The 104,838-nt window shown below is 36.9% G+C and carries 95 protein-coding genes, 2 tRNA genes and 3 rRNA genes (1 of these 100 running past the window's edge); 50 read left to right on the top strand and 50 right to left on the bottom strand.

The window, feature by feature from the left end:
- Positions 1 to 168 precede the first annotated feature (168 nt).
- Positions 169 to 417, top strand: coding sequence for a sulfurtransferase TusA (gene tusA, locus DYE60_RS09740; RefSeq protein WP_172460400.1), 249 nt, complete (start codon positions 169 to 171; stop codon positions 415 to 417).
- Between the two features lie 29 nt (positions 418 to 446).
- Here the strand turns inward: tusA and DYE60_RS09735 are convergent, their stop codons facing one another.
- From DYE60_RS09735 to rpsU, 11 genes are all read right to left on the bottom strand, one after another.
- On the bottom strand, positions 447 to 971 hold the full coding sequence (locus DYE60_RS09735; RefSeq protein ID WP_115316391.1) for an MltR family transcriptional regulator: 525 nt from the start codon (positions 969 to 971) through the stop codon (positions 447 to 449).
- Positions 968 to 2,110 (bottom strand): mannitol-1-phosphate 5-dehydrogenase, encoded by a 1,143-nt coding sequence (locus DYE60_RS09730; protein WP_115316390.1) that lies wholly within the window; start codon positions 2,108 to 2,110, stop codon positions 968 to 970. Before DYE60_RS09730 ends, DYE60_RS09735 begins: the two co-directional genes overlap by 4 nt.
- 79 nt (positions 2,111 to 2,189) lie before the next feature.
- Entirely contained in the window at positions 2,190 to 4,052 is a 1,863-nt protein-coding gene (locus tag DYE60_RS09725) for a PTS mannitol transporter subunit IICBA (protein WP_279525369.1), read from the bottom strand.
- Between the two features lie 663 nt (positions 4,053 to 4,715).
- On the bottom strand, positions 4,716 to 5,126 hold the full coding sequence (locus DYE60_RS09720; RefSeq protein WP_115316388.1) for an ExbD/TolR family protein: 411 nt from the start codon (positions 5,124 to 5,126) through the stop codon (positions 4,716 to 4,718).
- Positions 5,127 to 5,792, bottom strand: a complete 666-nt coding sequence (locus DYE60_RS09715; protein WP_115316387.1) for a MotA/TolQ/ExbB proton channel family protein — start codon at positions 5,790 to 5,792, stop codon at positions 5,127 to 5,129.
- Between the two features lie 26 nt (positions 5,793 to 5,818).
- Entirely contained in the window at positions 5,819 to 6,598 is a 780-nt protein-coding gene (locus DYE60_RS09710) for an energy transducer TonB (RefSeq protein ID WP_115316386.1), read from the bottom strand.
- Entirely contained in the window at positions 6,599 to 9,376 is a 2,778-nt protein-coding gene (locus tag DYE60_RS09705; protein ID WP_115316385.1) for a lactoferrin/transferrin family TonB-dependent receptor, read from the bottom strand.
- 15 nt (positions 9,377 to 9,391) lie between these two features.
- On the bottom strand, positions 9,392 to 11,197 hold the full coding sequence (locus DYE60_RS09700) for a transferrin-binding protein-like solute binding protein (RefSeq protein WP_115316384.1): 1,806 nt from the start codon (positions 11,195 to 11,197) through the stop codon (positions 9,392 to 9,394).
- Positions 11,198 to 11,557: 360 nt separating this feature from the next.
- Positions 11,558 to 13,390 (bottom strand): RNA polymerase sigma factor RpoD, encoded by a 1,833-nt coding sequence (rpoD, locus tag DYE60_RS09695; RefSeq protein WP_115316383.1) that lies wholly within the window; start codon positions 13,388 to 13,390, stop codon positions 11,558 to 11,560.
- A gap of 75 nt (positions 13,391 to 13,465) precedes the next feature.
- Positions 13,466 to 15,205 (bottom strand): DNA primase, encoded by a 1,740-nt coding sequence (dnaG, locus tag DYE60_RS09690; RefSeq protein ID WP_115316382.1) that lies wholly within the window; start codon positions 15,203 to 15,205, stop codon positions 13,466 to 13,468.
- A 103-nt stretch (positions 15,206 to 15,308) separates the two neighbouring features.
- Complete coding sequence (gene rpsU, locus DYE60_RS09685; RefSeq protein WP_115316381.1) at positions 15,309 to 15,524, bottom strand: 30S ribosomal protein S21; 216 nt, start codon at positions 15,522 to 15,524, stop codon at positions 15,309 to 15,311.
- Positions 15,525 to 15,731: 207 nt separating this feature from the next.
- Here rpsU and DYE60_RS09680 point away from each other — a divergent pair, with 207 nt between their 5' ends.
- Together DYE60_RS09680 and DYE60_RS09675 are read left to right on the top strand one after the other, a co-directional pair.
- Positions 15,732 to 16,583 (top strand): thymidylate synthase, encoded by an 852-nt coding sequence (locus tag DYE60_RS09680; protein WP_115316380.1) that lies wholly within the window; start codon positions 15,732 to 15,734, stop codon positions 16,581 to 16,583.
- A gap of 244 nt (positions 16,584 to 16,827) precedes the next feature.
- Positions 16,828 to 18,207 carry an amidohydrolase gene (locus DYE60_RS09675; RefSeq protein ID WP_115316379.1) on the top strand — a complete coding sequence of 460 codons (1,380 nt, stop codon included), beginning with the start codon at positions 16,828 to 16,830 and terminating at the stop codon, positions 18,205 to 18,207.
- A 59-nt stretch (positions 18,208 to 18,266) separates the two neighbouring features.
- Here the strand turns inward: DYE60_RS09675 and glmS are convergent, their stop codons facing one another.
- From glmS to glpQ, 4 genes are all read right to left on the bottom strand, one after another.
- The gene (gene glmS / locus DYE60_RS09670) at positions 18,267 to 20,099 is read right to left on the bottom strand and encodes a glutamine--fructose-6-phosphate transaminase (isomerizing) (protein WP_115316378.1); all 1,833 of its coding nucleotides are present in this window, start codon (positions 20,097 to 20,099) and stop codon (positions 18,267 to 18,269) included.
- Positions 20,100 to 20,133: 34 nt separating this feature from the next.
- The gene (locus DYE60_RS09665; RefSeq protein ID WP_115316377.1) at positions 20,134 to 20,898 is read right to left on the bottom strand and encodes a DeoR/GlpR family DNA-binding transcription regulator; all 765 of its coding nucleotides are present in this window, start codon (positions 20,896 to 20,898) and stop codon (positions 20,134 to 20,136) included.
- Positions 20,899 to 21,129: 231 nt separating this feature from the next.
- On the bottom strand, positions 21,130 to 22,512 hold the full coding sequence (gene glpT / locus DYE60_RS09660; RefSeq protein WP_115316376.1) for a glycerol-3-phosphate transporter: 1,383 nt from the start codon (positions 22,510 to 22,512) through the stop codon (positions 21,130 to 21,132).
- 112 nt (positions 22,513 to 22,624) lie between these two features.
- Positions 22,625 to 23,692: a glycerophosphodiester phosphodiesterase gene (gene glpQ / locus DYE60_RS09655; RefSeq protein ID WP_115316375.1), complete on the bottom strand. Its 1,068-nt coding sequence runs from the start codon at positions 23,690 to 23,692 to the stop codon at positions 22,625 to 22,627.
- 399 nt (positions 23,693 to 24,091) lie between these two features.
- On the opposite strand from glpQ, the gene rpsP reads away from it, so the two are divergent.
- The 4 genes from rpsP to rplS are packed head-to-tail and all read left to right on the top strand — an operon-like array spanning position 24,092 to position 26,079.
- Entirely contained in the window at positions 24,092 to 24,340 is a 249-nt protein-coding gene (gene rpsP / locus DYE60_RS09650; RefSeq protein ID WP_115316374.1) for a 30S ribosomal protein S16, read from the top strand.
- 30 nt (positions 24,341 to 24,370) lie between these two features.
- On the top strand, positions 24,371 to 24,898 hold the full coding sequence (gene rimM / locus DYE60_RS09645) for a ribosome maturation factor RimM (RefSeq protein WP_115316373.1): 528 nt from the start codon (positions 24,371 to 24,373) through the stop codon (positions 24,896 to 24,898).
- A 37-nt stretch (positions 24,899 to 24,935) separates the two neighbouring features.
- Complete coding sequence (gene trmD / locus DYE60_RS09640; RefSeq protein ID WP_115316372.1) at positions 24,936 to 25,688, top strand: tRNA (guanosine(37)-N1)-methyltransferase TrmD; 753 nt, start codon at positions 24,936 to 24,938, stop codon at positions 25,686 to 25,688.
- A gap of 37 nt (positions 25,689 to 25,725) precedes the next feature.
- Positions 25,726 to 26,079, top strand: coding sequence for a 50S ribosomal protein L19 (gene rplS / locus DYE60_RS09635; protein ID WP_090921372.1), 354 nt, complete (start codon positions 25,726 to 25,728; stop codon positions 26,077 to 26,079).
- Positions 26,080 to 26,149: 70 nt separating this feature from the next.
- On the opposite strand, the gene cpdA is transcribed toward rplS, so the two are convergent.
- The 5 genes from cpdA to rsmB form a co-directional block, all read right to left on the bottom strand.
- A complete protein-coding gene (gene cpdA / locus DYE60_RS09630) occupies positions 26,150 to 26,974 on the bottom strand; it encodes a 3',5'-cyclic-AMP phosphodiesterase (RefSeq protein WP_245942696.1) in 825 nt (274 codons plus the stop codon).
- 92 nt (positions 26,975 to 27,066) lie between these two features.
- Positions 27,067 to 27,681, bottom strand: coding sequence for an ADP-ribose diphosphatase (nudF, locus tag DYE60_RS09625; RefSeq protein ID WP_115316370.1), 615 nt, complete (start codon positions 27,679 to 27,681; stop codon positions 27,067 to 27,069).
- An 8-nt stretch (positions 27,682 to 27,689) separates the two neighbouring features.
- The gene (locus tag DYE60_RS09620) at positions 27,690 to 28,382 is read right to left on the bottom strand and encodes a 4'-phosphopantetheinyl transferase family protein (protein WP_115316369.1); all 693 of its coding nucleotides are present in this window, start codon (positions 28,380 to 28,382) and stop codon (positions 27,690 to 27,692) included.
- 17 nt (positions 28,383 to 28,399) lie between these two features.
- Positions 28,400 to 29,773, bottom strand: coding sequence for a Trk system potassium transporter TrkA (gene trkA, locus DYE60_RS09615; protein WP_115316368.1), 1,374 nt, complete (start codon positions 29,771 to 29,773; stop codon positions 28,400 to 28,402).
- A gap of 27 nt (positions 29,774 to 29,800) precedes the next feature.
- The gene (gene rsmB, locus DYE60_RS09610) at positions 29,801 to 31,111 is read right to left on the bottom strand and encodes a 16S rRNA (cytosine(967)-C(5))-methyltransferase RsmB (RefSeq protein ID WP_115316367.1); all 1,311 of its coding nucleotides are present in this window, start codon (positions 31,109 to 31,111) and stop codon (positions 29,801 to 29,803) included.
- Between the two features lie 235 nt (positions 31,112 to 31,346).
- On the opposite strand from rsmB, the gene DYE60_RS09605 reads away from it, so the two are divergent.
- Positions 31,347 to 31,964, top strand: coding sequence for a YagU family protein (locus tag DYE60_RS09605; RefSeq protein ID WP_115316366.1), 618 nt, complete (start codon positions 31,347 to 31,349; stop codon positions 31,962 to 31,964).
- A 665-nt stretch (positions 31,965 to 32,629) separates the two neighbouring features.
- On the opposite strand, the gene fmt is transcribed toward DYE60_RS09605, so the two are convergent.
- Both fmt and DYE60_RS09595 read right to left on the bottom strand, forming a co-directional pair.
- Positions 32,630 to 33,580, bottom strand: a complete 951-nt coding sequence (gene fmt, locus DYE60_RS09600) for a methionyl-tRNA formyltransferase (RefSeq protein ID WP_115316365.1) — start codon at positions 33,578 to 33,580, stop codon at positions 32,630 to 32,632.
- Positions 33,581 to 34,256: 676 nt separating this feature from the next.
- Positions 34,257 to 34,814 (bottom strand): TorD/DmsD family molecular chaperone, encoded by a 558-nt coding sequence (locus tag DYE60_RS09595; protein ID WP_115316364.1) that lies wholly within the window; start codon positions 34,812 to 34,814, stop codon positions 34,257 to 34,259.
- 62 nt (positions 34,815 to 34,876) lie between these two features.
- Here DYE60_RS09595 and nfo point away from each other — a divergent pair, with 62 nt between their 5' ends.
- Positions 34,877 to 35,719 carry a deoxyribonuclease IV gene (nfo, locus tag DYE60_RS09590; RefSeq protein WP_115316363.1) on the top strand — a complete coding sequence of 281 codons (843 nt, stop codon included), beginning with the start codon at positions 34,877 to 34,879 and terminating at the stop codon, positions 35,717 to 35,719.
- Positions 35,720 to 35,750: 31 nt separating this feature from the next.
- Here nfo and DYE60_RS09585 read toward each other — a convergent pair whose 3' ends face one another.
- On the bottom strand, positions 35,751 to 36,185 hold the full coding sequence (locus DYE60_RS09585; protein ID WP_115316362.1) for a LexA family protein: 435 nt from the start codon (positions 36,183 to 36,185) through the stop codon (positions 35,751 to 35,753).
- A gap of 258 nt (positions 36,186 to 36,443) precedes the next feature.
- Between DYE60_RS09585 and DYE60_RS09580 the strand changes: the two genes are divergently transcribed.
- A complete protein-coding gene (locus DYE60_RS09580; protein WP_115316361.1) occupies positions 36,444 to 37,253 on the top strand; it encodes a DNA ligase in 810 nt (269 codons plus the stop codon).
- 60 nt (positions 37,254 to 37,313) lie between these two features.
- Positions 37,314 to 37,637 carry a zinc ribbon domain-containing protein YjdM gene (locus DYE60_RS09575; RefSeq protein ID WP_115316360.1) on the top strand — a complete coding sequence of 108 codons (324 nt, stop codon included), beginning with the start codon at positions 37,314 to 37,316 and terminating at the stop codon, positions 37,635 to 37,637.
- Between the two features lie 74 nt (positions 37,638 to 37,711).
- Here DYE60_RS09575 and tal read toward each other — a convergent pair whose 3' ends face one another.
- Positions 37,712 to 38,662, bottom strand: coding sequence for a transaldolase (tal, locus tag DYE60_RS09570; RefSeq protein WP_115316359.1), 951 nt, complete (start codon positions 38,660 to 38,662; stop codon positions 37,712 to 37,714).
- A gap of 220 nt (positions 38,663 to 38,882) precedes the next feature.
- Between tal and DYE60_RS09565 the strand changes: the two genes are divergently transcribed.
- The 9 genes from DYE60_RS09565 to crp all read left to right on the top strand — a co-directional run bounded on the left by DYE60_RS09565 (position 38,883) and on the right by crp (position 45,200).
- A complete protein-coding gene (locus DYE60_RS09565; protein WP_245942695.1) occupies positions 38,883 to 39,341 on the top strand; it encodes an FxsA family protein in 459 nt (152 codons plus the stop codon).
- A gap of 9 nt (positions 39,342 to 39,350) precedes the next feature.
- On the top strand, positions 39,351 to 40,376 hold the full coding sequence (gpsA, locus tag DYE60_RS09560; RefSeq protein WP_115316358.1) for an NAD(P)H-dependent glycerol-3-phosphate dehydrogenase: 1,026 nt from the start codon (positions 39,351 to 39,353) through the stop codon (positions 40,374 to 40,376).
- Between the two features lie 13 nt (positions 40,377 to 40,389).
- Complete coding sequence (gene cysE / locus DYE60_RS09555) at positions 40,390 to 41,187, top strand: serine O-acetyltransferase (RefSeq protein WP_115316357.1); 798 nt, start codon at positions 40,390 to 40,392, stop codon at positions 41,185 to 41,187.
- Between the two features lie 34 nt (positions 41,188 to 41,221).
- Positions 41,222 to 41,713 (top strand): YajQ family cyclic di-GMP-binding protein, encoded by a 492-nt coding sequence (locus DYE60_RS09550; RefSeq protein ID WP_115316356.1) that lies wholly within the window; start codon positions 41,222 to 41,224, stop codon positions 41,711 to 41,713.
- A 247-nt stretch (positions 41,714 to 41,960) separates the two neighbouring features.
- Positions 41,961 to 43,169 carry a bifunctional phosphopantothenoylcysteine decarboxylase/phosphopantothenate--cysteine ligase CoaBC gene (gene coaBC / locus DYE60_RS09545; RefSeq protein ID WP_115316355.1) on the top strand — a complete coding sequence of 403 codons (1,209 nt, stop codon included), beginning with the start codon at positions 41,961 to 41,963 and terminating at the stop codon, positions 43,167 to 43,169.
- The gene (dut, locus tag DYE60_RS09540; protein WP_115316354.1) at positions 43,166 to 43,621 is read left to right on the top strand and encodes a dUTP diphosphatase; all 456 of its coding nucleotides are present in this window, start codon (positions 43,166 to 43,168) and stop codon (positions 43,619 to 43,621) included. The genes coaBC and dut overlap by 4 nt, the downstream gene beginning before the upstream one ends.
- 9 nt (positions 43,622 to 43,630) lie before the next feature.
- Entirely contained in the window at positions 43,631 to 44,242 is a 612-nt protein-coding gene (gene slmA, locus DYE60_RS09535) for a nucleoid occlusion factor SlmA (RefSeq protein WP_115316353.1), read from the top strand.
- A gap of 3 nt (positions 44,243 to 44,245) precedes the next feature.
- Positions 44,246 to 44,464, top strand: coding sequence for a YheU family protein (locus DYE60_RS09530; protein ID WP_115316352.1), 219 nt, complete (start codon positions 44,246 to 44,248; stop codon positions 44,462 to 44,464).
- A gap of 70 nt (positions 44,465 to 44,534) precedes the next feature.
- Positions 44,535 to 45,200 carry a cAMP-activated global transcriptional regulator CRP gene (gene crp, locus DYE60_RS09525; RefSeq protein WP_115316351.1) on the top strand — a complete coding sequence of 222 codons (666 nt, stop codon included), beginning with the start codon at positions 44,535 to 44,537 and terminating at the stop codon, positions 45,198 to 45,200.
- Positions 45,201 to 45,324: 124 nt separating this feature from the next.
- Here crp and DYE60_RS09520 read toward each other — a convergent pair whose 3' ends face one another.
- The 4 genes from DYE60_RS09520 to DYE60_RS09505 form a co-directional block, all read right to left on the bottom strand.
- On the bottom strand, positions 45,325 to 47,469 hold the full coding sequence (locus tag DYE60_RS09520) for a YadA-like family protein (RefSeq protein ID WP_115316350.1): 2,145 nt from the start codon (positions 47,467 to 47,469) through the stop codon (positions 45,325 to 45,327).
- A 390-nt stretch (positions 47,470 to 47,859) separates the two neighbouring features.
- Entirely contained in the window at positions 47,860 to 48,201 is a 342-nt protein-coding gene (erpA, locus tag DYE60_RS09515; protein WP_115316349.1) for an iron-sulfur cluster insertion protein ErpA, read from the bottom strand.
- 71 nt (positions 48,202 to 48,272) lie between these two features.
- Positions 48,273 to 49,604, bottom strand: coding sequence for an anaerobic C4-dicarboxylate transporter (locus DYE60_RS09510; RefSeq protein ID WP_115316348.1), 1,332 nt, complete (start codon positions 49,602 to 49,604; stop codon positions 48,273 to 48,275).
- Positions 49,605 to 49,772: 168 nt separating this feature from the next.
- Complete coding sequence (locus DYE60_RS09505; RefSeq protein WP_115316347.1) at positions 49,773 to 51,389, bottom strand: AAA family ATPase; 1,617 nt, start codon at positions 51,387 to 51,389, stop codon at positions 49,773 to 49,775.
- A gap of 83 nt (positions 51,390 to 51,472) precedes the next feature.
- Between DYE60_RS09505 and matP the strand changes: the two genes are divergently transcribed.
- Entirely contained in the window at positions 51,473 to 51,919 is a 447-nt protein-coding gene (gene matP, locus DYE60_RS09500; protein ID WP_115316346.1) for a macrodomain Ter protein MatP, read from the top strand.
- Positions 51,920 to 52,182: 263 nt separating this feature from the next.
- Entirely contained in the window at positions 52,183 to 53,262 is a 1,080-nt protein-coding gene (ompA, locus tag DYE60_RS09495; RefSeq protein WP_115316345.1) for a porin OmpA, read from the top strand.
- 133 nt (positions 53,263 to 53,395) lie between these two features.
- Here ompA and DYE60_RS09490 read toward each other — a convergent pair whose 3' ends face one another.
- On the bottom strand, positions 53,396 to 54,298 hold the full coding sequence (locus tag DYE60_RS09490; RefSeq protein ID WP_115316344.1) for a 1,4-dihydroxy-2-naphthoate polyprenyltransferase: 903 nt from the start codon (positions 54,296 to 54,298) through the stop codon (positions 53,396 to 53,398).
- Positions 54,299 to 54,392: 94 nt separating this feature from the next.
- Between DYE60_RS09490 and tsaA the strand changes: the two genes are divergently transcribed.
- From tsaA to agaD, 5 genes are all read left to right on the top strand, one after another.
- On the top strand, positions 54,393 to 55,127 hold the full coding sequence (gene tsaA / locus DYE60_RS09485; RefSeq protein WP_115316343.1) for a tRNA (N6-threonylcarbamoyladenosine(37)-N6)-methyltransferase TrmO: 735 nt from the start codon (positions 54,393 to 54,395) through the stop codon (positions 55,125 to 55,127).
- A 38-nt stretch (positions 55,128 to 55,165) separates the two neighbouring features.
- Positions 55,166 to 55,882, top strand: coding sequence for an SIMPL domain-containing protein (locus DYE60_RS09480; protein WP_115316342.1), 717 nt, complete (start codon positions 55,166 to 55,168; stop codon positions 55,880 to 55,882).
- A 260-nt stretch (positions 55,883 to 56,142) separates the two neighbouring features.
- Complete coding sequence (gene agaB / locus DYE60_RS09475) at positions 56,143 to 56,607, top strand: PTS galactosamine transporter subunit IIB (protein ID WP_115316341.1); 465 nt, start codon at positions 56,143 to 56,145, stop codon at positions 56,605 to 56,607.
- A 29-nt stretch (positions 56,608 to 56,636) separates the two neighbouring features.
- Positions 56,637 to 57,437 carry a PTS galactosamine transporter subunit IIC gene (agaC, locus tag DYE60_RS09470; RefSeq protein WP_218563627.1) on the top strand — a complete coding sequence of 267 codons (801 nt, stop codon included), beginning with the start codon at positions 56,637 to 56,639 and terminating at the stop codon, positions 57,435 to 57,437.
- Complete coding sequence (gene agaD / locus DYE60_RS09465) at positions 57,427 to 58,221, top strand: PTS galactosamine transporter subunit IID (RefSeq protein ID WP_115316339.1); 795 nt, start codon at positions 57,427 to 57,429, stop codon at positions 58,219 to 58,221. The genes agaC and agaD overlap by 11 nt, the downstream gene beginning before the upstream one ends.
- 180 nt (positions 58,222 to 58,401) lie before the next feature.
- On the opposite strand, the gene DYE60_RS09460 is transcribed toward agaD, so the two are convergent.
- Positions 58,402 to 59,400: a LacI family DNA-binding transcriptional regulator gene (locus DYE60_RS09460; protein ID WP_115316338.1), complete on the bottom strand. Its 999-nt coding sequence runs from the start codon at positions 59,398 to 59,400 to the stop codon at positions 58,402 to 58,404.
- Positions 59,401 to 59,631: 231 nt separating this feature from the next.
- Between DYE60_RS09460 and DYE60_RS09455 the strand changes: the two genes are divergently transcribed.
- The 6 genes from DYE60_RS09455 (at position 59,632) to DYE60_RS09430 (ending at position 66,103) form a co-directional block, all read left to right on the top strand.
- Complete coding sequence (locus DYE60_RS09455) at positions 59,632 to 60,900, top strand: MFS transporter (protein WP_115316337.1); 1,269 nt, start codon at positions 59,632 to 59,634, stop codon at positions 60,898 to 60,900.
- 29 nt (positions 60,901 to 60,929) lie between these two features.
- Positions 60,930 to 63,953: a glycoside hydrolase family 2 TIM barrel-domain containing protein gene (locus tag DYE60_RS09450; RefSeq protein WP_115316336.1), complete on the top strand. Its 3,024-nt coding sequence runs from the start codon at positions 60,930 to 60,932 to the stop codon at positions 63,951 to 63,953.
- A 121-nt stretch (positions 63,954 to 64,074) separates the two neighbouring features.
- A complete protein-coding gene (gene glnB, locus DYE60_RS09445) occupies positions 64,075 to 64,413 on the top strand; it encodes a nitrogen regulatory protein P-II (RefSeq protein WP_115316335.1) in 339 nt (112 codons plus the stop codon).
- 8 nt (positions 64,414 to 64,421) lie between these two features.
- Positions 64,422 to 64,913: a signal peptidase II gene (gene lspA / locus DYE60_RS09440; protein WP_115316460.1), complete on the top strand. Its 492-nt coding sequence runs from the start codon at positions 64,422 to 64,424 to the stop codon at positions 64,911 to 64,913.
- A complete protein-coding gene (gene ispH, locus DYE60_RS09435; protein WP_115316334.1) occupies positions 64,914 to 65,858 on the top strand; it encodes a 4-hydroxy-3-methylbut-2-enyl diphosphate reductase in 945 nt (314 codons plus the stop codon).
- Complete coding sequence (locus DYE60_RS09430; protein WP_115316333.1) at positions 65,855 to 66,103, top strand: FAD assembly factor SdhE; 249 nt, start codon at positions 65,855 to 65,857, stop codon at positions 66,101 to 66,103. The genes ispH and DYE60_RS09430 overlap by 4 nt, the downstream gene beginning before the upstream one ends.
- A gap of 67 nt (positions 66,104 to 66,170) precedes the next feature.
- Here DYE60_RS09430 and DYE60_RS10390 read toward each other — a convergent pair whose 3' ends face one another.
- The 5 genes from DYE60_RS10390 to DYE60_RS09410 form a co-directional block, all read right to left on the bottom strand.
- Positions 66,171 to 66,296 carry a hypothetical protein gene (locus DYE60_RS10390; RefSeq protein WP_279525355.1) on the bottom strand — a complete coding sequence of 42 codons (126 nt, stop codon included), beginning with the start codon at positions 66,294 to 66,296 and terminating at the stop codon, positions 66,171 to 66,173.
- 90 nt (positions 66,297 to 66,386) lie between these two features.
- Positions 66,387 to 67,604 carry a DEAD/DEAH box helicase gene (locus DYE60_RS09425; RefSeq protein ID WP_115316332.1) on the bottom strand — a complete coding sequence of 406 codons (1,218 nt, stop codon included), beginning with the start codon at positions 67,602 to 67,604 and terminating at the stop codon, positions 66,387 to 66,389.
- A gap of 157 nt (positions 67,605 to 67,761) precedes the next feature.
- Positions 67,762 to 68,391 carry a BamJ family beta-barrel-assembly machinery protein gene (gene bamJ / locus DYE60_RS09420; RefSeq protein WP_115316331.1) on the bottom strand — a complete coding sequence of 210 codons (630 nt, stop codon included), beginning with the start codon at positions 68,389 to 68,391 and terminating at the stop codon, positions 67,762 to 67,764.
- Positions 68,392 to 68,868: 477 nt separating this feature from the next.
- Positions 68,869 to 69,303, bottom strand: a complete 435-nt coding sequence (dtd, locus tag DYE60_RS09415) for a D-aminoacyl-tRNA deacylase (RefSeq protein ID WP_115316330.1) — start codon at positions 69,301 to 69,303, stop codon at positions 68,869 to 68,871.
- Complete coding sequence (locus DYE60_RS09410; protein ID WP_115316329.1) at positions 69,300 to 70,145, bottom strand: virulence factor BrkB family protein; 846 nt, start codon at positions 70,143 to 70,145, stop codon at positions 69,300 to 69,302. The genes dtd and DYE60_RS09410 overlap by 4 nt, the downstream gene beginning before the upstream one ends.
- Positions 70,146 to 70,318: 173 nt before the next feature.
- Between DYE60_RS09410 and glyQ the strand changes: the two genes are divergently transcribed.
- From glyQ to fabB, 11 genes are all read left to right on the top strand, one after another.
- A complete protein-coding gene (glyQ, locus tag DYE60_RS09405; protein WP_115316328.1) occupies positions 70,319 to 71,236 on the top strand; it encodes a glycine--tRNA ligase subunit alpha in 918 nt (305 codons plus the stop codon).
- 12 nt (positions 71,237 to 71,248) lie between these two features.
- Complete coding sequence (locus tag DYE60_RS09400) at positions 71,249 to 72,391, top strand: FRG domain-containing protein (protein WP_172460399.1); 1,143 nt, start codon at positions 71,249 to 71,251, stop codon at positions 72,389 to 72,391.
- Positions 72,384 to 72,647, top strand: coding sequence for a hypothetical protein (locus DYE60_RS09395; RefSeq protein WP_115316326.1), 264 nt, complete (start codon positions 72,384 to 72,386; stop codon positions 72,645 to 72,647). The genes DYE60_RS09400 and DYE60_RS09395 overlap by 8 nt, the downstream gene beginning before the upstream one ends.
- A gap of 33 nt (positions 72,648 to 72,680) precedes the next feature.
- A complete protein-coding gene (locus DYE60_RS09390; RefSeq protein ID WP_115316325.1) occupies positions 72,681 to 73,694 on the top strand; it encodes a PDDEXK nuclease domain-containing protein in 1,014 nt (337 codons plus the stop codon).
- Between the two features lie 57 nt (positions 73,695 to 73,751).
- Complete coding sequence (gene glyS / locus DYE60_RS09385; RefSeq protein ID WP_115316324.1) at positions 73,752 to 75,818, top strand: glycine--tRNA ligase subunit beta; 2,067 nt, start codon at positions 73,752 to 73,754, stop codon at positions 75,816 to 75,818.
- A gap of 81 nt (positions 75,819 to 75,899) precedes the next feature.
- On the top strand, positions 75,900 to 77,111 hold the full coding sequence (gene ubiH / locus DYE60_RS09380; RefSeq protein ID WP_115316323.1) for a 2-octaprenyl-6-methoxyphenyl hydroxylase: 1,212 nt from the start codon (positions 75,900 to 75,902) through the stop codon (positions 77,109 to 77,111).
- Between the two features lie 215 nt (positions 77,112 to 77,326).
- Positions 77,327 to 77,887, top strand: a complete 561-nt coding sequence (locus DYE60_RS09375) for a VUT family protein (RefSeq protein ID WP_218563626.1) — start codon at positions 77,327 to 77,329, stop codon at positions 77,885 to 77,887.
- Between the two features lie 191 nt (positions 77,888 to 78,078).
- Positions 78,079 to 78,735, top strand: coding sequence for a GTP cyclohydrolase I FolE (gene folE / locus DYE60_RS09370; RefSeq protein ID WP_115316322.1), 657 nt, complete (start codon positions 78,079 to 78,081; stop codon positions 78,733 to 78,735).
- A 47-nt stretch (positions 78,736 to 78,782) separates the two neighbouring features.
- Complete coding sequence (locus DYE60_RS09365; protein ID WP_115316321.1) at positions 78,783 to 80,564, top strand: cation:proton antiporter; 1,782 nt, start codon at positions 78,783 to 78,785, stop codon at positions 80,562 to 80,564.
- Between the two features lie 358 nt (positions 80,565 to 80,922).
- Positions 80,923 to 80,998: transfer RNA gene (locus DYE60_RS09360), tRNA-Asn, on the top strand.
- Positions 80,999 to 81,274: 276 nt separating this feature from the next.
- Positions 81,275 to 82,492, top strand: coding sequence for a beta-ketoacyl-ACP synthase I (gene fabB / locus DYE60_RS09355; protein WP_115316320.1), 1,218 nt, complete (start codon positions 81,275 to 81,277; stop codon positions 82,490 to 82,492).
- Positions 82,493 to 82,583: 91 nt separating this feature from the next.
- Here fabB and srlR read toward each other — a convergent pair whose 3' ends face one another.
- The 7 genes from srlR to DYE60_RS09320 form a co-directional block, all read right to left on the bottom strand.
- Positions 82,584 to 83,354, bottom strand: a complete 771-nt coding sequence (gene srlR / locus DYE60_RS09350; RefSeq protein ID WP_115316319.1) for a glucitol operon DNA-binding transcriptional repressor SrlR — start codon at positions 83,352 to 83,354, stop codon at positions 82,584 to 82,586.
- 25 nt (positions 83,355 to 83,379) lie between these two features.
- Entirely contained in the window at positions 83,380 to 83,739 is a 360-nt protein-coding gene (gutM, locus tag DYE60_RS09345; RefSeq protein WP_115316318.1) for a transcriptional regulator GutM, read from the bottom strand.
- 64 nt (positions 83,740 to 83,803) lie between these two features.
- A complete protein-coding gene (gene srlD / locus DYE60_RS09340; RefSeq protein WP_115316317.1) occupies positions 83,804 to 84,580 on the bottom strand; it encodes a sorbitol-6-phosphate dehydrogenase in 777 nt (258 codons plus the stop codon).
- Positions 84,581 to 84,592: 12 nt separating this feature from the next.
- Positions 84,593 to 84,955: a PTS glucitol/sorbitol transporter subunit IIA gene (gene srlB, locus DYE60_RS09335; protein WP_115316316.1), complete on the bottom strand. Its 363-nt coding sequence runs from the start codon at positions 84,953 to 84,955 to the stop codon at positions 84,593 to 84,595.
- Between the two features lie 13 nt (positions 84,956 to 84,968).
- Positions 84,969 to 85,937, bottom strand: a complete 969-nt coding sequence (srlE, locus tag DYE60_RS09330; protein WP_115316315.1) for a PTS glucitol/sorbitol transporter subunit IIB — start codon at positions 85,935 to 85,937, stop codon at positions 84,969 to 84,971.
- Positions 85,938 to 85,956: 19 nt separating this feature from the next.
- Complete coding sequence (srlA, locus tag DYE60_RS09325; RefSeq protein WP_115316314.1) at positions 85,957 to 86,505, bottom strand: PTS glucitol/sorbitol transporter subunit IIC; 549 nt, start codon at positions 86,503 to 86,505, stop codon at positions 85,957 to 85,959.
- A gap of 212 nt (positions 86,506 to 86,717) precedes the next feature.
- Positions 86,718 to 87,617 (bottom strand): cupin domain-containing protein, encoded by a 900-nt coding sequence (locus DYE60_RS09320; RefSeq protein ID WP_115316313.1) that lies wholly within the window; start codon positions 87,615 to 87,617, stop codon positions 86,718 to 86,720.
- A 101-nt stretch (positions 87,618 to 87,718) separates the two neighbouring features.
- On the opposite strand from DYE60_RS09320, the gene DYE60_RS09315 reads away from it, so the two are divergent.
- Positions 87,719 to 88,057, top strand: coding sequence for a carboxymuconolactone decarboxylase family protein (locus tag DYE60_RS09315; protein WP_115316312.1), 339 nt, complete (start codon positions 87,719 to 87,721; stop codon positions 88,055 to 88,057).
- A gap of 306 nt (positions 88,058 to 88,363) precedes the next feature.
- Here DYE60_RS09315 and uvrD read toward each other — a convergent pair whose 3' ends face one another.
- From uvrD to DYE60_RS09280, 7 genes are all read right to left on the bottom strand, one after another.
- The gene (uvrD, locus tag DYE60_RS09310; RefSeq protein ID WP_115316311.1) at positions 88,364 to 90,550 is read right to left on the bottom strand and encodes a DNA helicase II; all 2,187 of its coding nucleotides are present in this window, start codon (positions 90,548 to 90,550) and stop codon (positions 88,364 to 88,366) included.
- Between the two features lie 216 nt (positions 90,551 to 90,766).
- Complete coding sequence (locus DYE60_RS09305) at positions 90,767 to 92,128, bottom strand: sodium-dependent transporter (protein WP_115316310.1); 1,362 nt, start codon at positions 92,126 to 92,128, stop codon at positions 90,767 to 90,769.
- 110 nt (positions 92,129 to 92,238) lie between these two features.
- The gene (gene ald / locus DYE60_RS09300) at positions 92,239 to 93,348 is read right to left on the bottom strand and encodes an alanine dehydrogenase (RefSeq protein WP_115316309.1); all 1,110 of its coding nucleotides are present in this window, start codon (positions 93,346 to 93,348) and stop codon (positions 92,239 to 92,241) included.
- Between the two features lie 1,081 nt (positions 93,349 to 94,429).
- A 5S ribosomal RNA gene (gene rrf, locus DYE60_RS09295) occupies positions 94,430 to 94,545 on the bottom strand.
- 104 nt (positions 94,546 to 94,649) lie between these two features.
- A 23S ribosomal RNA gene (locus tag DYE60_RS09290) occupies positions 94,650 to 97,553 on the bottom strand.
- Positions 97,554 to 97,780: 227 nt separating this feature from the next.
- A tRNA-Glu gene (locus DYE60_RS09285) sits at positions 97,781 to 97,856 on the bottom strand.
- An 87-nt stretch (positions 97,857 to 97,943) separates the two neighbouring features.
- Positions 97,944 to 99,486: ribosomal RNA gene (locus DYE60_RS09280) — 16S ribosomal RNA — on the bottom strand.
- The 16S, 23S and 5S rRNA genes sit together here with 1 tRNA gene alongside, the layout of an rRNA operon.
- 417 nt (positions 99,487 to 99,903) lie before the next feature.
- Between DYE60_RS09280 and DYE60_RS09275 the strand changes: the two genes are divergently transcribed.
- From DYE60_RS09275 to lipA, 5 genes are all read left to right on the top strand, one after another.
- On the top strand, positions 99,904 to 100,743 hold the full coding sequence (locus DYE60_RS09275; protein WP_115316308.1) for a DUF5718 family protein: 840 nt from the start codon (positions 99,904 to 99,906) through the stop codon (positions 100,741 to 100,743).
- A gap of 99 nt (positions 100,744 to 100,842) precedes the next feature.
- Positions 100,843 to 101,826 (top strand): octaprenyl diphosphate synthase, encoded by a 984-nt coding sequence (ispB, locus tag DYE60_RS09270; protein ID WP_115316307.1) that lies wholly within the window; start codon positions 100,843 to 100,845, stop codon positions 101,824 to 101,826.
- Positions 101,827 to 101,896: 70 nt separating this feature from the next.
- Positions 101,897 to 102,190, top strand: coding sequence for a DUF493 family protein YbeD (gene ybeD / locus DYE60_RS09265; RefSeq protein ID WP_115316306.1), 294 nt, complete (start codon positions 101,897 to 101,899; stop codon positions 102,188 to 102,190).
- Positions 102,190 to 102,843: a lipoyl(octanoyl) transferase LipB gene (lipB, locus tag DYE60_RS09260; RefSeq protein WP_115316305.1), complete on the top strand. Its 654-nt coding sequence runs from the start codon at positions 102,190 to 102,192 to the stop codon at positions 102,841 to 102,843. The genes ybeD and lipB overlap by 1 nt, the downstream gene beginning before the upstream one ends.
- A 23-nt stretch (positions 102,844 to 102,866) precedes the next feature.
- Positions 102,867 to 103,829 carry a lipoyl synthase gene (gene lipA, locus DYE60_RS09255; RefSeq protein WP_115316304.1) on the top strand — a complete coding sequence of 321 codons (963 nt, stop codon included), beginning with the start codon at positions 102,867 to 102,869 and terminating at the stop codon, positions 103,827 to 103,829.
- Positions 103,830 to 103,980: 151 nt separating this feature from the next.
- Here the strand turns inward: lipA and DYE60_RS09250 are convergent, their stop codons facing one another.
- Positions 103,981 to 104,838, bottom strand: partial view of an SAM hydrolase/SAM-dependent halogenase family protein gene (locus DYE60_RS09250; protein WP_115316303.1) — the 3' portion only. 66 nt of this gene lie beyond the right edge of the window; 858 of the gene's 924 nt are visible here — the last part of the coding sequence; its start codon lies off the right edge, out of view; it ends in the stop codon at positions 103,981 to 103,983.

Raw genomic sequence — 104,838 nt, 5'->3', positions numbered from 1 at the left:
GGACACTCCCAAATAAAATAAAGATTAAAAATAATCGGCTATCATACCTGAAAATCGAATAAAGATCTTTTGCTTTTTGTAAATTTTGATCAAAATCTTACCGCTTATTTTCTAAAATATTGTTAGAATATAAGGATGCGATCTTTTTTTAAAATTAAGGACAACACATTGCTATTTGATCCAAACTTATTTAACCAACATTTAGATACATTGGGGCTACGTTGCCCAGAACCAATTATGCTTGTCAGAAAAACAATTCGCAAAATGCAAGAAGGCGAGATTTTGTTAATTAGTGCAGATGATCCTGCCACTACACGAGATATTCCAAGTTTTTGTGAATTTATGCAACATCAGTTACTCAACGCTCAAACCGAGCAACAACCTTATCAATATTGGGTTAAGAAAGGGTTATCGTAGATTAAGATAACAGAATATTCTTATAATTTTTACAATGGACTTTCTATATCTAATTGATCTCGAATAGCACTGATCGCTAGAATAAGACTGGAACGAACTATCTTTTCAAGACGAGTCTGAAACATTTGATACTGTAAAGAATCTTTATTATCTAATTTAGGTTCTTTTTTAAGAATATCTAAAACAATATTAAGATCAATATGATGAAGTTTTTTTATCTCATCAATAATATAAGAATCTGAAAAAGAAAACTCCTCAACCTCATTACTTAATTGATCTTTTAATTCAATCAAAAAATTTATATCTTCAAATACTTCTGTTGATATAACCCCTAAACTCACAAGTACTTTTAAACGAACAGATAATTCAGCAAGTGGTCCTTGATGCTCAAAAAGTGAATTTACAACGGATTCCACCACAAAATCTTTTTTACGAAAAACACGGTTAATCAATAACTCAATATTTTGAGAAAATTGATTAACCGATAGTGCAAGGAAGCCTCTTAATGAAGCAACCTCGCTCAATTGTCTAATAAAGTTATCTTTGGAAATCATTCGTTATATAAAGTAATAATTTTTGAAATAATAGCTTCATTAGTTAGCCCTGTATAATGCTTAACTGCACTATCAAGACCATTTTGCTCAATATATTCCGCCAACTCTATGGCTTGTGGATCATCTTGATTACGATATTGTAATGCCATTACCACACCTTCAATTAAATGCTCATTAGGTAAATTAAATTCGATTGTACCTAATAATGGTTTAATCAAGCGATCATTTTGGCTAAGTTTACGAATAGGCTCACGCCCAACTCGATTAACATCATCATCTAGATAAGGATTTTCAAAACGTTTAATGATTTTTTCTATATAAGCGGAATGTGCTGATGGATCAAAATTATAACGCTTAATTAAAACTGCCCCACTTTCTTCCATTGTTGCTTTTACCTTAGATTTGATATTTTCTAAAATAATCGTATCTTTTATATATTTTACACCCGCTTGTTTACCTAAATAAGCCGTTACTAAATGTCCTGTGTTAAGAGTAAATAATTTACGCTCTATGAATGCCATTAAATTATCCGTTAATTCCATACCTTGAATAGCAGGAATTGAACCTTTGAATTGTGTTTGATCAACAATCCACTCACTGAATTCTTCAACAGTAACTTGAAGTGGATCATCTGAATTTAATTCGGCAGGTGGTACAATACGATCAACCGCAGAATCAACAAAACCAACTAGTTGCTCAACTTGTTGTTGCTGTTCATCATTTAAGTATTGAAATACATTTTCTTTTAAAAATGAAGTACCTCGTACCATATTTTCACAAGCAATAATATTTAGTGGCTGAGTGTTGTTATTTTCAAAACGTTTTACTAACCCTTTAGCCAGCGTTGGTGCAATAATTTTAAGTACATTTGGACCAACAGCGGTGGTAATTAAATTAACCGTTGTTATTTTATTTAATAGAGCTTCTTCATCAACTGAATTTATAGCATCTATATTTTTTACTATTTCTATACGACTATTATCACCAACAATTTTGACACCATACTGTTTTTGTTGATTAATTTGATCAATTTGAGTTTGGTTAATATCAACAAAAGTGACGTGAATATTAGAATCTGCTAATAGCTTACCAATAAAACCACGTCCGATATTACCAGCACCAAAATGTAATGCATTCATAGAATTAAATCCTTCTTGGAAAATTTGAATAAGATCTTACCGCTTAAACCCCCCCTTTTACAAGGGGGATATTATTTGATTATTTACCTTGTAGTAAATTTAATACTTGTTGTGGATCATCTGTCGTCATCAATGTTCGCATCTTTTCTTCATCATCTAATGCGTTCGTAAGTGCTGTGATAACTTGAATATGCTCATCATTACGAGCGGCAATTCCGATTACCAATTTTGCAACACCATCATCTTCATCATCAATGAATCTAACACCATCTCGATATTGACAGAACACAATACCTGTTTCTAATACACTCTCTTTGGCAGAAATTGTACCGTGTGGAACGGCAATACCTTCACCAAGATAGGTTGAAACCTGTTTTTCACGTTCAAACATTGCAGGTATATAATCTTCTTTAGCAAAGCCAAGTTTAACAAGTTTTTCGCCAGCAAACTGAATGGCTTGCTCTTTATTTGTCGCAGTTAGATTTAAGAATATTTGCGATTCTTTCAATTCTAAGCAGTGAGCTGGCTTAGCTTTTTTTGTTTGGTTCGAAGCTCCTTCATCATTAACTAAATCTTGTACAAGCTGATTATAAAAAGCATTATCTAAGAAATTATTTAATGATAAATGTTGTGCATTTGGAGCTTGTTTTTTAGCTAGAGTGGTTAAATCTTTATGTGTGATAACCAGTTGAGCATCATCAGGTAAATCATTGATAGCCAGATTTTTTACATCAATATTTAAGCCTGCTGCTTCGACTTTTTTACGCAACATACTTGCACCCATTGCACTTGATCCCATACCTGCATCACAAGCAACATAAATTTTATTTACTTGTTGTAATTGAGTTGATGAAACACCTTTACTTTGTGCTTTCATTGAATGCATTTTAGATTGAGCCGCTTCTAAATCATCTTCATCTGTTACTTTTTGTGTTTTAAGTAATAATGACGCAATAAGGAAAGAAACTGTACAAGAAAGTGCAATTGATAATAATACACCTAATGTTGCACCTTTTGGTGTCATTAATAACACAGCAAAAATAGAACCCGGAGAAGCAGGAGCAACAAGACCTGCATCAAATAATGTTAAAGTAAACACACCTGTCATACCACCAGCAATTACTGCTAGAATTAAGCGTGGATTCATTAACACATAAGGGAAGTAAATTTCGTGAATACCACCGAAGAAGTGAATGATTGTTGCACTACCTGCAGTTTGTTTTGCTAAGCCTTTTCCAAAGAACATATAAGCAAGTAAAATACCTAAACCTGGACCTGGATTTGCTTCAATTAAGAAGAAAATTGATTGTCCAATTTCTTGAGATTGTTGAATACCAAGTGGAGAGAAGATACCGTGGTTAATCGCATTATTTAAGAATAAGATTTTTGCTGGTTCAACAAGTAATGATGTTAATGGAAGCATATTGGCTTTAACTAACACATCAACCCCTGCAGCAAATAGCTCTGAAATTTGAGTAACAACGCCACCGATAACGCTATAAGCTAAAAGCGCTAAAAGCATACCAATGATACCTGCAGAAAAGTTATTTACTAGCATTTCAAAGCCTGCTTTTACTTTTCCTTCTACCCATTTATCAAATGCTTTAATTGCCCAACCACCAAGTGGCCCCGCAATCATAGCACCTAAGAACATTGGAATTGATGCACCAACAATAATACCCATTGTCGCTACTGAACCAACAACGGCACCACGTTCACCACCGACTAAGCGACCACCCGTATAACCAATGAGAAGTGGTAATAAATAAGTGATCATTGGACCAACAAGTTTTCCTAAATACTCATTTGGTAACCAACCAGTTGGAATGAATAGGGCGGTAATAAACCCCCAAGCGATAAATGCCCCAATATTAGGCATTACCATATTTGATAGAAAACGTCCAAAACCTTGGACTTTCACTTTTAAATTTGAAGACATAATAAGTACCTCATTAAATACTGTGAATAAAAAGACATTGATTAAGAATCGATAATTAAATTAGCACTTATTTTTTAAACAACAAAAGAATTTATTTTAAAAATGTGATTATGATCACATAAAATTTTTTATGTGTATTTTTTAAAATGTGACTTAGATCACAATTTTAAATTTCAACAAATAAAAACGTGATATAGATCACATTTTTAATAATGAACAATTTTATAAAAATCTTACTGCTTGTTTTGCTTTAAATTATTTAATTAATATTCAAAATCGTGAGAAATACATAAAATATAATATTGTATTTCGTGATCTTGCTGATATTATTCATTTTATTTTTATAAAAGGATAGGATAATGCTAATTAGGAAGAATGCCACAGGTTATTGATAATTATATAAAAAATAAAGGTTTTATTACTGCTGATAAAATTAAGTGTAATATTTTAACTTTATATCGTAATGATATTACTAAGTTTACGGAGAATTATCAGAATAAAGTATTGGCTATCTGATGCGATGATTAGTAAGATTTTTGCATTTGATATTGTCAATCTTAATCGCTGTGAAATATTAATCTTTTATGCCTAAAATAAATTGAGATAAAAATATAAGGGCGTATCGCATACGCCCAAATCACTATTTTAGCTACTATAAATTAAGTGCTATTTTGCTACTTGCTCCGTCACAAATCCGACTTTCTTTAAACCTGCATTTTGTGCTAATTCTAAAACTTTAACCACTTTTTCATAAGGCACTTCTTTGTCCGCAGAAATGGCAATAACGGTGTCTTTATTTTTTGAAAATTGGGCTTCAAATGCGGTCTTTAATTCATCATCGGATTGCACATTTTTATCAATAAATGTCCCTTCGCTGTTAATCGCTATTCTCATCATTGCCTTAGGTTCATCTTGCTTTTCAATACTGGCAGTAGGTAATTCCAAAGGGATCGATTGCGTTAGCACTGGCATTGTAATCATAAAAACGATTAACAAAACCAACATTACGTCCACGAGCGGAGTGACGTTAATATCTGACATCTCTTTGTCATCGTCATTCATTGAGCCGAACGCCATTTATTTACCCTCCATTTTTAATAAATGAATAAATAGAATATGGGCAAAATGGTCGGTATCTGCTCTGAAATTACGGTTAATTCGGCTAATTGCATTATAACCTAGTACGGCTGGAATTGCGACAAAAAGCCCTGCTGCGGTTGCAACTAAGGCCTCGCCGATTGGGGCCGAGATCGTTGCTATGCTGACTTGTCCTTGTGTACTAATATCCATTAAAGCGTTGAAAATGCCCCATACTGTACCAAATAGTCCAATAAAAGGGGCTACCGCACCAATAGAGGCAAGCATTGTTAATCCTCCATCAAAACGGCGTAACTGTTTTTGCATCGTATTTTTGATCGACAGCTCTAAAAAATCACGGTAGCCTAAGGTTTTAGATAACCCTAAATTCATTTCGTGATGATAGTAATCGTCCACCGCTTGCACGCTTTCTTTTACCATAAAATAAAATACTCCACCTTGCCCTTTTAAACTGGTATTTAAAGAAGCAAAATCTGGGGTATCAAAAAAACTATTTTGGGTTGCTTTTGCGAGGGATTTTTGACGCATCACAAAAACGCTACGAATTAAAATAACACTCCAAGACAGTAAACTCATTAACACGAGAATACCAAAGGATACTTTTAATACGATATCTTGTTGCTCAATTAAATGAGAAAATTCCATAATAACTCCAATAAATAAAAAATAAACTATGAATTACCACACTGGAAGTGCATTTTAAATTTCACTTCGCCTTCAACGGGTTGTCCGTTGCGTATAGCGGGTTGATAACGATGTTTTTGGGCAATTTTTAACGCTTGACGATCTAAGCGTTTAATACCTGAACTTTTTAAAACAGACACTGCATTCGCTTTGCCATTAGCTGCAATTCTGACAGATAAATACACAGAACCATTATCGTCTGCATCATCAGATAAATCACTACATTGTCCTGTTAAAGTTGAGCCATAACCTGCCCCAAGTCCTGCTCCTGTTGATTTACCAACACCAGCACCGCCAACTTCGCCCTGACGAGTTTGATTGCCACTACCTCTATGAGCTGTTTTGCTAACGTTTGCTTGCTTCTTAGTCGCTGTTTTTTTCGGTACTTTTGTTTTTACTTTTTCTTTTTTATGTGGTTTTTCTACTTTATTAAGCGGTTTAATTTTTTCTACTTTTTCCACTTTTTTCTTTTTAGGTTGCTCTTTTTGTAAATCTGCCACAGCTGTTTTAACCTCTGTTGCCATTACCTTTTCAATAGGTTTAGGCTCTGGTTTAACTGGTATGGGTTCGACAAATTCAATATTAACCATATTCAAACTTTCATAAGCATTTAATCCTTGCTGAAACTGATATGGCGTTGTTACTTGAAAAAAGAACAAAAATACACCCAATAAAAAATGAAAAAGAAAAACAACAATTACCGATAAAAGACCGATAAATCGGTCTTTATTACGACTTTGTTTTTGCTCTAAAAATAAAGTTGGCATTTAGAATTTCATCTCAATTTGTAAACTATAATTACGTCCTGGTGCAGCAAATCTTGTATAATTCCCCTCTTTTTGTTTATGTGCCGTACTCTCTGCAGTTTGACGAAGTTGCTCCCACATTACATAACGATGATTAAATACGTTATTTATACCTGCACGTAATGTCGTGTTCTTATTAAATTGATAATATCCATTCAAATCCACAGTAAACCAAGAGCGAGATGCTTTTTTACTCACAGATTTACCATACTGAACTCGACCAAGATTGTGTACACCTTGTAATTCAGTTATTTTTTTAGCTTCTGAATAAGTAAAGATACTACCTATACCCCATTTTTCATTAGGATTATCATAAGCCAAACCAACAATATAACGAGCAGGTTGAATCGTATCTAATAATGGCGTTGTTACATCTTTATAGATAGGATTGACCCATACTTTTTTGACTTTTACTTTGTTGTAAGCAAATGAACTAGAAAAACCTTCTGGAATTTTATTATAAACCCCATTCCAATCGATTTTTGCAAGAATATTTATACCCGCTAAATCAATATTCTGTGTATTGTAAAAACCAATATTTCTTAATTTTCCTTCATCCTTTTCTGCTCGTGTTATCAGATCTTTATAATTATTATAGAAAGTACTTGCTTCTAAATAACCCCAATCGCCATTAACACTTACTGATAATTCTTGATTTAACGATTTTTCAGGATCAATTCTACGGTTCTTGAATACTCTATTGACAAAAGCATCATCAATGATCGTATCTTTTCTATTTCCTTGTAGTCTATAACCAAAATGTTCTTGAAAACTTGGTACTCTAAATCCATTAGAAATACGATAAGAAACCGCAATATGTTTATATGGTTTAATCACAGTACCAACATTCCAAGAGAAATTTTTATAATCTCCATTTGTTGTAAATTCATCACTTGAATTTACTCTATTATGATCAAATCTAGCCCCAAAGCCTAAACTCACGTATTTATTGATTTTTAGATGATCTTTTAAACCAATAAATCGGTTATAACCCGTTATTTTACTTGGAACGCAGCTGTTATCTTCATAACGCCCATCGCCACATCGGTCAATCCTAAATAAAGCACGATCTTTTAGCTCATAATGTCTAGGATTATTCTCAACACCATTACCTTTCCCACTACTTTGCTTCATTACAACATTTTCTTGATACCAATCAAAACGACGATGTGTTGAACGATAGCTATCTTGCCCTAATGTTGCCGTCACTTTATGTCTAATACCATAAGTATCAAATTGCTTATCCATTTCAACTTTGAAAAGAGTATGTTTTTCCGCATAAGTGGCTGTTTGTGTTGAATAATAAGACCAAGACTTGTCAAGGGTCGCTCGACAATTTTTATCTACTGTTGGATAAGTTGAGCAATTTAATTGTTGTTCACGATTTTTCAATTCGATATTTTGAGTATCAAATGTGAAATTTAGTGCATCTAACCAACCTCCTTGATAACGATAATTTATCCCAAAACGGTTTTTCTTATGTAAATCTTCAAATAATTTTACTCTGGTATATTTCATACCTCGCCCTGCGTGAGGGTGTGCAGAGCTATCTTTAAGATTAAAAGTTTGCCCATTTTTAGTAATCTTACCATTATCCGCAGCTAGCATAGGATCTTCAATAGCCAATCCATCAAATGGATCATCAAGATAAATCCCGTGAGCTGGATTATCTTTGCTCTTTATTCTGCCATCTCTACTTTGAGAAAAAATATCACTATTTGACCAGAAAGCAGGTAATGTCATATCTCGCCCACGATAATTTTGACGTGTATTTTCTAGTGTTGTACCAATAAAATGCTGTGAATTAAAATGATAGCCTAACTTCAACAATAAAGATTTAGAATCGGTATCCATTGTATTTGGTAATAATCGATTAGCTCCTGTTAGCTCCTCGCCAGACATTGTTTCTGTTATTTTATGATACACGCTATTTTCAGGAAGATTTGGTTCTCTAAATCCAACCGTATGTTTAGGTTCAGTCCAAGTTCCGTCTTCTTTTTTATACTTAAACCAGTTATTTTCATTTCTTTCCACAAACTCGCTATGGGTTACATTTGTACTTTTACTTCCTGCATCTTTATGTGCTTTAATTTCATTACCATTACGATAAGTATAAATAGCCAATGCTTCAAAACCATTTTCACGTCCAGCCGCTGCTAATGATTGCGTAAAGCGATTATTTTTTCCTGTATATGCTGTTTTACTTTGAAAACCCCAATTATTCCCCTTCTGAATAATATCAGAAGCTTCCTTAGTACGAAATTGGACTGAACCACCCAAAGATCCACTACCGAATTCAGAAGAGCTTGCCCCTTTACTAATTTCAATACTTTGAATATTTTCATACTCAATTTCATTTACTGCACCACTATTTACAGAGTTAAATCTTGATGTGTAATATTGAATTTGTGGTACACCATCAACAGCTAAACCAACACGGTTTTTATCCAATCCACGAATTGAATAACCTGTACTTGCTCCCTGACCTTGTTCCACAACAGAAATACCTGGATCGTAACGAGTTAAATCACGAATATCTAACACTTGCTCTTTATTGATCGTATTACTATTTTTAACAATTTTACCAAGTCCTGTGATTTCAGTTGTTTTTCTGTGAACTTTTTTAGAACCTTTAATATATACATCATTAAGTTCTGTTGCTTGCTCTGCCAATACTGAACCAGAAAAAATACTAACTAAAAATGCGACTGTTGTTAATTGAAAAGTATGTTGTTTCATTGTTAATCCTTTATCCTATTTTGCTTCAACCTGACGTTTTGCCCCAAAAACAGCCTGAATTTTATTGCCGTCTTTCTCGCCATACACTGCACCACCTAACTCGCTTGGTCCTGCATTACCGTAAAATCCACCTTTAACGGTTAAATTATCAAAATGTACCTCAGAGCGATCCGAATTTGCTTTGCTGTCCAGTTTCCAACCATTATCAAAAGTTTTTGCCGTTCCAATAAAGCCATTTCCTTCAATTTTTGCACTCATTGATAAGGCATTCACATCATCAGCTTGTAACGTTCCTTTTAAGGTTTTTTCTGCAAAATTCACTTTAAAATTCGCTTTTGTTTTTGTGGTCTCAAAATTGGTCTTTCCTGATACAAAGCCATTCCAAGATCCTGCATATTCAACGGTTTTATCATCCGTTGGTAATTTTGAAGAATCCACTCGCTCGCCTTGCAAGAAAACAAATTTTTCAAATTCTTTTTCATTGGTTTTGGATACCACATCAAATTGCCCAAAACGTAAGAATTGCCAATTTTTTTCCTTATCGGTACGCACATTGGCTTTCTCTTTTTCATTTAATTCAACAGAAACATTCTCATTGTTGAGCAAATCAATTTCTTTACCACCAATGTATAACTTGGTTATATCTCCGAAGTTATCGAGGTTTTGTGAAGCGGTCATTTTTTTGTTAATTTTTACCGAATCTAAAATGGTGTCTAATTCTTCACCATTAACAACTTCACGTTTAGCACCAAAAACACCGAATAATGATTTATCGTTAGCTAAGAATTTGCCCGCAATTTCTTGTCCTTTATCGCCATAGAAACCACCTTCAATTTTGCCATTTTGACCAAATAAGGTATCTTCGCCATCAACCGCTGTGACATTACCTTGAAAACGGTTACCTACGATTTTTGCTTCAAAGGTATAACGTTTTCTGATTTCTTGAACTGCACAATCTCTACTGCAATAGCCATTGGCAACAAATTCCCCAGTTACAATGCCTTTTTCACGATCAACCACAAATTTTGAGGTATGCCCGAATTTTCCTTTATCCGTAATAGCTCCACCTTTATTTATACTTTCAGCGTAAGAAAATGCACCGTGCGTTTTCCCTGCAATATCATTCATTGGATTCTCACCACTAAAATCTTTGTGTTTAGTTCGTGTGCTTTTAGCATCAGTGGTAAATGCCCACTCACCGTTATATTCGGTTTCTTTTTTTACTAAACTGGCGGATGGATTTACGCCTTTATAAAAAATATAGCCTTTTAATTTTCCTTTGATGGCTTTATTTCCTGTAGTCTTATCGTGATGAGCTAATCCTGTTTCATAAAACTCAAAACCATTGTTGGTAAACTGATAATTTCGTTTCTTAGATTCATTCAAGCCATCATTTGAATGCTGTATAACGGTTGCATTACCAAATGGTTTGCCCATTTGATAATCGTGATCTGCCTGCAACTCATCGTGTTTTGGATTATCATTGCGATCCGTTGCAAAAAATTCATCAATCACAATTTCTTTTTCTTCATCAACCGTATTTCCCCACATACCTTTGGTCACGGCTTGTGGAATATCCGCCGTTGCACCAGTTTTTGGTTTATAAAAATCATCAGAAATTTGTTCATTAGACTTCTTCACATCTGAACTATCATCTATTTTCTTAATTGGGGTAACAACTGGGTTTGAATCTTGTACAGAAGGCTTCTCAACATCAGCAACATCAAATGATCCACCAGATGAACAAGCTGTTAATAAAGTTGGAAATAAAAAAGTAAGATATTTTAGGTTAAAAACACATTTTTTTGATGGTCGTTCCATAAACAGAAATCCTTGAGAGTCAACAAAAATAAGAATTGTTATTATTACTATTTTTATCCTATTTTCAAGTTTATTTTTTACTACTTATGACCAGTTGTTTGAATTTTATACTCATAAAGTGATTAAAATTACATCTATTTTGCTCCATCTCTCAATGAATTAAGCAAATTTATCAAATATATTGGAGTTTTAAAAAAGGGAGAAATGAAACATAAAAAACACAGCTATTCTCTGAAAAGCTCAAAAGTTATGCTTCAATGATCTGAATGATAATTCCTTAAATAAGGAACTAGAATTGGAGGGTTTTCTAAACAAAAATACCGCCTGTGAAGCGGTATTTTTTTGATTAAAATTTACAATTTATTCATCTAAGAAACTACGTAATGTTTCCGAACGACTTGGATGACGAAGTTTACGTAATGCTTTCGCTTCAATCTGACGAATACGCTCACGGGTTACATCAAACTGTTTACCCACTTCCTCTAACGTGTGGTCAGTATTCATATCAATACCAAAACGCATACGTAATACTTTCGCTTCACGTGGTGTTAAGCCTTCTAATACACCACCTGTTGCAATTCGTAAACTTTCTGATGTTGCAGAATCTAGTGGCTGAGCAAGAGAAGAATCTTCAATGAAATCACCTAAATGTGAATCATCGTCATCACCTACTGGCGTTTCCATTGAGATTGGCTCTTTCGCAATTTTTAAAACTTTACGAATTTTCTCTTCTGGCATTCCCATTTTTTCTGCTAGTTCTTCTGGCGTTGCTTCGCGTCCCATTTCTTGTAAACATTGACGAGAAATACGATTTAATTTGTTAATCGTTTCAATCATATGCACAGGAATACGGATGGTACGAGCCTGATCCGCAATAGAACGTGTAATTGCCTGACGAATCCACCACGTTGCATAAGTAGAGAATTTATAACCACGACGATATTCAAATTTATCTACTGCTTTCATCAATCCGATGTTACCTTCTTGGATTAAATCTAAGAATTGTAATCCACGGTTAGTGTATTTTTTCGCAATAGAAATAACAAGACGTAAGTTCGCTTCAATCATTTCTGTTTTCGCACGACGTGCTTTTAACTCACCTTCTGCAATACGTCCACCAATTTCACGAATTTGTTTAATCGTTAAACCAGTTTGCTCTTCGATCGTTTTTAAATTCGCCATATGGGTACGTAGTTGATCCGCATAACCTGCCAATTTATCTGAATAACCTTTATTTGCTTCAATCGCTTTCACTAACCAAGCATCTTCTGTTTCGTGTCCTTGGAACGCTTTTAAGAATGCACCACGTGGCATTTTTGCATATTCCACAACAAGACGCATAATGTGACGCTCTTCTTTACGCACTTTCTTCATAATAGTACGCATTTGATCAACTAATAAATCAAATTGCTTCGGCACTAAACGGAATTCACGGAAAATATCAGAAAGAATCAATAATTGCTCTTTTGCTTTTTTATTTGTTCTACCGTATTTTTGCACCGTTAAAATCGCTTTTGCGTGTTGATCACGTAATGCATAGAATTTTTGACGTGCTAATTCAGGATCGATACCACCATCATCATCTGATGTATCCGCACTATCGTCTTCATCTTCGTCTTCATCATCATCGCTGTCATCAACGGCTTCTTCTTCAAGCAAGAACTCATCATTGATTTCTTCACTTAATTCAATATCCGATTCCACAAAGGCTGTGATTAAATCGGTAATTCGCATCGTACCTTCTTCAACTTGCTCATAGCTCGCAATTAAGTTGGTCAATGCTTCTGGATATTCTGCAATCGCACATTGAACTTCGTTAATTCCTTCTTCAATGCGTTTTGCGATATCAATTTCCCCTTCACGGGTAAGTAATTCAACCGTCCCCATCTCACGCATATACATACGCACAGGGTCAGTTGTTCGTCCTAATTCAGACTCAACGGTTGAAAGCACTTTCGTTGCCTCTTCTACCACATCTTCATCGGTGATATTTTCAGAAAGCATCAAATCATCGGCATCAGGTGCTGTTTCAAGCACTTTGATCCCCATATCATTGATCATTTGGATAATATCTTCGATTTGATCGGCATCAACGAGATCCTCAGGAAGATGATCATGCACTTCTGATAATGTTAAATACCCCTGCTCACGCCCTTGCGCAATAAGAAGTTCAAGTTGAGATTGTTTTTCCATTTTAGAATATCCGCTGTTCTGACTTAAAAGAGGGTTAATTATACCACTACTTTTAATATTATTGTTAATGCTAAATTATTGCTGACTAATCAATAGTGCAAGCTCTTTTTTTTCTGCTGAATTTAGCCCCATAGTACGATCTTTTGCGATCAACATTTCAATGTGTTTTTCAATGACTTTTTTGTAGAAAAAATCCAACGTTTCTTCAAAAGCTGTTTCAATGTTTTCAACTGCTACTAGATGATCCCAGTTTGCCAAAATTTCAAGGGTTCGGAAAAATTTTTTATCACGATAATGCTCTAAAATTCCTCCCGTTGTAATTCCTTGATGCTGTTTTATCAATTCTACTAATTCTTCAAAAAGAGGCAAGCCCGCAATATCTAATGTTTTTAACGGTTGCAAATCATCCACATTTTTTACTAAATAGGTATTTTGTAATAATAATGCCACCAAAAGTCGCATTGGAGTTTGCTCTAATTTTGGCTGAGATTTACTCTCTTTTTGTTGTTGCTTAGGCAATAATTTTTCCAACTGCGAAGGATCAAGCACACCTAATTTTTGTCCTAAAATATCACGTAAATACATACGTAACATTTCACCTGGAATCTGTTTTAATAATGGCAATGCCAAAGATGCTAATTTCGATTTTCCTTCTTTACTTGAAAGATCAACTTGGTTTAGCAATGAACCAAATAAAAATTCACTTAATGATTGAGCCTGCTCTAAATATTGTTCAAATCCTTCTTTGCCGTGCTTTCTCACAAATGAATCAGGATCTTCGCCATCAGGCAAAAAGATAAATTTTAGTTGTCGCCCATCTTCTAAATAAGGCAAAGCATTTTCTAAGGCTCGCCACGCAGCCTCTTTTCCAGCTCGGTCACCATCATAACAACAAATGACCTGTTCGGTATGACGAAACATTTGCTGAATTTGTTCACCTGTTGTTGCTGTTCCAAGCGATGCTACCACGTTATCCACACCAAACTGAGCCAGTGCTACTACGTCCATATAGCCTTCAACAACAATTAAATAAGTCGGATTTGAATTGAGCTGAGTTGCCTGATATAAACCATAAAGCTCACTCCCTTTATGATAAATTGCAGACTCTGGCGAGTTTAAATATTTCGGTTTTTCATCGCCTAGTACACGCCCACCAAAAGCAATAACTCGTCCACGACGATCACGAATCGGAAACATAACCCGATTACGAAAACGATCATAAACTCGACCATTATCACTACGAGAAAGCATACCTGTATCAAATAATTTATCAATTTCTTGTTTATTGACACCAAATTTCTTTAATACAGAATCCATTGAATTCGGAACAAAGCCCAACTCAAATTTCTCAATAATTGCCTTAGAAAGCCCTCGCTCTTCTAAATAGCTCAAACTATGCGGATTTGAAGCGGTTAAATTTTGATAAAATTTTGCAATTTCATTCATTAACTCATACAAGTTACGCTTCGCCTTAAAACTAGGTTTATTTTTGGTATTATCCGATGCCGACATATTTTCTCGTGGCACTTCCAATCCATATAAACCCGCAAGTTCTTCAACAGCTTCAACGAACTCTAACTTTTCATAATCCATCAAAAATGAAATGACATTACCGCTCACTCCACAGCCAAAACAGTGATAAAACTGCTTGCTAGGACTAACAGAAAAAGAAGGGGTTTTCTCGTGATGAAAAGGGCAACAGGCTTGATAATTTCGCCCAGCTTTTTTAAGTTTTACACGAGAGTCAATGAGTTGCACAATATCAGTACGAGCAATCAAATCATCAATAAATGAACGAGGAATAAGACCTTTCATTGATTTTCCTTGTAAAACAAAAATTAACGACGAACTAGAAACACTAAAACCGTGAGCCTAGAAGGATTCACGGTTTTAAAATGTCGTTTTAGAATGAATCTAATTAGTATAAACGATTGTTACGAGCATTCTCACGCGCATTACGTTTAGCGTGACGTTTAGCTAATGACGCTTTTTCACGTTTACGAATAGTTGTTGGTTTTTCGTAGAATTCACGTGCACGAGATTCTGCTAAAACGCCTGCTTTTTCGCAAGAGCGTTTGAAACGACGTAATGCTACGTCAAATGATTCATTTTCACGAACTTTAATTACTGGCATAAGCCATCACCTCAGTAAAATAATGTGTTTAAAATAAAATATCGCTAAATAAACAGCGATAATAGACTAAAAAAGGTAAGCTATTCTAGCCCAGACTTGGCTATAAGTAAAGCACGATTTTCATTTAATTTTTTCTAAGAGTTGCCTTTTTTTATAAAAAATCTGATACCATTATTCGTTGCAAATTATTTGACTGAGAAATTTAAAATGAAACAATATTTAGACTTATGCCAACGCATTATTGATGACGGAAAATGGGTTGAAAATAAACGTACAGGCAAACGCTGTTTAACCGTGATCAACGCTGATTTAACCTATGATGTCGCAAAAGGTGAATTTCCTTTAGTAACAACACGTAAAAGTTTTTATAAAGCAGCCATTGCTGAATTATTAGGCTATATTCGAGGCTATGACAGTGCTGAAGATTTTAGAAAATTAGGTTCAAAATCGTGGGATGCCAACGCTAACCAAAACGCTGAGTGGCTCGCTAATCCACATCGTAAAGGTGAAGATGATATGGGATTAGTTTACGGTGCAGTGGGACGTAATTTTCCTAAACCAGATGGCGGAAGTGTCGATTTATTACGTCAAATTGTAGATGATTTAAAGCAAGGCATTGATAATCGTGGCGAGATTTATACGTTCTATCACCCAGGTGCGTTTCATTTAGGTTGTTTACGCCCTTGCTTACATAGCCATCATTTCTCATTACTCGACGACACACTCTATTTAAACAGCACGCAGCGTTCCGCTGATGTACCGCTTGGCTTAAACTGGAATATGGTGCAATGTTACACTTTCTTGGCCTTAATGGCTCAAATTACAGGACACAAAGCAGGACAAGCCTATCATAAAATTGTAAATGCACATATCTATGAAGACCAACTTGAACTAATGCGAGATGTGCAATTAAAACGCACCCCATTAACACCGCCAAAATTAAAAATCAATCCTGATATTAAAACCTTAGAAGACTTAGAAACTTGGGTAACCCTAGACGATTTCGAAGTGGAAGATTATCAATATCTCGATCCAATTAAATACCCATTCTCGGTTTAAGCCAATTTATAAAAATATAAGCGGTCATATTTTTTTGAAAATTTACAAATTGCAAAAATCATCAAAAATATGACCGCTTAAAATGCATAATTACAATAATCATTTAAGCCTCCCTTTTATTTAAAATAAATGCCGTCTACTTGCTCTCAATGTATTCTTGACAAGAAAAACTATTCCTCCTACCATTCATCAGTGCAAAAGTAATACAACAACCTACCATATATTACTCATAAAGAGGTCAAATATGAAAAAATTATTAGCATTATCCTCCGTTCTTGCATTAAGTCTTTTTAACTATACAAATGCATCAGAGAATGTTGATTTAATTGTTAAAAATGGCATGATTTTGACAATGAATCAAGCAAAAGAAATTATTGATGATGGCGTTGTCATTGTGAATAAAAATCAAATAATTGATGTCGGTGATAAAAATCTATTACAAAAATATTCCGCTAAAAAAGTAATTGATGCCGAAGAAGGGATTGTTATGCCGGGTATGATCAATACGCACTCTCATATCTCAATGAGTGTATTTAGAAGTTTAGCCGATGATGTGCCTAATCGACTCCAACGATACATTTTTCCACTTGAAAATAAGATGGTTTCCAAAGAAATGGTCTATACCGGTGCTGTACACGGTGCGATTGAATTGGCCAAAGGCGGTGTAACAACAGTGGTAGATATGTACCTCTTTGAAGACAGTGCGGCAAAAGCGGTAAAAGAGGTGGGGCTTAGAGGAGTCATGACTCAAAATATCATTAAATATCCTACCGCAGATGGCAAGGATGGTGCAGAAAATATAGAAATGGCGATTGCTTTCGTAGAAAAATATAAGAATGATGAGTTAATTACCGCAGGATTTGGCCCTCACGCACCACATACTGTCAAAAAAGCAGATTTAGAAAGAATCAGAGATCTCTCACAGAAATATAATGCTCCCGTTTCTATGCACGTTGCAGAAACCCAAAAAGAATTTGATAAGTTTAAAGCTGAATATAATATGACACCCATTGAATATTTAGACTCTGTCGGCTTGTTAAATGAACGCTTTATTGCCGCTCATTGTATTTTTGTGACAGAGAGTGATATTGCGTTGATGAAGAAAAGAAATATTGGTGTAGCTCATAATATGGTCGCAAATATAAAATCCGCAAAAGGGGTTTCACCTGCATTAAAAATGTTTGATGAGGGGCTTAATATAGGGCTTGGTTCTGATGGACCAATGAGTGGAAATACTCTTGATATCATAGGTCAGATTGGCTATGTAGCAAAACTACATAAGCTAATGAATAAAGATAGATCGGTTATGCCACCACAAAAAGTGGTTGAAATGGCGACAATGGGTGGGGCAAGAGCCATTCATCGTGAAAAAGATTTAGGTTCTTTGGAAAAAGGAAAATTAGCAGATATTGTGATATTAGAAACGAAATCAACTAATATGCAACCTAACTTCGATCCCTATTCTGTATTGGTTTATTCCGCAAACGCCTCCAACGTTTCAACAACGATTGTGAATGGAAAAATTATTATGGAAAAAAGAAAATTACGTTATAACGAAGAAAAAAGTAATAAAGCGATTAAAGAGTTTTCTAAAAAAGTCAAAGAGATAGCAAAAACACTTTAAAAATTCATTAAAAAAGCCTCACGAATTTAACTATTGTGAGGCTTTTAACTTTTTGAGAATTACTCTACCGTTACCGCTTTTGCTAAATTACGAGGCTGATCCACGTCAGTCCCTTTAATTAAGGCAACGTGATAAGACAATAATTGTAATGGTACGGTGTAGAAAATCGGTGCTGTAACGTGATCCACTTTTGGCATTACCACTGTTTTAAAGTTATTTTCATTTACAAAACCCGCATCTTCATCTGCAAAGATATAAAGCTGTCCGCCCCTTGCACTGACTTCTTCAATGTTTGATTTTACTTTCTCTAATAAATCATTTTCAGGTGCAACCACCACCACTGGCATATCGCTATCAATCAAGGCTAATGGACCGTGTTTTAATTCGCCTGCTGCGTAAGCCTCTGCGTGAATATAAGAAATTTCTTTTAATTTTAACGCAGATTCCATTGCGATTGGGTAAAACTCGCCACGACCTAAGAATAGGGTGTGGTGTTTTTCTGCAAAATCTTGTGATAATTTTTCAATTTCTTTATCGAACACTAACGCACTTTCAATTTGTGCTGGTAAGCGTTGTAAAGATTGCACGATTTGTTTTTCTTCTTGCTCAGAAAGGCTACCTTTTAAGCGTCCGATCGCAGCGGTTAATAATAATAAACAGGTTAATTGAGTCGTGAATGCTTTGGTTGAAGCAACACCAATTTCTACGCCCGCTTTTGTCATAAAGGCAAAATCAGATTCACGCACTAATGATGAACTTGCCACGTTACAAATCGCCATTGAAGACATAAAGCCTGATTCTTGTGCTAAACGTAATGCTGCCAAGGTATCTGCGGTTTCCCCTGATTGTGAAAGGGTAACTAATAAGCTATTTGGACGAGTGACAAATTTGCGATAACGGAATTCAGAGGCGATTTCTACATCACAACTTACGCCCGCAATAGACTCAAACCAGTAGCGAGCCACCATTCCAGCGTTATAAGATGTACCACACGCGACGATTTGGATATGCTCTACTTTTGATAAGATTTTATCAACATCTTTACCCATTGCATCAATATTCACCTTACCGTTGGTAATGCGTCCTTCAAGGGTATTGATAATAGCAACGGGTTGTTCAAAAATTTCTTTTTGCATATAGTGACGATACTGCCCTTTATCCGCCGCATCGTGTTCAAATTGTGATTCGTGAATTTCACGTTGCACAGGCTTATCTTCGCTATCAAAAATATCCACTGTTTTACGTGTAATCTCAGCGACATCGCCTTCTTCTAAGTAAATAAAACGGTGGGTAACACTTAATAATGCCAAAGGATCTGAACCGATAAAGTTCTCGCCTACACCTAAGCCGATCACTAATGGACTGCCAGAACGAGCCACGATTAAATGCTCAGGTTCATCTTGGTTCATCACTACCGTTCCATACGCACCACGCAACTGTTTGACAGTTTTTTTCACTGCGTCTAACAAGGTTTCAGAGGTACGAAGTTCCCATTCCACTAAATGAGCGATAACTTCGGTATCGGTTTGTGATAAAAATTCATAGCCTTTCGCTTTTAAGTCATCACGTAATTCTTCGTAGTTTTCAATAATACCGTTATGAACCACCGCAATTTTACCACTAACGTGAGGGTGTGCATTGGTTTCACTTGGTTCGCCGTGGGTTGCCCAACGAGTGTGTGCAATCCCTGTTCCACCCGTTACATTACTTTCAGCAACGGCATTTTCTAATTCTTTAACTTTACCTACTCGGCGAATAACCTTCATTTCTTTATCTGCATTCAACACCGCAACGCCTGCTGAATCATAACCACGATATTCTAAACGGTGTAACCCATCAACTAAAATGTCTGCCACATCACGCTGTGCTACTGCACCTACTATTCCACACATTATTTTATTTTCCTTTTATATAAATTTAAAATGACTAAATTTCAGCAATCAGAACTTCAATACCTTTTTGTTCCAATGCCTTCTTAATTTCTAAATCAATTTGATTATCGGTAATCACACGATCGATATGATCCCAATCTAATTCCACATTAGGCATTTTTCTTGCCATTTTGTGAGACTCAATCATCACATTCACTTCACGAGATACGTCAGCCATAACCTGACTAAGCCCAACTAACTCATTAAAAGTTGTCGTCCCCCTTGCCAAATCTAATCCATCAGCCCCAATAAACAGCTGGTCAAAATCGTAGGATCGTAACGCCGTTTCAGCGACTTTCCCTTGAAAAGACTCCGAACGAGAATCCCACGTTCCGCCTGTCATCAATACCGTTGGTTCAATTTCTAATGCGGTTAATTCAGCGGCAAGGGCAAGGGAATTAGTCATCACAACCAGTCCCGCCTGATTCAAATAAGGAATCAATGCGCCCGTCGTACTACCGCTATCAATAATGATACGATTATGCTCACGAATACAACTTACCGCCAATTTTGCAATCGCTTTCTTTTGTTTTGAAACATCTTCATTTTGTTGATCATCAATAAATTCAGACGGAATTTTTATCGCCCCACCATAACGACGTAACAACAAACCACTCTCTTCAAGTTTTGTTAAATCCTTACGAATCGTTACTTCTGATGTTTCAAATAGTTCTGACAACTGCTCAACACTCACCTCTCCTTGTTCTTGAACAAGAGTAGCAATTAAATGGCGACGCTGTTGTGTGTTTCGCTTTGACATAAAATGTTTTGATTAGTTTCAATTAAGTTTCGTTTCATAATTATATAATAAAAAATAGATAAGCGGTAAGATTTTTGTGGGAATTTGCAAATTTAAGAGTTGATTATAGAATAATATGAAATTATTACACTTATTTCATAAATTACTCACGTACTAATTATAAGGCACTATTCAAACAAAAAAGCTAAGCTCTATTCCTAGAACTTAGCTTCCATCAGCTTAAAATTTAAATTAACTTTCCATTGCTTTTTTATGTTTTGCTTCTTGGATCATAGTTAAGAATAATAATACACAAGCTAATGCACTACCAGCTAACATTACGTGGAAACCACTGTCCCAACCGTTGTTTTGAACAGTCCAACCAATGATTGCACTTGCTGCTACTGATCCACCTAAGTAACCGAATAAACCAGTGAATCCTGCAGCTGTACCTGCTGCTTTTTTAGGTGCTAATTCTAATGCGTGTAAGCCGATTAACATGACAGGACCATAGATTAAGAAACCTAAAACAACCATCATAATCATCGCAAGATCTTGCGAAGTGGTTTGCCAGTACACATATAATGCGATAGTCACAGCCACCATGAAGATGAAGCCAGTTAAACCACGTTTACCTTGGAATACTTTATCTGACACCCAACCACAGAATAATGTACCTGGAATTGCGGCAATTTCATATAACGCATAAGTGATAGATGATTTATCGATACCGAAATGACGTACTTCTTTTAAGTAAGTTGGTGCCCAGTCTAATACACCGTAGCGGATTAAATAAACGAATACATTAGCGATTGCGATGTACCATAACAATTTATTTTTGAATACATACTCAACAAAGATTTGTTTTGCTGTTAATTCTTTTTCATAAGTTTCTGGGTTGTAATCATCTGGGTAATCATTTTTGTACTCTTCGATTGGTGGTAAACCACAAGATTGTGGAGTATCACGCATAATGAAGAAAGTGATGAAAGACGCGATGATTGCTGCGATACCTGGATAGTAAAGTGCTTCACGCCAGATCATAATAGATTTTACTGCCTCACGGTCAATATCGTGAGTATGTGCATAAACACTTGACGCTAAAATAAGTAATAACGCAGGAACCGCACCACCCAAGTTATGGGCAGTATTCCAAATAGAAACGATTGTTCCACGTTCTTTTTTAGACCACCAGTGTACCATTGTACGACCACAAGGTGGCCACCCCATACCTTGCACCCAACCATTTAAGAATAGTAGGATTGATAATACAGTTACACTGCTTGTTGCCCAAGGGAAAAGCCCCATTGAAAGCATAATTAAACCTGAAAGGAATAGACCTAAACTTAAAAAGGCACGAGAATCAGAACGGTCTGATACCGATCCCATAATAAATTTAGAAATACCGTAAGCGATAGAAACGAAAGATAACGCATAACCTAATTCTGCTTTTGACCACCCTTCAGCAATCATACCTGGCATTGCTAATGCAAAGTTTTTACGCACAAAATAGTACGCTGCATATCCAAAGAAAATACCGATAAACACTTGCCAACGTAATTTACGATAAGTTGGATCAAGTTGTTCTTTTGGTAGCCGCTCTTTATGAGCTGCTGGTTTTAAGAAACCGATCATAATGAATTCTCCATTGTTGAGTTTATAATAGTAAGTTTTAAATTATTGTTATAAGCGGTTATTTTTATTGCAAAATTTACAAAAAATTTGACCGCTTATAAGAATTTAGATTTTATTTTTGTTGTTGCAAAAATTTAACCCCTAAATCAGGGAAGTCAGTAAATACCCCTGTTGCTCCTGCTTTATTTAATAACGCATCATACATTTCATTTACGTTAGAAAAATATTTTGGTAATGCGTCTTTACGCACTGTGTAAGGGTGTAATTCCGTTTTATACTTCGCTAATTCTTGCACTAACGGTGTATATTTGATATTGCCTTTGGTTGATTTTTCATCATCAATCAACATATACCAACCTGGACCGACACCGTCTGCATATTTCGTGACTTCTTTCATTGCATCAGGCTTGAACATCCAGTCATAGCTATAATTTACCCATTTACCCGACGCATCTTTTTCTTCCGTTTCGTGCCAATCCGTATAAGCAATTAGCTGAACTAATTTAAGATCCATACCTAATTTTGGTTCTAAATCTGTTTTAATACGTTTTAACTCATTGAAATCAAAGGTTTGTAAGTAAACTGGTGACTCTTTGGTAGTATAACCATATTTTTTCAATACTTCTAAGGTTGCTTTCGCAATATCTTTACCTTCTTTATGGTGTAACCAAGGTGCTTTAATTTCAGGATAGATACCAATCACACGCCCTGTTGATTTTTCTAATCCCTGAATAAATTCTAATTCATCTTCAAAAGTATGCACCTTAAAGTGAGATTTACCCATAGGGAAACGGTCAGGATAGTTTTGCACCGCTTTACCGTCTTTCATTTTAAATGGTTCGGTCATATCTAATGAACGTACTTCATCTAAAGTGAAATCCATAATGTAATAATGCCCGTCTGGTCTTACACGATCAGGGAATTTTTGTGCAACGTTTGTAATACCATCTAAAAAGTGATCGTGCATAACCACCAATTTATTATCTTTGGTCATTACAAGATCTTGTTCTAAATAATCCGCTTGCTGACCTGCTGCTAACGCCTTAGATTCTAAGGTATGCTCAGGTAAATAACCACTCGCACCACGGTGAGCAATAATAATTTTATCCTGTGCAAAAGCCGAAGAAAGACTTCCAGCTAAAACCGCACTACTAATTAAACTAAGTATAAATTTATTCATTGAATTTCTCCTGATGGCATATTATTGATATTGGCTCATAGCACAACAGTTTCACATTGTAGAAATTCTGATGTTAATCACAATCAATTTTTGTTAAAAATGTGATCTCGATCGCGTATATTTTTTAAAAATGTGATTGATGTCGCTTATTTTACGCATAAAAATGATTGATAAGACTAATTTACACTCTATTTTTGTTCGTTAATGCATTATTTTTGTAAATTACGTTAAAATTTATATATCTTTATGTAAAAAAGTTCAACATTTATATCACCCTTGCTTTTTTGCAAAAAATCATTATAATCTCACCGCTTGTTTTCTATTTTTTAGACAAGCAAAATACACGCCCTCACCTCGAACGAGGGTTTCTTTTTACTATCAATTATTTAGAGGAAGGTTATGGTAACCATTCGTTTATCTCGTGGCGGTTCTAAAAAACGCCCATTTTATCAAATCGTTGCAGCGGACAGCCGTTGTGCACGTGACGGTCGTTTCATCGAGCGTTTAGGATTTTTCAACCCAATGGCAGCAGGTCAAGCAGAGCGTTTACGCGTGAACCTTGAAGGTGTTGATGCGTGGGTTGCTAAAGGTGCTTCACTTTCTACTCGTGTAGCAACTTTAGTGAAAGAAGCGCGTAAAGACGCTTAATTCACAATTTAAATAATGTAGGTGGATAATATGAGCGAACAAAATATTACAGTAGTGGGGAAATTAGGATCAACCTATGGCATCCGTGGCTGGTTACGCCTTTATTCATCGACAGAACAACAAGAAAGTATTTTTGACTATCAACCTTGGTTTTTAAAATCTAAAGATCAATGGAAACCAGTCGAACTTGAAAGCTGGCGTTATCATAAAAATGATTTAATTGTAAAATTAAAAGGCACAGATGAGCGTGAATCTGCTCAGTTACTGACAAATGCAGAAATCGGTGTAGATTTAAGTGTCTTCCCTCAATTAGAGGAAGATGATTTTTATTGGCACGATTTAATTGGTTGTGAAGTCGTTAATACGGATAACTACCAAATGGGTACAGTGACTGAAATTATGGAAACAGGTTCAAATGATGTTTTAGTCGTTAAAGCAAAAAGTAAAGATGCTTTCGGAAAGCAAGAACGGTTAATTCCGTTTTTATACGAACAAGTAGTTAAAAGAGTCGATCTCACCACTAAAATTATTGAAGTGGAATGGGACGCAGGTTTCTAACCTCAGGTATGCATAACCGTAATCAAAAGAGCTTCTTATGTGGATAGGAATTATTAGCTTATTTCCTGAAATGTTTCAAGCAATTACGGAATATGGCGTAACAGGAAGAGCCGTAAAGCACAATCTTCTGCAAATTCAATGTTGGAATCCTCGTGATTTTACCTTTGATAAGCATAATACCGTTGATGATCGCCCTTATGGCGGTGGACCGGGTATGTTAATGATGGTGCAACCGTTGCGAGATGCAATTCACGCAGCGAAACAAGCCGCATTAAAAGAAGATGAAAACGCGGAAGTAAAGGTCATTTACCTTTCACCGCAAGGACGTAAACTCGATCAGCAAGGTGTGAAAACCTTAGCCACAAATCAAAAAATGATTTTGGTGTGTGGTCGCTATGAAGGCATTGATGAACGCTTAATTCAAGCAGAAGTTGATGAGGAATGGTCGATTGGTGACTACGTTTTAACAGGGGGTGAACTGCCTGCAATGACATTAATTGATGCCGTTGCAAGATTTGTTCCGGGTGTATTGGGCAAACAAGCCTCTGCAGAAGAAGATTCTTTTGCGACAGGATTACTGGATTGTCCTCATTATACTCGCCCTGAAGTGCTAGATGGTGAACCCGTACCCGATGTGTTGATGTCTGGACATCACGAGAATATTCGTAAATGGCGATTAGAACAATCCCTTGAACGAACGTGGTTAAGACGCCCTGAGCTATTAGACGATCTAGCTCTGACTGACGAACAAGCGACGTTGTTAAAGAAAATTAAACAGCGTTATACATAGATTCAGTTATTTCTAGAATTATATAAGGTTTATTATTATGAGTAACATCATTAAACAAATTGAAGAAGAACAGTTAAAGAAAGACTTACCAAGCTTCCGTCCTGGTGACACTTTAGAAGTTAAGGTATGGGTTAAAGAAGGTAGTAAAAGCCGTCTGCAAGCGTTCGAAGGCGTGGTTATTGCAATTCGTAACCGTGGCTTGCATTCTGCATTCACACTACGCAAAATCTCAAATGGCGTAGGTGTTGAACGTGTATTCCAAACTCACTCACCTGTAATTGACAGCATTGCTGTTAAACGTAAAGGTGACGTACGTCAAGCGAAAATCTACTACTTACGTGAGCGTAGTGGTCGTTCTGCACGTATCAAAGAGCGTTTGGGTAAAAAATAATTTTTGCTTAATAATGCAGAAAACAAAAGGCTTGGGATTTCCCAAGCCTTTTTTATATCTCAGATATAATCTAATACCCTTCCGCACTAAAATCAGGTAAAAACTCATTCGTTGCTAAACGCTTAACTTCTGAATCAATAGAGCCATCCGGGTGTAGCACAAGCTCTCTCCAGCCCTGTGGAATAAGGTCTAATGCAAAATTATTACTATGCGGCTTAAACTGAATGCACGTTGAAGGGGTTGATAAAATACGAATACCTTTCCAAAGCTTATCCATTTCCTGATGAATATGCCCATGAATAATAGCTTTGATCTTATTATAAGGTTTCACAATTTTCGCTAAATCGTGCACGTTGCGTAAGCTATGTTGATCCAACCACGCAGAATGTGTCGGCAAAATATTATGGTGCAATGCAATTAAAGTATAACGTTCACTATTCTCTGCTAATTTTACTTTTAACCAATCTAATTGATATGAGCTTAATTTGCCGTGTGGCACACCAAAAACTTGGCTATCTAGCATAAGAATCTGCCATTTGTCTCCAACTAAAATATGTTTTTGTGATTTAATTTGTGAATATTGTTGTAACGGTTTTTCCATTTGAAGTTGATCGTGATTACCTTGCAACCAAAACAACGGTTTTTCTAATGGCTTAACCATTTCAGCAAAATAATGATAACCTTGCTCATTGTGATCTTGTACCAAATCTCCTGTAGCTAATACAAGATCAAACCGAAACTGACGATCTAAAATCGCATCCAGCACAGCCTGAAAGCTATTAGTTGTATTCACACCTAACAACTGTTCATTTTTTTTTGCAAACAGATGAGTATCCGTAATCTGTAAAATACGGATAGACTCATTTTTTGCAAAGGGTTGATAAAAATAATCCATTACTGATTTCATTAAAAAATAAAGTACTACTACTTTACCTATTTCATAAAAAAAATCAGCAAAAAATATTAAATTTTGTGAACTAACTCTATTTATTTCTTAAATTTTGTATAATTTAGTTGCAACCACTGCAATCCAAGCACGGCAATCACATTATCAATCTTGCCTTCTTCCACCCATTGATACGCCGTTTCACGTGAAACAATATGCACTAAAATATCTTCATTTTCTTCTTCTAATCCGTAAATTCCCCCAACATTCGTGGTATCCACTAAACCTAGAAAAATATGTAATTTCTCTGCCATACCGCCTGGGCTATCCCAAACCGTTAAGGCGTGTTGAATATTATCAATCTCTAAACCCGCTTCTTCCTTACTTTCACGAATGGCCACGTCTTCGGGATTTTCATCGGTATCAATCATTCCAGCAATCAATTCTAATAACCACGGAGATTTGTTACTTTCAGGCTCATAGGCACCAATTCTTACCTGTTCAATTAACACCACATTATCTTTTACAGGATCATAAGCAATTAACGCCGAAGCCGCCCCTTTCATCAATAATTCACGGCAGACTTCGCCACTCATTCCACCCGCATAAAGTTTATGACGAAAGAACACTTTTTTGAGTTCAAAATGCCCTTTATAAACCGTTTCTTCACGTAAGATTTCAATATCTTTTTGACCAAATTGTAAAATTTTACTCATAATGTCTCCTAATTGACTTGATAAACAAGCGGTAATATTTTTTCTATTTTTTGCAAATTTCCTTGATGATATTGTGAGATTTCTGGCACGGCTGAACCTTCAAAAAAATAACACAAATAAAAAGGAAATTGGCTAAAAAAATGTAATGTTCCTGTGGGGCAATATTCACACGCGATGGCTTTCTGAATCGGTGAATGGCAAACTTCTCGCAACTTCACCATACCCACGCCTTGCGATTTCAAAATCGCTTCTCGTAAACACCAGCTAAGATAAAAATGCTCAACTAACTTAGCAGGATCTTTTAATAAATACGTTTTTTCTGTCTCGCTCGCATAATAATCTAATAAGGCTTTATAGCGACGTGTTTTTTGAGGGTGCTCAATATCAATCCCCACCGCTTTTTTGCCTTCTGAATAACTGAAAATAACCGCGACCCAATCCCCTGAATGGCTAATATTAAAGTCTATTCGCTCATCTGCAACAAAAGGACGACCCGTTGCCGTTTTTTGAATATTATTAAGTAAGTTGAGATCTAATTGATATTTTTCAAAGAGTTGTGTTAAAAGAAAACGGGCTGTCTGGCGACTTTTCCATTTCTGGATTTGACGAGAATGAAGGGTTAAATCAACCGCTGGCACATTTTTACCCCATAAATAGCCATCATTACGAGCAAAGACGATTTCCAAGCGGTCAGATTTCATCGAGTTTTTACCTATTTTTATAAGAAAGTCGCACTAAGTTGGAACAGTTTTTCAATTTCTTCCACTTGACGCTGATCATTTAAGAATAAAATCAAATGATCTTCAGCTTCAATTTTTATTGATTTATGTGCAATCAGCACCTTGTCATTACGCACGATAGCACCGACAATGACGCCTGATGGTAATTTTAATTCTTGCACTTCTCTTCCTACAACTTTTGAGGTTTCTTCATCGCCGTGGGCTATAATTTCTAAGCCTTCCACCATACCTTGATTTAAGGAAGCCACTTTCACAATATCGCCACGACGTACGTGAGTGAGCAAGGTTGAAATCGTGGTTTGTTGTGGTGAAATCACCAAATCAATCGCCCCACCTTGAATTAAATCTAAATATACATTACGTTGCACTAACACAAGGGTTTTCTTCGCTCCCATTCGTTTTGCCAACAATGCCGACATAATATTGGTTTCATCGTCTTCCGTTAGAGCCAAGAAAAGATCAATATTTTCAATATGTTCTTCAAATAACAACTCACGATCCGACGCTTTACCATTTAGCACAAGGGTTTTGGATAATTTTTCTGCGAGCAATTCGGCTTTTTCAGGATCTTCTTCAATCAACTTCACTCGGCATTGATTTTCCAATGAATTTGCAAGCTTAGTCGCAATATCGCCACCACCCACAATCATAATGCGTTTCGGTGCTTTTTCAAGGCGTTGCAACTCGCTCATAATGGCTTTAATATGAATTTTTTCACACATAAAAAAGACATCATCGTCCGCCTCAATAATAGTCGTTGCCTGTGGCACAATGGTGCGACCTTGGCGGATAATACACACAATGCGAGCGTCAATATGAGGTAAATGCTCTTTCAGTGCAGAAATTGGATAGCCAACCAAAGGACCACCGTAATAAGCCTTAATGCTGACTAACGACACTTTATTATCCGCAAAATGGGCGATTTGTAATGCCCCAGAATAATCAATCAGTTGGAAAATTTGCTCGGTAATCAATAATTCAGGTGCGATAATATGGTCAATCGGTAACACTTTGTTATTAAACAAAATATCACGTTCACGCACATAATCAGGGTTACGAATCCGTGCCAGCTTAGTCGGAATTTTAAACAGCGTATAAGCAATCTGACACGCAATCATATTGGTATCATCGCTATTAGTTACCGCCACCAATAAATCGGCGTCACTCGCCCCCGCCTCACGTAAAATACGAGGCGACGCACCGTTGCCTTGAATAACCTGTAAATCGTGTTTAGCCTGCAAGCCAGCTAACATCGTTTCATCATCGTCAATAATAGTAATTTCATTATCTCTTACAAGATTTTCCGCAAGGCTTGAACCCACTTGCCCGGCACCTAAAATTATAATTTTCATAGTCGCTCTTTTCTCGATTATCTATTTTTATTCACTATCGGTTTTTACTAACTTCGCATAAAAGAAACCATCGCCACCTTGTGCGTTCGGAAAAAATTGTTTCATCGTTACTTTTTCGCCATTAAAATCCATTTCAACCAGTTTAGCATTCTCAGTATTTTCTACAAACGATTGAATTTGTTCACTATTTTCATCAGGTAAAATTGAACAGGTTGCATAAAGTAGCGTGCCATTTGGCTTTAAACGTTGCCACATCGCATTGAGAATTTTCGCCTGTAATTTCACTAACTCCGCAATATCACTCTCTTTGCGTAGCCATTTAATATCAGGGTGACGACGAATAATCCCCGTTGCAGAACAAGGCACATCTAATAAAATACGGTCAAACATCACGCCTTTTTCTAACCATAAATCAGGCTGACTTGCATCGCCACAAATTATTTCAGCTGTTTGGTTTAAACGTTGTAAGTTCTCGCTCACACGTTTCAAACGATTTTTTTCAATATCTAAGGCTATCACTTTGGCTTGTGGCGCTTGCTCTAAAATATGGGTCGTTTTGCCACCCGGTGCGGCACAAGCGTCTAAAATCAGCTCCTCATTTTGTGGTTCAAGCAATTTTGCTGACCATTGAGCATGTCCGTCTTGCACCGTCACAAAGCCGTTTTCAAAATCAGGTAAACTTGACACCGCCACAGGGTTATTAAGCATAATCGCACAATCAGGCACGCAACAAGCGGTGGTATCTTGCGAACTTTTTGCAAAATTATCCCCTAATCTGACCGCATAGTCGTCCCTTGTAGAATGCTGAGCGTTTACTCGCAACCACATCGGCGGACGCTCATTATTTGCGTCAATAATTTCTCGCCAGTTCGGATAGGCTTTTTTCAATTTATTGACAAACCACTCAGGGTGGTTAGTCTGCCAGTTTTTATCAACCTTCGCCAAAATACTTTCTTGCTCACGCAAAAACTGACGTAACACACCATTGATAAGCCCTTTAAAACTCTGTAATTTTAACTCTTGGCTTGCCTTAACCACTTCACCTACCGCTGCATGAGTAGGTACTCGCATATATAGGATTTGATATAAACCAACCAATAACAAGCAATGCACCAAGCGTGTTTTACCTTTCAAGGGTTTTGCCACCAACAGGCGGATAATCCACTCTAAACGAGGCAACACACGACACACCCCAAAGGTAATTTCCTGTACAAAAGGCACGTCTTTTTCCGCTAATTTAGGCTGAACCTCCACCATTAACGCCGAAAGGGATTGCCCCTTGTCCAATACTTGTAAAATAAGTTGTGCCGCCACAGCACGAGATGATAGTTTTTTCATTGAAACTCGATCTAAATTTTTTGTAAATTTCTTCTAAATATTAACCGCTAACTTTACCATTTTTTGAGGCTGAATTATAGCGGTTAGATTTTAATTATTTTTTGCAAATTTATATCAAATTATGACCACATACAAAACACGCAAACTTTTACATTTCATTAACCTAAATGCGATTGACTTTCATTTAGTGACTTTTATAATCTGAGACTCAATTATTATAAATAAGGAAAAACTTATGAATTTACTAAAACAAACGCCACCAGCACGTCGTCGCTATGGTTTGGCTGCTTTTATTGGTCTTATTGCAGGTATCGTTTCTTCATTCGTAAAATGGGGAGCTGAGCATCCACTACCACCAAGAAGCCCTGCGGATATGTTCAATGCCGCGTGTTCGCCTGAAACCTTAATCAGAGCGGCGGATCAAATTGACTGCTCTCGCAATTTCTTAAACCCTCCATATATTTTCTTACGCGATTATTTAGGCATTGCTGACCCAAATTCTGCGGTTTATACCTTTGCAGGACACGCTTTTAATTCTGTTGGTGTAACACACATCATCTTCTCTATCGTGTTTGCCGTAGGTTACTGTATTGTGGTTGAGCGTTTCCCAATCTTCAAATTATGGCAAGGTTTACTTGCGGGTGCATTAGCACAATTATTTGTACATATGATTACATTCCCATTGATGGGGCTTACACCACCACTATTGGAATTACCTGCTTATGAACATATTTCAGAAATTGTTGGGCATTTAATTTGGTTCTGGTCAATCGAAATTATCCGTCGTGATTTACGCAACCGCATTACCAAAGAGCCTGATGCCGACGTTCCATTATCTTCAGCTTTCCGTTAGAAATGATAATCCCCCTATTTCAGGGGGATTTTTATATTTCCTAATACTTAAATTATTGTAAATTTAATCTAAAAACTAACCGCTAACACTCCTCCTTTAAAATTAGTTATAACAGTTAGATCTTAATTGTTTTCGATTAAATAATATTGAGCGACCGTTATTTTTTTACACTAAAATTACTCCGTTAATTTTGATTTTTGAAAGGAGGAAATAAATGTATTGTATATTGTGTTGAGTATTGCATTTGCGATTGGAATAGTAATATTCCTTATAATTTCAGTTATAACATTATCAATAAGCGATTTATCATCATCTTATCTCTCTATTCTTTTAATGTTTGCTGGAAGTTATTGACTTACACAAGAAGAGTGGAATGATAATGCAATTGCCCTGATGGTGCTATCCCTTGTCTTTTTTATTGCTGTTTGTGTGTTTTCTGTGAAAAAAACGAATTGGCTATGGGGAATCGGTATTCCAACTGCAACACTTATTGCTTTCATTCCCCATCCTCTATTTTGGTTTTTTAATTTTTCTACTCATTATCGGATTATCCCTTGTTCTTGGTATACTGAGAAGAAAATATGTCGTGGTCTCTCATTTCTAAATAATTGATGAAGCGATTATTTAAAATCACAGATTAAATAATCGCTTTTTTAATAAAAAGATTAGATCGTATCCCCAACCTTAAACCAATCTGCTCGTCCATTTAAGAAATCTTGGATCATCATTGGTTTTTTACCTTGTGGTTGAAGCTGGGTAATGTTCAACACACCTTGTTGCGTGACAATTTGGATACCGCTTTTATCCACACTTAAAATCGTACCCGCAGGCTTATCTTGGTGTGCCAATACATTGGCTTGATAGATTTTCACACGCTCTTCTTTGCCATTGATATCTAAAATTAAATACGCAATTGGGAAAGGATTAAAAGCACGAATATTACGCTCTAGCTGTTCAGCAGACAAATTGCAATCAAGTTTCGCCTCTTCTTTTGTTAATTTTTCCGCATAATTTGCAAGATCATCTTGCTGTTTCTGTGGCGGATATTTACCATTTTCTAAATTATTCAAGACTTCCAACAAGGCAGGTGGAGCAAGTTCAGCCAATTTTTCATAAAGACCTGCGGAGGTTTCATCTTGTGCAATTTCACAGGTCACTTTATAAAGCATATCGCCAGTGTCTAACCCTTTATCCATCTGCATAATGGTCACACCCGTTTCTTTATCGCCCGCCCAGATTGAACGTTGAATTGGCGCAGCACCACGCCAGCGTGGCAATAGTGAACCGTGCACATTTAAACAGCCTAAACGAGGGGCATTTAACACCTCCTCTGGCAAAATTAAACCATAAGCGACCACAACCATTACATCCGCATTTAAGGCTTGTAATTCAGCTTGTGCCTCTTCATTGCGTAAACTTTTTGGTTGATAAACCGGTAAATTATGTTCAAGTGCTAGCTGTTTTACAGGGCTTGCTTGAAGTTTTTTACCACGTCCAGCTGGTTTGTCTGGCTGAGTATAAACCGCCACGATATTATGTTCAGAATGGATTAAATGTTGTAAATGTTTTGCGGCAAAATCAGGTGTGCCAGCAAAAATAATGTTTAGTTTTTTCATTAAGTTCTCGTTTTTGTTATTTTTGAATGTAAATAAGCGGTTGTATTTTATCTTAAATTTGCAAAAATTATTTGTGTAAAAATAAAATCAGATAATATAAGACAATCACTAAACTTAAAATGTGACTTCTGTGTTTAACATAGGCTTGTCTTTTCAGGTCAATCTTAATTATTACATTATAATACTTAAGATACTTTTTCATTGCCAGTTTTAAGTCATCCAAGTGCTTAAATTCCCTTTATATTAACGCTAATGACTGAACTTTATGACTTATTTTTTAATAAACTTCAGTATAACTGATTGATTTAACAATAAATATAGTTAATTAAAGTTTAGTAAAAACTAATATATAAGGGATAATAGCACTCCCATTGCATCCAAAATTGACAAAGAATAGAACCCCTACGATGCTCTTGAATTCTATCCTTACTTTACAAACCGCCAATTTACTCATCAAAGTAGATTTAATTTATTCGATCAAAATGGTGTTTTCTATATCACTATCATCTGTATTATAATGGTAAATTAAGCTGTTAGTTAAAGTGGTATATCCCATATTGAATAAAATTAAAGAAGAAATAAAAAAATCTTGTTTATGAAGTTAGTAAATCTTACTTTGTTAATCTCAAAAGTTATGTTCAATTTTTGAGATTAACAAACACATATCCATGATTTATCAATTACTCTCTTCCAATTCATCCGCCATTGCACTTAAAGCATCACGAGTAAGTTGGGCTAAGGCTTTGTAGAATGACGTATCAAAGGCTTCAACTTTGCCTAAAAACTTGCTCGCACAAGGTAATAAAAAGCGTTGGAATAAATCCTTTTGGGCTTCTGTTGAATCAAGATTATCTTCAATCCAAGAGGCAGTCAAAAGTAATAATGCCACGTGATCAGCATTTGTTAACTCAGGCATCCCTCGTTGTTCGCGGAAAGTGATGAACTCTTGCACATCAATGCCATAACTAGAAAGTTGAGTATCAACATTACCATTTTCTGCAAAAAGTGAATTAAAACTGACCGCTAATTCTGCTGGAGAGGCTAATTTTTCAAGAGTATTTAACGCATTTTCACCTTGTGCATCAAGATTTAATGCCCAATTTGCACGTAAATTACCTTGTTTAAGCCATTCAAAAGTACCTTCAAGAATAGGATCTGTCGGAGTTCTGTAAAAAAGATTACCGAAGAGGCGACATAGTAAAGAAAAATCATTAATAGAGGTTTGGTCTGTCATAATGTAAAATAACCTAATCAAAATTTAAAAAAGATATTATACACAAGAATTAGGGATAAAAAATGAAATATATTGGTGCTCACGTGAGTGCTGCTGGTGGGGTAGAAAATGCAGTATTACGAGCGGTTGAAATTGGGGCGAATGCTTTCGCATTATTTACCAAAAATCAACGTCAATGGAAAGCCGCCCCCTTAAAAAAAGATAGCATTGAAAAATTTAAGCGTTTTTGTAAAGTACATAATTTTAGTGCTGATCAAATTTTGCCACACGATAGTTACCTTATCAATTTAGGTAATCCAGATACAGAAAACTTACAAAAATCACGTGAAGCCTTTATTGATGAAATGCAACGTTGTGAGCAACTTGGAATTAAATTATTAAATTTCCATCCCGGTAGTCACCTGAATAAAATAGATGAAAAAGCTTGTTTAAGTCGTATTGCTGAATCGCTAAATATTGCAATTGAAAGTGTACCGAATGTGGTTGCCGTAATAGAAAACACCGCTGGGCAAGGTACAAATTTAGGTTGGCATTTTGATCATCTAGCACAGATTATTGAACAAGTAGAAGATAAAAGCCGTGTTGGTGTTTGTTTAGATACTTGCCATACTTTTTCTGCAGGCTATGATATTTCAACCCTTGAAGGCTGCGAACAAGTCTTCACGGAGTTTGAAAATACCGTTGGTTTTCAATATCTACGCGGAATGCACTTAAATGGCTCTAAAACGTCGCTTGGTAGCCGAGTCGATCGCCATCATACTTTACAAGAAGGCACAATTGGTACGGATATTTTCAAATTCATTATGAATGATGATCGCTTTAATGAAATTCCGCTGATTTTAGAAACAATCAATCCTGATATTTGGGCAGAAGAAATCCGTTTCCTACGCTCTTTACAACGATAGCGGTCAAATTTTTAGGGATTTTTACCCATTATTAAACCATATATTGTGGGGTGCGTGGCATTTGGCTACGTACCTGATGCACAATATTCGTAATAACGCCTGCGACATTGATGTCATTCCAATGCTGAATTCTTAAGTTTGGCTCAGCGCTATCTAATGAAAAAAGTATTTTTTCTTGATTTGTGGCATTAAAAAATTGGTAAAACTTATATTCATTATTTTTTTCAATCACAATCATATCGTTGATCTTAAACACACTCCGTTTTTCCACAATTAGCAAGTCATCTAATTCTATTCCCCACGCCAATAAATGGGGATTTTTAACCTGTATAAAAAAAGTATCCGTAGGGCGTTTAATACACAATGAATTCAAATCCAATTTAATTGAACGCTCTGCATGAGTATCACGAAATAGAGGCATTGGTTGATAAGGTAATTCTCTATTTAACTTTCTTAATCGAGCCATTTTAATCTCCAAAACAAACTGTGTTTTTATACAGTTATTTTACTGGTTATAAACACAGTGTCAAGCGAGAAATGACATTTATTCCAAATATAATTTAAGATAACTAAAAATAGCTTGTTACCCTATTTTGCAAATTTTCATAAAAAAATGACCGCTTATCATTTTTGCGATCGCGATCGTAAAAAACGTTTTGATACCTGATTTTATCACGCAATTTTTTTATAGTAATAGTATCTATTATTCACTTAAAAAAGACCGATGAAACGATTTCTATTACTTTGTTTATTTATCCCTAACTTATTCGCCCAGCCATTAAATTTAATGTTACTTGAACATTATAAAAATCAAAATATTACATACTGGGTAATGTCGGAAAAATTGGATGGAATCAGAGGATTTTGGAATGGCAAAACGTTATTAAGCCGTCAAGCTTATCCGCTCTCTGCCCCCAATTATTTCACCAAAAATTTTCCCCCTTTTGAAATTGATGGCGAATTATTTAGTGGGCGTGATCAATTTAGTCAAATTTCTTCGATTATTCGAGGTTCAAATTCTGAGAAATGGCAGAAACTAAAATTGTATGTGTTTGATGTGCCAAATGCTAAAGGCGATTTATTTAGTCGGTTACAAAAATTAGAAAATTATTTAAACGAGCATCCAACGCCTTACATTAAAATCATCAAGCAAATTCCGATTAAAAACAAAGCACATTTAACTTCCTTCTTTCAAGAAATTCAAAGCCTCAAAGGCGAAGGTGTTGTCATTCGTAATCCAAAATCTCCTTATATAAAAGGACGGTCTGCCCAAATTTTAAAATTTAAAGCAGTTTATGATGATGAATGTACCGTTATATCCCATCACATAGGTAAAGGAAAATACAAAGATAAAATGGGATCGCTCAGTTGCCAAAATGAGTATGGTACATTTAAAATTGGCTCAGGATTTTCAGATAAAGAGCGAGAAAACCCACCTCAAATTGGAACTCTTATCACTTATAAATATCGTGGTTTTACTTCAAAAGGGAAACCTCGCTTTGCCACTTATTGGCGAATCCGACAAGACAAATAACCCAAAACCCAGTACAATATCGCCTTTATTTTTATTTAATATAAGTTTTAAGGATTATTTATGGAATTTCCAATTTGCCCAAAATGTAGCTGTGAACACACATACCACGATTCAATTCAATTCGTTTGCCCAGAATGTGCTTATGAATGGACAGGCGAAGAAGTTGAACAAGAAGATGAAGACCAGTTAATTGTTAAAGATAGTAATGGTAATTTATTAGCCGATGGCGACGATGTGATTTTAATCAAAGATTTAAAATTGAAAGGTTCATCACAAGTATTGAAAAAAGGCACAAAATACAAAGGCATTCGCTTAGTTGACGGTGATCACGATGTGGATTGTGGCAAAATTATGCTTAAATCAGAGTTTTTGAAAAAAGCATAATAGATAGTAATAAATGATAAAATCCCCTAAAAATAAAGTAATTAGGGGATTTTTTAAATATGAAAAGCTAGTAATTATAATTTCTCAATTAACATCGCTTCTAATTTTTCAGTATCTACCGCAAATTTACGGATGCCTTCTGCAAGTTTTTCAACAGCCATTGGATCTTGGTTGTGTTCCCAGTAGAATTCCGCTTCTGTCATTGGTGCTGGACGTGCTTTGATTTCGCCTTTGTATTCTAATTTACGTGGTAACTCCGCGTTTGCTTCACTTAATTCTTTTAATAATCCTGGTGCGATAGTTAAACGATCACAACCTGCTAATTCAGTGATTTCGCCGATATTACGGAAACTTGCACCCATAACAACAGTGTTATAGCCGTGTTCTTTGTAATAGTTGTAAATTGAAGTAACCGAAATTACACCTGGATCTTCTGCTGGTGCATATTCTTTCTTGTCTGAATTTGCTTTGTACCAGTCTAAGATACGTCCAACGAAAGGTGAAATTAAGTATGCACCTGCTTCTGCACACGCACGTGCTTGAGCTTGTGAGAATAATAACGTTAAGTTACAGTTAATACCTTCTTTTTCTAACACTTCTGCTGCTTTGATACCTTGCCAAGTTGAGGCAACTTTGATCAAAATACGGTCATTGCTGATACCTGCTTCATTGTATAAACGGATAAGTTTGCGTGCTTTTTCGATAGTTGCTTGAGTGTTGTAAGAAAGACGTGCATCAACTTCAGTTGAAATACGACCTTTTACTACTTTTAAGATTTCTAAACCGATATTTACCGCTAATTTATCTTCTGCATCAATCAGTTGTTGTGCTTTATCATCGCTTTGTGCTTTTGCGTAAGCCACTGCGTCATCAATAAGTGGTGCATATTGTGGTAATGCTGATGCACTTAAAATTAACGATGGATTAGTGGTTGCATCTTCTGGTTGATACATTTTAATTGCTTCAATATCGCCAGTATCCGCAACAACAACGGTCATCTCTCTTAAATTGTCTAATTGACTCATTCTTAAATTCTCCTGTGAGTGTAAAGATAAAACTATGTATAAAATATGCGTATATAATAACAGCAAATAATGTAAATTTGGATACTAATTTTGTGACAAATTTCACAAATAGGTATTTCCGTTCGGTCGCATTAAATATTTTATAAAAATAGTTCCCCTTGAAAAGAGATTTTATGCCACTATCTATGTAATTAGATTATTTATCAAATAAGGATCAATTATGTTTGCAATGCGTTTCTTTCTTTTCTTCTTTTTATATATCTATTGCGAAATCTCATTATTAGTGGCGATTGGTTCAAATACGAGTGTATTATTTTTAATTCTATTGATGATTTTTATTTCAGCCGCAGGTTTATGGCTGATCCGCTTGCGTGGGCTTGCTACACTCTTTTCTATTCGCCAACAATTAGCACAAGGTAAAATTCCCCAAGATGCCGTCATTTCTTCGGTTCAATATGCCGTTGCGGGAATTTTATTGGTTATTCCGGGATTTTTGAGTGATATTTTAGCGATTTTATTACTTTTGCCTTTTACAAAAACCATTATTACTACTTATCTGTTAAACTATTTTTCAACACGAATGAAATTTAATACGCAATATTCACAAGGCTTTTCACGAACAGAAACTTTTGACGCTGATTTTGAGCGTAAACAAGATGAAGATAAATGGGTTAAATAGGACATTAAAATGAAAAAATCACTTTATTCTGCACCAATTGCAGTATTGGGGGCAGGATCGTATGGCACATCATTAGCGATTGCACTTTCTCAGCAAGGAGAAACGGCTTATTTGTGGGGGCATTCGCCGCATAAAATACAAAAAATGCAACAAGAGCGTAAGAATCAAGAGTTTTTACCTGATGTTACTTTTCCTGATAGCTTGATTTTAGAGAGTGATTTAGAAAAAGTATTAGGTGCAGTAAAAGATATTTTGATTGTCGTGCCAAGCCACGTTTTTGATGATGTGTTACAGCAAATAAAACCTTTTATTCGAGATGATCATCGCATTATGTGGGCAACCAAAGGATTGGAACACCACACAGGACGCTTATTACATTGTGTTGTAAAAGAAATTTTAGGAGTAGAACACCCACAAGCGGTGCTTTCTGGTCCAACTTTTGCAAAAGAGTTAGCGACAGGCTTACCTACAGCAATTTCTCTCGCTTCAACAGATTTAAAATTTGCCGAAGAAATGCAACAACGTATTCACTGCTCAAAGGCATTCCGTGTGTATTTGAATGAAGATATGATCGCCGTTCAGCTAGGCGGTGCGATTAAAAATGTGATTGCGATCGGGGCCGGGCTTTCTGACGGTTTAGGCTTCGGGGCAAATGCCAGAACGGCATTGATTACACGTGGCATTGCGGAAATTAGTCAATTATGTACGGCACTTGGTGGTAATCCGACAAGCCTGATGGGAATGGCGGGGCTTGGCGATTTAATGCTGACCTGTACCGACAATCAATCTCGTAATCGTCGTTTTGGATTGATGATTGGGCAAGGCAAAAATGTTGATGAAGCAATGCAAGAAATTGGACAAGTGGTGGAAGGGTATTACAATACCCGTGAGGCCTACTTATTAGCCCAAAAATACAAGGTTGAAATGCCAATTGTGGAACAACTTTATAAAATGCTATTTTGTGGACAAGATACCAAAGCCCATATCCGAAAAGGGGTTGCATCATTATTAGGTCGTGAACGAAAAGTTGAATAAGAAGGATTAAATAATGAAACAGCTTGAACAATTATGGAATGAGATTCACCAAGAAGTGAAATCCCTTGCCGAACAAGAACCAATGTTAGCGAGTTTTTTTCATTCCACAATCTTAAAACACACGAATTTAGGTGATGCATTAAGTTATATTTTGGCAAATAAATTGGCTAATCCAATTATGCCTGCAATTGCACTAAAAGAAATTATTGAAGAAGCTTACCAAGCCGATCCTCACATTATTGAAAGTGCGGCACAGGATCTTTTAGCCGTCAAAACACGAGATCCTGCCGTTGAATTATTAAGCACACCGCTACTCTATTTGAAAGGTTTTCACGCCTTACAAAGCTATCGTGTAACCCATTATTTATGGCAACAAGGTCGCCACGCCTTAGCGATTTATTTACAAAATGAAATTTCTGTCGCCTTTGATGTTGATATCCACCCAGCCGCAAACATTGGCAGTGGCATAATGCTGGATCACGCAACAGGCATTGTGGTTGGGGAAACCTCAGTGATTGAAAACGATGTCTCTATTTTGCAAGGGGTCACACTAGGGGGAACAGGAAAAGAGACTGGCGACCGTCATCCAAAAGTACGAGAAGGTGTAATGATTGGGGCAGGAGCTAAAATTTTAGGTAATATTGAGATTGGAAAATATGCTAAAATTGGGGCGAATTCTGTGGTATTGCGAGCTGTCCCTGAAAATACGACTGTGGCAGGCGTGCCAGCAAAAGTAATTAGTCACTCACAAGCACAAAAACCTGCTTTTGAAATGAATCAGGATTTTAATGTGAATGAAGAACAACCATAATTAACTATAAATTTATAAACAAGAGGAAAATAATATGCCATCTTTTGATATTGTATCTGAAATCACTATGCACGAAGTGCGTAATGCAGTAGAAAATGCAAACCGTGAATTAAGCAACCGTTGGGATTTTCGCAATGTTACCGCCACCATTGAGCTAAATGAAGGCAAAGAAAGCATTAAAGTGACGACCGAATCTGACTTCCAAGTGGAGCAATTATTAGATATTTTACGCAATGCAATGATTAAACGTAGCATTGAGCCATCATCATTAGAAATCCCTGATGATTATGAACATAACGGCAAAATGTATAGCAAGGAAGTGACTTTAAAACAAGGGATTGAAAAAGATATGGCGAAGAAAATCACCAAGCTTATCAAAGATTCTAAATTAAAAGTACAAACACAGGTTCAAGGCGAGCAAGTGCGTGTGACAGGAAAATCACGTGATGATTTACAACAAGTGATTCAACTTGTGAAAGGGGCTGAACTCGGGCAACCATTCCAATTTGAGAATTTTAGAGACTAATCTTTTTCAATATAAAACAAGTTGTGAGCAATCACTTATTTACGTAAAATAGTCATGTTTTATAGTCAATTGATTTAATTATTTTGAATGTAGGGGCGGATTAAGAGAGCAACGCGAACGCATATCCGCCCGCGAATAATCATATAGAGAACGGGCGGATAGGCACTTCATTTAATCCGCCCCTACATTTCAACAATATATTTTAGTAATTACGCAATCTCAATATCGCGATAAAAACGAGCCAAAAATGTTAAATGCAAAAAAAATTGTTGTCGGAATTACAGGCGGCATTGCTGCCTATAAAACGATTTTGTTAATTCGCCTTCTCAAAAAAGCGAATGCGGAAGTGCGAGTTGTGATGACACCCGCTGCTGAAGCCTTTGTTACGCCACTGACTTTACAAGCGATTTCAGGCAATGCGGTAGCGACCTCCTTATTAGATCCCCAAGCTGAACTTGCAATGGGACATATTGAGTTAGCTAAATGGGCAGATATGGTTGTCATTGCCCCCGCAACGGCAGATTTTATCGCACGTTTACGCGTGGGAATGGGCAATGATTTACTCTCCACTCTTTGCCTCGCCACCTCCGCACCGATTTTTATTGCACCTGCGATGAATCAGCAAATGTATAAGCGGTCAATTACGCAACAAAATTTGCAAAATTTAGTAAATGAACAAGGCGTACTTTGTATTGAACCAGAAAGTGGTGAGCAAGCCTGTGGGGATACTGGCGTAGGGCGAATGGCAGAGCCTGAAACTATTTTTGAATTTTTGACGGATTATGTCAAAACCGCCCAAGATTTACAAAATATTACCGTCACCATTACCGCAGGTCCAACCCAAGAAGCGATAGATCCCGTGCGTTACATTAGTAATCACAGCTCAGGAAAAATGGGCTTCGCCATCGCAAAAGCCTTTGCGGAACGTGGGGCGAAGGTCAATTTAATTGCAGGGGCTGTGAAATTAGATACACCACAAAATGTAAAACGCTTTGATACCCTTTCAGCGATTGCAATGGAACAAAAAGCCCTTGAATTAGCCCAGCAAAGTGATATTTTTATTGGTTGTGCTGCCGTAGCAGATTATCGCGTTAAAGAAGTGGCAACACAAAAAATCAAGAAAACCGATGATAGTGATGAAATGACGCTAACCTTGGTGAAAAACCCTGATATTATCTCAAACGTCGCTCATCTTGCACAAAATAGACCTTTTGTGGTCGGCTTTGCAGCAGAAACTCAAGATTTACAAAAATATGCAAAAAGTAAACTACAACGTAAAAATTTAGATTTAATTTGTGCCAATGATGTATCAAATGGGCAAGTTTTTAATAGCGATCAAAATTGCTTACATTTATTTTCGCAAAAATCTGATAAAATATTACCGCTTGCGGACAAATCAAAATTAGCACAAACATTAGTGAATGAAATCATCAAGTTATATAAGGAAAAGCAATGAAACAGATAGACTTAAAAATTTTAGATAAGCGAATTGGGACAGAATTTCCACTTCCCGCTTATGCAACTGAAGGCTCAGCAGGTCTTGATTTACGTGCTTTACTTGATGAAAACATTACCGTTGAAGCAGGACAAACCGTGCTTATTCCAACAGGTATTTCAATTTATGTCGCGGATCCAAATTTAGCAGCGGTTATTTTACCACGTTCAGGCTTAGGGCATAAAAATGGGATAGTGTTAGGTAATTTAGTGGGCTTAATTGACTCAGATTATCAAGGTCCGTTGATGGTTTCATTGTGGAATAGAAGTGATAAACCTTTTACCGTTGAAGTGGGTGATCGCATTGCTCAACTAGTCTTTGTACCCGTGGTACAAGCAAACTTCAATGTTGTAGAAGAATTTAATCAAACAGAGCGTGGCGAAGGCGGTTTTGGACACTCTGGCAAACAATAGGGGGAAATAATGGTTGAACCTATCATTAAAATGCCGAAAAAATCAGTAAAAGAACGTCAACAGCAGGTACTAGAAGTATTACTTACCCTTTTAAATTCTGAAGATGGAATGCAACGCGTGACAACGGTTCGTCTTGCTGAAGCGGTGGGGGTATCAGAGGGTGCATTGTATCGTTACTATCCAAGTAAAACCAAAATGTTTGAAGCTTTATTAGATAACATTGAATCTGCCCTCATCAGCCAAATTAAAGCCGTTACTCATCGCGAAGAAGCGACCTTAACGCGAATTAAAGTTATTTTGTACACCATTTTGGAATTTGCGAGAAAAAATCCGGGGGTAACTCGAATCCTTACTGGACACGCTTTAATGTTTGAAGAAGATATTTTAAAAATGCGAGTATCAAAATTTTTTGATGGATTAGAATTGCAGTTTGCGAATATTCTACAAATGAGAAAAGTACGAGAAGGAAAAGCCTTTGAGCAAGATATTCGCCTACTTTCAGCTTTTTTAGTCACGTTCTGCGAAGGGCAGTTTCAACGTTTAGTTCGTTCTCATTTTCGTTATGACCAATTTCAACACTTTGAAAAACAATGGTTATTGATCAAGCCAATTTTTGAGTAAAAAATGATTATTCCATATCAAACACTATCAACAGAAACATTAGACAATATTTTAGAATCTTTTATTCTACGAGAAGGCACCGACTATGGTGAAATTGAGCTTTCAATGGAAGAAAAGAAATCTCGTTTATTAAAACTCATTCAATCTGAAGAGGCTATCATCGTTTGGTCTGAGCTACATCAAAGTTTAGATATCAAAGATCGTAAATCTTTTTTAGGTTAAAATGTTAGACTATGTTAAACTATTTCTATAAATTAAATATTGGACGTTAATTATACTTAGAGGCTTGTTTATGCAGGATATTTCCCTTGTTGTACCACAATCTACACCAGTAAAATCTCTAGATGTTTCAACCTTAGATTGGTTCTTAACTCATTGTCATATTCACCGCTACCCATCAAAAACCACACTTATTCACGCGGGTGAAAAAGCGGAAACACTTTATTATATTATCAGTGGCTCAGTTTCTGTTTTTGTTAAAGATGATGAACATAAAGAAATGATTTTATCCAATCTTTGTGAAGGTGAATTTGTTGGAGAAATTAGCTTATTTGAAGAGCAAGAATGTATCCGTACCGCCTCTGTTAAAACACGTGGCACTTGTGAAATTGCTGAAATTTCTTATAGCAAATTCAAACAACTTATCCATATCAACCCAGATATTTTAATGTATCTTTCCGCTCAAATGGCACGTCGTTTACGCCAAACCTCAATGCAGGCAAGTAATTTAGCTTTCTTAGATGTAACTGGACGTATTGCTCAAACGTTAATGAATTTAACCAAACAACCTGATGCAATGACCCACCCAGATGGTATGCAAATCAAAATTACACGCCAAGAAATTGGACAAATGGTCGGTTGCTCTCGTGAGACGGTAGGCAGAATTTTAAAAATGCTTGAAAATGATGGCTTAATCACCGCACACGGAAAAACAGTTGTGGTATTAGGCTCAAGATAACAACATTATTTTCATTATAACTAAAAGCATTCATTTTTATTTATATCAGAAAGTGGATTAGAACCTTATCACTAGTTTTAATCCACTTTTTATCCACTATACTAAATGTATACCGTCGTTAGTTTTACCAAAAATACCCCACGCTCACTGCACCACTAAATTCCTTCGCGGTATTTGTATTTACAGAAGCTTTAACGCCTATTTTACTGTCAGTAGAAAGAGCTGAATATCCTATCGCTAACGCCGTTTGATTTTGATATTGCCCAACCGCAGCAGTAATACCTGATTGACCCGCTTGATTTGCCTGTAATAAACCCGCTGTTGCAACCGAAGAGGCGGCACTAGCTCGTTGTTTATTCTCTAATTTCCCAATCTGCTTTTCAATCGTTTGAATTCTTTGAGAATTCTGAGCAATATTTACCATATTACGTTGAATATTAGTAATATTATGCTTAATGTTAGATGTATTACTTATAATTTCAGACTTATTATGCTGAACTTGTCGTTTAACTACATCAACATCTTGTGTATTTTTAACAATTTTTAATGCATTACTCTTAATATCAGAGGTATTACGACTGATTCTGGCATTACTATTTGTAACCTGTTGCTTAACTTTATCAATGTCTTGTGAATTGTTAGCAATAGTAAGTGCATTATTCTTAATCTTAGACGTATTACGACTAATTTCAGATTTATTATTTTTAATTTGCTGTTCAACGTTCTCCATTTTCTGCGAATGCTTAGTCATACTTAATGCATTATTTTTAATACCAATAGCATTCTTTTCAATGTTAGATTTATTCTCTTGGTTCACTGATAAAACTTCTTTTACTTGAGATTTATTGGTCTCAATATTTGCACTATTTTCTTTAATTTTTGAATCTAACAATTCTGTTTGAATCATTTCAAACCAACGTATTTTTTCTTCATCGGTCATATAACTATCATAATCTTGCTCGCCAAACTCTCTAAATTGATCCTTATAATATTTATCTAAAAATATTTCCCGTGATTTCTTACTATATTGCTCATCCGCAGACAAATAGGCAGCACTTTCCTTAGAATTTGCTTTCAATTTATTGAGATCATCCTGATTCTTTCTTCGTATATAACGAGAATAGGTATAGTACAGTTTATTCATTACCTCATTACCGTTGATCGCCGGTACATCTTCCCTATTCATCAAATCTGAATCATTGTGATCAGTACGGCTTTTTGGCATTGGTTTCAAATCGTATTTATCATTAGTAGATACAACACTACCATTTGATGGCGGAATATAATCTTTTGAAGGCATAGAAACATCGTCTTTTGAAGGAGCAACGTTATCTTTAGGCGGTATTGGTTTGGTAGCTGAAGGAGAAGTATTCACCATTTCCTCAGATTTTTTTGCTATCTGAAAACTGTCCATTATTTCTTTTGAAACACTGGCTCTATTTTCCGATCTCATATAATATTTAGCCATAACAATTTGTGCTAATGTAATACCTTGTAAATAATCTATTTTTTCTTTTCCATTTTCTACTTTCGTGATATCACTCAGCGTTATTTTTTCATCTTCACTTAAAGTAACTTTTCCAGCCTCACTATCATAAGAGACCTTTCCATATTGTTGCAAAGCTTCAGCTAATTTCGTATTGATAGTCTCAACAAAACGAGTCCCATCTAATTGCTTTCTTAAAAAAGCGATATCCTCTTTCGTTAAAAATAGATCATCTTTACGCGTTGGATCTGTTGTACCAATATATTTAACATCTCGACCATCCGCAAAAACAAGAAAATCTTGATCATTTAATACCTGTGAAACAAAATCTAAATTTGATGGTTTCTCATATCTATCAAAATGCCCATTAGGATTATAAAATGCGATGTTTGGATTATTGGCCTGCTCTTTAAAAACAGTATCATCAAGGTACTCATAATCTTTATTAACTAATTTTTGATTTACCTTAGAATTAGCAACACCACTTCCAGTATTAGTCGAACCGTGTTCAGATAGATATTCAACCTCTCTCTTAATTTGAGCTAATTGCATTATATTATTTCTTTGTTGGGTAGCTATACCATCTAACAAGCCCGTCACCTCATCTTTGAGATTATCGAAACCAACTTTACCTTGTGAAATAACATTGATTCCATCTTTTGAAGGTACTCCTTCCCCAAAAGGAGCTTTAAAGTTTTGTACGATAGCCGTCCCCGCAAAAGATTGATTTAGTGTTAATAATAGTAGTGATGATAAAAACGTCTGTTTATGTATTTTTTGCATTTTTGTATGTTATTTGAAATGAACAAGGACGCAATTATAATATTCTTTATAAACAATTAGTTACTGGTATTACCAGTTATATTTTGACCATAAAATGTAAAATTGAACAAGGAATTTTAGATAAATATTTAGGAAAATAAGATACCAATCTTCAATAAGGAAAAGGAAAAAATAAAATCTGCCAATAATCAAGAAATTAAGGCAAAAAGAAAATTTGTAAAAATCATATAAAATCACACCGCTTCAAGAAAATACTTTTCTAACTAAACATAACAAAAAAAGACTGATTTCTGTTGAATTCAGAAATCAGTCCTTATATTTAACTTTTTAATTATCAAGCGTTCAAAATTTAGCAATTATTCCATAAATTCATACGATTGTTTGATATGATCAAACACTAAATGATGATCCACAACCACAAGTTGAAGTTGCGTTTGGATTATTGACCACAAAACGTGAACCCTCTAAACCTTCAATATAGTCCACTGTTCCACCAATTAAATATTGTAAACTCATTGGATCAACAACCAAACCAACTTCTTGATTTTCAATAGTTAAATCGCCATCATTTACTGATTCATCAAAGGTAAAACCATATTGGAAGCCACTACAACCTCCACCTGTAATATAAACTCGCAAGCGAAGGTTTGGATTCTCTTCCCCCTCAATTAAGCTCTTTACTTTATTTGCAGCAGCATCGGTAAAGATCAGAGGAACATTGATATCACTCATAAAAAACCCCACTAAAATAAAAATTAGTGGGGTATTATCTACTAATTAAAAGTTTCAATCAACTTGTTTCATTAGATTAAAATTTGGCTCAAACTCACCCCGACAAAACAAGCAACCACGACCCCAATTAGTCCTGGAACCATAAAGCTGTGGTTGAAGTAATATTTACCAATTTTAGTTGTTCCAGAAACGTCAAAGTTTACTGTTGCAATGTCAGAAGGATAGTTTGGAATAAAGAAATAACCATAAGTTGCTGGCATTAGTCCCACTAATAATGGTGCAGGTAAGCCAATCGCAAGCCCAACAGGTAAAAGCATACGAGCTGTTGCTGCTTGGCTATTGATCACCACTGAAACCGCAAATAATGCAAAGGCAAATGCCCAAGGATACTCCTCAACCATACCTATAATTCCCGCTTTAAATGATGGCATTGCATAGCTGAAATAAGTATCACTCATCCAAGCGATACCAAAAATCGCTAAGGTTGCCACCATACCTGATTTAAACACCACGCCATTTGGTACTTTTTGCACATCTGTTTTGGTTGCCAATAAAATAATTCCCCCAAAGGCTAACATTACCATCTGAATAATCGTTCCCATTCCAATTGCTTTTTTCGCATCACCGATCGTTCTAATCTCTGGCATAAGTGCGACAACGACGATGAATACCAATGCAAGTAAGAAAATAAGCACTGAATTACGTGCCGCTGGCGGTAATTGTTCATTTAATGTGGTGCTTGTAGTGTTAGCAATACGCTCTTTCCAAATTGGATCTTGTAAACGACGTTGATATTCAGGATCGTCTTGTAACTCTTTACCACGACGTAAACTATAAAGTGAAAGAGCAATGGTTCCAGAAAGGGTCGCTGGGATCGTTACACCAACGATATTTAACAATGTAACGTGAGCAAATCCGTCTAATGCTGTAATTTGCCCTAGATAGTAAACCACTGCAGCAGCAATCGGGCTACCTGTGATCGCAAGCTGAGAAGCCACAGATGAGGCGGCCATTGGACGCTCAGGACGGATGCCATTTTTTAATGCGACATCGCCAATAATCGGCATAATAGAATAAACTGCATGACCAGTTCCAAGCATAATGGTCATTGTATAGGTGACTAATGGACCAAGAAGCGTCACACGTTTTGGATTGCGACGTAAAATACGTTCTGCAATTTGTAACATATATTTTAAGCCACCCGCCGCTTCAAGAATAGAAGCACAGGTTACTACCGCTAAAATAATTAACATTACGTTGATAGGTGGAGAAGTAGGTGGCATTCGTAAAATGAAAACTTCTACCATCAAACCAATACCAGAAACAACGGCAAGCCCCACTCCACCGTAACGACTACCCGCATAAAGGAAACCGAGTAAGAGTAAAAATTCAAAATAAAGCATAAAAAATACCTCTATGTGATCAGTAAAAAATTGTCGCTATTCTATATGGAATAATCTCAAATAGGATCACACAATTTGCTAGAAACCTTTAACTAGATCAAATTTCTGGCAAATTTTGATAAATATTATTTTCTATGAAAAAATAAAAAATGACAGTCTATTATTTTGTTACTTTTTTACTACTTTTTTGTAAATTCTTGTAAAAATTGAACCGCTTGTTTCCGACTCTTCATCTAAATTCTCTTTGATAATTGAGAAAATGCTTTCTTCTGGATTTTCATCATCATAAAAAGGTTTGTTGAATAATAATTCTACGCTCTCATAAATATCCGAGACTGCCCAAATAGAAAATTGTCCTTGCTCAATAGCTTCAATGACCTCTTCTCTTAGGCTTAAATGAGAAATACAGCTCTTAGGAATAATAGCACCTTGCTGACCCGTTAAACCACGTTTTTCACATAACGCAAAAAAGCCTTCTATTTTTTGATTCACACCGCCAACACTTAATACACGTCCGAACTGATCAATTGCACCTGTAACAGCAATAGATTGTGGCAAAGGCAATTTTGCTAAGCTACTCACTAGCACACAAAATATCGCTAACGAAGAACTATCGCCATCAATATCACCGTAAGATTGCTCAAACACAAGTGAAGCCGAAAAAGGTAATTGAGTTGGTAATTCTAATAAATTAGAAAGACAAGACTCTGCGATCATTATCCCTTTAGCGTGGATATTGCCCCCTAAATCAACTTTATGCTCAATATCAATAATTTCACCATCGCCCAAACGAGTGTTACAGCTAATACGCAAAGGTTCGCCAAAAGAATAAGGTACACCTTCAAATTCCACAACGGATAAACCATTGATTTGCCCAATTCGCTCTTTTTCTGTTTCAATGTAAACCTGATCATTTAGAATTTCTAATTGGGTGTAATCATTTAGAATCGACGCTTGTTTTTCTAAAAATTCAAAATAATCTGTTACATTTTCAATTTGAGTCTGATCTTGATAAAACTGAGCAATTCCTAAAATATCTTTTTTAATTTTAGTTGGATAAAGAGAAATTACCTGCTGATTTTCGCTCTCACGAATATAATTTTTCAAAAGCTGCTCTAACCCCGTATTTGTAAACGTTTTATTTACAAGAGATTGAGAAAGCGATTGAATATAATTTCCCCATTGATTGAGCGATGTCTCATTCAGTGAAAGTGTCGTTTGTACCTCAGTATAAAGAGCAAACTGCTCTAAGCTCTCATCATAATTCGCTAAAACCGCAATATCTCGGCGAGAACCCGCTAAAATCAATTTAAAATTTACCTTGCGAGATAAGTTATCAAGGGGAATCTGTTTATCGGATTCCAAATGATAATAGCCAAATAAAAGTGCCTGCTTCAATTTATCCCATAATTTTGGTTCTTTTAACAATGAATGGGTATTTAACACCAAAATACCATCATTGATTTGCGAAAGAATCCCTTCAATAATTTCCAATTTTTGCTCTGAACCGACATAATGAGCATAACCAAATAATTGATTACAGTTTAATTCATTACACAGTTTTAGCTTTTGATCTTTTTGTGTAAAATACCTTGCGATTTCATCGGTAATTTCAGGAAGAACATCCGTTTTCAAAATTAACAACGCATTGCTATTTTGCTGTTGAAAAAGTGCAAAGGTACGTTTCAAATTCCCTTGAAAGTCTAAAAAGTTTACTTTTTCATTCGTTAATGAAAAATGATGAGCATAAGAGAGTTGCTCTGAAGAAAGTGGGTTAATTTTCACAAATTTGCCTCATTATAGAAATTTGATTTATTATAACGTGATTTTCGCTATACTTGTGTATAAATTCTAAAAAGGATCGATAAATGAGATATCAAAGATTAGAAATCCAAGAAGCTAACTGGAAATGGCAATATCTTCTAAAAAAACATCAATCTGGCGAAGCAATAACGAAATATAAAGAACAGAGCCTTATTGAATTAAAAGTACAGCTCTTAGCAACATTACAAAATTCCCCTCAAGAAATTGAGGCGTGGATCAAAACAGAAATGACATCGCAACAACGCAAAAAAATGCGTCAATCTGTGCGAGCGAAGCGAAAACGATTCTTCAATGCCGAACAGCAAAACACAAGAAAAAAATCCATTGACCTTGAATATTCTAGTTGGTTACGTCTTTCAAAAAAATCCAAACAGCTCGGTATGACTCTTTCACAAACAATTGAGCATCTTATCGATGATGCCGAAAATAAACAGATTTATAGTGAGCAGATTTGTAAAATGAAGCAGAAATTAGAAGATCTTCTTAAATAATGGTTAATTTATTCTCACTTTTTATAAAAAACAGACCGTTGTTGTATATGAAAAAAACAAGATTATAAGGATCATTGTGGAAAAAAATCATACACAAAATCTAATTTATTTCATTTTTATTTTTTTTATTATATAATGAAGGCTACCTTTTCACTTACGACATACTTAAAGTAAGATAAAAGTAAAATGAATCATCTCACTTTCTATATGGAAATACAGAGTGATTCAAATATAATTAAAACGTTTTTTGAGAGGAAAACAATATGAAAAAATCAGTAATTGCTTTAGCTGTTTCTAGCTTAGCATTAGCAGGTGTTGCTCAAGCAGCTTCACAAGAAAACACATTTTACGTTGGTGCAAACGCAGGTTGGGCATCATTCCACGATGGTATTAAAGATATCACTGACCCAGCGGAAAAAACAGGTGTTTACAAAAACTCTGTAACTTACGGTGTATTTGGTGGTTATCAAATCCTTAACAACGGTACAACAGGTTTAGCTGCTGAATTAGCTTACGATGATTTTGGTACTTTAAAATTACGTGATAGCCAAAATAAAAAAGACGGTGAAACTACTGCTAAAATGACTAACCACGGTACTACTTTAAGCGTTAAAGGTAGCGTTAAAGTTGTTGAAGGTTTAGACCTTTATGGTCGCGTTGGTGCTGCATTAGTACGTTCTGACTATAAAAATGACAAATCAAATACTCAAAGAAATACTTGGGAAAGAGAACAACATTCTTTACATGTGTCTCCAGTATTTGCTGCGGGTGTTGAGTACAACTTACCATCATTACCACAATTAGCTGCTCGTTTAGAGTACAAATGGGTAAACAACGTTGGTCGTTACGAAGATGCTAACGGTAAACGTGAAGACTTCCGTCCAGATATCGGTTCTGTAAACTTAGGTGTTTCTTACCGTTTCGGTCAAGAGACTGCACCACAAATTATCACTAAAAACTTCACATTCAGCTCTGATGTATTATTCGCATTCGCTAAAGCAGACTTAAAACCAGCTGCAGCACAAGCGTTAGATTCAGCAAAAACTGAAATTGATGCTTTAGGTAACGTAACATCTGTTCAAGTAAATGGTTACACAGACCGTATCGGTTCTGAAAAATCAAACGTACGTTTATCACAACGTCGTGCTGAAACAGTTGCAAACTACTTACTTTCTAAAGGTATGAACCGTGACGTGCTTTCAGCAGCAGGTTATGGTGAAGCTAACCCTGTAACTGGTAAAACTTGTGATAAAGTTAAAGGCCGTAAAGCTGTTATCGCTTGTTTAGCACCAGATCGTCGTGTTGAAATCCAAGTTCAAGGTACTAAACAAGTATCTATGTAATTTAGATTTTATCTAATACGCAAAAATGCTCGCTTAGGCGAGCATTTTTTTATTCTGAATTTATTATTGACTGTATAATCTAGATTACGCATTTAGGCGTATGCAATATGCCCCTACGAACTTTTTCTACATACTACATAATTATCCCCAAGCTAAACACTAAATTAGTTATCAATGCTAATCCAGCCATTTGCCCAAGTAACGGGCGTAGTTCACTCGGATCTTGGTGATAATAAATTTTTATTGCGTGTTTAATCAGTAATGGCGTGGTAATCAGAAATAAAAATCCCTGCCAAGATTGATGAGTAAAAATTGCAAAAAGTAGATAAAAAATGACCGCTAAGCTTAATAATATTAAGTGATAAATTCGTCCATTCTGTGAACCAATACGCACAATTAAGGTATTTTTTCCCACTAATTTATCTTGATTGATATCTCGTAAGTTATTGATATTTAATACCGCCACAGATAATAATCCACAGCTACAAGCAGGCAAGAAAATTATAAGTGGCAAGGTGTGAGCTTGTAGATAAAATGTGCCTAAAACGGCCAAAAACCCAAAGAATATCAATACGGAAATATCGCCCAATCCAATATAACCATAAGGTTTTTTACCAACGGTGTAAGTGATTGCACACACAATAGCAAGCACACCTAGCAAGCTAAATGCAATTAAATCTTGCCACGATTGATAAGCATAAAAAATTAAGCTTAATCCACTTAACAAGGACAAACCAATCAACACATAAATGGCTTTTTTTAACTGCTCTGCACTGATTTCGCCTTGCTGAATCGCTCTTAAAGGGCCAATACGCTCTTGGGTATCTGAACCTTTAACGTGATCGCCATAATCATTCGCAAAATTTGATAAAATTTGCAATAAAATCGTGGTAAGAAAAGCCAACAGCGTTGTTATTCCGTTGAATGAGCCATTTCCATAGGCTAAGGCTGATCCCACTAAAATAGACGCAAGAGCGAGAGGTAAGGTTTTTGGGCGAGCGGTTTTCAGCCAAATGGCAATAGTTGATTTATTCATATTAAATTTTATTTATCGGTTACTTTTCTTATCATTGGTGCATTTTAGTATAAAATACCCGACAATGTTTTGATTTTTTACAGGAAATTTGCAAATGGACACTCAATCCGTAACTTTTTACCCTATCGGCACGATTTCAACGCCCTATGGCGAAAAATTTTCCGTTCCACGCCAGCCCAATTTAGTGTCACAAGGTAAAGGAATTTTACGCTTATTGCCCCCTTACAACACCCCTGACTCAGTACGAGGCTTAGAGCAATTTAGTCATTTGTGGCTCTTATTTCAATTTCATCATATTCCTTCTCGCAAAGCTCAAACTACTGTTCGCCCACCACGCTTAGGTGGAAATGAACGCATTGGGGTTTTTGCTAGCCGTGCCACACATCGTCCAAATCCGATTGGTTTATCAAAAGTAGAATTAGAAAGAATAGAGTATAAAAATGGCGAAGTATTACTTCATCTGGGCAGTGTCGATTTAGTTGATGGCACACCTATTTTAGATATCAAACCCTACCTTGCTTACGCTGATTGTGAAATTGAAGCAAAATCTGGTTTTGCTCAGCAAAAACCCTCTCAAAAGTTAGCAGTAACCTTTACGGATGAGGTTCAACAAGCGGTCAAATTATGTTCTAAATTTGCAAAATATCAGATTGCTGATCCACTCGCTTTTATTCAAGATGTGATCGCCCAAGATCCTCGCCCAGCTTATCAACAAAATAAATTGACGGATCGCATTTACGGAATGTTGCTTGCTGGATGTAACATTCGCTGGATTATTGACCCTTGCGATCCTCATCACGCCATCGTGATTGAACTTAATGAACAATAACTAATCCAACCTAAGTATCCACTTTTCAAGGAAAAACAATGAAATTACAAAAATACTTACTTATCTTACCGCTTATGGCAACCGCAGTTAGCACATTCGCACAAGAAACCATCACGAATAATGATGATTATAAATCAACCTTTCACTTTGCTACCGAAGTACGCCGAACAATTGATAAAGACTTAATGCTCGCTTCTGTATATAGCCGTAAAACAGGCGAATCCTTAACGGAGTTGAGAGAGTTTGTGTCTAAAAATTTGAATAAGGTGCTGGAATTAGCCAAGCAATATCCAACTATCGAAGTAGAAGCAACAGGCATTCAAAACTATCCGCATTATGAAAAAGAGAAAGTGAAAGGCTGGGAAGCACAGGGCAATATTGAATTTAAAAGCAAAGACTTTAAATCAATGGAAAAATTGCTCGCATCATTGGGTGAAAATATTGCCTTAAATTCCGTTTATTTCACTGTATCCCCTGAAAAATGGGCAATGTTAGAAGATGAGCTGACTACTGAAATGATCCAAAAATTGCAACATAAAGCAGAAGTGATCAAGCTTGCCTTAAATGCCAAAGAATATATTTTGGATGATGTAAAATTAGGTAACTTTAATGATCGCAGCTATTATCGACCTTATATGGCTCAAATGACCTACGGTGCGACAAAAGCCCCACTTCAAGAAGAAATTAAAATCCCTCTTGAAGCAGGGAAAGAAACGATCGTGAGCCAAGTGTCTGGTACGGCGAAGTTTAAGTAATTTATTACAACAAAAAATTTATCATTACATTTATGTGCCGTTTATAATTTAGATTATAAGCGGTCATTTTTTATTAAAAATTTGCAAAAACACAACAAAAAATAACTAAAGATTGTTAAAAATAGTTGCTTTTTGCGATAAAAAGTGTGATCTAGGTCTAGTAATTAGTAATTAGTAATTAGTAATTGCCATTAAAAAATTCCGATCTAAAATAAGTCAATCTTTTTATTTATTCTTTGATTATTAAATAGGAGAAGACTATGCCGATCTTACTCACTCGCATAGATAATCGTCTGATTCACGGACAAGTTGGAATGACTTGGGTGATGACGCTACAAGCTAATTTAGTTGTGGTGGTTGATGATAACGTTGCAGAAGATCCCCTTCAACAAACGCTTATGTCTAGTGTGCTACAAACCTCTGGTGCAGGTGTACGCTTTTTCAGTGTTCAAAAAATGATTGATGTCATTCATAAAGCCTCAGACCGACAGAAAATTTTTATTGTTGTACCAAATCCAGAAGTTGCTTGGAAACTGGTTGAAGGTGGTGTACCGATTGAAGAAATCAATATTGGTAATATGCACTTTTCAAAAGGTAAAACGCAACTAAGCAAAAAAGTCTATGTGGATGAAAACGACTTAGACTATCTACACAAAATCCGAGATTATGGCGTTAAGCTATATATACAGGATGTACCCGGAGACAATAAGGAATTTATTAAATAATTTTAACTCATTTAGCAAAGGAGAAAATTATGGAAATTACTTTATTACAAGGGATTGGGATTGCCATATTGGCTCTCATTGTTGGGATCGATTTTTGGTTTGAGGCACTTTTTATTTTTAGACCGATTATCGTGGCAACCTTAACAGGGGCAATTCTTGGCGATTTACAAACAGGTTTAATGGTCGGTGGTTTAACAGAGCTTGCTTTCGCAGGTTTAACACCCGCAGGGGGCGTGCAACCGCCAAATCCGATTTTAGCAGGGGTAATGGGAACGGTTCTCGCCTATACCACAAGTTCAACCCCACAAGCCGCAATGGCTTTAGCCTTACCATTTAGCTTTTTAATGCAATATATCATTCTATTCTGCTACTCCGCTTTCACCGTCTTTATGGTTAAAGCTGATGAAGCCGCTGAAAATGCCGATGTACAAAGTATTGCAAAAATCAACATTACCACAACAGCAATCATTGGTTGCTTGTATGCAATTATCGTTTTCTTATGTGCTTATATTGCACAAGAACCGATGAAAGCCTTAGTAAATGGCTTACCTGCGTGGCTAACTCACGGTTTTGAAGTAACAGGGGGAATTTTACCAGCGGTTGGTTTTGGTATGTTATTGAAAGTATTGCTTAAACTTGAATATGTACCTTATCTCATTATTGGTTTTGTAATGGCAAGTTTCTTGACTTTCTCTAACTTATTGCCAGTAGCTGCTGTTGGTGTGGCACTTGCAATGTTAATGTACAACATTGGTAAAGAACGTAGCCAAATTTTATCAACCCTTAGTAAAGTAACCCAAAAAGTAGAGGATGAAGAAGATGGAATCTAATAAAGTGATCACAAAATCAGATATTACCAAACTTGCCATTCGTTCATCATTTTTACAAGCAAGTTTCAACTACGAAAGAATGCAATCTTGTGGTTTTCTCTATTCTCAATTACCGCTATTGAAAAAAATCCACAAAGATAAAAAAGATCTTTCTGATGCAATGAATGACAATTTGGAATTTATCAACACCCACCCAAATCTTGTCGGCTTTTTAATGGGATTACTGGTTTCATTAGAAGAGGCAAAAGAAAAACGAGCCACAATAAAAGGGCTTAAACTTGCCTTATTCGCCCCCTTAGCAGGGATTGGTGACGCAATATTCTGGTTTACCTTATTACCGATTATGGCAGGGGTTTGTGCCTCTTTGGCAATGTCGGGTAGCATTCTTGGACCAATTTTATTCTTTGCGGTTTACCTTGCGATTTGGCTGTTACGCATTCCTTTAACGCATCTTGGGTACAATTTAGGGATAAATGCTGTAGAACGCATTAAGAAAGAGTCCGACATTATCGCAAAAGGGGCAACGATTTTAGGGGTAACCGTTATCGGTGGCTTAATTGCCTCTTATGTTCACATTAACGTGATCAGTGAAATCGTGGTGAATGCTCAAAAAACCGTTTCTGTTCAAGCAGACTTTTTTGATAAAATTTTCCCAAATATTTTAGGATTAGGCTACGTGTTGGTGATGTATTATTTACTAACTAAAAAACGTTTTAACCCTATTATGCTGATTGCAATCACCTTTGGGCTTTCTATTTTATTGTCGTTCTTAGGCATTTTATAGAGAGCTATTTTATAATTAAGTTAAAGTAAGTGAGTAATCAACTTTCTGAAAATAAAATCCGATTTATAGGTTAACGCCCATAAATCGGATTTTTTAATTTCTAAAAATACACCGTTATGATTAACTACAAGCGGTCATATTTTATGAAAAATTTGCAAAAAATGACCATTAAAATCAAATTTAACAAGACTCTCCCGCAATCAACGGACAGTCGATCAAGGTGTCTTCTTTAGTTACTCTTCCTTCGATAAAATGCAGGGCTGCCTGTTTTCCCATTTCATAGTGGGGAAGTTGAACCGTTGTTAATGCAGGTTGAAATAAGTGTGTGACGCCGACCATATTATCGTAACCAACCACAGCAACATCTTCTGGAATACGGAACCCTCTGCCCAATAAGAGTTGATAAACCAAAAATGCAATACGGTCATTGCCACACACTATGATATCAAAATCGAGTTTTTCAGGATTACTCGCAAGCAATCTTTCCAGAGGCTTTGCCCCATTTTCATAAGTATGAGGCGTGCCAATCATAAAATGTTGTTCAGGTGTTTGCGGATTTGCTTGATTAAACCACGCTTTTTCAAAGCCATTTTTACGCTCTTTGGCAGCGATTGCCATTTCTGGAATATACATACACAGCGGTTTTTTATAGCCTTTTTTAACCAATAGCTCGGTTAAATCAAATTGTCCTTGGAAATCATTCGGAATATAGCTGGCAACATCAATGTCATTGGTCACACAGTTTGATAATACGATAGGAATATTACGCAATTTCTGTGGAATTTTAACCTCTTTTAACCCATTTCTTGCCACAATAATGCCAGCGGGGCGATAAGATAACAAACGTTCAGCCGCCTGCTCCATCTCTTGCTCATCGTCTTCAAAGGTATTGATCACAAAAGAGTGCCAGCCGTGTTGTCTTACTGTTTTTTCAATCGCAAGAATAATCTCAACGGAGAAAGGTGTGGTTGCCGTCCCCAAAGATAAAATGCCAATGGTTTTTCCCGTTGAACCACGAATGTTCTTCGCTGAAAAATTAGGAACATAATTCAGCTCATCGATAGCTTTTTTTACGTGATTATAGGTTTTTTCTGATAGTTTTTCGGGGTGATTTAATGCTCTGGATACCGTCATTAAAGAGACCCCCGCCAATTCTGCGACTTGTTTTAATGATGCCATTTTAATTATCCTTTTTAATTTTTTGCTTATTTTAACGCCTAAAAAGTATTTTGTATAAATGTTTTGTTAACGTTAACCTTAAAAATGAGATCTAGATCACAAAACCAAAATGATAACCTTAACATTTGTGATACAGATCACGTTTTTAAATATTCATAGCTTGATAACTTAATTGATAACGTTAACAATTAGCCAAAAATTAAACTAATATTCTCAAATAAGGAGTTTTCTATGTCAGAAACTACATCATCTTACGATAGCAATTATTACTATCTTTCAAACAGAAATTATTGGGTATCTGGAGCGTATTTCTTCACTTACTTCTTCATTATGGCAACCTGTTTCCCTTTCTTGGGAATTTGGTTAGGAGACATTAACGGCTTATCAGGGGAAGATATCGGCTTAGTATTCTCTTTAATGTCATTCTCGGCAATCTGTTTTCAACCTATTTTTGGTTATTTAACCGATAAACTCGGCATTAAAAAACATATGTTATGGGTGCTTGCCCTCACCTTGCTTTTCTATGCACCGTTCTTTATCTATGTTTTTGCACCGCTTTTAAAAGTAAATGTCTTTTTAGGGGCATTATCAGGTGGGGCTTATATGGGCTTTGTGTTTAAAAGTGGTGCACCTGCGTCCGAAGCCTATATTGAACGAATCAGCCGTTTAAGTCGTTTTGAGTATGGACGTGCGAGAATGTTCGGTATGTTTGGCTGGGGAATTTGTGCCTCTTTGGCGGGTAACTTATACAGCACCAATCCAAATTCCGTATTCTGGCTAGGCTCTATCGCGGCGGTAGTATTATTAGTGCTGGTGGCAATGATGAAACCGTCAAATAATTCAACCTCTGCGGTCATCAATAAATTAGGTGAAAATAAAAATCCAGTGAGCTTAAAACAAGCCTTTGCATTGTTAAAACGTCCTCAATTCTGGGCATTGATTGCTTATGTTGTCGGTGTTGCTTGTACCTACGATATTTTTGACCAACAATTTGGTAATTTCTTTAATACTTTCTTTGAATCAAAAGAAAAAGGGATTGAAATGTTTGGTTACGTCACAACGCTTGGGGAAACATTAAACGCCATTATTATGTTCTTCGTGCCTGTAATTATTAACCGCTTTATCGGTGCAAAAAATGCGTTATTGATTGCGGGGGTAATTATGAGTATTCGTATCACAGGCTCTTCTTATGCAACGGAAGCGTGGCACGTCGTGGTATTAAAAACCTTACATATGTTTGAAGTACCCTTCTATTTAGTGGGCTTATTCAAATATATTTCGAATGTGTTTGAAGTGCATTTTTCAGCAACCGTGTACTTAGTGGCTTGTCAGTTTATCAAAGAAGTGGTCAGTATGGTGGAATCACCAATCGTGGGTAAATTATACGATATGCACGGCTACCAAGACACCTATTTCATTCTCGGTTGTATTGCCTTTGGGTTCACCATTTTCTCGCTGTTTGCATTAACAGGAAAAAAATTAACCACAGAGCAAGTATAATAGCAATTAACCCATAAGGAATTATTATTATGTTACCAACAAATTATTTTCAAGATCCTGAAATCATACACGTGAACACCACGCCACATCACGCTTATTTTATTCCTTTTGAAAATGAGCAGAAATGTGCAAAAAGTGAAAGAAATACATCCGCTTATGTCACCTTATTAAGCCAATGTAACTGGGGATTTAGCTATTTTGAAAGCTATCAAGATTTGCCTGAAAACTTTTTACAGCAATCTGCACAGGCAAACATTCCTGTGCCGTCAAACTGGCAAAATCACGGTTACGATCAACATCAATACACCAATATCAATTACCCATTCCCGTTTGATCCGCCTTATGTACCAACGCAAAATCCTTGTGGATTATATCAACGTGAATTTGATCTCAACCTCAAATCGGATAAGCGTTATTTGATCAACTTTGAAGGGGTCGATAGCTGTTTCTTCTTATACATCAATCAAAAAGTTGTCGGATACAGCCAAGTTAGCCACGCTACAAGTGAATTTGACATTAGTGACCTGCTACAAGACGGCACAAACCATATCGCCGTTTTAGTCCTAAAATGGTGTGACGGAAGTTATTTAGAAGATCAGGATAAATTCAGAATGTCGGGGATCTTCCGTGATGTTTACCTCTTAGAGCGTGAACAAAATTACTTACAAGATCTTTTTATCAAAACGCAGTTATCAGAGGATCTTCGTTCGGCAACGTTAACAGTTGACACCCTTTTTTCCGAACACTCACAGCCAATCGATTTACAGCTTTTCAATCCACAAGGTGAGCTAATTCTCGAACAGCAAGCGGTCTATTTATTAGAAGAATTTGCAAATTTTCAGATTGCTGATGTACAGCTCTGGAATACAGAAAATCCTGCGTTATACAGCCTAAGATTGCACTATGCGAACGAATGGATTGAGCAAAAAATCGGATTTAGAAAAATTGCCGTTGAAAATGGCGTGCTGTTATTCAACAACCAACCGATTAAATTCAAAGGGGTTAACCGCCACGACAGCGATCCAAAAACAGGTTATAGCATTAGTTATGAACAAGCGATCAAAGATCTTACTTTGATGAAACAACATAACATCAATGCGATCCGCACTGCTCACTACCCTAACGCCCCTTGGTTTACCGAGCTTTGTGATAAATACGGATTTTATGTGATCAGTGAGAGCGACATTGAAAGTCACGGACCTGTCATGTTGCCTGTGCCACAGCCAGAAAATAGCATTTTCTTAAATGTATCAAATGAAAACTGGGATAAACAAATTGAGCAAGATACGATCGATAATTTCTGCTATTTTGCAAGGGATCCAAACTTTAAAGCAGCCATTTTAGATCGTACTTTTGCCAATATTGAACGAGATAAAAACCGCACCTCGATCCTCGTTTGGTCGCTTGGGAATGAAAGCGGTTATGGTGAAAATTTTGAAGAGGCAGCAAAATGGGTAAAAGATCGTGATCCTGAACGCCTCGTACATTATGAAAGCTCAATCTACCAACATTCACAGCATAAAAATGATCTCACAAATTTAGATTTTTACAGTGAAATGTACAGCGACACCGACGTGGTCGAAGAGTATTGCTCAAAACCACAAAGCAAACCATTTTTAATCTGTGAATACAGCCACGCAATGGGCAATTCCAACGGTGATCTTGAAGACTACTGGCAAACCTTCCAAAAATATGACACAGCTTGCGGTGGCTTTATTTGGGAATGGTGCGATCACGCTAACCAGCTACCCAATGATCCACAAAAATTAGGTTATGGTGGCGATTTCAAAGAAACAATGCACGATGGCAATTTCTGTGTGGACGGATTAGTCTCGCCAACACGCGTGCCACACAGCAATCTGCTTGAACTGAAAAACGTCAATCGTCCTGTGCGAGCCTGTTTAAAAGACGGCAAAATTGAATTTACCAACTATTTTGACTTTACCAATCTTTCTGAAATCACCATTAAATATTGCCTGTCAGAAAATGGTTATGCGATTAAACACGGCGAGATTCAAGTGGATTGCGAGCCTCATCAATCCACTTCTGTACCTTTCGTGTTACCAAAACGCAATGGCAATGTGTGGTTGTTAGACATTACTTATTTTGCAAAAAATGCCACAGAATTGACCGCTTGCGATCACGAATTAGGCTTCGATCAAATCACTCTTTTTGATGATGTGATGGTCACGCCAATTTTCAACAAAGCTCAGCCAAGCAATTTTATGATTGAGGAAACGTCGCAAAAGTTAATCGTAAAAAATGAAAAACTTTATTGTGAATTTGATAAAAATAAAGGGATTTTGGCTCAGTTACAACATCGAGGTAAAGCCATTATCGAACAACCGCTCAATTTCAATGTATGGCGAGCCCCAACGGATAACGATCGCCTTGTCCGAGAGCTATGGCAAAACGCAGGCTATCACAATGCCGACAGCCGAGCTTACCAAATGTCAGTTGAGCAATTTAACAATAAAGTCGTGGTTTTTGCGGACTGTGCAATGGTCGCCACCGCACGAGAAAGAATTATCACCTTCAACGTACAATATCATATCCACGCCAACAACATTGAAATTATCGTACTTGCCGAACGCAAACCGCACTTACCTTTTTTACCGCGTTTTGGACTCGCATTTAGCTTAAACAAACAAGCTGAAAAAGTGGAATATTTTGGTTACGGCGAAGGTGAAAGTTATATTGATAAACATCATTCAAGCAAGCTCGGACGCTATGTGACCACCGCCACACAAAATCACACGGATTATTTTAAACCGCAAGAAAATGGTAGCCACTATGGTTGTCATTATGTGAAAACCGATAATCTTTTGATTACCGCAAATCAACCGTTTAGCTTTAACTACTCGCCTTATTCCCTTGAAGAATTGACGAACAAAGCCCACAACTACGATTTGCAAGCATCGCCATTTAATCATTTATATATTGATTACAAAATGAGTGGCATTGGCTCCAATTCCTGCGGACCAAATTTGAAAGACAAATATCGCTTAAATGAAACCGAATTTGACTGGGCGGTTAAATTAGATTTTATTTAGAGAATGGATAAAAATATAGCGGTAAGATTTTGATCACTTTTTACAATTTGTAAATTTTTATCAAAATCTTACCGCTTATGTATTATAATCCCCCCTACATATCAACTCATTCATATCAAAAATGAAAAAAATCGAAGCAATAATCAAACCGTTTAAACTTGATGATGTGCGTGAATCATTGTCAGATATTGGTATTACAGGAATGACCGTTACCGAAGTGAAAGGCTTTGGGCGTCAAAAAGGGCATACGGAATTATATCGTGGGGCAGAATATGCGATTGATTTTATGCCCAAAGTCAAACTTGAAATCGTGGTAAGTGATGATTTGGTGGATAACTGCGTGGAAGCTATTATTGAAACAGCACAAACCGGCAAAATTGGAGACGGCAAAATTTTTATCTCTGATATCGAAAGAGTGATCCGAATTCGCACCGGCGAAGAAAATGAAGAGGCAATTTAGTGAATAAAATAACAGAAAAATCAGGGATTTATTGGCTTTGGCTAAGCGTCGTGGTGTTTGGGGTAGATTTATTTACCAAATATTTAGTGGTAAAGAGTTTTGCCCTATATGAAAGTATCAGTATTTTACCGATTTTTAACTTAACTTATGTTCGCAATATGGGCGCAGCATTTAGCTTTTTAGCGGATCATTCAGGTTGGCAAAAATACTTTTTTATTAGCTTAGCGGTAATTATTTCTACGGTGTTAATCGTATTATTAAGCAAAAATCGTTATTCACAAAAACTTTCAAATAGTGCTTATGCATTGATTATTGGTGGGGCATTAGCAAATGGCGTTGATCGTTTATATAACGGCTATGTAATTGATTTTTTAGATTTTTATTGGGATATCTATCATTATCCTGTTTTTAATATTGCCGATATTGGCATTGTTGTGGGTGCTGGCTTACTGATCTTAGAAAGTTTCTTAGACGGCAAAAAGAAGAAAAAGAGTGATTAAATGAAAATATTATTAGCCAATCCGAGAGGATTCTGTGCTGGGGTAGATCGTGCGATTTCTATTGTAGAATTAGCCTTAGAAATTCACGGTGCACCAATTTATGTGCGACACGAGGTGGTGCATAATCGCTTTGTGGTAGAAGGATTAAAGCAAAAAGGGGCAATTTTTGTTGAAGAACTTGATGATGTGCCTGATGATGCGATCGTCATTTTCTCAGCACACGGCGTGTCTCAAGCCGTACGCAACGAAGCAAAAAATCGTAATCTAAAAGTGTTTGATGCAACCTGTCCTCTGGTAACCAAAGTGCATATGCAGGTGGCTCGTGCGAGCCGAAAAGGTACAAAAGCCATTTTAATCGGACACGAAGGACACCCTGAAGTTGAAGGTACGATGGGGCAATATGATAACCAAAATGGTGGCATTTATTTAGTTGAATCAGTGGAAGATGTTGCAAAATTAGCACTTAATCAAGATGATGAGCTTGCTTTTATGACGCAAACGACCTTATCCATTGATGACACCATTGATGTGATTGAAGAGCTAAAACAGAAATACCCCGCCATTCAAGGGCCTCGTAAAAATGATATTTGTTATGCGACAACCAACCGCCAACAAGCGGTTCGAGATTTAGCAAAACAATCGCAATTAGTATTAGTGGTTGGCTCTAAAAATTCATCAAATTCCAACCGTTTAGCTGAATTAGCATCACGAATGGGAACATCTGCCAAATTGATCGATGGTGCGGAAGATATCGATCCCAAATGGCTTGAAAATGTAAAAACTATCGGTATCACAGCAGGTGCCTCAGCCCCTGAAATACTCGTGCAATCCGTTGTTTCACATTTAAAAACACTGGGCGTGGATACAATCCAAGAATTAGATGGCTGTGAAGAAAACACCATTTTTGAAGTACCAAAAGAGCTTAGAATAAAAGAGGTAAAATAATGAATTTTAATCGTTTTAGAATTGAGTGGGAATGTCGTCGAGGTATGCGAGAATTAGACGAAATGATAATGCCATTTTATAAGAATCATTTTGATAATTTATCCGAAGCACAGCAAACGACCTTTGTTGAAATGCTAAAATTTACCGATCCAGAGCTTTTTCGTTGGTTAATGAATCAAGAAAAAGCACCGCAACCAGAAATGCAACAACTGGTTGAACTGATCCAAAAAAGTTTAGAAGTGTAATCGACAGATTTACATCTAAAACAAAACATCATTTTCATTTTGATGAAATGAAAATGATGTTAATTTATTATTTCTCACATTGCTGTGTTACTTGATTATAACGTCCACCACTATCCAAACACGCATCTTTTTTATCACAAGCTGTTAGAATAAATGTGGCTGATACCATCAATAAAAAGATTATTTTTTTCATGTTTACATCCTTATTAAACTAGTCGCTGAAAGCCAAATATAGCACAAAATAATCACGCTCTTCAATAATCAGCCAAGTTTAAGTTTGACTTTATTTATCTTGATTTTTTATCTTTTTCTTCTTTGGTCGTTTACGAATAGGACGAGTATCTAACACCGTAATAGGTAATTTATTTTGAGGCTCAAAACCTTCAACGATTTCTCGTGGTAATACTTGCTGAATTAAACGCTCAATCCCTTTCAAGTCATCTAATTCATCGGCACACACTAATGAAATTGCCTGACCTGATGAACCAGCACGTCCTGTACGTCCGATACGATGTACATAATCTTCGGCAACGTTTGGTAAATCAAAGTTGATAACGTGAGGTAATAAATCAATATCAATGCCTCGTGCTGCAATATCAGTTGCAACTAATACTTGAATATCGCCTGCTTTAAACTCTGCTAAGGCACGAGTTCTTGCTCCCTGACTTTTACTGCCGTGAATCGCAGAAGCTGGAATTTTTGCTTTTTCAAGGAATTTGGTTAATCGGTTTGCACCGTGTTTAGTACGGCTAAATACTAATACTTGTTGCCAGTTATTGTCTTGAATTAATTTGATTAAAAGTGCTGTTTTTTTCGATTTATCAACAGGATAAATCACTTGGCTAACACGTTCTGCGGTGCTGTTTTCAGGGGTGACTGAAATTTCCACAGGATTATGAATTAGCCCTTTCGCAAGGTTGCGAATATCCTCTGAAAAGGTTGCTGAAAATAATAAATTTTGGCGTTTTTTTGGTAATAAACGAATGATTTTTTTGATATCGTGGATAAAGCCCATATCCAACATACGATCCGCTTCATCTAGAACCAAGACTTCTAATTGGTCAAAATGAATCGCATTTTGTTGGTGTAAATCCAGTAATCGTCCTGGTGTTGCCACTAAAATATCCGCCCCACGACATAATTTTTGCATTTGTGGATTGATTTTCACGCCTCCAAAAACCACCGCCGATTTGAGATCTAAATATTGGCTATAAAGTGCCACATTCTCCGCAATTTGAGCGGCTAACTCTCGTGTTGGGGTTAAAATTAACGCTCTTGTGCGATTGGCTTTTGCTTTTTGCCCTTTGCTTAAAATCTCTAAAATGGGTAGCGTAAAGCCTGCTGTTTTCCCTGTTCCTGTTTGTGCTGCTGCCATTAAATCTTTGCCTAAAAGAATGGCTGGGACAGATTGTGCTTGAATGGGAGTTGGTGTTTCGTAACCTTGTTCGGTTACGGCTTTTAAGATTGGATCAGATAATCCAAGTTGGTTAAATTGTGTCAATTAAATTGTTCCTTAGTACGAATAGGTCTCCATAATACAGCATTTACTTGTAGATAGAAAATAAACTTACCAAATATTTAAAAATAGAAAAAACAAGCGGTAAAATTTTTATACAAATTTGCAAGAATGTAAAAAAAATATCACCGCTTATTGAGAATTATAAAACTTCTAATAATTCTACTTCGAATACTAATGTGCTAAATGGAGGGATTGATTGACCTGCACCACGCTCACCGTACGCTAACTCGTGTGGAATTACTAAACGCCATTTAGACCCTGCTGGCATCATAGTTAACGCTTCTGTCCAACCTTTGATTACGCCATTCACTGGGAATTCCGCTGGCTGACCACGTTTGATTGAGCTATCAAATTCTTGACCAGTGATTAAAGAACCTGCGTAGTGAACACGTACTTTATCTTCCGCACTTGGCACTTTACCTGTACCTTCAACAAGCACTTCATATTGTAAGCCACTTTCAGTTACTTTCACGCCATTCGCTTTTTTGTTTTCTTCTAAGAACGCTTTGCCTTCTTTTTCAAATTCAGCAAACATCGCTTTTTGTGCGTCTTCTGCACGTTGTTGTAATTCTTGTAATGCAGCTGTAATTTCATTGAAATCAACCGCTGGTTGGTTTTGGTTTAACACGTCATAGATACCACGCATAACCGTGTTAGGCTCAACTTCTAAGCCACTTCCTAAAAGCTGCTGACCGATTTGTAAACCGATACCGTAACCACCTTTCTCTTCGGTTGTTTCTAATTTTACTGAATCAAAATTTAAAGACATAATTGTTTTCCTTTCTTGCTTTATAAATGAATTGTATAGTCTGCGAAAAAATAATTCACACAATGTGAAGCATTCAACGTTCGATTTTTATCACTTCGTTTACTACTGTTGTTATGAATTATTTTTCTGTGACTGCATATAAATGGGGCATATTTTAAAAAAAACAAGACAAGCGGTGGAATTTGATCGAAAATTTGTAAAAATGTTCTAAATTTGACCGCTTATACAAAACGAGCAAACACCTATTTATCCTTTATTCCATTATAGTAGCAGAGGCTGATTAGAAAACTTGTTTGCGTATATCCGCCTATTGCTCGATATAAAACTTTTTAAATATGATAAAAGATAGCGATAATATTTTCCTTAAAATTTACACATTTATCATAAATAAAATGGGGATATTACGGGAGGATATTCCATTCGCTTTGCTCATTCAATCCTCCCCTACGGTAATTTATTGATAATTAACTAAAATTTCTAAACCTGCAACCAAAAAGTCACAGGGCCATCATTTTGTAAACTCACTTGCATATCGCCACCAAATTTTCCTGTTTGGGTATAAATGCGTGGTGTGGCTTGTTGCACAAAATAATCGTATAGTTTCTCTGCGTCGCTTGGTTTTGCCCCTTTTGAGAAACTTGGGCGTAAGCCTTTTTGAGTGTCAGCTACCAAAGTGAACTGTGAAACAATAAGTAAGTGACCATTTGCTTGCTGAACATTTAAGTTCATTTTTCCCTGTTTATCTTCAAATACTCGGTAATTTAGCACTTTATCCAACAAGCGATCCGCTTTGGCTTCATCGTCTTCTTTTTCCACGCCAAGCAATACCAATAAGCCTTTTTGAATCTCGCCCACCGTTTGATTTTCAATTTCTACTTTTGCCCATTTTACTCGCTGAATTAACGCAATCATTTTATTTCCTTATTTTCAATTGAAAGAGTACCAATATTTATTAACATCAAATCTTTAAACACCGCAGCAATTTGAGCGCCGATTAACACCACCAACCAGCTTAAATGGATCCACACAATCATTATTGGTAGCACAGCTAATGCCCCATAAATTGCCTGATAAGACGGGAATGAGGTGATATACCACACAAAAATTTGCTTACCTAAGGTAAAGAAAATTGCCGCCAATAATGCACCGATAATGGCGTGGCGGAATAATACGGTTGTGTTTGGCACAATGGTATAAACTAAGGTAAAAAGTAACCACGTAATAAAAAATGGCACAAGAGAAAGAAATGGGTGTCCAGCATTAGTTAACTCGCCTGTTCCCATAAAATTCATTGAAAGTATGTAAGTACTTACTGAAATACTCACGCCAATAAGTAATGGTCCGAGGGTTAAAATCATCCAATAAATGGCAAAAGAAATTAGCCAAGGGCGTTTTTTGGTTTTATGCCACATTGTGTTAAGGGTATTATCTATATTTGAAATTAGCAACAACGCAATAGCAATCAGTCCTATTGTTCCTACTGCACTCATTTTCTTTGAATTATTTACAAAATTATCTAGGTGTGTTTGTACAATATCGCCAACACTTGGAGCGAAGTTTTGATAAATAAAGGTTTTTAGCTCGCCAGTGACTTCATTAAAAATCGGAAAGGCAGCAAAAATAGAAAACATAACCATAATTAAAGGAACAATCGCAAGCATCGTGTTATAGGTTAAATGCCCTGCTGCCATCGAGAGTTTATTTTCCGAAAAACGAATTTTGAATATGTTAATAAATAATAGAAATTGTTGCATAGTGCCTCCTTAATCTGTGCAATTATACCCCAAGCGGTTAGATTTTTTTTATTTTTTACGGGTTTTATCAGGAGAATTTCTGTGTAAATTTGCAAAAAAATTCACAAATCTAACCGCTTAATAGGTATAATAAAAGCAATTTTCTATTCACTTTTAAGAATTAGGTACAAATAATGACAACAGCAACAACCAAATTCAATGTAAAAACATTCCAAGGTATGATTTTAGCCCTACAAGATTACTGGGCAGAGCAAGGCTGTACTATCGTACAACCATTCGATTTAGAAGTCGGTGCAGGTACATCGCACCCTATGACTTGTTTACGTGCAATCGGTCCTGAGCCAATGGCGTCGGCTTATGTGCAACCTTCACGCCGTCCAACTGACGGTCGCTACGGCGAAAACCCAAACCGTTTACAGCACTATTATCAATTCCAAGTGGTTATCAAGCCATCGCCAGATAATATCCAAGAATTATATTTAAACAGCTTAAAAATGCTCGGTTTTGACCCATTAGTACACGATATTCGTTTTGTAGAAGACAACTGGGAAAACCCAACACTAGGTGCGTGGGGCTTAGGCTGGGAAGTGTGGTTAAACGGTATGGAAGTAACCCAATTTACCTATTTCCAACAAGTAGGCGGATTAGAATGTAAACCTGTCACCGGCGAAATCACTTACGGTTTAGAGCGTTTAGCAATGTACATTCAAGGCGTGGACAGTGTTTACGACTTAGTATATTCAGATGGTCCATTAGGCAAAACCACCTACGGCGACGTATTCCACCAAAACGAAGTGGAGCAATCAACTTACAACTTTGAACACGCAAATGTTGAATTCTTATTCCACTGCTTTGAAGAGTACGAAAAAGAGGCTAAAGCGTTATTAGAACTAGAACAGCCATTACCATTGCCTGCTTATGAACGTATCCTAAAAGCAGGACATTGCTTTAACTTACTTGACGCACGTAAAGCGATTTCGGTAACGGAAAGACAGCGTTATATTTTGCGTATTCGTGCATTAACCAAAGGTGTCGCAGAGGCATATTATGCAAGCCGTGAAGCGTTAGGGTTTCCGATGTGTAAGAAGTAAAAAGGTGCAATGATGAGTAGTGAGCAATTCAGTATTTCTGATTTTTTGAATGAACTTAAAAAATATGTAAAGGAAGAAGATAAGTTAGAAAATACTTATTTTTTCCGAGGACATGCCAATTGTGAATGGATATTGGAACCCAGTATATTTAGAAATAAAGGACATATTCAAAATGAAGATAAAATTATCAATGATATGTTTACTGCTTGCCCACAAGATTTAGAAAAAGAAACATTATTATTTGATAAACTCGTAAAATTGCAACATTATGGTTGCCCTACTCGCTTATTAGATATTACCTCTAATGCTTTGGTTGCTTTATACTTTGCTTGTTCAGATGAGAAAGAAAAAGATGGTAAGGTATTTGTTTTTAAAGTACCAACAAAACAAATAAAGTACTCTGATAGTGATACAGTAGCCATAATTAGTGCCTTAAGCCTTGCTCCAAATAAATTTAGAATAGATGATAAGACTTTTAAAGAGGCTTCCAGAGATTTATTTAAAGACATACCTAAGTGTGATTTTTTTATTAGAAGATATCGCATAAAAAAAGAACGTAAAAATCAATATTTAACAAGTTCAAAAAAAATAGATTCAGAATTACAAGATTTTCTTATTTCTTATTTGGAAATCAACTTAGAGAATGATAAATTTAATTATCGTTACTTAGAATCTTTAGAAATGGCTAAATCTAGAAGGTACTTATTAAACGAAAGATTTATAGAACGTTTATTTAGGCAATTTACAAATAACTTATGCAAACAGCCACAAATGCTTTCTTTGCTGAATGATATTAGGAAAAGTAAACCTTATTTCCAACCATTTATAAATTACCAGGATTTTTATAAAGTATTATGTATAAATCCAAGTAAAACAAATGATCGTCTTATTTATCAACAAGGATCATTCTTTCTTTATGGTATGACAGAAGAAGGAAAAGAAAACCCTGCGATTCTTACTGAAGAATGGTTTAAGATCGCTGATCAAGAAATGAGTATTACAATTCCTTATAGATGTAAAGATAACTTATTGAAAGATTTAAAATATTTAGGAATTAGCCAAGAAACATTATTTCCTGAACTAGATAAACAAGCTGAAGTGATTAAAAAGAAATATGAACAACCTTCTGAGGATAAAAAGACTAAAAATGAATAAACCAACACTTTTTTATGCTGATTTATGCCCTGATACGATTCCATTTAAGCAAGAATTAGAACGCTTAAATGTTGAATATGAAGGTGTAAATATTTTTGAATCAATGGCGAATTTTAAACTCTTTTTAAAATTACGCGATAATCACTCGGCGTTCGATATGCCAAAAAGTTTAGGAAATATTGGTATTCCTGCTTTGGTGCTAGACGATGAAAAAGTAATATTAGAGCGTGAAGAATTACAAACTATTTTTGGTTAAAGCGGTTAGGTTTTAGAGAGAATTTGCAAATTTATGAATAATCTTCCAACAGAAAATAATGACTTAACTCAAAGCATTGCTCAAATTATTGAGCAAGCGAGAAAGCAAGTTAAACAAACGGTCAATTCTGCAATGGTCCAATGCTATTGGGATATTGGGCGTTTGCTTGTGGAAGATGAACAGCAAGGGCAACAGCGTGCTGAGTATGGTAAATATGTGTTACAAAATTTATCAGAGCGTTTAACTACAATGTATGGTAAAGGTTTTGATATTTCAAATTTACGTAATATGCGTCAGTTTTATCTTGCTTTTCCAATTCGTGACACACTGTGTCGCGAATTGAGTTGGTCGCATTATAGACGATTAATTCGAGTTGAAGATCCTAGTGCTAGACAATGGTATTTACAGGAAACGATTGAACAAAACTGGTCTGTTCGAGCATTAGATCGTCAAATCTCAGTACTTTATTATGAACGTTTATTAGCAAGCCAAAATAAGTCTGTTGTTGCACAAGAAGCAGAAGAAAAAACAGAAGTATTAAAAGAAACGGTACAGGATTATTTGCGTGATCCTTATATTTTAGATTTCTTAAATTTACAGGATAAAACCTATCAAGAAAGTAATGTTGAGCAAGCAATAATCAATAATTTACAGCAATTTTTACTTGAATTAGGCAAAGGGTTTGCATTTGTTGAGCGTCAAAAAAGAATTCGTTTTGGCGATGAAGATTTTTACATTGATTTAGTTTTTTATAATTTCAAACTGAAATGCTTTTTATTGATTGATCTAAAAATTGGTAAGTTAAAGCACCAAGATATCGGGCAAATGGATACTTATGTTCGTTTGTATGATGAGCAATTTAAAGGCGAAGATGATAATCCGACTATTGGTCTAGTGTTATGTAGTGAGAAAAGTGAGGCGATTGCAAAATATTCTGTACTTGCCGATAGAAAACAGATTTTTAGTGCAAAATATTTACCTTATCTACCAACAGAATTACAGTTACAGCAACAAATTGAAAAAGTGAGAGCGTTGAATAACGTTTAGAAAATTTAATATTACATTATTCACGCTCTGCGTGAACAGTCTAAAAGAGAGAACAAAATGACAACAAAAAATTTCCTTGCCGAGATTGGCACAGAAGAGTTACCACCGAAGGCACTTAAAAAATTAGGGCTGGCGTTTGCGGGCAATGTGGAACAAGAGTTAAACCAAGTGGGTTTGACTTTTGATAAAGTGGAATGGTTTGCTGCACCACGTCGTTTAGCGGTTAAAGTTTTAGGGCTTGCGTTGGTGCAACCAGATAAAAATATTGAAAAACGTGGTCCTGCTGTTAAGGCGGCGTTTGATGATCAAGGTAATCCAACCAAAGCAGCGGAAGGCTGGGCAAGAGGTTGTGGGATTACGGTTGATCAGGCGGAGCGTATCGCAACGGATAAAGGCGAGTGGTTGGTACATCGTGCGGTTATCAAAGGGCAAGAAACCAAATGCTTGTTAAATGAGATTATCAACAATGCGTTGGCAAAATTACCGATTCCAAAAGCAATGCGTTGGGGCGATAAGACCGTACAATTTATCCGTCCTGTGCATACTGTAACGATGTTGCTTGGCGATGAGTTGATCAACGGCGAAATTTTAGGTGTAAAAAGTGGTACGACTTTACGTGGACACCGTTTCTTGGGGCAACAAGAAGTTGAAATTACAAATGCGGATCAATATCCTGAAATTTTACGTGAAAAAGGATCGGTTATTGCGGATTTTGAAGAGCGTAAAGCGATCATTTTAAAAGATTCACAAGCCAAAGCCGAAGCATTAGGCGGTATCGCAGATATTGAAGAAGACTTACTTGAAGAGGTCTCATCATTAGTTGAGTTCCCTGTGGTAATGGCGGCGAAATTTGAAGAGCGTTTCTTAGAAGTACCTGCTGAGGCGTTGGTTTACACAATGAAAGGGGATCAAAAATATTTCCCTATTTATGATAAAGCGGGCAACTTATTACCAAACTTTATTTTTGTGTCGAATATCAACCCAGAAGATCCAACTTTTGTGATCGAAGGTAATGAAAAAGTGGTTCGTCCACGTTTAGCGGACGCAGAATTTTTCTTTAAATCAGATCTAAAACAGCGTTTAGAAGATAATTTACCACGTTTAGAAACCGTATTATTCCAACAACAGCTTGGTACAGTGCGTGATAAAACCACTCGTATTGAGCAACTCAGTGGCGAAATCGCAAAACAAATCGGTGCCGATGAAACCAAAGCGAAACGTGCAGGTTTATTATCAAAATGCGATTTAATGACGAATATGGTGTTTGAATTTACCGATACGCAAGGCGTAATGGGAATGCACTATGCACGTCACGATGGCGAAGATGAAGAAGTAGCGGTTGCATTAAATGAACAATATATGCCACGTTTCTCAGGCGATGAATTACCGACTTCATTAGTGGCGTGTAGCGTTGCGTTGGCGGATAAAATTGATACTTTAACGGGTATTTTTGGTATCGGTCAGTATCCAAAAGGCGACAAAGACCCATTTGCGTTGCGTCGTGCAGCATTAGGTGTGTTGCGTATTATCGTTGAGAAAAAATTACCATTAGATTTAACGGATTTAATCCAAAAATCAGCACAATTATTTGGCGATAAATTATCAAATAAAAATGTGGTCGATGAAGTGGTTGATTTTATGCTGGGGCGTTTCCGTGCGTGGTATCAAGATGAAGGCATTTCAGTTGATGTCATTCAAGCGGTATTAGCTCGTCGCCCAACAAAACCAGCAGATTTTGACGCTCGTGTGCGTGCAGTAGCTTATTTCCGTACCTTAGAAAGTGCTGAGGCTCTGGCAGCAGCGAATAAACGTGTTGCAAACATTTTAGCCAAAGCGGAAAATAGTGTCGGCGAGATCGATCTTTCACTTTGTGAAATTGACGCTGAAAAAGTATTAGCAGAAAAAATCATTGCGTTAAATTCAAGCCTTGCACCGCAATTTGCGAATGGCGAATATCAAGCGATTTTAGAACAGCTTGCAAGTTTGCGTGATGTGGTGGATACCTTCTTTGATAAAGTAATGGTAAATGCCGAAGATGAAAAACTGCGTAATAACCGTTTAGCAATTTTAGGCTCGCTACAACGCCTATTCTTAAATGTGGCGGATATTTCAGTTTTACAATAAATTGTGATGATCAAGCGGTAAGATTTAGTAAAAAATTTGCAAAATCTTACCGCTTTTTTGAATGAAAAATTGAGGTGGTATATGGCTCAGCAATTTGATGTCGTTATCGTCGGTGGTGCGATGACAGGGTCGATTTTGGCATTGGCATTGAGTAGTTTTACGGATCACAACATGCAAATTGCGATTGTGGAAAAGATCAAACCAGATTTTAAAAGTCAGGGGGGATTTGATGCGAGAAGTATTGCATTGGCACAAGGAAGTTTGCAAAAATTACAAAAAATTCAACCGCTTGGTACGACAAATTTGAGCGATGTTGTGCGTCGTATTAGCACTTCAATTCAAAAAATTCAGGTTTCAGATCAACATCATTTTGGTAAAACCACTTTAAAAGCCACCGAAATGCACTTGCCACAACTGGGCGTGGTGGTTGAGTTAGCCAAACTTGGTTTTGAACTTTCTCAACTTATTCAAAAGCACCAAAATATTCAGCTTTTCTGCCCCGACACTGTTACAAATATTGAACGAAATCAGACCACTTGTGAAATCACGTTAAGTTCAGGCATACAGTTAAAATCGGCGTTAATCGTGGCAGCAGACGGTATTCAATCACAAATCGCGAAGCAATGTGGTGTGGAAACGGTACAGTTGCGAGATTATAATCAATCGGCGATTATTGCGAATGTGGAAATTTCTCAACCCCACCAGCAACAAGCCTTTGAGCGTTTTACTTTGCAAGGTCCTTTGGCGTTATTGCCATTGTGTGAAACGGCAGAAGTCAAAAATCAGATGTCGTTAGTGTGGTGTGTTAATGATCCAAGTGAATTATTAAGCCTTTCTGACGAAGAATTTTTGGCAAAACTCCAACAAAATTTTGGTTGGAAATTAGGTAAGTTTTTGCGTGCTAGCCGTCGTTTTAGTTATCCATTGCAATCCCAAAAAGCCACTTCCCATATTCATCATCGCTTGGCGATTGTCGGCAATGCGTCCCAACTTTTACACCCTGTCGCAGGGCAAGGTTTTAATTTGGGAATGCGAGATTTATATGAATTAGCGAAATTGCTTTCAGGTGCGTTTGAGCAAGGTAAGGATTTCGGCGATTATGCTCTGTTAACTCAATTTGAAAAAAATCGTTTGGCAGATCAGAATAAAATTATTCGTTCAACAAGTGGCTTAATTTCTATTTTTTGCTGTGAATTTTTACCTGTTCAGCTTGCGAGAACCTTAGGATTGATTGGTTTAGATCATTTCAAAATAGGGCGAGAATGGGTGGCTAATCGTGCGTTGGGCTGGTAAATAAAAAGTGCCTCTCTAAAAAAACCAACCATAAACTGTGTTAATTTAGAGCAAGTTATGGTTGGTTTTCTATCTATTTTTTATAAATTCTCCAAATTATCTCAAATTTTTGCTAGAATGCCCCGCTCAGGCGTAGATACCTCTGCTTACCTGTGTGCAATCACTTAAAAATGCACAGTTCCATCAATCTGTTTTATTGTTTTGGAGAAAAAATAATGATGAATTTACCCATATGGCGAGGGCTTACCCTGTCGCACCCTATTTTCTTGGTCTTTTTATATGTTGTTAGCATTCTGCTAGCTAATATCACGTTGAATATATTTATTCCATTGCCTTTTTATGGAATGCTTTCTGTTGGAACAATTTTTTTTGCCGCTATTTTTACTCTGAGAGATAAAATTCACTTTTATGGTGGTTTAAAATTTGTTTACTGGGCAATCTTTATGGCGGTGATTGTCAATGTTATTGTCTCTTACTGGTTAGATGTACCAAGTCGCTTTATTTTTGCTTCTTTTTTATCAATTACCGTCAGTGAACTGGCTGATACAGCAATTTTCCATCGCTTTAAGCATAGAAAATTTGTTATGCGAGTGTTGAGTTCAAATGCATTAAGCGTACCATTAGACAGTGTTTTATTCACTTTTTTAGCCTTTTACGGTATTTTGCCTTTAACAGAAATTTGGCAAATTATTTATGCTGATATCGTCGTAAAATATGCGATTGCAATGCTATTTGTCACTAAATTTTGGCAATTAAAACGCTTACAACAAGCTTAATTTCTTATATTTAAAGCAAAAAATGGATTAAGGGAGTGAAATTCCATACGCAACAAGTGATGAATACACTCCTTATAATAATTCGGTTCTTAAACAAATCCCCTAGTTGCAATACTTCCCTGCTTTATCTTTAACGTTGTATTTTTAAAGCAATTTGATAGAATTCTCTACTTAACTATCAGAGGGAAACAATGAATACAACAACATTTGAAGCAGACAATGTGCGTAATGCGTTATTAGAAAAAGGCATTGAAACGCCAATGCTTACGCCGACCAAGAATAAGGAAAATCGTAAAGCTGAAATTCAGCAACATTTTCAAGCGATTATGGAATTATTAGGCATGGATTTGCGTGATGATAGTCTTGAAGAAACACCGCATCGTTTAGCTAAAATGTATGTTGATGAGATTTTTAGTGGTTTGGATTATGACACTTTTCCTAAAATCACAAAAATTAAAAATCAAATGAAAGTCAGCGAAATGGTTTTGGTTGATGAAATTACGTTTACCAGTACCTGTGAGCATCACTTTGTGACTATTGATGGCAGTGTTGCAGTCGCTTACTATCCCAAAGATTGGGTTATCGGTTTATCAAAAATCAACCGTGTTGTACAATTTTTTGCACAACGCCCACAAGTTCAAGAACGTTTTACGGAACAAGTATTAACCGCTTTTCAAACTATTTTAAACACCGATGATGTTGCTGTTTTTGTGAAAGCAACGCACTTTTGTGTGAAATGTCGTGGTGTGAAAGATACGCAGAGTAAAACTATTACCTCTGCATTTGGCGGATTATTTTTACAAGATCGTGAGACTCGTAAAGAATTTTTAACCCTTATCAAAAAATAAGCGGTCATATTTTTTTAAAAATTTACATTTTTTTGGAGTAACCTATTATGGACTCAGCATTGATTTTATCCGCGATTGTGGGATTAGGTATCGCAGCCCAATGGCTTGCTTGGTATCTAAAACAACCATCTATTCTTTTTTTACTCCTTATCGGGATTTTAGTTGGACCAATTTTAAATATATTTCACCCCGATGATGTCTTTGGTGAACTGCTCTTTCCTTTTATCTCATTAGGTGTTGCCGTTATTCTCTTTGAAGGGGCATTAACACTAGAATTTGATGAGATCACCCATCACGGAAAAGTCGTTAAATTATTGGTATCCGTTGGTATGCTGATCACCACAACCGTCATCTCACTTGCCACATTTTGGCTGTTTGATATGGATTGGCGAGTCGCCTTGCTATTTGGTGCATTAGTTTGCGTCACAGGTCCAACGGTAATCGTGCCTTTATTGCGTAGCGTTCGCCCTAATAATACGATTTCTAATATTCTAAAATGGGAAGGGATTTTAATTGACCCAATCGGCGCAATCGCGGTGGTGTTAATTTATGAATATATTATCTCTAATGGCTCAACCAATAGTTTTTGGACATTCAGCAAAATTATAATTATTGCTGCAATTCTTGGAATGGCGGGAGCTTGGTGTTTAGCTAAACTGATTAAACGTCATTTAGTCCCCGATTATCTACGTAATGTTTTTGTTTTAGCCTATATCTTACTCCTCTTTTCCGTTTCAAATGCGATGTCTCACGAATCAGGCTTGCTAACAATTACTGTTCTTGGTGTTGCCCTCGCAAACTGGAAAAATTTTCCAAAAGATCACATTTTAGAATTTAAAGAATCCTTAACCGTCTTATTGATTTCTGTTTTATTTATTATTCTTGCTTCCCGAGTTGATCTGAATGCACTTTTAAGTGTTGGATTTTCAGGATTAGTATTACTCTTCATCGCTATGTTTGTTGCACGTCCACTCGCAATTTGGGCCTCATCAATTGGCTCAAATTTAACCATCAATGAAAAATTGATGATTAGTTGGATTGGCCCTCGTGGTATTGTCGCAGCAGCTATTTCCTCACTGTTTGCCATTCGCTTACAAGATCAAGGAATTAAAGGGGTTGAATTACTTGTACCATTAGTCTTTACCATTATTATTGGAACTGTATTTATTCAAGGATTAGGGGCGAAGAAAGTAGCGTCCCTATTGAAAGTCAGACAAGTTGCCGACACCGGTGTGCTTATCATTGGTTCAAATCCAGTGGCGTTAATGGTGGCAAAATCGTTAAAAGATTTAAACATTCCTGTGATTATGGCGGATACGTATTACAACGGCTTAGCCAAAGCACGAATGATGGGAATTAGAACCTATTACGGTAGCCCTCTTTCCAACCACGCAGACAGTCACTTAGACTTAATTGGCATTGGTTATCTATTCACAATGAGTATCGATCAGGAAATGAACATTCTCTCAGCAGGACATTATTTCCACGATTTTGGTGAAAAGAATATCTTTCGTTTAGAATTTAATGATGAAAGTAATGTTAAAGAACGTAATCAAAAACAAAATGGTTTCAATGTGAATCATTTATTCCCGAAAGACGTTACCTATGCCAAATTAAACACAATGTTAGAGCAAGGTGCAAAAATAAAAGTAACGAATTTAACCGAAAATTATGGTTATGACGATTATAAAAATGATAATAACGTTTTTATTCCGCTTTATACTATTGATAAAAATAGTTTATTAAGAGTTGTTAATGATGAAAGTACTATTCAAAATGAGCATAGATTAGTCTCGCTTATCCTTTCAGAACACTCAGCTAATAAATAATTATCACGTTTTTTAAACAGTGAATCTAAAAATTTAATAAGCATTAACTTTCTTTACATTGAAGGTTAATGCTTTTTTATCTTACTTCTAACAATTTACAATTCCATACAAATGAATTTCATATAATATATGCCGACTATCGTTATATGAATATGATTTTTTTATCATAAATTCTTCTACTTTTTATATTTTAGATACTTTAAAAAATACCCACAATAAAATAATGTGATTTGTACTTAAAGCAACCACCTATTAGTATTGCTTCATATCTTTGATGATTCTCTTGACAAATAACTAATAATTACATTTAACTATTTGACAATATTTATTTTTTAATATAGTATCGGCAAAGTTTTATTCCTCCTTAGTTCAGTCGGTAGAACGGTGGACTGTTAATCCATATGTCGCTGGTTCAAGTCCAGCAGGAGGAGCCAATTTCCTTAGTTTATCTTTTAATCTTGTTTTATTTGTCTCCTTTTGTAAAACTTTAATTCATCTCCTCCTAGAATTAGATTAAAAGAAATTTAACCCTCATACAGAGGGTATTTTTTTATCTAAAATTTCCCTAAAAACACCAAGCAGAAAAAAATCAATCTGAATACCCTTACCCCTTAAAATAGTGTAAAATAACCGACATTTTATAGCTTATTTTAGCGAAAATTTATAAGCTAAAATGGTTTTGATTATTAAACTTTCATTAGAGGATAACAATGAAAAGAGTCGTTATTACAGGTTTAGGCGTTGTTTCAAGTATTGGAAATAACAAAGAAGAAGTATTAAATTCGCTAAAAACAGGTAAATCAGGTATCGAATTTGTACCTGAGTTTGCTGAAATGAGAATGCGTAGCCAAGTGGCTGGCACAATCAAATTAGATCCAAAAGAATTTATTGATCGTAAAGCGTTCCGCTTTATGGGCGATTGTGCAGGTTATGCGTATATTTCAATGAAAGAAGCAATTGAAGATGCAAAATTAACTGAAGATCAAGTATCAAATGAACGTACTGGTTTAGTGATCGGTTCTGGTATCGGGTCAGGACACTGGCAACTTGCCGCTTGTAATGCAGCACAAAGCCCTCGTGGTATTAAAGCTGTTGGCCCTTATGCTGTAACAAAAACAATGTCATCAAGTGTATCCGCTTGTTTAGCAACACCATTTAAAATCAAAGGTGTGAATTACAGCATTAGCTCAGCTTGTGCAACCTCAGCACACTGTATTGGTAATGCAATGGAGCTAATCCAATTAGGCAAACAAGATATCGTTTTTGCTGGTGGTGGTGAAGAATTAGCGTGGGAATCAGCGTGTGAATTCGATGCAATGGGTGCGGTTTCAACAAAATATAATGATACCCCAGAAAAAGCGTCTCGTGCTTATGATGCAGACCGTGATGGTTTCGTTATCTCTGGTGGTGCAGCCGTTGTTGTGGTTGAAGAACTAGAACACGCTCTGGCTCGTGGTGCAACAATCTATGCAGAAATCGTAGGTTATGGTGCAACTTCTGATGGTTATGATATGGTTGCTCCAAGTGGTGAAGGTGCGATTCGTTGTATGAAACAAGCACTTGCAAACGTTCAAGATGAAGTAGAATATATCAACGTTCACGGCACATCTACCCCAGTTGGTGATGTGAAAGAGTTAGAAGCAATTAAGGCAGTATTTAGCGATAAATGCCCAGCAATTTCTTCAACAAAATCAATGACTGGTCACTCACTCGGTGCAGCAGGTGCACACGAAGCCGTTTATTCATTATTGATGTTAAAAAACGATTTCATCGCACCAAGTATCAATATTGACAACTTAGATGAAAAAGCACAAGGTTTAAACATTGTAACTGAATGTCAAAACAAAGAGCTAACGACTGTAATGTCAAACAGCTTCGGATTTGGTGGTACAAATGCGTGTTTAGTATTTAAAAAATACAACGGCTAAATCACTATCCCAATAAAAAACGGTCGGATTATTTTCGACCGTTTTTTTATACCTGCTTTATAGCGGTCATATTTTTATCAAAATTTGCAAATTATGCTTCGACTAAAATAACTTGCACATTCTTTGCAAGTAACTGTTGATAAATCTCTTTATCTAATTTGGTATCTGTAATAATGATATCAATTTGATCTAATGGGCAAACGATATTTGGACTACGACGACCAAATTTCGAAGAATCAGCAAGAACGATAATTTTACTCGCTGCTTTACACATCGCTTTACTCACACCGTGAACTTCATTAAACGTGGTCAGACCTGAGTGTAAATCAATGCTATCTGCACCAATAAACAGCTTATTAAAAGAAAAATTTTCAAAAGTAGATTCTGCAAGTGTACCGTGAAATGAACCCGATTTTGGGCGGAATGTACCACTGGAAATCAGCAAGCTGTATTCCTTATCTAAATTTACAAGGCTATTGATAATATGCAAACTGTTCGTCATTATGGTCAAATTATCAAAAGGCGATAAGAAAGGGATCATCTGTAACACAGTACTACCCGTATCCATAATAATTGAGTCACCTTCTTCGATCAGCGTTGTAGCTTGCTCTGCTATCTTCTTTTTAATTTCAAGGTTAATAAAAGATTTACTTAAAATCGGTAAATCTCGTTCCTCATCATTCGTCGCTAAAACCACACTTCCATAGGTACGTAGCACTTTACCATTATTTTCAAGGGTAGAAAGATCTTTTCGGATGGTTGCCCCTGTTGTATTGAAATGCAGTGCAAGGGTTTCTACTGAGGTTTTTCCGTTTTGTTGTAAATATTCAATAATTTGTTTTTGTCTTTCTACTGGCTTCATTGTTTTATCGCTTAGTTGCAATATGTTATTTCAGCTTTATTGCTTCTGTCAGTGCTTCTTGGTAGGCGATTTGCTTGGAAAATAACGTGATTGGATCAATATTGTCATAATGTAATCCAATTAAATTTTCCATTGATTGAGGTTGCGAAAAAACCGAAAAACCTTTCATTAAAATCGCATCTGTTACATAAAGATTAGAATCAAATGCAACGGCAATAATGACTTTTGGTTTAAAGCGTCCTTTTGATTTTCCAACGCCAACATTTCCTTTTTTACACAACGCTTGAAATGCGTTATTAAAACGAGAAACTTGCCACCAACCTAATCCAATTTGCAAAATCCAAGCACTAATCGCAATAAAGATTAACATATTTGTTGAATTCATAACCTATTATCTCATATTCAGAAAAATTGGCGAGCCTAAAAGGAATAAACTCGCCATATTTTAATTAAAACATTACTTGTCCACCAGTAATATTGATTGATTGCCCCGTGCAATAAGCAGCTTGCTCACTTGCATAAAAGAGCAGAACATTCAATACATCTTGATATTCACAGCCACGTTTTAATGGCACTTTATCAATATACAGTTGTTCAACTTCATCCTCTGGTACGCCTAATTTTTTCGCGTATTGTGGAATTAAAGATTGAAACATTGGCGATTGTAATAAATTTCCTAACATCAACGAATGTACTGTAATACCATGTTCAGCAAGATCAAGGGCAAGGGATTGAGTCAATCCCACACCGCCAAATTTAGCCGCACTATATCCTGTATTATGCTTGCTACCAACCTTGCCCGATTTTGAGTTAATTTGCATAATGCGTCCTTTAATGCCCTCACGGATCATCAATTTTGCAAATTCTCTGGCGCACAAAAAATAGCCCGTTAAATTCACTTTTACAGAAAGCTCAAAATCATTTAGCTGAAATTGTGTAATTGGCGATGCTTTCGCAATACCAGCACTGTACACCACCAAATCCACTCGCCCAAAATAGCTATCAACTGCTTCGGCAAGCTTAATCACGCTCTCTTCATTTGTAGCATCAACGTAAAAGCCTTTGGCGACAAAATTATTGCCCATAATTTCATTAGCGACCTTTTCTGCGTTGATTATATTGAGATCGGCCACCGCCACACGATAACCATTCTCCGCAAGCCCTTTACTTAAAAAAGCCCCTAAGGTTTGTCCGCCCCCAATGATGACGGCCACTTTATTATTCATATTTAACACCTCTTACTGTTGTTTAATCGCTATAACGGAATGAATATCAAGCTCTGGCACATCGCCTCTTACATGAATATTTCCAGGATATTCTGCTTGTGTTGCATTATCAAAACGAAAGCTGATATGCCCTAATTCTTTTAAATTGCAAGATGCGACGTTGCCCACTGCGGTAATGGGGTAATCTTTATCATCAATTTGTAAAATATCCCCCGCTTTCACATCACAACGTAACTCATCGTGATTGTGAATAAAGCAGTAATCTTCTAGGTCTTTCGGCACATTTTGTTTGAAAGTGATAAACATATTTTCACTCAACGCTTCTTTTGCAAATTTTCCGACTTTTGTGACCGCTACTTGATAAATAACTTTCATCGTTACCCCTTATTTAGTAAATAAATGCAGAAACAAACCACGCAAGTAGTACCGTTGGAGCACCCGTTAAGAAACGACTCACAAGAACAGATGGAACACCAACTCTGACCGTATCTTGTTTTGCCTCAGCAAGAGATAATCCTACTGGGATAAAATCACAGGCTGCTTGGGCATTGATAGCAAATAATGCAGGAAGTGCTAAATGTGGAGGAATATTACCTAATCCAATTTGCGTTCCAACCAACACACCTATAACCTGAGCGATAACCGCTCCAGGACCTAAGAATGGTGAGAGGAATGGGAATGAACAAATGAGTGCAAGGGTAACTAATCCGATTGGGCTACTCGCAAGAGGGGTTAAACCGTGTGCAATCCAATCCCCTAAACCAGAAGCGATGATAATCCCAATTAAAGCGGAAACGAACGCCATAAAAGGTAAAATGGTTTTTAAGACGGTATCAATAGTATCTCGTCCAGCTTGGAAGAAGACCGCTACGATAGATCCCATCCCCATACCAATTTTTGCGAGTAAACCATCGCTTTGCTCGGTAATTTTTTTCGTCGTATCATAGTCTTTTACAGCCTCATTTGTACTGTGTTGCTGTGTTTCCGTGCTGTCAATTACTGAAATATTTTGCTCTTTCACCGCAGAGACATAAATATTTTCAACAATAAACTCGGCTAATGGTCCTGACTTTCCAGTAGCGTGAATATTGATTGTTGGAATACCACGCTTAGGATAAATCCCACAACGCAACACCCCGCCACAATCCACAATCGCTAACCCGATTTCACTATCATTAGGTTCGCCATCTTTAAAACCATCAACCGCTTCCCAGCCAGTCAATTCAACCAATTTATTTACAATACTAGGACGAGTGCCAGCTGTCATATAAAGAATTTTTTTACCTTCTTCAATTGGTAAGGTTAAAGGACCACCCCAACCACCATTACCTTTTTCAATATAAAGTGCTTTTGCCATAATTTAGTTCCTCTCAATTTTATAAACGAACTTCACGATCAAGGGTAATATTCATACGTTTTTCAAAAATAGACGTGGTAAGATCGGTAACCCAGCCACGGAAGAAATTGGTGACCATACCGACTAACAAATAGCTAACCGCCAGTGGAGCAAGTGGAATATTAAGGGTTGTTAAACCACTCGCAATACCAAGATAAACAAATAGCTCGCCAGGGTTGATATGTGGAAATAGACCATTCATTGAGTGGCAGCTATACGAAGCCGCTGCATAATAACTTGGTTTATAGCATTCAGGTAAAAAACGTCCTAAACTTAATGTCATCGGATTACAGAAAACGAAAGTCCCGATAACAGGTAGAATTAAATAACGAGAAATAGGGTTGCCAGCACTTCGCTGTGCTAAACGCTCAATTCTTTCCTGACCAATAAACTTGATCAAAGCGTTCATCACAACCAGTAAAGAGATAAGCAGTGGTAAGATCCCTGTAACCATACTAACAAAGACCTCGCCACCTTTTTGGAATAGCCCAATAAACCATTCCGCACTATGAGTAATAATTTCAATCATAATAAACCTCGCTTTTAGAGTTTACACAAAACTGGCTCAACCATTTGAACCATTGCGGGCATATTAGATCGTTTTAAAAATAAAATCTTTTAACTAGATCACAAAATGAAAAATTTATTTTTTATTTTGAAAGATTTTTGTAATTTTGTGATCTGTATAGCGGTCATATTTTTATAAAAATTTGCAAAAATATTAAACAATCTATCTCAACATCATCTCTTGCGATAAACGCTTGGTGTCATTTCATACATTTTTTTAAAAGATTTAATAAAATGTGTTTCTGACTGAAAACCAGTTAACAGAGCAATATTACAAATTGAGTGTGCTGTTCTTTTTAATAACACTGCAGCTTGTTGTAAGCGAATTTTTTGTAAAAACACGTGTGGTGTAACACCAACTTGCTGCTTAAACACACGCATAAGCTGAGCACGTGAAAGATGACTCTTTATCATCATTTTTTCTATCGACCAATCCTCCTCAGGTGAGCGTAATATCCCATTTAACAATGCCGTTAAACGATGATCTTGAATCCCCCTCAAAAGCCCTCCTGTATCCGCTGGATTATCATCCAAATAGCGACGAATAATCGCAATAAGAAGCACTACCGATAGACTATCAATAACTTGCTGACTTCCAATATTTTCACCACTGATCTCTTGTTTAAGTAAAGCAAGCAAAGGTTGCAACAAAGAATCTGGCAAATGAACAGAAAGCCACTCAGGTAAATCATAAAATAAAGTTGCATATTTATCATAAGAAAAATGGGCACAAAACAACGTAAAATCACTCTTCCCTACTCCCTTGTGTTTGATCTGAATGCAACCCCTTGAATCAACTAAAGGGATATCCATACTATTTTCACAGCTGCATTGACTACTTAAAATATGTGGTGCCGCTCGGCTAAAGAAAATAACATCACCCGTTTTTAAAAGATGACTTTGCTTCTCGCCAGCTATTTTTAGGTATCCCTCTCCTTCCACCACAATATGCACAACGGCCTTCTCTGGCTGATGATTATGCTTTAAAAACCAATCGCCTTGAAGTTGGCATTGTGTATCAATCCCCCCTGAAATTTGAGCAAACTGAATAAGCTTATCTAAACTATCTGACATACGATTTCACCATAAAATGAGACTTTTTGACTATTTTTATATCCAAATTATCGCAATAATAGCATTGATTTCATTTTTTAAATACCGTTGGGGGACAAATAATGCAATTTAATAACTGGACAGAACACACCGCTCACGTTAAACAATCTTTTGGTGCATTAGGTAAAAAGCATCCAAAAATGTTAGAAGCCTATAAATCATTAGGTGCAGCGGCAGCAGCAGAATCATTAGATTTAAAAACACGTGAGCTTATCGCACTAGCGGTAGCAATCACAACACGTTGTGAAAGTTGTGTAAGCGTTCACGCAGAAGAAGCAGCAAAAGCAGGAGCGACAGAAAGTGAAATTGCAGGTGCATTAGCAACCGCAATCTCACTGAATGCAGGTGCTGCTTATACTTATGCACTACGTGCCTTAGAAGCAGTAGAGCAACAAAAATAAGATCTGATCTTTAATTGCTATCATTGAAAAGTGGAAAGGAATCATGGCCTTTGATTACAACCTTATCTTTTTTGATAACAATATCAAAACTTAGATACCTAATTTGGGAGATAATTTCCCAACCCTAGCTCACGGATTCCCTTATATTTGAAGAGCTGGGGATCTTATTTGTCAAAGGCATCATTATGATGCCAAGCGTATTTTGACAGAATCAAATAAATAATAACTAAATCTTATCTCAAAATTTTTCATTGATTTATCTCTTTGATATTTTTGGTGCAATACGGATATTGCACCCTTTTTTATCTAAACTCTGTCTAACTTCGCCATTTTTGCCACCAACCATTTAATGCCATTTTGTACAAAAGCAATTTGTAAGCGAGTTTGTTCCCCTGAGCCTTCCACATTGATAACCGTACCTTGCCCAAACTTCGCATGTTGCACTTTTTGCCCCATTTTCCAACCGCTATCTTGTAATAATGATGGCGTCGAAGCGGTACGATTTTGTGTACTTTTTGCAAAATTTGCTGGGCGATTGATTGTGCCTCGCAAGCGGACGACTTGAATATGTTGCTCTGGTAATTCTGAAATAAAGCGTGATGGAATATGTTTTTCTTCTTTACCATACAGGCGACGACTTTCAGCATAACTTAATGTTAGTTTTTTCTTAGCTCGTGTAATCCCAACATAAGCCAAACGGCGTTCTTCTTGCAAACGATCTTCTTCAAAACTGCGTCCGCTTGGGAAGATCCCTTCTTCAACGCCTACGATAAACACACGTGGGAATTCTAACCCTTTGGCTGAGTGTAATGTCATCAATTCTACATAATCTTGATGTGGCGAGGCTTGGGCTTCACCCGCCTCTAGCGATGCGTGGGTGAGAAACGCGGTTAAATCACTCATCTCTTCCGCTTCATCAGGCTTAGTAAATTGACGAGTAGCGGTCACTAATTCGCCTAAGTTTTCAATGCGTGCCTCACCTTTCTCCCCTTTCTCTTTCTGATACATTTCCAATAAACCAGAACGGTTGATCACAAATTCCGTCTGTTCAAAAAGGGGCATTTCTGCGGTTTCCACGTCTAAGGCGTTGATCAATTCTGTAAAGCGTAACAAGGCATTTGAGGCACGCCCTGAAAGTTGTTCTTCTTGGATCGCCACTTGTACTGCTTGCCATAAGGTGATTTGGCGAGTACGAGTAAGCTGGCGTAATACATCAAGGGTACGATCGCCAATACCACGCGTCGGGGTATTCACGACACGTTCAAACGCTGCATCATCTTGACGGTTTGCCACTAAGCGTAAATAAGACAAGGCATCTTTAATCTCTTGGCGTTCGAAGAATCGCATTCCGCCATAAATACGATACGGAATATTGGCTTGAATCAAGGCTTCCTCAATCACACGAGATTGGCTGTTGCTACGATATAAAATCGCACATTCGTTCAGCTCACCTTCATCTTCACACCATCTTTTGATTTGTGAGGCGACATAACGAGCCTCATCTAATTCATTAAAAGCCTCGTAAATTTCTACTGGATCGCCATCGCCACTATCCGTCCATAATTTTTTGCCAAGACGATCGCTGTTATTGTCAATTAAGGCGTTGGCGCTGTTTAGAATATGCCCTGTTGAACGATAATTTTGTTCAAGGCGAATTGTTTGAGCGTGAGGATAATCTTCTAAGAAGCGTTGAATATTCTCCACTTCAGCCCCTCGCCAACCGTAAATAGATTGGTCATCATCACCCACAATCATTACGTTACCCGATTGCCCCGCAAGCAGACGGATCCAACGATATTGAATTTGGTTGGTATCCTGAAACTCGTCAATCAAAATATGCGGAAAGCGTTCTTGATAACGTTTTAAAATAAGTGGATTATCTTTAAATAATTCATAGGCACGAATAAGTAATTCAGCGAAATCAAGTAATCCTGATCGATTGCACGCATCTTGATAAATCTGATAAATTTCCACTAATTTTCTTTCATTACTGTCATTTTGGTGATCAATTTGATGTGGGCGTAACCCTTTATCTTTTTTGCCGTTGATATACCACATTACGTGCTTAGGAGGAAAATTCTTTTCATCAATATTATGTAATTTGAGCAGGCGTTTGATAAGGCGATGTTGATCTTCCGAATCCATAATTTGGAAATCTTGCGGAAGGTTGGCATCAAGATAGTGAGAACGTAATAAGCGATTGGCGATACTATGGAAAGTGCCGACCCACATTCCAAACAGACGATGGCTCGATGAAGAGAGCGTATGTTCAATACGATGACGCATTTCTGTTGCGGCTTTATTGGTAAAAGTCACCGCAAGAATATTAGATTCAGGAATATTTTCTACGCCAATTAGCCACGCAATACGGTGAGTTAAAACACGGGTTTTACCACTGCCCGCTCCAGCTAATACTAAATAGTTCCCTACTGGGGCTGCCACCGCTTCTCGTTGCTTTTCATTTAGCCCATCTAATAATAATGAAAAATCCATCGCCTACCTCTATTTTTATATGTTTTTTTATACAGTAATTAGCTAAGCATTATAGACCAAAGCGGTCAAATTTTGCAAAAAATTTGCAACTTTTTTTCGATAGATAAGCTTGTCGAAGCATAAGAAATTCTTAGGGAGTGAGAAGATATTAAGGATACAATCAAGATAAAAAAAGGTCTTTGAAAACTCAAAGACCTTTTTACTGTTCGCTGTTATTTAGATCGATTCAAAGAAAATCACTAAAATAATAATTGGGATAACAAATCTTACGTAGTTAAACCAAAGGGTTGTTAATGTTTTCCCTGCGTTAAGCTCTTTCTTCGCTTCATCTTTTAAGACATAGCCCACAAAGATTGCTGTACCTAATGCGGTAAGTACGAATAAGATATTTCCACTGACATAGTCGAAAGTATCAAAAATGCTACGCCCCATAATGGTAATTGATTTCCAAGTGCTTGATGATAATGCTGATGGAATATTACCAAGTACAAAGATACCACCGATAGTCGCAATAATTGACTGTTTACGGGTTAAATCTGTTTTTTCTTCAATCGCAGTAACTAATACCTCATAAATAGTTAATGATGTTGTTAGTGCTGCTACTATCAATAAGCTGAAGAAGATAATCGCAAAGATTGTTCCACCTGGCATATGACTGAATACGATTGGTAAACTTTGGAATACTAAAGTTGGGCCAGAGCTTGGTTCAATACCAAAAGTAAAGAGTGATGGAAAGATCATAAAGCCAGCTGCCACTGCGATAAGTGTGTTAATTACAGCGGTAATACAAGCTGTTTGAACAAGATTTTCTTTTTTGTCTAAGTAGCTTGAAAGTGTGATTAACACCCCAAAACCTAAACTTAATGCAAAAAATACTTGACCTAATACAAGAATAAATAAGTCACTAGTGATTTTTGAAAAATCAGGAACTAAATAGAATTTAATCCCAACCATTGCCCCGTCTAATGTGATGTTACGGATAACCATAACTAATAGACAAACAAATAGGATTGGCATCAGATATTGAACCGCTCGTTCAATACCTTCCATAATACCTTTTGCAAGGATAAAATAATTCACAAGTGCAAATACTAATGAAGAAATGATAATCGCAATAGGATCATTTGTAATATGGTCTGCAAAAAACTGTTGTGTTAATTCCGCAGTAACCGGTTGTGATAAATCTAAATTTCCGCCTACTAAGTTAGCAATAAAGTTAATTACCCAGCCACCAAGCACTGTATAATAGGCCATAATACCAAAGGATCCTAATAATCCCATATAGCCCAGAATTTTCCATCCTGGATGAATTTTTTTATTATTTGCTGTACCAGTAAATGCGTCGATTGCATTTGCTTGCATTCTTCGACCGATAACATTTTCAACTAAAATCATTGGAATACCAATGACGATCATTGCAATACAGAATAATAAAACATAAGCTCCACCACCATTTTCACCAACTAAGTAAGGAAAACGCCAAGTTGCCCCAAAACCTACCGTTGCCCCTGCAACAGTAAGAACATAAGTTAAACGGCTCGACCAAGATTGGCGTGGTTCAGTTTGTGTGTTTGACATTACATACCTCTCTTTCTAATGTTAGAACGCATATCTTCTCATTTTATTTAATAAGAAGATATGCTTTTGTAAGATAAATTATCTATTAGATAACTTAAATCGATTGAGTGTTATTGTAATGCTACTTTTGGATCTGTATATTCCATATCAAATGCATCACAAACACCTTTGAAGGTACATTTACCTGCATAAGTATTCAAACCATCTAATAATGCTGGCTCAGTTAAGCAGGCTTCTTTTACACCTAATTTTGCAATTTTTAAACCATATTCTAAGGTTGAATCAGTCAAACCTAGCGTAGAAGTACGTGCCACACAACCTGGCATATTTGCTACGCAATAGTGAATAATGCCATCAACTTCATAAATTGGATCATTATGTGTTGTTGGGTGTGAAGTTTCAAAACAACCACCTTGGTCAATTGCAACGTCAGTTAAAATTGCACCTTTTTTCATTAGTTTAAGATCTTCACGACGTACTAAGTGTGGTGCTTTTGCACCTGGAATCAATACCGCACCAATCACAACATCTGCTTCTTTTAAGCAACTTAAAATGTTACCGCGAGAGCTAGTTAATGTTTTAATCTTCATATCAAAGATTTGATCAATATAAGCTAAACGAGCTGCATTGATATCTAATATTGTGACATCAGCACCAATACCCATTGCGATTTGAGCTGCATTAAGACCAACAACACCGCCCCCTAAAATGACTACTTTCGCTTTTGGTGTACCCGCTGTACCGCTTAATAACACACCAGCACCACCAAAGGTTTTTTGAATATATTTTGCAGATTCTAAGGTTGCTAAACGACCTGCAATCATACTCATCGGTGCTAAACAAGGTAAACCTGCTGGGGTTTTAATGGTTTCATATGCAATTGCTTGAATATTTTTCGCAAGTAACATATCGGTTAGAGGTTTATCGGCGGCTAAGTGGAGATAGGTGTAAAGAATTTGGTTTTCTCTGAAATATTCATATTCACATTCAATAGGCTCTTTTACTTTAATGATCATTTCACTTTCTTTAAAGAGCGTTGCTTTATCCGTTAAGATAGCACCTGCTTCAGCATAATCTTGATCTGGAAAACCAATTTCTGCACCTGCATTATGTTCAATATACACCGTATGACCAGCTTCAACATAAGATTTTACGTTGGCAGGCGTTAAACCAACACGATACTCTTGAACTTTAACTTCTTTTGGGCAACCAATAATCATTTTAAGTCTCCTTAGTTTTATTGATTAAAAACAAACAATATTGTTTTGAGAGAAAAACGTGAACACTAAAATGAAGATTTACTTCTTTTTAACATCCATCATTTAGAGCCTATTCTATTGACTAATGAACCAAATGTCTGTGACGTAGTTCACAGATTCTATAAAAAATATCTTTCTTTAATACAAAAAATAGAGGAATAATAAAATAATGATTTCTTCAATTTATACTCAAATCTCTTTTCAGTTTAAATTATTTACGAACAAAAAGATCCCACATTAACAATATCAGATTTCAAAAATTGCAAATTCTTAAAAAAATTTGACCGCTATAATCACTTGGTAACCTAGCATTATCACATTATTTGACTATCTCACTCCAATTTATACTTTAAATCATCATTATACTATACGAAGAAATTAACAAATGTACTATATAAATTAGCATAAGAATCCATTATTGTGCCTAGTTTACATATTTAAATACACAAAACTGCTTTCAATTTTATTTGAAGTGTTAGGTATTTATTTTAATAAGTAGAAAGTAAGGTATAGGTTTGTATTTAAACTACTCATATTTGCAGAGTGGTAGTTCAGTTGGTTAAAATGAAGAGTTCTTATTGAACATCTATGAATATAACAAGCGCCATCTATTTTAGAATTTATGATAATTTCATCACCTATAACTATAAAGATTTTTAAATTAAGCCTCAAAAATCACTATAAGTAAATTATAATTAAGTATAAAACTTATATAGTAGGTAAAGCTATATAAAATCAAAAATTTTTAATTAAACTGTCCTATTCCTCGAATATAAAAAACACGTAAAATAAGTTATTGAATTCTCTTTAGATGAAAATAATTAGTTTAATTTTTAAATACATTTTGACAATTACATCTTTACACCAAAGCTATGTTAAAAGTAAGTTGTATCATATTTTTAAAATTATATTTTGAATGTATTTACTTAAAAGATTTCAGCTTTTATCTGATAAAATGTATTTACTCTTACTCTTTATATACTTTCCCCCAAACGCAAAAAAGCCGTAACTATCTCTAGTTACGGCTCTCTCTAAATTAAAACCCTGATGGTGTCCTACTCTCACATGGGGAAACCCCACACTACCATCGGCGTTACAACTTTTCACTTCTGAGTTCGGTATGGAGTCAGGTGGTTCCGTTGCACTATGGCCATCAGGAAAATCTTTCAATATTCTTCTCTAATTTTCTTTATTCTTTAATTAAAAACAAGCTTCTACTTCTACTTTCTTTATTCGTCTTTCCAAAAACACTTGAGCGTTGTATGGTTAAGCCTCTCGGGCAATTAGTACAGGTTAGCTCAACATATCACTATGCTTACACACCCTGCCTATCTACGTCTTAGTCTCAAACAACCCTTACTGACTTATAGTCAGGGAGAACTCATCTCAAGGCAAGTTTCGTGCTTAGATGCTTTCAGCACTTATCTTTTCCGCATGTAGCTACCCAGCAATGCCTCTGGCGAGACAACTGGAACACCAGTGATGCGTCCACTCCGGTCCTCTCGTACTAGGAGCAGCCCCTTTCAATTCTCCAACGCCCACGGCAGATAGGGACCGAACTGTCTCACGACGTTCTAAACCCAGCTCGCGTACCACTTTAAATGGCGAACAGCCATACCCTTGGGACCTACTTCAGCCCCAGGATGTGATGAGCCGACATCGAGGTGCCAAACACCGCCGTCGATATGAACTCTTGGGCGGTATCAGCCTGTTATCCCCGGAGTACCTTTTATCCGTTGAGCGATGGCCCTTCCATTCAGAACCACCGGATCACTATGACCTACTTTCGTACCTGCTCGACATGTCCGTCTCGCAGTCAAGCTTGCTTATACCATTGTACTAACCTCACGATGTCCGACCGTGATTAGCAAACCTTCGTACTCCTCCGTTACTCTTTGGGAGGAGACCGCCCCAGTCAAACTACCCACCAGACACTGTCCGAGACCACGTTTCGTAATCTTCGTTAGAACATCAAACGTTAAAGGGTGGTATTTCAAGGACGACTCCATAACAACTGGCGTTGCTACTTCTAAGTCTCCCACCTATCCTACACATTAAAATTCAAGGTTCAGTGTCAAGCTATAGTAAAGGTTCACGGGGTCTTTCCGTCTAGCCGCGGGTACACCGCATCTTCACGGCGATTTCAATTTCACTGAGTCTCGGGTGGAGACAGCCTGGCCATCATTATGCCATTCGTGCAGGTCGGAACTTACCCGACAAGGAATTTCGCTACCTTAGGACCGTTATAGTTACGGCCGCCGTTTACTGGGGCTTCGATCAGGAGCTTCTCTTTCGATTACACCATCAATTAACCTTCCAGCACCGGGCAGGCATCACACCCTATACGTCCACTTTCGTGTTTGCAGAGTGCTATGTTTTTAATAAACAGTTGCAGCCAGCTGGTATCTTCGACCGGTTCAACCTTCACCCGTAAAGGGCTACAATCTACGCCGGCGCACCTTCTCCCGAAGTTACGGTGCTATTTTGCCTAGTTCCTTCACCCGAGTTCTCTCAAGCGCCTGAGTATTCTCTACCTGATCACCTGTGTCGGTTTACAGTACGATTTATAATAACCTGAAGCTTAGTGGCTTTTCCTGGAAGCGTGGTATCAGTTACTTCAACGCCTTAGCGTCTCGTCATCACTTCTCGGTGTTTAATAGAATTCCGGATTTGCCTAAAATTCCCACCTACCGGCTTAAACAGGGCAATCCAATACCCTGATAACCTAACCTTCTCCGTCCCCACATCGCAGTTATTACAAGTACAGGAATATTAACCTGTTTCCCATCGACTACGCTTTTCAGCCTTGCCTTAGGGGTCGACTCACCCTGCCCCGATTAACGTTGGACAGGAAACCTTGATCTTCCGGCGAACGAGTTTTTCACTCGTTTTATCGTTACTTATGTCAGCATTCGCACTTCTGATACGTCCAGCAAACCTCTCGATTCACCTTCATCCGCTTACAGAACGCTCCCCTACCCAACAGAATAAATTCTGATGCCGCAGCTTCGGTGCTATATTTGAGCCCCGTTACATCTTCCGCGCAGGCCGACTCGACTAGTGAGCTATTACGCTTTCTTTAAATGGTGGCTGCTTCTAAGCCAACATCCTAGCTGTCTAAGCCTTCCCACTTCGTTTCCCACTTAATATAGACTTTGGGACCTTAGCTGGCGGTCTGGGTTGTTTCCCTCTTCACGACGAACGTTAGCACCCGCCGTGTGTCTCCTGAGTATCACTCTTTGGTATTCGTAGTTTGCATCGGGTTGGTAAGCCGGGATGGCCCCCTAGCCGAAACAGTGCTCTACCCCCAAAGGTGTCCGCTCAAGGCTCTACCTAAATAGATTTCGGGGAGAACCAGCTATCTCCCGGTTTGATTGGCCTTTCACCCCCAGCCACAGGTCATCCGCTAATTTTTCAACATTAGTCGGTTCGGTCCTCCAGTTAGTGTTACCCAACCTTCAACCTGCCCATGGCTAGATCACCGGGTTTCGGGTCTATACCTTGCAACTAAACGCCCAGTTAAGACTCGGTTTCCCTACGGCTCCCCTATTCGGTTAACCTTGCTACAAAATATAAGTCGCTGACCCATTATACAAAAGGTACGCAGTCACAACACAAAGTTGCTCCTACTGCTTGTACGTACACGGTTTCAGGTTCTATTTCACTCCCCTCGCAGGGGTTCTTTTTACCTTTCCTTCACAGTACTAGTTCACTATCGGTCAATCAGGAGTATTTAGCCTTGGAGGATGGTCCCCCCATCTTCAAACAGGATATCACGTGTCCCGCCCTACTTATCGTTAGCTTAGTTCCACAATTGTATTTTCAGATACGGGGCTATCACCCTGTGTCGCGAAGTTTCCCAACTTCTTCTCTTAATACTACTGCTAAAACTAACTGGCTCTTCCGCTTTCGCTCGCCGCTACTCACAGAATCTCGGTTGATTTCTTTTCCTCGGGGTACTTAGATGTTTCAGTTCTCCCGGTTCGCTTTAATAACCTATGTATTCAGTTATTAATAATAGGTTCTTCACCTATTGGGTTTCCCCATTCGGAAATCTTGGAATTATCACGTTTCTTATCAACTCTTCCAAGCTTATCGCAGATTAGCACGTCCTTCATCGCCTCTGATTGCCAAGGCATCCACCGTGTACGCTTAGTCACTTAACCATACAACCTCAAGTGCTTTCACACCTAAAGTTGTCATTAAACAACTCAAGTTCGTATGTTGCTTTTGTTCAACATACTATTTTTTAGTTTCTTACTCAGACTTCATAAAGATTTAATATTCAATTCATCAATTTAAGTTAATAAATTAAACATCAAACTTGAAAGTCTTCAGTTTTCAGCTTGTTTCCAATTTTTTAAAGAACAATAAGATAACAAATATCTTTAAATGGCGTCCCCAGGGGGATTCGAACCCCCGTTACCGCCGTGAAAGGGCGATGTCCTAGGCCTCTAGACGATGGGGACAACATTTAGAGATACTCTTATCTCTTTTATTGTCTCTTATTACTTCATCAAACAATCTGTGTGAACACTCGCTGTCGCTTATTCAGGTAAGGAGGTGATCCAACCGCAGGTTCCCCTACGGTTACCTTGTTACGACTTCACCCCAGTCATGAATCATACCGTGGTAAACGCCCTCCCGAAGGTTAAGCTATCTACTTCTGGTACAACCCACTCCCATGGTGTGACGGGCGGTGTGTACAAGGCCCGGGAACGTATTCACCGCGACATTCTGATTCGCGATTACTAGCGATTCCGACTTCATGGAGTCGAGTTGCAGACTCCAATCCGGACTTAGACGTACTTTCTGAGATTCGCTCACCCTCGCAGGTTCGCCGCCCTCTGTATACGCCATTGTAGCACGTGTGTAGCCCTACTCGTAAGGGCCATGATGACTTGACGTCGTCCCCACCTTCCTCCAGTTTATCACTGGCAGTCTCCTTTGAGTTCTCAGCATTACCTGCTAGCAACAAAGGATAAGGGTTGCGCTCGTTGCGGGACTTAACCCAACATTTCACAACACGAGCTGACGACAGCCATGCAGCACCTGTCTCATAGTTCCCGAAGGCACAAGCTCATCTCTGAGCTCTTCTATGGATGTCAAGAGTAGGTAAGGTTCTTCGCGTTGCATCGAATTAAACCACATGCTCCACCGCTTGTGCGGGCCCCCGTCAATTCATTTGAGTTTTAACCTTGCGGCCGTACTCCCCAGGCGGTCGATTTATCACGTTAGCTACGGGCGCCAAGCTTAAAGCCCAACCCCCAAATCGACATCGTTTACAGCGTGGACTACCAGGGTATCTAATCCTGTTTGCTACCCACGCTTTCGCACCTCAGCGTCAGTCTCTCTCCAAGGGGCTGCCTTCGCCTTCGGTATTCCTCCACATCTCTACGCATTTCACCGCTACACGTGGAATTCTACCCCTCCCTAGAGGACTCTAGTCGCCCAGTCTCAAATGCAATTCCCAAGTTCAGCTCGGGGCTTTCACATCTGACTTAGACAACCGCCTGCGTGCCCTTTACGCCCAGTTATTCCGATTAACGCTCGCACCCTCCGTATTACCGCGGCTGCTGGCACGGAGTTAGCCGGTGCTTCTTCTGCGACTAACGTCAATTGCTACACCTATTAGATATAGCACCTTCCTCATCGCTGAAAGAACTTTACAACCCGAAAGCCTTCTTCATTCACGCGGCATGGCTGCATCAGGCTTGCGCCCATTGTGCAATATTCCCCACTGCTGCCTCCCGTAGGAGTCTGGACCGTGTCTCAGTTCCAGTGTGGCTGGTCATCCTCTCAAACCAGCTAGAGATCGTCAGCTTGGTGAGCCTTTACCTCACCAACTACCTAATCTCACTTGGGCTCATCTTATGGCATGTGGCCCGAAGGTCCCACACTTTAATCCGAAGATATTACGCGGTATTAGCTACAGTTTCCCGTAGTTATCCCCCTCCATAAGGCAGATTCCCAAGCATTACTCACCCGTCCGCCACTCGTCAGCAAAGAAAGCAAGCTTTCTTCCTGTTACCGTTCGACTTGCATGTGTTAAGCCTGCCGCCAGCGTTCAATCTGAGCCATGATCAAACTCTTCAATTAAAAGTTTAATCGCTCAATAAACTGACATAGAATTTTTATTAAATAAATTTTCAGTGACACTTATTAAGACTTTAATTTCAAAATATTTTTTAAATAAGTCAAATCAACAAGTGCCCACACAGATTGTCTGATAAATTGTTAAAGAGCAAAAAAATCAACGACGCACCTAGTAAACCTTCTTTCTTCACAACAGTGCGTCGTTGTGTGTGGCGTATTATAGGGATTTTAAAAAACTACGCAAGCACTTTTTGCAAAAAAGTTTAAAAAAATTGAACAAGAGATTAAATTTAATTCAAAACGGTGCTTTTTTGTAAATTTGTGTCAATTTTTGACCGCTATTTATTGAAGTTTGCATTTATCATTTATGATATTCTCTCTATAATAAGTCCATTATTTATATTAAGGAGTATCTGAATTATGCAAAAACAATCATTTATTGGGTTAGGTGTCGCTGGAAATTTTGCGGGACATTTAGAACAAGCGGGCGAGGCGGCAGATTTTTTGAAGGTCAAAACAGAAAATGCCATTCAGCCCAAAGCAATTTTTCCTTTCTATGTGCCAAGCAACACGTTAAATTCATCAGAACAATTCCTTTCTACTTATCCTTTATCAAACGACACGTTAAACTTTCCGCTTTTAGATAATGTTGATCATTTACAAATTGAACCCGAAGTCGCCCTTATTTGTGATTTGGTTTATGAAAATAATAAAGTCGTAGAAATTCAACCTCGTTATTTTACCGCTTATAATGATTGTTCAATTCGCCGTCCGAATGCTCGTAAAATTTGTGAAAAGAAAAATTGGGGCGAAAACTCCAAAGGGATTAGTAAAAATTGGATTAAAATCGACCGCTTTGAACAGGGCGGACATTTAGATAACTATAATATTGCGTGTTTTCATCAACGTGACGGGCAATTAACAGAATATGGTGTGGACAGCCCAACTATTGGTTATAGCTATTTTCATCAACAATTATTAGATTGGATTGTTGATAGAATGAATAATCAGCCCGATGAAGATCCGATGAATAATATTGCTCAACTGCTCGCTCAATCAAATTATCCTAAGCAGGCCATCATTAGTATTGGAGCAACGCGTTATACAGAATTTGGAGAAACCAACTTTTTACAGCCAAATGATACAAGTATTGTCGTGCTCTATAATAGAAAGCAATATTCCCACGATGATATTGTGAAAATGGCACAACAAAATGATTTTGCTGATGATGTCTCCGCATTAGTGCAAACTGTGGTGTGATTGGTAAATAATGATAAAAATCTGACCGCTTGGGTCGGATTTCATTTTTTTATGATTTAGGGTAAAATTAGCCAACTTTTTTATGGAACTGGAACAATAATGACAACACAACTTTCCCTTGAACAAATTCAAGCATTGATAAAAGACGATATGCAAGGGGTGAACCAAGCTATTTTAGATCAATTAAATTCTGATGTCGTGCTGATCAATCAGTTAGGGCATTATATTATTAGTGGTGGTGGCAAGCGTATTCGTCCATTGATTGCGTTACTGTCCGCAAAAGCATTGGGTTATCAAGGGCAAGATCATATTACGTGTGCCGCTTTTATTGAATTTGTGCATACGGCTACTTTATTACACGATGATGTGGTTGATGAATCGGATATGCGTCGTGGTAAAGAAACAGCAAACGCATTATTTGGAAACGCGGCAAGTGTGCTGGTTGGTGACTTTATTTATACTCGCTCTTTTCAGATGATGACAAGTGTCAATTCATTAGATGTATTAAAAGTGATGTCAAACGCAACAAATGTGATCGCAGAAGGTGAAGTTCAACAGCTGATGAATTGTAATGATCCTAACACCACTGAACAAAGTTATATGCAGGTCATTTATGGTAAGACTGCTCGCCTGTTTGAAGCGGCAACACAATGTGCGGCGATTGTTTCCAAAGCAACTCCACAAATGGAAAAAGCCTTGCAGGATTATGGTTGTTATTTAGGAACCGCATTCCAGTTAATTGATGATATTTTGGATTACAGTGCAAATGCAGAAAAATTAGGTAAAAATATCGGCGATGATTTAGCCGAAGGTAAACCAACTCTACCATTACTTCACGCAATGCAACAAGGTAATGCCGAAGAGTCCGCTCTTATTCGTGAGGCGATTGAGCAAGGTGGCAAGCGAGACGCATTAGATCAAATTCTTGCGATTATGCAAAAATATCAATCCCTTGATTATGCAATGAAACGTGCCAAAGAAGAGGCTCAAAAAGCCGTTGATGCGATTCAAATTTTACCAGAAACAGAATATAAACAGGCGTTAATCTCGCTCGCTTATCTTTCTGTAGATAGAAGTTATTAAAAAATTTGTAAATTTTATACAAAATCATACCGCTTCCAATAGGAAGCGTATTTCATTTAAAGAGGACAAAATGACAAAATCCGTAAACTTACAAGATTTACCACAACAAAAATTAAAAGATTTATTAGAATTTCCGTGCAACTTCACCTTTAAAGTCGTCGGTGCAAAGCGTAATGATTTAGCCGATGATGTAGTAAAAGTGGTTCAACAATATATTCAAGGCGATTATATTCCTCGTGAACAAGCAAGTTCAAAAGGCACTTATAGCTCTATTTCTATTGATATCGTCGCTGAAAATATTGAGCAAGTTGAAGGTCTTTATGCTGATCTTGCAAAAATCGAAGGCGTGAGAATGGTGCTTTAATGGAACTCATCGTTCGCCAACTGGGTATTTGTGATTATCAACAAACATGGCACGAAATGCAGCAATTTACCGATAATCGCAATGCCTCAACTACCGATGAAATCTGGCTAGTGCAACACCCTGCGGTTTTTACGCAGGGGCAAGCGGGAAAGCCGGAACATTTGCTCAATCCAACCAACATTCCTGTTGTACAATCGGATCGTGGGGGACAAATTACCTATCACGGTTTAGGACAACAAGTGATGTATGTATTGATTGATATCAAGCGTCACAAAGCCGAAGGGCGAGATTTTAACGTGCGACAATTAGTGACCGCACTGGAACAATCTGTCGTCAAAACCTTAGCGGATTATGGGATTGAAAGTCATCCTAAAGCGGATGCACCCGGTGTTTATGTGAATGAAAAGAAAATTTGCTCACTAGGACTGCGTATTCGTAAAGGCTGCTCTTTTCACGGCTTAGCACTAAACATCAATATGGACTTATCCCCTTTTAAAAATATCAATCCTTGTGGTTATACAGGGCTTGAAATGTGCCAACTAAAAGACTTTATCAATGAAGAACTTGCAGATTGTGATAAGGTTTCACCAAAATTAGTAGATTACTTTACACAAATTCTCGGTTACAATAGCACCCAAATTGTTAATAAATAGTTAAAATAAATAGGATTTAATGAATGGGCACACCTTTCAAAATGGAGAGAGGGGTTAAATATCGTGATGCCGCGAAAACCTCAATTATCCCTGTAAAAAATATCGATCCCGATCAGGAATTATTAAAAAAACCAAGCTGGATGAAAATCAAACTTCCCGCTAATTCGGCAAGAATTGACAGCATTAAAAATGGAATGCGTCGTCACGGGCTACATTCTGTATGTGAAGAGGCGAGTTGCCCAAATTTACACGAATGTTTTAATCACGGAACAGCAACCTTTATGATTATGGGGGCAATCTGTACACGCCGTTGCCCTTTCTGCGATGTAGCTCACGGCAAACCCTTACCACTGGACCAAGAAGAGCCATTGAAATTAGCAGAAACTATTGCGGATATGAAATTAAAATATGTTGTGATCACTTCTGTGGATCGTGATGATCTGCCTGATCGTGGTGCGGGGCATTTTGCCGCTTGTGTGAAAGAGATCCGTAAATTAAATCCTGATATTAAAATTGAAATTTTAGTACCAGATTTTCGTGGACGAATCGAGCAAGCACTAGAAAAATTAAAAGACAGCCCACCAGATGTTTTCAACCACAATTTAGAAAATGTGCCACGCTTATATAAAGATATTCGTCCAGGTGCAAACTATGAGTGGTCACTGAAATTACTGAAAGAATTTAAAGCAATGTTCCCAAATATTCCAACAAAATCAGGTTTAATGGTTGGACTTGGTGAATCAAATGAAGAAATTCTGACAGTGATGGAAGATTTACGTAAAAATGGTGTAACAATGCTAACTCTTGGACAATATTTACAGCCAAGCCGTCACCATTTACCTGTTGATCGTTATGTACACCCTGATGAATTTGATGATTTCAGAGAAAAAGCAGAACAAATGGGCTTTGAACACGCAGCTTGCGGACCTTTTGTTCGCTCATCTTATCACGCTGATTTACAAGCCAGCGGTGGGGTTGTGAAGTAGATTTACTAATTTTATTAAAAGTCGTTTAATTCCTTATAAAATAAGAGATTAAACGACTTTTTTAATGAAAATAGAATTGATTTAAGCCTCATTCTTTCAAAAAACAAGCATAAAATACGCCCATTTAAGCTTCTTTATCACCACTTACGCTTTATTTATTACACTGTTTAACCGCAACACTCCAATTTGCACCTGAACCAATATTATGTTTCGCTGAGAAATTATCCATATTCAGTGCAAAAGAGACATTTAATAAACTGTTTAGATAAACCAATGGCCCCCCTTCTGCAACATCACCAAAACTACTTTTATAAGGTAATTTACCCGAATAACGTACCGCAACTGCCCCATCTTCTTGGCGTTCATTGATTTCCACACAGAGAGTATCGCCTTTTTTAATAGCTGATTTTTCTAGTAAATCATCACTGATATTCGTCCAAATATTGCCATATTGAATATCTAAAATAGGGATATTTCCTTTTAACACACCATTTTCTAACACCGCTTTTTGATAAGGAATAGTTTCAACCTTATTTTCAAGTTTTTTACCGACTTGCTCAAAGGTAATTTTGCCTGACGCTAAACGAGCCCCAGTGTAAGCATAAACATCACGTCCATGAAAAGTATAAGATTTTTCTGAACCTGCTAAGCGGTTAACTTTTTCATCAATTTCACGGATTTCATCAATGCCAAAATGTTCTGCAACCAAAGTTAATGTTCCATTATCAGGCGTAACAAAATAATGACCCGTTTTCGTTTTTAAAACGACGGATTTTCTCGCGGTGCCAACCCCTGGGTCAACTACACTTACAAAGACACTCCCCGCAGGCCAATAATTTGCGGTTTGATAAAGACGGTATGACGCTTCCCAAATATTATAAGGTGGAATTTCGTGGGTAAGGTTAAATAATTTAATCTCTCGATCCACGCCAAAAGCCACACCTTGCATTGCAGAAACCGCACCATCTTGTAGGCTAAAATCAGTTTGCAAAACTAAAGCGTTGGATTG

Origin of the sequence: Phocoenobacter uteri, from assembly GCF_900454895.1 — a bacterium.
GTDB lineage: Bacteria > Pseudomonadota > Gammaproteobacteria > Enterobacterales > Pasteurellaceae > Phocoenobacter > Phocoenobacter uteri.
The sequence above is the reverse complement of the archived record's forward strand: the minus strand, read 5'-3'. Positions and strand labels throughout refer to the sequence as shown.

Coding starts and splice junctions, on each gene's coding strand:
- DYE60_RS09735 (WP_115316391.1), bottom strand. CDS start 971: ATGATTTCCAAAGATAACTTTATTAGACAATTGAGCGAGGTTGCTTCA.
- DYE60_RS09730 (WP_115316390.1), bottom strand. CDS start 2,110: ATGAATGCATTACATTTTGGTGCTGGTAATATCGGACGTGGTTTTATT.
- DYE60_RS09720 (WP_115316388.1), bottom strand. CDS start 5,126: ATGGCGTTCGGCTCAATGAATGACGATGACAAAGAGATGTCAGATATT.
- DYE60_RS09715 (WP_115316387.1), bottom strand. CDS start 5,792: ATGGAATTTTCTCATTTAATTGAGCAACAAGATATCGTATTAAAAGTA.
- DYE60_RS09710 (WP_115316386.1), bottom strand. CDS start 6,598: ATGCCAACTTTATTTTTAGAGCAAAAACAAAGTCGTAATAAAGACCGA.
- DYE60_RS09705 (WP_115316385.1), bottom strand. CDS start 9,376: ATGAAACAACATACTTTTCAATTAACAACAGTCGCATTTTTAGTTAGT.
- DYE60_RS09700 (WP_115316384.1), bottom strand. CDS start 11,197: ATGGAACGACCATCAAAAAAATGTGTTTTTAACCTAAAATATCTTACT.
- rpoD (WP_115316383.1), bottom strand. CDS start 13,390: ATGGAAAAACAATCTCAACTTGAACTTCTTATTGCGCAAGGGCGTGAG.
- dnaG (WP_115316382.1), bottom strand. CDS start 15,205: ATGAAAGGTCTTATTCCTCGTTCATTTATTGATGATTTGATTGCTCGT.
- rpsU (WP_115316381.1), bottom strand. CDS start 15,524: ATGCCAGTAATTAAAGTTCGTGAAAATGAATCATTTGACGTAGCATTA.
- DYE60_RS09680 (WP_115316380.1), top strand. CDS start 15,732: ATGAAACAATATTTAGACTTATGCCAACGCATTATTGATGACGGAAAA.
- DYE60_RS09675 (WP_115316379.1), top strand. CDS start 16,828: ATGAAAAAATTATTAGCATTATCCTCCGTTCTTGCATTAAGTCTTTTT.
- glmS (WP_115316378.1), bottom strand. CDS start 20,099: ATGTGTGGAATAGTAGGTGCAGTAGCACAGCGTGATGTGGCAGACATT.
- DYE60_RS09665 (WP_115316377.1), bottom strand. CDS start 20,898: ATGTCAAAGCGAAACACACAACAGCGTCGCCATTTAATTGCTACTCTT.
- glpT (WP_115316376.1), bottom strand. CDS start 22,512: ATGATCGGTTTCTTAAAACCAGCAGCTCATAAAGAGCGGCTACCAAAA.
- glpQ (WP_115316375.1), bottom strand. CDS start 23,692: ATGAATAAATTTATACTTAGTTTAATTAGTAGTGCGGTTTTAGCTGGA.
- rpsP (WP_115316374.1), top strand. CDS start 24,092: ATGGTAACCATTCGTTTATCTCGTGGCGGTTCTAAAAAACGCCCATTT.
- rimM (WP_115316373.1), top strand. CDS start 24,371: ATGAGCGAACAAAATATTACAGTAGTGGGGAAATTAGGATCAACCTAT.
- trmD (WP_115316372.1), top strand. CDS start 24,936: ATGTGGATAGGAATTATTAGCTTATTTCCTGAAATGTTTCAAGCAATT.
- rplS (WP_090921372.1), top strand. CDS start 25,726: ATGAGTAACATCATTAAACAAATTGAAGAAGAACAGTTAAAGAAAGAC.
- cpdA (WP_245942696.1), bottom strand. CDS start 26,974: ATGGATTATTTTTATCAACCCTTTGCAAAAAATGAGTCTATCCGTATT.
- nudF (WP_115316370.1), bottom strand. CDS start 27,681: ATGAGTAAAATTTTACAATTTGGTCAAAAAGATATTGAAATCTTACGT.
- DYE60_RS09620 (WP_115316369.1), bottom strand. CDS start 28,382: ATGAAATCTGACCGCTTGGAAATCGTCTTTGCTCGTAATGATGGCTAT.
- trkA (WP_115316368.1), bottom strand. CDS start 29,773: ATGAAAATTATAATTTTAGGTGCCGGGCAAGTGGGTTCAAGCCTTGCG.
- rsmB (WP_115316367.1), bottom strand. CDS start 31,111: ATGAAAAAACTATCATCTCGTGCTGTGGCGGCACAACTTATTTTACAA.
- DYE60_RS09605 (WP_115316366.1), top strand. CDS start 31,347: ATGAATTTACTAAAACAAACGCCACCAGCACGTCGTCGCTATGGTTTG.
- fmt (WP_115316365.1), bottom strand. CDS start 33,580: ATGAAAAAACTAAACATTATTTTTGCTGGCACACCTGATTTTGCCGCA.
- DYE60_RS09595 (WP_115316364.1), bottom strand. CDS start 34,814: ATGACAGACCAAACCTCTATTAATGATTTTTCTTTACTATGTCGCCTC.
- nfo (WP_115316363.1), top strand. CDS start 34,877: ATGAAATATATTGGTGCTCACGTGAGTGCTGCTGGTGGGGTAGAAAAT.
- DYE60_RS09585 (WP_115316362.1), bottom strand. CDS start 36,185: ATGGCTCGATTAAGAAAGTTAAATAGAGAATTACCTTATCAACCAATG.
- DYE60_RS09580 (WP_115316361.1), top strand. CDS start 36,444: ATGAAACGATTTCTATTACTTTGTTTATTTATCCCTAACTTATTCGCC.
- DYE60_RS09575 (WP_115316360.1), top strand. CDS start 37,314: ATGGAATTTCCAATTTGCCCAAAATGTAGCTGTGAACACACATACCAC.
- tal (WP_115316359.1), bottom strand. CDS start 38,662: ATGAGTCAATTAGACAATTTAAGAGAGATGACCGTTGTTGTTGCGGAT.
- DYE60_RS09565 (WP_245942695.1), top strand. CDS start 38,883: ATGTTTGCAATGCGTTTCTTTCTTTTCTTCTTTTTATATATCTATTGC.
- gpsA (WP_115316358.1), top strand. CDS start 39,351: ATGAAAAAATCACTTTATTCTGCACCAATTGCAGTATTGGGGGCAGGA.
- cysE (WP_115316357.1), top strand. CDS start 40,390: ATGAAACAGCTTGAACAATTATGGAATGAGATTCACCAAGAAGTGAAA.
- DYE60_RS09550 (WP_115316356.1), top strand. CDS start 41,222: ATGCCATCTTTTGATATTGTATCTGAAATCACTATGCACGAAGTGCGT.
- coaBC (WP_115316355.1), top strand. CDS start 41,961: ATGTTAAATGCAAAAAAAATTGTTGTCGGAATTACAGGCGGCATTGCT.
- dut (WP_115316354.1), top strand. CDS start 43,166: ATGAAACAGATAGACTTAAAAATTTTAGATAAGCGAATTGGGACAGAA.
- slmA (WP_115316353.1), top strand. CDS start 43,631: ATGGTTGAACCTATCATTAAAATGCCGAAAAAATCAGTAAAAGAACGT.
- DYE60_RS09530 (WP_115316352.1), top strand. CDS start 44,246: ATGATTATTCCATATCAAACACTATCAACAGAAACATTAGACAATATT.
- crp (WP_115316351.1), top strand. CDS start 44,535: ATGCAGGATATTTCCCTTGTTGTACCACAATCTACACCAGTAAAATCT.
- DYE60_RS09520 (WP_115316350.1), bottom strand. CDS start 47,469: ATGCAAAAAATACATAAACAGACGTTTTTATCATCACTACTATTATTA.
- erpA (WP_115316349.1), bottom strand. CDS start 48,201: ATGAGTGATATCAATGTTCCTCTGATCTTTACCGATGCTGCTGCAAAT.
- DYE60_RS09510 (WP_115316348.1), bottom strand. CDS start 49,604: ATGCTTTATTTTGAATTTTTACTCTTACTCGGTTTCCTTTATGCGGGT.
- matP (WP_115316346.1), top strand. CDS start 51,473: ATGAGATATCAAAGATTAGAAATCCAAGAAGCTAACTGGAAATGGCAA.
- ompA (WP_115316345.1), top strand. CDS start 52,183: ATGAAAAAATCAGTAATTGCTTTAGCTGTTTCTAGCTTAGCATTAGCA.
- DYE60_RS09490 (WP_115316344.1), bottom strand. CDS start 54,298: ATGAATAAATCAACTATTGCCATTTGGCTGAAAACCGCTCGCCCAAAA.
- tsaA (WP_115316343.1), top strand. CDS start 54,393: ATGGACACTCAATCCGTAACTTTTTACCCTATCGGCACGATTTCAACG.
- DYE60_RS09480 (WP_115316342.1), top strand. CDS start 55,166: ATGAAATTACAAAAATACTTACTTATCTTACCGCTTATGGCAACCGCA.
- agaB (WP_115316341.1), top strand. CDS start 56,143: ATGCCGATCTTACTCACTCGCATAGATAATCGTCTGATTCACGGACAA.
- agaC (WP_218563627.1), top strand. CDS start 56,637: ATGGAAATTACTTTATTACAAGGGATTGGGATTGCCATATTGGCTCTC.
- agaD (WP_115316339.1), top strand. CDS start 57,427: ATGGAATCTAATAAAGTGATCACAAAATCAGATATTACCAAACTTGCC.
- DYE60_RS09460 (WP_115316338.1), bottom strand. CDS start 59,400: ATGGCATCATTAAAACAAGTCGCAGAATTGGCGGGGGTCTCTTTAATG.
- DYE60_RS09455 (WP_115316337.1), top strand. CDS start 59,632: ATGTCAGAAACTACATCATCTTACGATAGCAATTATTACTATCTTTCA.
- DYE60_RS09450 (WP_115316336.1), top strand. CDS start 60,930: ATGTTACCAACAAATTATTTTCAAGATCCTGAAATCATACACGTGAAC.
- glnB (WP_115316335.1), top strand. CDS start 64,075: ATGAAAAAAATCGAAGCAATAATCAAACCGTTTAAACTTGATGATGTG.
- ispH (WP_115316334.1), top strand. CDS start 64,914: ATGAAAATATTATTAGCCAATCCGAGAGGATTCTGTGCTGGGGTAGAT.
- DYE60_RS10390 (WP_279525355.1), bottom strand. CDS start 66,296: ATGAAAAAAATAATCTTTTTATTGATGGTATCAGCCACATTTATTCTA.
- bamJ (WP_115316331.1), bottom strand. CDS start 68,391: ATGTCTTTAAATTTTGATTCAGTAAAATTAGAAACAACCGAAGAGAAA.
- dtd (WP_115316330.1), bottom strand. CDS start 69,303: ATGATTGCGTTAATTCAGCGAGTAAAATGGGCAAAAGTAGAAATTGAA.
- DYE60_RS09410 (WP_115316329.1), bottom strand. CDS start 70,145: ATGCAACAATTTCTATTATTTATTAACATATTCAAAATTCGTTTTTCG.
- glyQ (WP_115316328.1), top strand. CDS start 70,319: ATGACAACAGCAACAACCAAATTCAATGTAAAAACATTCCAAGGTATG.
- DYE60_RS09400 (WP_172460399.1), top strand. CDS start 71,249: ATGAGTAGTGAGCAATTCAGTATTTCTGATTTTTTGAATGAACTTAAA.
- DYE60_RS09395 (WP_115316326.1), top strand. CDS start 72,384: ATGAATAAACCAACACTTTTTTATGCTGATTTATGCCCTGATACGATT.
- DYE60_RS09390 (WP_115316325.1), top strand. CDS start 72,681: ATGAATAATCTTCCAACAGAAAATAATGACTTAACTCAAAGCATTGCT.
- glyS (WP_115316324.1), top strand. CDS start 73,752: ATGACAACAAAAAATTTCCTTGCCGAGATTGGCACAGAAGAGTTACCA.
- ubiH (WP_115316323.1), top strand. CDS start 75,900: ATGGCTCAGCAATTTGATGTCGTTATCGTCGGTGGTGCGATGACAGGG.
- DYE60_RS09375 (WP_218563626.1), top strand. CDS start 77,327: ATGATGAATTTACCCATATGGCGAGGGCTTACCCTGTCGCACCCTATT.
- folE (WP_115316322.1), top strand. CDS start 78,079: ATGAATACAACAACATTTGAAGCAGACAATGTGCGTAATGCGTTATTA.
- DYE60_RS09365 (WP_115316321.1), top strand. CDS start 78,783: ATGGACTCAGCATTGATTTTATCCGCGATTGTGGGATTAGGTATCGCA.
- fabB (WP_115316320.1), top strand. CDS start 81,275: ATGAAAAGAGTCGTTATTACAGGTTTAGGCGTTGTTTCAAGTATTGGA.
- srlR (WP_115316319.1), bottom strand. CDS start 83,354: ATGAAGCCAGTAGAAAGACAAAAACAAATTATTGAATATTTACAACAA.
- gutM (WP_115316318.1), bottom strand. CDS start 83,739: ATGAATTCAACAAATATGTTAATCTTTATTGCGATTAGTGCTTGGATT.
- srlD (WP_115316317.1), bottom strand. CDS start 84,580: ATGAATAATAAAGTGGCCGTCATCATTGGGGGCGGACAAACCTTAGGG.
- srlB (WP_115316316.1), bottom strand. CDS start 84,955: ATGAAAGTTATTTATCAAGTAGCGGTCACAAAAGTCGGAAAATTTGCA.
- srlE (WP_115316315.1), bottom strand. CDS start 85,937: ATGGCAAAAGCACTTTATATTGAAAAAGGTAATGGTGGTTGGGGTGGT.
- srlA (WP_115316314.1), bottom strand. CDS start 86,505: ATGATTGAAATTATTACTCATAGTGCGGAATGGTTTATTGGGCTATTC.
- DYE60_RS09320 (WP_115316313.1), bottom strand. CDS start 87,617: ATGTCAGATAGTTTAGATAAGCTTATTCAGTTTGCTCAAATTTCAGGG.
- DYE60_RS09315 (WP_115316312.1), top strand. CDS start 87,719: ATGCAATTTAATAACTGGACAGAACACACCGCTCACGTTAAACAATCT.
- uvrD (WP_115316311.1), bottom strand. CDS start 90,550: ATGGATTTTTCATTATTATTAGATGGGCTAAATGAAAAGCAACGAGAA.
- DYE60_RS09305 (WP_115316310.1), bottom strand. CDS start 92,128: ATGTCAAACACACAAACTGAACCACGCCAATCTTGGTCGAGCCGTTTA.
- ald (WP_115316309.1), bottom strand. CDS start 93,348: ATGATTATTGGTTGCCCAAAAGAAGTTAAAGTTCAAGAGTATCGTGTT.
- DYE60_RS09275 (WP_115316308.1), top strand. CDS start 99,904: ATGCAAAAACAATCATTTATTGGGTTAGGTGTCGCTGGAAATTTTGCG.
- ispB (WP_115316307.1), top strand. CDS start 100,843: ATGACAACACAACTTTCCCTTGAACAAATTCAAGCATTGATAAAAGAC.
- ybeD (WP_115316306.1), top strand. CDS start 101,897: ATGACAAAATCCGTAAACTTACAAGATTTACCACAACAAAAATTAAAA.
- lipB (WP_115316305.1), top strand. CDS start 102,190: ATGGAACTCATCGTTCGCCAACTGGGTATTTGTGATTATCAACAAACA.
- lipA (WP_115316304.1), top strand. CDS start 102,867: ATGGGCACACCTTTCAAAATGGAGAGAGGGGTTAAATATCGTGATGCC.